Origin of the sequence: Streptomyces spongiicola (assembly GCF_003122365.1) — a bacterium.
Classification (GTDB): Bacteria; Actinomycetota; Actinomycetes; order Streptomycetales; family Streptomycetaceae; genus Streptomyces; species Streptomyces spongiicola.
In genome coordinates, this window is record NZ_CP029254.1 from 2,667,843 (window position 1) to 2,781,922 (window position 114,080).

Genomic DNA, 114,080 nt, shown 5'->3' on the forward strand with positions numbered 1-114,080 from the left:
TCAGCCAGGCGGTGTCGGGCGCCCGGCCCGCTATGTCCATGGGGAGGGTGATGTTCTCCAGGGCGTTCAGCGTGGGCAGCAGGTTGAACGCCTGGAAGATGAAGCCGACCCGGTCGCGGCGGAGCCGGGTGAGCTTGGCGTCCTTCAGCCGGGTGATCTCGGTCTCGTCGAGGTGGATCTCGCCCGAGGTGACGGTGTCGAGTCCGGCGAGGCAGTGCATCAGCGTGGACTTTCCGGAGCCCGACGGGCCCATGATCGCGGTGAACCGGCCCCGCATGATGTCCACGTCGACGTGGTCGAGTGCGACGACCCGCGTCTCACCGGATCCGTACGCCTTCACCACCTGTCGCGCCCGGGCCGCGACGGCCGAACTCCCTCCGGTACCCCCGTGCTTGGGAGTGGTCACAGCCGTTGCCACGGTAAGTCTCCTAAGTCAGTGAACGGTCGGCCGGACTTGAGCGCGCCGCTCGCGGTACGGATGTGCGGGAGGAGCGACCCCCCTCGCTGGTACGCAGCAGGGTTCCCGCCGGGGGCTCTCCCCACCCCGCGGCGTGCCCGGGGCCGTGCCGCCGATACGAGTCCACGGTACGGATGGCCTCGCGGTCCGCTCGTCCTCCCGGGGGACGAACGCTACCTGGACGAAAGTAGGGAGATCCCCCTAGGGGCCCCATTGGCCCGGCACCGGCACTCGCCTCCGGACGCAAGCCCCTCCCCCGGCGGGGCGCGGGGTGAGAGGCTGTGCCCGGCGGAGATACGTGCATAGGGAAGGAATCTCGATGGGTGGGGGCGGGGAGAGGGGCCGGAGCGGGGACGCCGGCCGGAGCGGGGAAAGGGGCCGAAGCGGAGACACGGGCCGGAGCGGAGACACGGGCGCCGACGGCGCAGGCATGGACGCGGGCGGCCCACCCGCCGGACAGCCGTTACGCGGAGGAACCGGACCGGGCGAGGACGGGCAGCCCACCGTCACCACCACGGGTCGGCGCGGGCCGGTGGTCGCCGCGCTGATGCTCGGGATGGCACTCGCCGCCCTCGACGGGACGGTCGTGTCGACCGCGGTCCCCCAGATCGTCGGCGATCTTGGCGGCTTCTCCGTCTTCTCCTGGCTGTTCTCCGGCTATCTGCTCGCCGTCACCGTCACCCTCCCCGTCTACGGCAAGCTCTCCGACACCTTCGGCCGCAAGCCCGTGCTGATCGCGGGCATCGTGCTGTTCCTGGCCGGTTCGCTGCTGTGCGCGGCGGCGTGGAGCATGGCCTCGCTCATCGCCTTCCGCGTCGTCCAGGGACTCGGCGGAGGAGCGTTGCAGGGCACGATCCAGACCATCGCCGCCGACCTGTACCCGCTGAAGGAGCGGCCCCGGATCGTGGCGAGGCTGTCCACGGTGTGGGCGGTCTCGTCGGTCGCCGGCCCCGCGGTGGGCGGCCTGCTGGCCGCCTACGCCGACTGGCGCTGGATCTTCCTGATCAACCTCCCCGTCGGCGGGGTCGCACTCTGGCTGATCGCCCGTCACCTCGTGGAGCCGGTACGGGAGCGGGGGCCGCGGCCCCGGGTCGACTGGCAGGGCGCGCTCGCCGTCTTCGTCACCGCGACGCTGCTGCTGACCGCACTCGTCCAGGGCGGAGTCGCCTGGCCCTGGATCTCCGCCCCCTCGCTCGGGCTCCTCGGCGCGAGCGCGGTCTGCGCCGCCGTGACCGTACTCGTCGAACGGCGGGCCGCGGAGCCCGTCATCCCCGGCTGGGTGTGGCGGCGGCGCACCATCGCCTCCGTGAACCTGGCCATGGGTGCGCTGGGGCTGCTGATGGTCGCGCCGACGGTGTTCCTGCCGACGTACGCCCAGTCGGTGCTCGGGCTCGGGCCGATAGCGGCCGGGTTCGTGCTGTCCGCGATGACGCTGAGCTGGCCGGTCACGGCGGCGTACGCCAACCGCGTCTACAACCGCATCGGGTTCCGCGACACGGCCCTCACCGGGATGGGAGCCGCGCTGCTCGTCCTGCTGGCCTTCCCGCTGCTGCCGTACCCGGGTGAGCCGTGGCAGCCGGCCCTGATCATGCTGCTGCTGGGCGCGGCCCTCGGCTTCTTCCAGCTCCCGCTGCTGGTCGGCGTGCAGTCGACCGTGCCCTGGGCCGAGCGCGGGACGACGACGGCGTCCGTGCTGTTCAGCCGTCAGGTCGGTCAGAGCGTCGGTGCCGCGCTCTTCGGGGCGCTGGCCAACGCGGTGCTGGCCGCCCGCCTCGGCGGTGCGGGCGATCTGGACTCGGTCTCCCGCGCGCTGGCGGACGGGTCCTCGCAGGAACCGCTGCGGCGCGCGGTGGCGGCGGCGGTCGATCTCGTCTTCGCCGGCGCAGCGGCCGCCGCCGCGCTCGGGCTGCTGGCACTGCTGTTCGCACCGCGCAGGTTCGCGGTCCTCAAGGAGCGCCGGCCGGACGTCTGACCCGGAGGGCCTGCGCGGGGCACGTGCGGGGTGTTGTGCGGGGGCGCCCGTGCGGGGCCCGTGCGGGGCCTGCCTCTTGCGGCAGGAGGACCGGCGTCGCCGCACCTCGCGCGCATGGTGCCCCGGCGGGCGGACACGGGCGCAACACCGGCTGACTTCGCCGGCCCGGCGACAGCGGCCGCGGTCCGGCCCGGCCCGGCCCGGCCCGGCCCGGCGAAAGCGAAACAGAAACAGAAACAGAAACAGAAACAGAAACAGAAACAGCGTCCGCGAGTACGAATCAGTCCGGGGGCTGCGGGCGCTCCGTGAGACCGGCCAGAACCTCCCGGACGTGGTCCAGCTGCGCATGGATCTCCTCGGCCCGCCGCACATGCTCACGCAGCACCCGGTCCGTCTCCCGGGAGACACGCACCGCCCGTACGCCGGCCTCGTCCACCATGCGCGCGGCCAGCGCCTGAGCCTCCTCCCGGCCGCGGCGGGCCGACTCCTCGGCCTCGGCGAACGCGGACAGCGCCTCCGAAAGCCGCGCACGCGCCCGCGCGGTGAGGGCCCCGTAGCGCTCCGCCGCCTCCGCGTCACGGGCCGACAGCTCCCGCTCCGCCTCGTAGCGGCGGGACACCCGCATCCGGTCGAGTTCCCTGAGCATGCCGGCCGCCCGGCACCTGGCCGTCTCCAGTACGGCCATCGCCTCACCGCGGTCGGCCGCGGCCTCCACCCGTGCCGCGTCGCGGAGTTCCTCCGCCGTGGCCCGCGCCGACAGGAGCATCCGCCGCGCCCGCGCGTCCGCCTCCTCGCAGGTCTGCCCCGCCCCCACCCGCGCCAGCTCCCGCAGCCGGCGCGCCTCCGACTCCGCCGCCTCGCACACGGCCCGCGCCTCGTCCCGCGCGGTGGACAGCACCAGGGCCGCCTCCTTCTCCGCCAGGTCGAGGACCTCCCGGGCGCGCGGGCCGAGCGGCTCGTACGTCGGTGGCCCCAGCGCCTCGGCGAACTGCCGCAACGACACCGCCTCCGCCGCCAGCTGCTCCACCACCCGCGCCAGGCGCGCCGCCCGCCGCCGCGCCTCGTCCCGCTCCCGCGCGAGCGCGGAGACATACCGGTCGACCTGATCCAGCCGGTAGCCGCGGCCGCGTACGGTGACGAACCCTCCCTGAGCCGATCCCGCATTCATCACTGGACTCCTCTCGGAGCGGTCGACGCGGGAACATCGTGCTCGATCGGGGCGAGGCAGCTGTACCGCGACACTCCGCCGCACAGTAGTGCGCACCGGACCTGAGGGATGGATCGGACGCCCGGGGGCGCACGCTCCGGCGCACGGACGTGCCGCACCACCGGCTCGGCGACCGGCCACACGCGGGAGGCACCGCCGGCCGACCGTCCGCCGACTACCGGCAGCGGGACCGGCGACGCCCGGCGGGAGCCTGCCACCACCGCCCTCAGCGAAGACCGCTACGCCCCGGCAGCCGCCCGTGACCAACCGCGGCGGGCACCTCGGCTCCGCCGTCAGCAGACGTCAGCAGACGTCAGCGCCGTCTCGGTCGAACGCCCGATGGCCGTTCCGGGCGCTGTTCCGGGCGCCGCGCTCGGCGCCACCCGACGCCGCACCCCGCGCCACATCCCGCGCCGCATCCCGTGTCGTCAGCGGCGAAACGGTTCCGCTGCTCGCGACCGCCGCGCCGTCATCGCATCAGAGCAGTCCGTCCCACATCTGCTCCAGCAGCACCGACCACCAGCTGTCCGGTGAGGACAGAGCCGCCGGATCCAGCGTGGCGAGCTGCGCCTGGAAGTCGATGGTCCACCGGCCCGCCTGCTCCGGGCTGAGCCCGAACCGCAGCCGCCACATCCGGCCGAGCAGCGCCAGGGAGCGGGTGAACTCCGGCAGGCCGCTGTTGACGAACTGGGGCACCATCGGCTGCCCGCCCGGACCACCCTCCACGGGCACCGCCACGATGTGCGCGGTGCCGTACTGGACACAGATCGCCCGGCCGAAGTCGCTGCCCAGGACCAGGTACGAATTCGCGTCCGACGGTGGCCGCACCTGCCGCTGCGCGGCCAGCTCGCCGAGTGTCGGCACCACCGGGTGCGGCGGCTGCGCCCAGAAGAACGGTCCGAAGTCCGCCGGGAGACCCGCCCACACCAGCGTCCGCGCCACGATCTCCGGCACCCCCTGACGGGACACGGCCCGCTGCTCGAACCGGCAGACGCCCTGCGGCCCGAACGACCCCACCAGCTCGTGCGCCACCGCCTCCGGCGGAAGGGGCGGGGCAGGCTGCACCCGGGGCAGCGGAGCGCGGACCGGCGCGGGACGCGCCGGGCCGTCGGCGACCTGGTGCAGCTCGCCCTGGTGGGTCAGCAGCTGCCGCATGCCGCCCTGCCTGCCGGCGTGGTCCCTGCCGTAGGGGGCGATGCTCGTGATCCGGGCCTGCGGCCACGTCTCCCGTATCATCCGGGCGCAGTAACCCCCGGGCAGCTCGCAGGACTCCAGCTCGGTATGCAGCTCGAGCACCTGGTCACTGGGGACGTTCATCGCGCGCAGCTCGTGGAAGATCTGCCACTCCGGGTGCGGTGTGCCCGGCGCCGAACGGCGGATGAGCTGCTGCTCGGAACCGTCGGGCGCACGGTAGCGCAGCACGGCCTGGTAGCCGGGGCCGACGGTCGGCACAGCGGCGGGCTGCTGCTGTTGCCGCGGCGGCTGCGGTGGCTGCGGTGGCTGTTGCGGATAGCCGTACGCGGTCTGCGGACCGGGCTGGGGCGCGTACGGTACCGGCCCCGGAGGGCCCGGAGGCCGCGGCACCCCCGGACCGGCCGGAGCCCCACCCGGGCCGGCCTGACCCGGGTTCGCCAGCACCGTCGCCGCATGGTGGACCCCACCCGGCGGAGTACCCGGAACCCCCGGCGGGCCAGGGGGCCGCGGCGGGCCAGGCTGTGGCGCGTCCGGCGGCTGCGGTCCCCCGGGGCCGGGCCGGGAGACCATCTGCGTCGGTACGTACCCGCCCGTCGGCCCACCCGAGGCACCCGGTCCACCCGACTCGGGCGGCACGGCGCCAGGCCGGGCACCCGGAACGCCTGGCGGCCGGCCCGGTGGCGGAGGAGCAGCCGGGCCGGTGCCGCGCGGTCCGCGCGGTGGCACCGTGGCCCTGCCGGTCGAGGCGTCCGCCAGGTCCTCCGCGGAACGCGGCGCGGCAGTGCCGGGAGGCGGTGCCGCGCCGGGACCGCCGCTGCCACTACCGCTGCCACCGCCAGCCGCACCCGCGCCCGCACCCTGGCTCTGGGGGTCGAAGGCGGGCGACACCGCCGTGCGCGGCAGTCGGCTCCCGCCGGACATCAGCGCCGTCGGCGCCTCCGCGCCCGCCGGAGGCGGCTGGTCGTCCTCGCCGTCGGCACCCGCGAGCGGCGGCGCGAGCACCGTCGCAGGCAGCGGTACGGAACCGTCGTCCGAGCCGGCGTTCGTGTCCGTCCCCGCCCACGGCGTCGCCCCCGCCGGCGCGGCCGGCACCCCCACCGGCGCGGCCGGCTCGTGCTCGCCGCCGCCGCGCCCGCCGGCGGCCGGCGCGGCCGCGGCCGCCACTCCCTCGGGGTGCGTCCCCGGCGCCCCGACTGCCGAGGCCGCCGCCGTACCCGGCCACGCGGCCCCGCCCACATGCGAACCACGGCCGCTCGTCACACCGCCACCGGTCGTGTCCCGGGGGCCGCCCGTGTCCTGCGCCGACCGCGCCGAGCGGGAGCCCTGCCCGGGGCCGGCGGACGCGTCCGCCACCGGCACACCAGCCACCGGCACACCGGTCGCCGACGCTCCCGCCGTAGAAGCACCGGCCGTGGAAGCACCGGCCGTGGAAGCACCGGCCGTGGAAGCACCGGCCGCCGAGGCACCCGTGCCACCGCGTGCACCCCTCCGGTCCGAGATGCCGAGCTTGTCCGCCGCGTCCTGCAACCACTCCGGCGGACTCAGCAGGAACGACGTCTGGTTCAGATCGACCCGCTCAGGCGGTGCGGCCGAAGACGCAACCGTCCCGGGAGGAGCGCCGTACTCCTCCTCGTAGCGGCGGATCACCTCACCCACCGGCAGGCCCGGCCACAACGTGGCCTCCCCGCTGTCCCGGGCGATCACCATCCGCTGCCGGCCGCCGTCCGACGTCGGCCCCTCCGGACGGTCCTCCGCCCACACCACGAAGCCCGACCCGAACTCCCGCACCCGGACCTCGCGGTGCTGGTAGGCGGGCAGCTCGCCGTTGACCCACTCCTCCGCGCGCTCCTGCGCCTGCGCGAACGTCACCATCGAGAAGTTCAACCCCCCACCGGGACGGCATGCGCGAAGCCGCCGTCCACCATCAGGTTCGCGACGGTCTCCAGCTCCGGCGGGTTCCCCACCAGCCGGTCCAGGAACGCGTCGAAGTCCTCGCCGCACGGCAGCAACAGGCTCTCCACCCGCTCCGCCACCGTCCGGCCGTCCCGGTCCCGGGCGTCGTCGTACGCGCAGAACCACACCGAACCCACCGCCGCACCGCGGACCTTGACCGCCAGCAGTCCGCCCTGGACGAAACCGACCCCCAGATAGTCCTTCGTCAGATGGTCGCGCAGGCACTTGTTCGCGTACACCAGGTCATTGACCGCCGCCTCCTCCCGCACCGTGAGGAACGGCTGGTCCACCAGCAGCCCCAGCGCCGCGTCGAGCGCCACGCCCACCGGTGCGCACCCTCCGGCCGCCTTCAGGAAGGAACGGTACGCACCCGGCAGCCGGTAGCCCAGGTCCTCCTCCACACCCAGCAGTTGCCGCTCGGACACCGAGACCGCGCCCTTCGGCAGACCGAAGTGCGCGGGCCGCGTCTCCTGCAACGGACGGGTCCCGCGCTTCCCCTGGTCCACCAGCGCCGTCGCCACACCGCCGTGATGCCGCAGCAGCGCCTTCACCTCGACCGGCACCAGCTCCAGTCGGCGGCTCCCCGCCACGTGATGCCACGTCCAGCCGTGCGGCGTCGCCACCGGGGGAATGGTGTCCCACAGCTCGTGACCTGCCGCGGCCAGCGCCGCGTTCGCCGACACGTAGTCCGTCAGCCGCAGTTCGTCGACGCCGAAGCCCTCCGGCGGTGCCGCGATCTCCGCCGCCGCCCGCGCATACGGTGAGAAATCCGGAAAACCGCGCTCGTCCACCCGCACACCCTCAGGATGCCGAGCGGCCCTCACCGGGTCCGGGAAGCGAACGACCTGTCCGGCGTAGGCGGCGTTCGGCGGCGCTGCGTTCCCCGGGCCCCGGGAGCCGGGAGGTGTGCCCAGCCCCATCCGACCTGTCGTCATGGCGGTATGCCCCCTGCTGCGTCCTGCTGGTTCACCACAGCCTATGCGGTGGGGCGGAAGGGCCACCGCCCCTCCGTTCCGGTGACGAGCCATCATCTCCGAGTGATCCCCAGACCGGGACAGGACGACACAGTCACACCTTTCAGCCACCCCGCTTCCGCGCCGCCCGCCCCGTTTGGCAGGCTGTCCCAGCAACTCGGGGGATTGCACGGAGGGACAACAGCACGATGCACACGGCACCGCAACCGTCGCCGACAGCCACCACGGGTGACCCCAGGCTCAGCTGGAGCAGCGCGGAGTCCGCGGCACGCCCGCCCGCACTCCGCTTCCGCCGCGACGGGATCCTGCCCACCGTCGCCGCCGCACTCTCCGTCCGCGGTACGACCCTCACCTGCACCGCGGCCAGAGGAGACCGGACGCCCACCCTCCACCCGCTCGTCCAGGACTTCCTCGACACCCTCACCAGCGGCCAGCGCGAACGCTTCACCGGCAGATGCCCCGAAGCCATCCTGCTCTCCCGCCACATCGGCGCCACCGACACCGCGCGATCCAAGCGCGCCCGGCGCAAACCCCTCAGCCCCGGCGAGGCCCGCCGCTCCCTCAAGCACGCCAAACTCACCACCCGGCGCATCCGGGAGGACGGCGACCCCCTGCACGGCAGTTACGCCGCCCCCTGCCGCTCCTGCGCGGCGATGCTCGCCCACTTCGGCGTACGCGTCGTCGAACCCGCCCAGACCGAGAACGGCTGAACGCACGCACATGCCCGACCACCCCCTCAGCACCACCCGGTTTCCCGTCGCCGTCGACGCGGCCCTGCGCGACGCGGGCTGGCAACCGGGCCGCTGGGACATCAAACTCGCCGAGCACTGGGCCGACACGCTCCGCGCCCACATCTCCCCCGGAGGCCACCGGCACAACGTCTTCCCCGCCGCCGTCGAGGCCTGGGCCGAGTTCGGCGCCCTGCACATCACCCCACCCGGACCCGGCCGACAGACCGCGCCCGCGGCACTGCGCCTCGACCCCCTCGCCGGGCTCCACCTCGCCCGCACCCTCGGCGATCTCGGCCGCGCCCTCGACACCGAGATCGCGCCGCTGGGAGAGGAGGGCGACGCCCAGGCCGTCCTCGCCATCGACGCCGAAGGCCGCGTCTACAGCGTCGACCACACCGGCGACTGGTACCTCGGACCCGACCTCGACCGGGCCCTCATCGCCCTCGTCAACGGCAACCAGCCCGCACGTCTCACCACACCCTGAGCGGACGGCACCGGGGACACCGCGGACGGCGGGGCACCCGGGACACCACGGGAGCGTGGCACCACGGACAGCGGGACGCCGCGGGCGCGGGACACCACGGACAGCGGGACACCACGAGGGGGAGGCCGTATGCGCGACACCCATGGCGGCGGGCCCCGGGGCCGCAGGAGCCGTGGCGGTGTGGGTCCCTGCGGTGTGGGTCCCCGCCGGGACCCACACCGCCACGGCTCGGCCCCCGGGACTCACCCCGCCGGGGACTCCGCCTGCGACCCCGCCTGCGACCCCGCCGGGGACTCCGTCGGCAGCACCGCCGGGGACTCCGTCGGCGACCCCGTCGGCAGCACCGCCGACATCCGGAAGCCGCCCCCGTCCGTCGGCCCCGAAACGAACACCCCGCCCAGCGCGGACACCCGCTCCCGCATGCCGACCAGACCGTTCCCCCCGCTCGGCAGACCCGCGTCCGCCGCGCCGCGCAGCGAGGGCCCGTTCTCCACCTGCATCGCGACCTCCGCCGCACGGTGGGCGACCCGTACCCACGCCCTCGCACCCGGCGCGTGCTTGTGGACGTTCGTCAAGGCCTCCTGCACCACCCGGAACGCCGTCTGCTCCACGTCCGGCCGGTACGCACGCGGCTCGCCCTGTACCGAGAGTTCCACGGCCATCCCCGCCAACCGCGACTGCTCCACCAGCGAACCGAGATCCGCCAGCGACGGCCCCTCCCCCGCAACCGCCGCACCCGCAACCGCACCCTCGACGACCTCGACGACCTCGGCCGCCTCCGCCGCCTCAGCGGCCTCAGCCGCAGCAGCAGCCGCGGCCCCCACCGCGGCCAGCGGCACCGGCTCGGCCGTCGCCCGCGCCACCACCTCCTCACCCGACCTGAGCACCCCGAGCATCTCCCGCAGCTCCGTCAGCGCCTGCCGGCCCATGTCCCCCACCAGCGCCGCGTTCCTCGCCGCCTTCTGCGGATCCTTCAGCGCCACCGCCTGCAAGGCCGCCGCGTGCACCACCATTAGACTCACCCGGTGCGCCACCACGTCGTGCATCTCCCGCGCGATCCGCGTCCGTTCCTCCGTACGCGCCCACTGCGCCCGCTGCTCCGCGCGGTCCGCCAGCAGTGACAGCTCCTGCTCGAGACTGATCGCCCGCTCCCGCAGGCTCTCCATCAGCCGCCGCCGCGCCCCCACGTAGAGTCCCAGCAGCAGCGGCGGGGCGGTCAGCCCGATCGACATCACGACCGACACCACCGGCACGTACCAGGACCCCGGATCGAAGTCGGCCGTCGCCACGTCCTGCCTGGTCCTCACGAACGTGACGATCAGGGTCCCCAGCAGCGACATCCCCGCCAGCGCCGCGATCACCCGCCGCGACGCCTCCGAGGCGGCGAGCGTGTACAGCCCGACGATCCCCATCAGGAAGCCCATCCCGGCCGGCGTGATCGCGATCGACACCAGTACCACGGCCACCGGCCGGCGCCGGCGCAGCACCAGCGCCGATCCGGCGAGCAGGCCGAAGGCCACCCCCACGAGCGCGGGCAGCGAGGCCCTCTCCGCGAACCGGGCACCCTCCAACGCGCACTCGGCGGCGGACAGGAGAGCGAGTCCCCCGTCCAGCACCGCGCTCCGCCGGCGCCCCCACCACAGCGATCCCCACAGCGCTCCTCCCGGCGACGACCCGCTCCACAGGGCGCCCCGTGTGCCACCCCGCCCGCCGCCCATCGTGTCTCCCGGTCCGCCCCCCGCAGACCCGCCGTCCCGCCTGCTTCCCGAAGCCTCGCCCCGCCCGCCCTCGCCCTCGCCGATCCGCCCGCCCTCGCCCTCGCCGGTCCGTCCGCCCTCGCCCTGGCCGGTCCGTCCGCCCTCCGGCCCGCCTCCGCGCCCGCCTCCCGGCCCGCCGTCCGCAGAGTCCCGGTGTGCCCCCGTTGTGGTCATGCCTCACAGCGTACGAAAGCGGTCGAGCGGTTTTCCGGCGGCTTCCGCAGCACGAACCGCCGCCCCAGAGGGCCGTGAACCGCGACAATCGCCCGAACCGGCGAATCGGGCACGCTTTCGACCCGGACGCCCGCATTCGAGACGAGCCTGGATGCATGACCTCCATGAGCGGCGGATGCGCCGACTTCGACGACCTCCGCAGACAGGCGATCGCGCTGCGCCGCGAGGGCCTCAGCCTCCGCCAGATCCGCGACCGGCTCCGCATCGGCAACAACGACATCCTCAACCGCCTGGTGAAGGGCGAGCCCCCGCCGGACTGGACCAGGCGCCCCCACGCGCGGGACGACCTCCGCGCGAAGGCGCGCGCACTCCGGAGCCAGGGGATGACCTACGACCAGATCCAGGTCGAACTGGGCTGCTCGAAGAGCTCGATCTCGCTGTGGGTACGGGACCTGCCGAAGCCGGTTCCGCGCACGCCTTCGGAGCAGGCGAGACTGGCCGCCCGGAAGCGCTGGGAGCACGAGGGCCCGAGGAGGGAGGCGGCGCGTCAGGCGACCAAGGACACCGCCCGGCGGGAGATCGGCACCCTGACCGAGCGGGAGTTGTTCCTCGTCGGGGTGGGGCTGTACTGGGCCGAAGGCACCAAGGACAAACCTCACGCCCGGCGGGAGAGGGTTATCTTCGTCAACAGCGACCCCGGAATGATCAGGCTGTTCCTCGCATGGCTCGACCTGGTCGGAGTGGACCGAGGCCACCTGAGGTTCCACGTCATGATCCACGAGTCCGCCGATGTGCATGGCGCGGAGCGCTACTGGGCCGACGTGGTGGAGGCAGACGTCTCGGCTTTCGGCAAGACCACGCTCAAGCGGCACAACCCGAAGACCGTCCGCAAGAACGTGGACACGCGCTACCGGGGCTGCCTCGTCATCCAGGTCAGGCAGAGCGCCGAGCTGTACCGTCGCATCGAGGGCTGGTGGTACGGCATAGTAGGGGCTGCATCCGCAACCGAACCACCAAATCGGACATAGCGGTAATCCCGGGTCGTCTAAGGGCAAGACGTCAGATTTTGGTTCTGATCATGGGGGTTCGAGTCCTCCCCCGGGAGCAAGCCTGCTCGGTTCGGGCCCTGACCCCACGGTCAGGGCCCGCGCTCATTTCACGCCTGTACGCCCCCGGTATCCTTCGGGTGTCCACCACCCGAAAGCCGAAGGGCATTCCCGTGAGCGCCAACCGCCCGGCCGCCGTCGTCGTCCTCGCAGCGGGTGAGGGCACCCGCATGAAGTCGAAGACCCCCAAGGTCCTGCACGAGATCGCCGGACGCTCGCTCGTCGGGCATGTCGTGTCCGCGGCCCGCGAACTCGGGCCCGAGCAGCTCGTCGTGGTCGTGGGGCATGCGAGCGAGCAGGTCGAGGGGCACCTCGCGGCGCACTACGAGGGCACCCGCACGGCGTTCCAGGCGGAGCAGAACGGCACGGGGCACGCCGTGCGCATGGCGCTTGAGGAGCTGGGCCGGGCGCCGGACGGCACGGTGGTGGTGGTGTGCGGCGACACCCCCCTTCTCTCCGGCGGGACGCTGTCCGCGCTCGTGGCGGCGCATGCCGCGGACGGCAACGCGGTGACGGTGCTGACGGCCCGGGTCCCGGACTCGACCGGATACGGCCGGATCGTGCGGGACGCCACGGGTGCGGTGACCGCGATCGTGGAGCACAAGGACGCCTCCGAGGCCGAGCGGGCGATCAGGGAGATCAATTCGGGGGTCTTCGCGTTCGACGGCCGGCTGCTTGCGGACGCGCTCGGCAAGGTCCGTACGGACAACAGCCAGGGCGAGGAGTATCTGACGGACGTGCTCGGGATCCTGCGTGAGGCGGGGCACCGGGTGGGTGCCTCGATGGCCGGGGACCACCGGGAGATCCTGGGGATCAACAACCGGGTCCAGCTGGCGGAGGCGCGCCTGCTGCTGAACCGGCGGCTGCTGGAGCAGGCGATGACCGCCGGCGTGACGGTGGTGGACCCGGCGTCGGTGCTGGTGGACGTGACGGTGACGTTCGAGCGGGACGCGGTGGTCCATCCCGGTACTCAGCTGCTGGGTGCGACGCATGTGGCGGAGGACGCCGAGGTGGGTCCGAACACGCGGCTGCGGGACACGGTGGTGCACCGGGGCGCGCGGGTGGACAACACGGTGGCGGACGGCGCGGTGATCGGCGAGTCGGCGTCGGTGGGGCCCTACGCGTATCTGCGTCCGGGTACCCGGCTGGGCACGAGCGCCAAGGCCGGTACGTATGTGGAGATGAAGAACGCGACGATCGGCGAGGGCACCAAGGTGCCGCATCTGTCGTACGTCGGCGACGCGACGATCGGCGATCACACCAACATCGGTGCCGCCTCGGTGTTCGTCAACTACGACGGCGAGGCGAAGCACCACACGACGATCGGCTCCCACTGCAAGACGGGCTCGGACAACATGTTTGTTGCTCCCGTCACAGTCGGGGACGGCGCGTACACCGCGGCGGGTTCGGTGATCACCAAGGACGTGCCCGCGGGTTCGCTGGCCGTGGCCCGCGGCCAGCAGCGGAATATCGAGGGTTGGGTGGCGCGGAAGCGCCCGGGCAGCGCGGCGGCGCAGGCGGCTCAGGTCGCGGCCGAGTCCGTGGAGCGCGAGGGCTGACCGAAAACAGGTGCGCCGATCTCGGCGTACCGTGATACGTGCACATGATTCGGCTGGCTCGCCGCACAGGGCACGGGCGGATCGGCAGCGGAGAAACACGTCTGAGGAGACAGTTGCTGTGACCGGGATCAAGACGACCGGCGAGAAGAAGCTGATGCTCTTCTCCGGCCGCGCCCACCCCGAGCTGGCCGAGGAGGTGGCCCACCGACTGGGGGTCGGCCTGGTGCCGACGAAGGCGTTCGATTTCGCCAACGGCGAGATCTACGTCCGCTTCCAGGAGTCGGCGCGCGGCGCGGACTGCTTCCTGATGCAGAGCCACACGGCCCCCATCAACAAATGGATCATGGAGCAGTTGATCATGATCGATGCTCTGAAGCGGGCCTCCGCCCGGAGCATCACGGTGATCCTGCCCTTCTACGGCTACGCGCGCCAGGACAAGAAGCACCGCGGGCGCGAGCCGATCTCGGCGCGCCTGATCGCCGACCTGATGAAGACGGCCGGCGCGGACCGGATCCTCACGGTGGATCTGCACACCGACCAGATCCAGGGCTTCTTCGACGGTCCGGTGGACCATCTGTTCGCCCTGCCGCTGCTGGCCGACTACGTGAGCGCGAAGGTCGACCGCTCCAAGCTGACGGTGGTGTCCCCGGACGCCGGCCGGGTGCGGGTGGCGGACCGCTGGTGCGACCGCCTGGACGCGCCGCTGGCGATCGTGCACAAGCGCCGCGACAAGGACGTGGCGAACCAGGTGACGGTTCACGAGGTCGTGGGCAATGTCGAGGGCCGGGTCTGCGTCCTCGTCGACGACATGATCGACACCGGTGGCACGATCTGCGCGGCCGCCGAGGCGCTGTTCTCCCACGGCGCCGAGGACGTGATCGTGACGGCCACCCACGGTGTGCTGTCGGGTCCGGCCGCGGACCGTCTGAAGAACTCGAAGGTCAGCGAGTTCGTCTTCACCGACACCCTCCCGGACCCGGGCAATCTGGAGCTGGACAAGATCACCGTCCTGTCCATCGCCCCGACCATCGCGCGTGCCGTGCGCGAGGTCTTCGAGGACGGCTCGGTGACGAGCCTGTTCGAGGAGCAGTAGGGGCCGCGGGCGGCGGACCGCCCGATCCGAGTGATCGAAGATCGATTTAGGCTGCGGCCTCCCTCCGGGTAGACTCATCGGGTTGCTCGGCGAGGGAGGCCGTACCGTTTCGGGTACGGCGGTCCGTTATCGACGCGCTCTTCGTAGCAGGCCGGTCGTGGCCGGGTGACTGTTCATGTTCGTCACCGCATACGAGGAGTGCACATGTCCGAGGTGAAGATTTCCGCGGAACTCCGCAGCGAGTTCGGCAAGGGCGCCGCCCGACGCATCCGTCGCGACGACAAGGTCCCCGGCGTTCTGTACGGTCACGGCTCCGACCCGATCCACCTGACGCTGCCGGGTCACGACCTGCTGCTGGCGCTGCGCACCCCGAACGTCCTGCTCGCGCTGGACATCGAGGGCAAGAAGGAGCTGGCGATCCCGAAGGCGGCGCAGCGTGACCCGCTGAAGGGCTTCCTGGAGCACGTCGACCTGCTGCTGGTGAAGCGCGGCGAGAAGGTCACGGTCGAGGTTCCGGTGCACGCCGAGGGTGAGCTGGCGCCCGGCGGCAACCTGCTGGAGCACGTGCTGAACGCGCTGCCGGTCGAGGCGGAGGCCACTCACATCCCCGAGTCCTTCACCGTGTCCGTCGAGGGCCTGGAGGCCGGCGCCTCCGTCCACGCCAAGGACGTCAAGCTGCCGAAGGGCGTGAGCCTGGCGGTGGAGGAGGACGCCGTCGTGCTCCAGGTCCTGGCCGCGCAGGCCGAGGAGCCGGCTGCCGAGGCCGAGGCGGGCGAGGCCGGCGAGGCCGCGGCCACCGAGGGCGCCGAGGCCTGAGCCGTACGCTCTGCCTGACGGGGTGGCGGGCCGCGCGGCCCGCCACCCCGTTCTCTGTTCTGGGACTCTTTGCGGACTCGAGAAGGCGGTCATGAGAAGACCGTCGCGTGGAGACGGTCATGAGGAGACGGCCATGAGGAGACGGTCATGACGACGGACGACACCGGCGCGCCCTGGCTGGTCGTGGGCCTGGGGAACCCGGGACCGGGCTATGCCGGGAACCGCCACAACGTGGGGTTCATGGTCGCGGATCTGCTCGCGGAGCGGATGGGCGGGAAGTTCAGGCGCGCGGCCAAGGCGCAGGCGCAGGTGCTGGAGGGCCGGATCGGTCCCGCGGGCCCGGGGAGCCGGCGGGTCATCCTGGCCAAGCCGATGTCGTACATGAATCTTTCGGGTGGTCCGGTGGTGGCGCTGCGGGACTTCTACAAGGTCCCCACGGCCCATGTGGTGGCCGTCCATGACGAGCTGGACATCGACTTCGGGGTACTGCGGCTGAAGCTGGGGGGCGGCGACAACGGGCACAACGGCCTGAAGTCGATGACGAAGGCGATGGGTTCGGACTACCACCGGCTCCGGTTCGGGATCGGGCGCCCGCCGGGGCGGATGCAGGTGGCCGACTTCGTGCTGAAGGACTTCTCCGGTGCGGAGCGCAAGGAGCTGGACTACTTCGTGGACCGCGGGGCGGACGCGGTGGAGTGCCTGGTGACGGAGGGGCTGGAACGGGCGCAGAGTACGTACAACTCCTGAGCGGTCCCACAGGCTCAACGCGGGCCGAGAACAGCGGACACCCGCGTGGGTCCGGCCAGCGCACCCGCGCACCCGCGCGACGGCAAGGTGTCGCTGGACGCCAACGCCGAGAGCGCAGCCGCGCATCCGCGCAATTGGACCACGCAACAGTCCCATCTCTCAGGTGAGTGACGAGGACGGTACGCGGCGTTCTGGGCGAGGGAGTCAGCCTTGGCCGAGCGTTCCGCCCTTCACCGCCTCCACGAAGGCCACCCACGTGCGGTTCGGGACGAGCAGCGCCGGTCCGTCCGGAACCTTGCTGTCCCGGACCGAAGTCAGACGAGGACTGTCAGCAACCTCGAGGCAGGCTCCGCCGTCGCCGTTGCTGTACGACGACTTGCGCCACACGGCGATGGTCGGATCAGGTGCCGGGGTCATCGTTTCGCGTAGTCCTTCGCCATTGATTCGATCAAGTCGAGGGATGCTTCCGGCGGCAACGAAGCGGCCCTGGTCAGATCGTAGGCCTTCTGGTACCGGGCAACCAGTGCCGGTTCCTCGACCAGTTGCCCGGTAAAGGCGCTCTCGGTGTACACGACGGGAGGTGCGTCGTCGAAGGTCATGTGGATCGTCGTGCCGTTGAGGAACGCTGCCGCACCAGCAGCGAAGGGGAGGACCTGCACGAGCTGGCGGCGGTTGGCTCGAGCGCCCTCTGCCAGTTCGGCCAACTGGTCTGCCATGACTGCGCAGCCTCCCACGGGGACCCGAAGCGCTGATTCATGCAGCACGACCCACAGCAGTGGAGCGGTCGGGCAGTCGAGGAGAGCCTGCCGGTCCAGCCGTGTGCGCACGAGGCGCTCAACCACGTCCTGCGATTCGAACCGCTGGGCCGCGCTCACCAGGGCCCGCGCATACCCCTCCGTCTGCAGCAACCCCGGCACCGGCATCGGCGCGTACTCGCTGAGCGTCCGCGCCTGCTGCTCCAGCTCCGCCGCGTCCGCGAAGTACTCGGCGTGCTTCGACTTGCGCGCCAGACGGCACAGGCGCTGGAAGTGCCCGCCCGACTCGAAGACCTCGTCGAGCAACCTGGAAACATCCGGCTGGGGCAGCCGCTTCGCCGTCTCGAACTGGCCGATGTAGGTGCCGGAGCAGAAGACCCGTTCCCCGAGCTGGTCCTGCGAGTAGCCGCCGGCCTCGCGTCCGCGGCGCAACTCGGCTGTATCCGGGTTGTACGAAGACGCTGCACGGCCCCGCTGCGGTGACCGGTCTCGGGTTGGCGGGGGTTCCGCGCGGCCTGCCCGCACTTCGATGCGTGGATCGGCCGCCTGATCGCCCTGACCGGGAAGGGTTGACCGGGTGCGGTCGGGTGCCGAAGGATCCGGCCCCATGAAGCGGAACTCCTCCGGCCGGATACTCGACCACGGCCGACGTGTGTCCATGGCCGCGGTGGCACTGCTGCTGCTCGTCGCCGGCTTCTGGTCGTCGTGGGGCACGGCCCAGCACGTACTGCTGTCCAAGGGCCGTGAACACGGCAGACTCACCGTCGCCGACTGCGGTGAGTCGGTGTGCACGGGCTCGTTCGATCCCGAGGGTCCGGGCGGCGAGCGTACCGGCATGGCCATCGAGCGGTCGGTGGCCGTGTCCGAGGGAGCGCGGCTCGATGTGGTGGTGAAACCGGGTACGGACGAGGCCGTGCGCGCCGGCCGGCCCGGCGCGCTGCACGCCTGGCTGCCGCTCGGTGGTGCGCTGCTGCTCGCGGCCTGTGTGGTGGGCGGCGGTCTGCGGATGCCGCGGACGGCCTGGGCGGCGGCGGCCGGGGGCGGTGCGCTGCTGGTGGGCGCGTTCCTCGCGCTCTGAGGTTCCGCTCCGGCCGGGAGGGCACCTGCCGGCCGGCCCGTCCCACCCGCCACCGGGGGCCCGGAAGCGAGCCCCGGAGCCCGGAAGCGGGCCCCCGCACCCCGTCGCCGGGGGCCCGGGAGGTCTCCAGGGCCCCCGGCGACGGGGTGCGGTACGGGCGGGGGGTCAGCCCGTGTTGCGCAGGCCGGCCGCGACGCCGTTGACGGTCAGCAGCAGCGCCCGCGACAGCAGCGGGTCGGCCGCTTCGCCGCGCTCGGCGGCGGCGCGCTGCCGGGCGAGCAGGGAGACCTGGAGGTAGGAGATCGGGTCGAGGTAGGCGTCCCGGATCCCGAAGGTCTGCTGGAGCCCCGGGTTGGAGTCGAGCAGCCGCTCGCCGCCGGTGATGTGCAGCACCTCCCGCACGGTCAGCTCGTGTTCGGCCTCGATGGCGCCGAAGACGTGCCTGAGTTCGTCCGGCACGAGGGTGTCCACGTAGTGGCGGGCGATCCGCAGGTCGGTCTTGGCGAGGGTCATCTCGACGTTGGAGAGGAAGTTCCGGAAGAAGTGCCACTGCTCGTACATCTCCGCCGGCACGGACTCCCGGCCCGCCTCGCGCAGGGCCCGAAGCCCGGAGCCGACGCCGAACCAGCCGGGCACGATCTGCCGTGACTGGGTCCAGCCGAACACCCAGGGGATGGCGCGCAGCCCGTCGAGTCCGGCGCCGCTGTCGGGGCGGCGGGAGGGCCGGGACCCCAGGTGCAGTTCGGCGAGCTGGTCGACGGGGGTGGAGGCGAAGAAGTACGCGGGCAGGTCGGGGTCCTCGACCAGCCCGCGGTAGGCGGCGTGGGCGGCGTCGGAGACGATGTCCATCGCGGCGTCCCAGCGGGCGAGGGCGTCGTCGCTCTGCCGGGGCGCGGTGTGCAGGGCGGACGCCTGGAGGGTCGCGGCCACCGTCAGCTCCAGGTTCTCCCTGGCCAGGGAGGGGATGAGGTACTTGTCGGAGATGACCTCGCCCTGCTCGGTCACCTTGATCTCGCCCTCCAGGGTGCCCCACGGCTGAGCCAGGATCGCCTCGTGGGTGGGGCCGCCGCCGCGGCCGACGGTGCCGCCGCGGCCGTGGAAGAGCCGCAGCCGGACGCCGTAGCGGTGGGCGACGTCCCGGAGCCTGCGCTGCGCCCGGTGGATCTCCCACTGCGAGGTGGTGATGCCGCCGAACTTGGAGGAGTCGGAGTAGCCGAGCATGACCTCCTGGACGTCGCCGCGGAGGGCGACGAGCCGGCGGTAGGAGGGGTCGGCGAGCATCTCGTCGAGGATGACGTCGGCGGCCCGGAGTTCGTCGGTGGTCTCCAGCAGCGGGACGATGCCGATCCTGGCCCAGCCGGCGTGCAGATCGACCAGTCCCGCCTCGCGGGCCAGCACGGCGGCGGCGAAGACGTCGTCGGCGCCCTGGCACATCGAGATGATGTAGGACTCGATGACCTCGGGCCCGAAGCGCTCGAAGGCTTCCTTGACCGTGTGGAAGACGCCGAGGGTCCTGGCGCCGGCCTCGTCGAGCGGTGCCGGGGTGGGGGCGAGCGGCCGCCGGGAGCGGAGTTCCTTGGCGAGCAGCTTCTGCCGGTACTGGCGCGGCATGTCGGCGTAGCGCCAGGTCTCCTCGCCGAGCCGGTCGAAGAGCTGGCCGAGGGCGTGGTGGTGGGCTTCGGCGTGCTCGCGGACGTCCATGGTGGCGAGCTGGAGCCCGAAGGCGGCGATGGTGCGGATGGTGCGGTCGAGGCGGCCGTCGGCGAACAGCCCGCCGCGGTGCTCGCGGAGCGATGTCTGCACGAGGGTGAGGTCGTGCAGCAGCTCGGCGGTGCCGAGGTAGTCGCGGCCCTGCTCGTGGGCGGTGCCCTTGGCGAGCCGCTCGCGGGTGTTGACGAGCTTCTGGCGGATGCAGGTGGCCTTGAGCCGGTAGGGCTCCTCGGCGTTCAGCCGCTTGTAGCGGGGGCTGATCTCGGGGAGGCGCTCCAGGTCGGTCTGGAGGGACTCCAGCAGTTCCTCGGTGGCGCCGGCGTAGCGGATCGAGTTGGACAGCAGTGCCCGCAGCGAGTCGACGGCGTCCAGGGCGTCGGTGATGCCGTGCTCGTGCTGGAGGATCAGGACCTCGCGGGTGACCTGGGGGGTGACGTTGGGGTTGCCGTCGCGGTCGCCGCCGATCCAGGTGCCGAAGGTGAGGGGCCGGGTGCCGGGCGGCAGCTCGACGCCGGCGCGCTCCAGCTCGGCGGCGAGGTCCTCCAGGACGTCCCCGACGGCTCCGGCGTGGAGTTCGTCGAGGTAGTAGATGGCGTTGCGGGCCTCGTCCGCGGGCTCGGGGCGTACGACGCGGAGTTCGTCGGTCTGCCAGATCAGGTCGATGCTCTCGGCGAGCCGCAGGTCGTGCCGGCGGCGGTCGGCGGGGTTGACCGGGGTCTCCAGCAGCTCGGCGATCCGCCGGAGCTTGTTGAGCACGGAGCGGCGGGCCGCTTCGGTGGGGTGTGCGGTGAAGACCGGCCGCACATTGAGGTGGCGCACGGTCTCGCGCAGGTGATCGGGGTCCGCCTCCTTGAGCATGTCGGCGGTACGGGACAGCAGCCCGCCCTCGGCGGCGCGGCGCTCGCGCAGCTCACGGCCGCGGTGCACCTGCTCTCCCACGTTGGCGAGATGGAAGTACGTGGAGAATGCACGCACCAGCTTCGCGGCGGTGTCCAGGTCGGTTTCCCCGAGCAGTTCCGCGGCGGCGGCGCCGTCGGAGCGGGTCAGGGCGCGTACGCGTTCGACGAGGTCGAGGAGTTCGGGGCCTTCCTGACGTACGAGGGTCTCGCCCAGCAGGTCACCCAATCGGCGGATGTCGGAACGCAGCTCGGCGCTGGCGGATGAGGTCTGGTCGGCACTGCTCACAGGTGCGGCTCCTTGCAGTGTTTGAGCACGTCTGGAGGTTTTCCGGAGGCTTCGCGGACCGCGCTGTCCGACGACTCCAAGGATAGGTGTCCGCTCGCGCGCGGCTCTCCACCACCCCTCTTGCCGCGAGGCTTCGCGCCGCCATACTTACGTTCCCGTAGGTTACGGTTCCGTAGCCACATGGTTCAGCCGCACCCTCACCCCCCAGGGGACTCCCCATGACCACAAGCCCTGATGTGATCGACGACGCCCGGAAACCGTCCGCTCCCGACCTTCCGTCCGCCACGCTGGGCGGCGACAGCAAGCGCTCGGTCGAGCAGATGGCCCTGCTGCTGTTCATCACGGTGCCCTTCCTCGCGCTGCTGGCGGCGGTGCCGCTGGCGTGGGGCTGGGGCGTGAGCTGGCTCGACCTCGGCCTGCTGGTGGCGATGTACTTCATCGGCTGCCACGGCATCACGATCGGCTTCCACCGCTACTTCACCCATGGTTCCTTCAAGGCGAAGCGGCCGCTGCGGATCGCGCTGGCGGTCATGGGGTCTCTCGCCGTCGAAGGGCCGCTGGTGCGGTGGGTGGCCGACCACCGCAAGCACCACAGGTTCTCCGACGCCGAGGGCGACCCGCATTCGCCGTGGCGGTTCGGCGAGACGGTCCCTGCGCTGGTGAAGGGCCTCTGGTGGGCGCACATCGGCTGGATGTTCGACGAGGAGCAGACCTCGCAGCACAAGTACGCACCGGATCTGATCAAGGACCCGGCGATCCGGGCGGTCTCCCGCCAGTTCGCGCTCTGGACGGTCGTGTCCCTGGCGATCCCCCCGCTGGTCGGCGGACTGGTCACGATGTCGTGGTGGGGCGCGTTCACCGCGTTCTTCTGGGGCTCGCTGGTCCGGGTCGCCCTGCTGCACCATGTGACGTGGTCGATCAACTCGATCTGCCACGCGGTCGGCAAGCGCCCGTTCAAGTCGCGCGACCGCTCGGGGAACGTGTGGTGGCTCGCGGTGCTGTCGTGCGGCGAGTCCTGGCACAACCTGCACCACGCCGACCCGACGAGCGCGCGGCACGGGGTGATGCGCGGGCAGATCGACTCCAGCGCCCGGCTGATCCGCTGGTTCGAGAAGGCGGGCTGGGCCTACGACGTGCGCTGGCCGAGCGCGGACCGGATCGCCGCCCGGCGCCGGGAGGAAGCCGCGGAGGCGGCATGATTGAGGGCGTGGCGATCGACGGCAGCAGCACCAGCAGTGAGAAGCCCCGGCGGGGGCGCAGGGTCCGGATGACCGCGGCGGAGCGCCGTCAGCAGCTGCTCGACATCGGTCGCACGCTCTTCGCGGCGAAGGGCTTCGAGGGCACGTCGGTGGAGGAGATCGCGGCGAAGGCCGGGGTGTCCAAGCCGGTGGTGTACGAGCACTTCGGCGGCAAGGAGGGCCTGTACGCGGTCGTGGTCGACCGGGAGATGCGCCAGCTCCTGGACCTGGTGACCGGGGCACTCACCGCGGGGCATCCGAGGGAACTGCTGGAGCAGGCGGCGTTCGCGCTGCTGGACTACATCGAGACGTACACGGACGGGTTCCGCATCCTGGTCCGCGACTCGCCGGTGGCCCAGTCCACGGGCACGTTCGCGTCGCTGATCAGCGACATCGCCACGCAGGTCGAGGACATCCTCGGGCTGGAGTTCAAGGCCAGGGGCTTCGACCCGAAGCTGGCGCCGCTCTACGCGCAGGCGCTGGTGGGGATGGTGGCGCTCACCGGCCAGTGGTGGCTGGACGCCCGCAGGCCGAAGAAGGCGGAGGTCGCGGCACATCTGGTGAATCTGGCCTGGCACGGGCTGGACGGACTGGAGCAGAAGCCGCGTCTGATAGGGCACCGCAAGAGCTGAGCGGGGCACCGCGAAAGCCGAGCCGGGCACCGCAAGAGCCGAGCCGGGCACCGCAAGAGCCGAGCCGGGCACCGCAAGAGCCGAGCCGGGCACCGCGAAAGCCGAGCCGGGCACCGCAAGAGCCGAGCCGGGCACCGCAAGAGCCGAGCCGGGCACCGCGAAAGCCGAGCCGGGCACCGCAAGAGCCGAGCCGGGCACCGCAAGAGCCGAGCCGGGCACCGCGAAAGCCGAGCCGGGCACCGCAAGAGCCGAGCCGGGCACCGCAAGAGCCGAGCCGGGCACCGCGAAAGCCGAGCCGGGCACCGCAAGAGCCGAGCCGGGCACCGCGCACGACGGGCCGGGTGCGGGGTGACGCCCGGCCGCGCGGCCGGGCGTGATGCGGTGGGGTGGCGCCGGATGCGGCGGGGGCGCGTACACCAGACCGGGCGAGCGGCGGGGGCGCGTACACCAGACCGGATGCGGCGGGGAGCGCACACGCCGGGCCGGATGCGTCGTGACGCGCGGCCGGACGGGAAGCTCCGCCGTGACGCACCAGCACCGCCCGAACCGCCCGAACCGCGGGCGGGTGCCGCCTCCGGCCGGCGTCCCGTTCCCCGCTCGTCGCGGGAGGGACACCGGCCGGGCGGCGGGCAGGTCACCCCAACGGTTCCGGGGGCACCGGCCGGCTGCCCACCGGGCCCTTCGGGAAGAAGCGGCGGCGCCCGGGGAGGTCCTCGCCCCAGGCGGCCTCGGCGCCATGGGCGATCAGGCGCTCGGCGAGCGTCTCGACACCGGTCACCGGCAGCCCCGGTGGGCCTTGCGCGAGGGGGCGCACTCCGGGGTAGGGCGGAGGCGCGGCCGGACGTCGCCGACCCGGAACCGGCAGCCGCCGCGGACGGCGAGCGGCAGCGGCCTGGTGGTCTCCGTCATCCCGGCGGCGCCGCCGTGGTGAGCGCGCAGCGCTTCCTCGGAGCCCGCGGGCACGGCGAGCCGGAAGTGATCGAGAGCGGTCGGCACGGTGACGCGTCCCTTCCCTACGGGACTACCGCGGTTTGCGGGCGATGGCGAAGACGCGGCGGAACGGGAACACCGTCCCGTACGGCCCGGGCGGATACGCCTTGCGGAGCAGGTCGCGGTACTGGGAGAGGAACTCGTCGGTGGCTTCCCGGTCCTCCCCGAGCGTGGTGAGGACGGGGCGCAGCGCGGTGCCCTTCACCCAGTCCAGGACGGGGTCGTCGCCGGCGAGCAGTTGGAGGTAGGTCGTCTCCCAGGTGTCCGCGTCGCAGCCGAGGTCGGCGAGCCGGAGCAGGTAGTCGGCCGGGTCCAGCACATGGACGAAGCGGCGGCCCTGGTCTGCGAGGCGGTCGCGCCACTGCGGCGTGTCGCAGAGTTCGCCGAGCAGCGCATGGCTGGGCGAGGTGAAGTTGCCGGGTACCTGGAAGGCGAAGGTGCCGCCGGGTGCGAGGCCGTCGATCCAGGCGGCGAAGGACTCGGGGTGGTTGGGCACCCACTGGAGTGCCGCGTTGGACACGATGAGGTCGTAGGGCTCGTCGGGGGTCCAGTGGGCGGCGTCGGCGAGGCGGAAGTCGAGCCAGCCGCCGCCGGTCGTGGTACCGGCGTGCTCCGTCTCGGCGCGGGCGAGCATCTCGGGTGAGAGGTCGAATCCGGTGATCCGCGCGTCCGGCCAGCGGTCGGCGAGAAGCGCGGTCACGTTGCCCGGGCCGCAGCCGAGGTCGGCGATGCGGGGTGGCCGGTCCGCGTGGGGCAGTTCGGGTATGCGGCCGAGAAGATCGAGGAACGGTCGGGCCCGGTGCCCGGAGTGCCGAAGGTACTGCTGTGGATCCCAGGTTGGAACGGAATGCATGTGTGATCCCCCTTGCTGGAATGTTCGCCGGAACCGGAAGAGAGTTCCGGCCCGACCATGCCCAATAGTCCATCCAAATATATCTTGATCTCAAGAGACTTCACGTCGACAGACCCTTTACACTGATCGCCATGGAGGACGAGGTCGACCGACTGGTCGCTGCCTGGCGCCGCGAGCGCCCCGACCTCGACGTGGAGCCGCTCGAGGTGCTCAGCCGCGTCTCCAGACTCGCGCGCCACCTGGACCGCGCGCGGAGGATCGCGTTCGCCGAGCACAGTCTGGAACCCTGGGAGTTCGACGTCCTGACATCCCTGCGGCGCGCGGGCGAACCGTACCAGCTGTCGCCGGGCCAGCTGCTCACGCAGACACTGGTCACCTCGGGCACGATGACCAACCGTATCGACCGGCTCGCCAAGAAGGGCCTGGTCGAGCGGCTCCCCGACCCCAGCGACCGGCGCGGCGTGCTGGTGCGGCTCACCGCGGAGGGACGGGACCGCGCCGATCAGGCACTCGCCGGGCTCCTCGACCAGGAGCGCGCGATCCTGGTCGAGCTGTCCCGTGCACAGCGCGCCGAACTCGCCGGACTGCTACGCCAGTTGACCGCCCCGTTCGACAACGTCCCCGGCTGACGACGCCGGCTCCGCGGGGCCGACCCCGGCCCGGCGGGCCAGTGCCACCGCCGCCAGGGTCGAATGCACGCCGAGTTTGCCCAGCACGTTCTGCATATGGGTGCGCACGGTGTGCGGGGAGAGGAAGAGCCGCTCCGCGACCGCCTTGCGGCCCAGACCGGCCACCATGCACCGCAGCACCTCCTGCTCGCGCGGGGTGAGCGACTCCACGAGCCGCTCGCTCTCGGTCCGGTGCTTGCGCGCGGCGGTCAGCTCCCGCAGCACGCCGGTGAGCAGTGCCGGAGGCAGATGGGTCTCGTCGCGCAGCACCCCCCGGATCACGGTGAGCAGCCGCTGCAGCGAACAGTCCTTGGCCACCCAGCCAGACGCTCCCGCCTGGAGCGCCGACGCGGCCCTGCGCGGATCGTCCTTCTCCGCGAGCACGACGGTGCGCACGGCGGGCCGCGCCGAACGGACCGCGGCGACCAGGGAGATCCCGTCCACGAAGGCGTCGCCGTTGTCGGGGACGGCACGCGCGACCACGGGGATCCGCGGTGCCGCCGCGATCCCCAGATCGGCATCGACCAGCATCACGTCGAATCTGCGCCCCTCGGCCGCCGCGCGCTCGAGGCAGCGCAGCCCGGCCGGGCCACTGCCCGCCGCGGCGACCTCGACGTCCGGCTCGGCGGCGAGTGCCGCGGCGAGGGACTCGGCGAAGATCCGGTGGTCGTCCACGACGAGAACCCGGATACGGACCACAGACACCCCCAGGCTGCGATTTCCGGCGGAGGCCACACATCGGCGGGCACGGCGCCCGGCAGGAGAGGGGAACCGTCACGGCCGCCGCCGCGATCGACCACTACCCCGCCCCGGGCGTCGTACCCGACTGACTCGCCCCCTGATCAGCACCGGCCCCCACCGGTGCACGTGCTTCAGAGTACGGCCGGCGGCCGCGAGAGGAAGGGCATTTGCAGAACTGGTCGCACGCTGTGTTTAGGGTGTGGCGCATGTTTCGTTTTGAGACTGAAGTCGACAAAGAACGGCTCGGCCTGCTCGGCGATCGGCTCGACACCGCCAACACCCGGCGCTCCCCGGCGATGCGTGCCCTGGCGGTGAGCCGGCACAAGGACGAAGTCCCCCTGCACGTCTGGGTGGTGGAGGAGGCGACCGGGCAACTGGCCGCGGGCCTGACGGGGCGCACCTGGGCGCGCTGGCTCCATGTCGACCTCCTCTGGGTCGACACCCCGCACCGCGGTGCGGGGCTGGGCTCCCAACTCCTCGCCGCGGCCGAACGCGAGGCCCGCGTCGGACGCGGCTGCTCCTGGTCCCGGCTGGAGACCTGGGACTTCCAGGCCCCGGGCTTCTACCGGAAGCACGGATACGAGATCGTCGGCCGGGTGCCCGACTATCCGCCGGGCGTCACGGAATACCTGCTGGCCAAGCATCTCGGCTGAACCCGCGGGCGCGGGCCGCGCCCACCAGGGTCGTCCCGGACCGCCGGCTTCGGGTGCCCGCCGATCAGGCCGTACCTGCCCCGGGGCGGCCCCGCCCGGGGCAGCCCGTATGTCCTCGGGCCCGTCGGTCCTGCTCGGTCCTGCTCGGGCCTGCTCGGGCCTGCTCGGGCCTGCTCGGTCCTGCCGACTTCCCCGGTTCGCCGGCCTCCCCGGGCCGCCGACCTCCCCGGGCCGTCACCCTTCTCGTCTCAAGGTCGCCGACCGCCTCTGGCCCGTCAACCCACGCAGCCCGTCAACCGCCTCGGGCCCGTCAACCCACTCGGCTTGCGGACCTCCTCAGGCCCGTCAACCGTTTCCAGTTCCTCACCCGTACTGGTGCCGGAACCGCGCGGCGGCGCTCATCCCCCGGCGGTCCGGGCGCGGGCGAAGTCCCAGGCGTCGGCGACGATCCCGGCGAGGTCGGGCCGCGACGGGTTCCAGCCGAGCCGCTCCCGTGCGGCCTCGGAGGAGGCGACGAGTACGGCGGGGTCTCCGGCGCGCCGAGCGGCGGCGGTCTCCGGGACCGGGTGGCCGGTGACCTTGCGGACGGTCTCGACGACCTCGCGGACGGAGAAGCCGCTGCCGTTGCCGAGGTTGCAGATCAGATGCTCGCCGGGGGAGATCGCCTCCATCGCGAGCAGATGGGCCTCGGCGAGGTCGGCGACGTGAATGTAGTCCCGCACGCAGGTGCCGTCCGGCGTCGGGTAGTCGTCGCCGAACACGGAGATCGCCTCGCGGGTGCCGAGCGCGACCTGGAGCACCAGCGGGATGAGGTGCGACTCGGGGTCGTGGCGCTCACCGCAGTCGCCGTAGGCGCCGGCGACGTTGAAGTACCGCAGAGATGCCGCCGCCAGGCCGTGCGCGGTGCACTCGCCGCTGATCATGTGGTCGACGGCGAGTTTGGAGGCGCCGTACGGGCTTGTCGGCGCGGTGGGGGCGGACTCGGTGATCGGCACGGAGACCGGTTCGCCGTAGGTGGCCGCCGAGGAGGAGAAGACCAGCTTGCGGATCCCGGCGGAGCGCATCGCGGCGAGCAGCGCCATCGTCCCGCCCACGTTGTTCTCCCAGTACTTGCCGGGGTGCGTGACCGATTCGCCGACCTGCGAGAACGCGGCGAAGTGCAGGACACCGTCAAACGACGGCCCGAGATGGCGGGCGGAGTCCTGGACCCGGCCCTCGATGAAGTCGGCGCCCTCGGGGACGGCCTCGCGCACACCCGTGGACAGGTCGTCGAGGACGGCGACCTCGTGCCCCGCCTCCAGCAGATGGGCGGTCACCACGCTGCCGACATAGCCGGCACCGCCCGTCACCAGGTACTTGCTCACTTGTGCGCCACCTCTCGCAGTCGCCGCGCCGCCGCAACCGGCGACACATCGTCGATGAACACGCTCACGCCGGACGCGTAACCGGCGAGGAACTTCGGCTTTCCGGGAGTACGTCGAACGGTGAAGAACCCGAGGTGCGGCGCGAAGCCGTCGCGCTCGCCGCGGGTGCCGCCGCCGAACGGGGCCTGACGGCAGGCGGAGGGATAAGGCGTCGGCGGCCCGTCGGTACCGAAGGTCCGGTCGAAGCACCTCGAGGTTCCCAGGCGCACCTGTGGGAACGCTGTGCCCGCCGCTCCGCCGGCGATGCGACGTACGCGATGGCGTACGGCGTCGCGTACGGGTACTCGGGCGGCTCCGTGTGCGGCCTCGCGGGAGTCGCGGGGAAGCGGCTCCCGGCCGTCGGCGGGTCCGATGGCCGTCTCCACCCCGATCACCTCCCACCCTCACACAGACTCCAACATTAACGCACACGATAAATCATAACTCAACGCTCTCAGCCGCACAGTGGCCGCAGCCATACCGCCGGGGTCACCGGGGCCGCCGGAGCCGCCGTGCGCCGTGGAGCCGGCACAGGCCATGGAATCGGCAGCGAGGCCACGGAGCCCGTGCGGGTCAGGGAGCCCGTGCGGGTCAGGAAGCCGACCTGCCGGGGTGACGCGCCAGGGCAGCGGGGGTCCGCCCCGCCTGCCGGCCTCCCGGTACGCCGTCCCGCCCGGCGAAGTCCCCCGCCCGAGCCGCGCTCCCGAGCCGTCCGGGCGGTGGCGGTGGACCGTCCCGGGCCGGGAGGCGATCCCGAGCCGCCCGACCCCGGCCGCCGCGCTCGGCCGGCGCGCTCAGACGGCGCGCTCAGACGGCGCGCTCGGACGGCGCGCTCAGACGGCGCGCGGCACAAGCCAGGGCGCCTCTATTCGCCGCCGAGGTCCGGGGTCGTGAGCGGCGGGTGGCTCGCGGCGTGGTCGAGGAGGCCGGTACGGGCCGCGAGGGCCGCGGCCTCCAAGCGGGAGCCGACGCCGAGTTTCATCAGCACCCGCTGAACGTGCGTGCGGGCCGTGCTCGGGGCTATGCCCATGCCCGCGGCGATGAGCCGGGTGTCCTCTCCCTCCGCGACGCGGACGAGCACCTCCACCTCGCGGGGGGTCAGCATGCGCAGTAGCCGCTGACCCTCGTCATCCGGCTGGGTCGCCGGGTTGAGGAGGTCGGTGAACGCTCCCTGCAACAACTGCGGCGCCACCGCCGCCTCACCCGCCCGTGCCTTGACCATCGCCCGCTCGACGCCCTCGATGCGCTCGTCATGCCGCACATAGCCGGAAGCGCCGGCCGCGAAGGCCGCCGCTATACCGCGCGGCGACGGCACGGGTCCCAGGACCACCACGGCGACCTGCGGCCGGTCCCGTTTGATCCGTACAACGGGATCGAACGCACCCGGCTCCGCCGGTGCCGCCGTCCCCAGCAGGCACACCTCGGGCGCCCTGTTCACCACCAGCTCGGCCGCCCCGGCCGACGGCGCCGCCGCCGCGAGCACCCGGTGCCCGCGGAGCTTCAGCGCGGAAGCCAGCGCCTCAGCAAGCAACCGGTGGTCGTCGACCACCATGAGCCGCACACCCATCGAGCTACCCCCCATACCCCTGGAGCCGGCCCCCCGCCCCCAGCACTACTGACCCGGCAAGCTACACGCTTGTTCGACGTCGCGCTGCCCTACCGATCAGAAGTCCCCCGGATCGGCGAAATGCATGTCGTTCGGGGCAAGTCGGCGGAACGAGGAGTCCCCCACCCGTACGGGCAGGGGACCTCCGCCGCTATGGTCCGACCAGTTCAGCGGGCACCCGCCCCGGCGCCGGCACCGGGCACTGCCCGCCGCGCGAGACCCATGCCCTCGGTTGCCGAACACGGTCTCGCACGAGGAGCGGCCGTCCGTTGCCGTAGTGGGCCGAAGTACTCCACTGCCGCAGTGGGCCCGACGTACTCCACTCCGGACCCGGACCCGGACCCGGACCCGGACTCGCGGCCGGTCCGCGAAACAGCCCGGGTACGCCCGTTGGTGAAACTACCGGAGCGCGAGAGTCCGGGCTCCCCGACAGGACGGACCGAAGCGCGTCACAGGCCGCTGCGGACTACAGGTCCTCACAGACCGCATATGCCTGGAACCCGCCGCCGATCACCGCAAGGGAAGCCTGCGTAACCCAACCGGTGGCCGGTCCGGACTGAGGCCCGGCACCGGTGGGAGTCGGCTTGTTCTCAATGACGTTGAGGGTGGTGAGGAGGCCGAAAGTGTCGTAGCCCCCACCGGTGGCGATGTCGCCGGCAAGACACTGGGCCACCGACTGCGCACCAACGTTGACAATCGCCGGGATGGCCTGGGGGCCCCTGATGATGTAGGAGACCGTAGCCGGCGCCGTACCCTGCGCACCTTGCGGGCCCTGCGGACCCTGGACACCGACACCGTCAGCGCCCTGAGGACCCTGAGCACCATCAGCGCCCTGCGGACCCTGGACACCGACACCGTCAGCCCCCTGAGGACCCTGGGCACCGTCAGCCCCCTGAGGACCCTGAGCACCATCAGGGCCTTGGGGACCCTGGGCACCATCAACACCGTCAGCGCCCTGCGGACCCTGAGCACCGTCAACGCCGTTCACGCCGTCCGCACCCTGCGAACCCTGCGCACCCTGGGCACCGTCAGCCCCCTGAGGACCCTGAGCACCATCAGGGCCTTGGGGACCCTGGGCACCATCAACACCGTCAGCGCCTTGGGGACCCTGAGCACCGTCAACGCCGTTCACGCCGTCCGCACCCTGCGGACCCTGAGCACCATCAGGGCCTTGAGGACCCTGAGCACCGTCAACGCCGTTCACGCCGTCCGCGCCTTGGGGACCCTGAGCACCATCCACACCGTCAGCACCCTGCGGACCCTGAGCACCGACCGGACCCTGGACACCGACACCCTGCGCACCCTGCGCACCGTCAGCGCCCTGAGGACCCTGAGCACCATCAGCGCCCTGAGGACCCTGAGCACCATCAGCGCCCTGAGGACCCTGAGCACCATCAGGGCCTTGAGGACCCTGGGCACCATCAACACCGTCAGCGCCTTGGGGACCCTGAGCACCGTCAACGCCGTTCACGCCGTCCGCGCCTTGGGGACCCTGAGCACCATCCACACCGTCAGCACCCTGCGGACCCTGAGCACCGACCGGACCCTGGACACCGACACCCTGCGCACCCTGCGCACCGTCAGCGCCCTGAGGACCCTGAGCACCATCAGGGCCTTGAGGACCCTGGGCACCATCAACACCGTCAGCGCCTTGGGGACCCTGAGCACCGTCAACGCCGTTCACACCGTCAGCGCCTTGGGGACCCTGCGCACCCTGCGCACCGTCAGCGCCCTGAGGACCCTGAGCACCATCAGGGCCTTGAGGACCCTGAGCGCCGTCAACGCCGTTCACACCGTCCGCACCCTGCGCGCCCTGAGCACCGACCGCACCCTGGGCACCATCAGCACCGTCCGCACCCTGGGGACCCTGAGCGCCGTCAACGCCGTCCGCACCCTGGGGACCCTGGGCACCGTCAACACCGTCAGCGCCCTGCGGACCCTGAGCGCCGTCAACGCCGTTCACGCCGTCCGCGCCCTGCGGGCCCTGAGCACCGACCGCACCCTGGGCACCATCAGCACCGTCCGCACCCTGGGGACCCTGAGCGCCGTCAACGCCGTTCACGCCGTCCGCGCCCTGCGGGCCCTGAGCACCGACCGGACCCTGGGCACCATCAACGCCGTCCGCACCCTGCGGACCCTGAGCACCATCAACACCGTCAGCGCCCTGCGCACCCTGAGCACCGACCGGACCCTGGGCACCATCAACGCCGTCCGCACCCTGTGCACCCTGGGCACCATCAGCACCGTCCGCACCCTGGGGACCCTGAGCGCCGTCAACGCCGTTCACACCGTCCGCACCCTGCGAACCCTGCGCACCCTGGGCACCGTCAGCGCCTTGGGGACCCTGAGCGCCGTCAACGCCGTCAGCGCCCTGCGGACCCTGAGCACCGTCAACGCCGTTCACACCGTCCGCACCCTGAGCACCGACCGCACCCTGAGCACCGTCAACGCCGTCAGCGCCCTGGGGACCCTGAGCACCATCCACACCGTCAGCGCCCTGCGGACCCTGAGCACCATCCACACCGTCAGCGCCCTGCGGACCCTGAGCACCGTCAACGCCGTTCACACCGTCCGCACCCTGCGGACCCTGAGCACCGACCGCACCCTGAGCACCGTCAACGCCGTCAGCGCCCTGGGGACCCTGAGCGCCGTCAACGCCGTTCACACCGTCTGCGCCCTGCGGACCCTGAGCACCGTTCACGCCATTAGCGCCGTTCGCGCCGTTCGCGCCCTGTGGTCCCTGGGCACCATCCGCGCCATCCGCGCCCTGCGGGCCTTGCGGACCTCGGTCCCCGCGTCCACCCTTCGGGCCCCGATCCCCGCCGCGACCCTTCTTGCTGTCTGGATCGGCCGTCATGGCCCCGTTTGGTCCAGGCAGCCCCAGGCTGTGTTCACTGCCCGAGCGCTGCACCGCGTCGGCAATGGCCATCGTGTTCGGGACCACGTTCAACACCGCGGCCATGATGCCCACCGAAACGGCGGAGACCGCCCTCACCCGGTTACGGCGGATTGCCTTTCGGTTCACCGTTAGCCCTTCCCTGAATGTCAAGTAGTTGATTGAGTCATGGCCGCCAGAACCGAGGCAGGACGGGTTTTCCCTTCCGATCCGCACCTGCATCGGAGGAAATGGTGACGGTTTGCTCGGCGTTCGCAGGAATTCTCGGACCGGGCCATTTTCCGCAGGTGCGGCACCAAGTCCGCGCACGGCCGCGCGCCGGGCAGATAAGACCACCCGTGCGGGGGTGTCGATGGTGAGTAATCTCAGCCCAGAGAGGCAATCTGACGCCGGCCGCCCGAGGTCCTGTCGAAGAGCGGGATGCGATCGCTCTTCCGGACCTCTTGCCGCACCCGTACAGGCGGCGGTTGCGATCTGCTCCTGATCACCAGGGAGAGGCTGGGGAGCAGTGCGGATGCACCGAGTTCGGCGACCGCCTCCCTCCATCCGCCTCGCCGGTTCGAGGCCGGCGACTGCAACCATGTGCAGTCGCACCCGCACCCGCGCCGCCCCCGTAAGGGATGACGCTCTCGCGGTCACTGTTGGTCTGCGGCCGCCGGGAGGGGCGCGCCCGGTTTGCTACGGCGGCACGGTTGCCATGGCGGCGCGGTTGCCATGGCGGCGCGGTTGCCATGGCGGCGCGGTTGCCATGGCGGCCCGGTTGGTACCGCTGAGCGGTTGGTACGGCTGAGCGGGGGCCACGGCTGAGCGGGGCGGCCGCCGTACGCGGGCTGGTTGTCGGGACCGGGCTGAGTGCACGGGCCGGTCCGCCCAGATACCCGAGGGCGAACCGGCCCGTGGTGCCGGTCTACGCGATCACCGCGTGCCGCCGCTACGCGCCCTCGGCGTCCTCGGCCAGTTCGAGCCAGCGCATTTCCAGCTCTTCGCGTTCACCGGCGAGTTGCCGGAGTCGCGCGTCGAGTTCCGCCACCTTCTCGAAATCGGTGGCGTTTTCGGCGATCTGCGAATGCAGCGCGGACTCTTTTTCGGAGATCTTGTCGAGCTGCCGCTCGATCTTCTGCAACTCCTTCTTCGCGGCCCGCTGGTCCGCCGCGGACTTCTCGGTGCCGGCGGGCTTCGAGGCAGCGGCCGGTGCGGGGGCCGCGGCCTGTAGCGCCTTCGCCCGGCGCTCCAGGTACTCGTCGATTCCGCGCGGGAGCATCCGCAGGGTCGCGTCGCCGAGGAGCGCGAGCACCCGGTCGGTGGTGCGCTCGACGAAGAAGCGGTCGTGGGAGATCACGACCATCGAGCCCGGCCAGCCGTCGAGGAGGTCCTCCAGCTGCGTCAGGGTCTCGATATCGAGGTCGTTGGTGGGCTCGTCGAGGAAGAGGACGTTCGGCTCGTCCATCAGCAGCCGCAGCAGCTGGAGCCGGCGCCGCTCGCCGCCGGACAGGTCGCCGACCGGGGTCCACTGCTTATCCTTCGAGAAGCCGAACTGCTCGCAGAGCTGGCCCGCGGTCATCTCCCGGCCCTTGCCGAGGTCGACGCGGTCGCGGATCTGCTGGACCGCCTCCAGGACCCGCAGGTTCGGGTCGAGTTCGGTGACGTCCTGGGAGAGGTAGGCCAGCCGCACGGTCTTCCCGGCGGCGATCCGCCCGGCGGCGGGCTGCCGTTCGCCGTCGCTGCCCGCGGCCTCGGTCATGGCGCGGAGCAGGGAGGTCTTGCCCGCGCCGTTCACGCCGACCAGGCCGATCCGGTCGCCGGGGCCGAGCTGCCAGGTCAGATGCTTCAGCAGGACCTTCGGCCCGGCCTGGACGGTGACGTCCTCCAGGTCGAAGACGGTCTTGCCGAGCCGCGAGGTGGCGAACTTCATCAGCTCGGAGGTGTCGCGCGGCGGCGGCACGTCCTTGATCAGCTCGTTGGCGGCCTCGACGCGGAAGCGGGGCTTGGACGTCCGCGCCGGGGCGCCCCGGCGCAGCCAGGCGAGTTCCTTGCGGACGAGGTTCTGCCGCTTGGTCTCCTCGGTGGCGGCGATGCGCTCCCGCTCGGCGCGGGCGAAGACGTAGTCGGAGTAGCCGCCCTCGTACTCGTAGACCGTGCCGCGCTGGACGTCCCACATGCGGGTGCAGACCTGGTCGAGGAACCAGCGGTCGTGGGTGACGCAGACCAGCGCCGAGCGGCGCGCCCGGAGGTGGTCGGCGAGCCAGGCGATGCCCTCGACGTCCAGGTGGTTGGTGGGCTCGTCGAGGACGATCAGGTCCTGCTCGGCGATCAGCAGCTTGGCGAGTGCGATCCGGCGCCGCTCGCCGCCGGAGAGCGGGGCGATCACGGTGTCCAGGCCCTGTGGGAAGCCGGGCAGGTCGAGCCCGCCGAACAGGCCGGTGAGCACATCGCGGATCTTGGCGTTGCCGGCCCACTCGTGGTCGGCGAGATCGCCGATGACCTCGTGGCGGATGGTGGCGGCGGGGTCGAGCGAGTCGTGCTGGGTGAGCACCCCGATGTGCAGTCCGCCGCTGTGGGTGACCCGGCCGGTGTCCGGCTCCTCCAGCCCGGCGAGCATCCGGATCAGGGTCGTCTTGCCGTCTCCGTTGCGGCCGACGACTCCGATGCGGTCCCCCTCGGAGACGCCGAGCGACACTCCGTCGAGCAGGGCACGGGTGCCGTACACCTTGCTGACTGCCTCGACATTGACCAGGTTGACTGCCACAGGTGCTGTGCTCCATAGGGCTGCGGACGGGACCAATCCCTCCAGGATAATCGCCGTCGACCAGGTAGCGGCCCGCCGGGGACGCACGCCGACGGCGGCGAGACGCAGCCGGGGCCCCCGCCCGAACCGTGAGACCGCACCACGTTCGCGTGGCATTCTTGATTCCGCCGGAGCCACCGGGGCCTGAGGAGGGAGCGTCGCCTTGAGTACCGCGCTACCGCCATGGATGTACCCGCCACGGGACAGCGGTTGGGAGGCCGACGACCTCGACCTGCTCCCCGCCGACGCCCCGCGTCACATCGAGCTGCTGGACGGTGCGCTGATCTTCAACATGTCCCCGCAGCGCAGCTGGCATGACCGGGTGATCCGCCGACTCACCGCCGCGCTGGAACCCCTCGCCCCCATGGACTGGACGGTCGAAGCGCAGATGACCGTGAAGCTCAACCGCCGGAGCCGTCCGGAGCCCGACATCATCGTTGCCTCGGTGCCCTACGCACCGGAGCGCACCCGCTTCCTCCCGGAGGAGGTCGCGCTGGTCGTCGAGGTGGTGTCCGCCGAAACCGAGGACCGCGACCGCCGCTACAAGCCGGGGCTGTACGCCGACGCGGGCATCCGTCATCTCTGGCGCATCGAGGACGAAAACGGCCTCCCCGCGGTTCACACCTACGAGCTGGACGACACGACCCAGGCCTATGTGGCCACTGGTGTGCGTCGCGACCGGCTGGACACCCCCGTCCCGTTCCCGGTCTCCATCGACGTCAAGGGTCTGGTCCGCTAGTCCACGCCGGGCGGCACGCGCGTGGCCTGGTGGTAATACATCCGCCAGCCCCCGGCTCCGTCCCCCTTGCGCCAGATCGAACTGTGCCTGGCCCTGCGCTCGCCGAGCATGGTCTCGAACGTCAGATGCACCAGCCCTGGCGCGAGCAGCGCCCCCGAGATCTCTGAGGGCTCGAAGCGGGGAGCATCCGGCGAACTGCCCGGATGATCCGGCAGTTCGGCGAGCATGGCCTCATGCGTCCACCGCCGACCCGACCCACCGACCTCCACGAACTCCGGGTCGAGGAGTTGCCCGGCGTGTTCCCGCGAGGCGCGAACACGCGGATCCATGAGCTGCAACTCACCCGCGATCGCCTGGTTCACATCGTCTGTTGCGCCGTCCATGGGCATACCCTCACCGGGCCCACCGGCCCGCCGCAACCGAATTCATCCACCGCCGCTGGGGGGCCTGGCATGATCCAGAAGACACCCCCAGAAGGCTCACCCAGAGCATGTTCCATTCGTCCGCGCCTCGACATTGACCAGGTTGACGGCCATTTCTCTCCTGACAGGGGGATCGATCGACCTACCAGGGTAGTCGGGGCGCACCGCGCCCGGTCCGCGCGTACGGTGCGCGACCGTACACCCGTGAAACATGGACGGTACGTGTCTGATCGGCCACGCTGGGTGAGTCGAGCGAGGGGGCGTCACCCTGCCGCGTCGGCGTCATCGGCGGCGTCATCGGCGGCGTCATCGGCCTCGTCGACGTCATCGGCGGCGGGGGCGCACCTCGACGCACCTCGACGCACCCGTAAGCACCTGGAGGTGTCGGAAGTGGCCGCAGTGAGCGACGAGCCCGTGCCGTCGGACAGCCTGAAGACGTTCGGGGCGTTCGTGCAGGGTCTGCGGGAGCACGCGGGGCTGACACGGGAGGTCTTCGCGCCGATGGTGGGCTTCTCCCGGCACACGGTGGCCTCGATCGAGCTGGGCCGCCGGATGCCGGACACGCAGTTCGTGGAGCTGGCGGAGGTGGCGCTGGGCAACACGGGTGCGCTGCGGCGGGCGTTCGGGCATCTGACGCGGCAGCCGGGACTGGCGTCGTGGTTCCGCGAGTGGGCGCGGCGGGAGCGGACGGCGGTGAGCCTGTGCACCTACGAGTGCCGGATGGTGCCGGGGCTGCTCCAGTCGGAGGGGTACGCGCGGACGCTCTTCGAGAACGCCGTGCCGCCGCTGAGCGACGCGCAGGTGGAGGAGCAGCTCAACGCCCGCATGGATAGGCAGCAGTTGCTGAAGGTGAGCCCGAACGTCCCCTTCAGCTTCATCGTCGCGGAAGCGGTCTTCCGCGAGCGGCTCGGCGGTCCGCAGGTGACGCGGGGGATGCTGAACCATGTGCTGGCGAGTACGGAGCCGAGGAATGTGACGCTTCAGGTCATGCCGCTGGGATGCGAGTTCCACGCCTGCCTTGACGGCCCGTTGCAGTTGCTGGAGGGACCTGACGGGAAGCGGTACGCCTACTCCGAGGGCCAGAAGAACGGCCGACTGATCTGCGACCCGAAAGAGGTGGTCCCACTTCAACAGCGCTATGACACACTGCGGTCACAGGCCCTCACCCCCAGCGAGTCCCGGGGTCTGCTGGAGCGAATCCGAGGAGCGCTATGAGCACCGCAGAACTCGCCTGGTTCAAGTCCAGCTACAGCGGCACCGAAGGCGACAGCTGCGTCGAAGTCGCCCTGGACTGGCACAAGTCCAGCTACAGCAGCGCCCAGGGCGACAGCTGTGTCGAGGTCGCCGCCTGCCCCGGTACCGTCCACGTCCGCGACTCCAAGGTCCCCGACGGCCCTCGGCTCGCAGTCCCCGCCGCCGTCTGGTCAGCCTTCGTCTCGGCGTACGGCGAAGCCTGACCGTTCCACCAGCCACCAGCCCGCCAGCGCCGTCGCGACCGCGGCCGGGGCGCTGACCGGCACCGCGATCAGGGTGGCCGTGCGGCCTTCGAGCAGACCGGCGAAGCCGACCATGGACAGGCCGAGCACTCCGAACAGGCAGAGGGTGATGCCGAGCGCGGCGAGCGGGCCCGAGCCGGGCCGGACCGGTGCGGGTGAGGGCTGTTCGAAGCCGCGGAACGCGGCGACCAGCAGCGCCGTGAGCAGCGCCGCCGCGGCTATCCGTAGCGGGGTCTGCGCCCACCAGGCGGCCGAGGCCGGTTCGGGCAGCGTGACGCCCGCGGCGAGCAGCGCGCCGTAGACGCCGAGCATCGCGGTCAGATGCCACAGGAACGCGGTCATGGCGACGCCGTTCGCGGCGACGACGCCGCGCCAGACCCGGGGCCGGGCCACCAGCCGGGCGCCCGGCCCGCGCAGCAGCTCCACCGCGCCGACCAGCCACAGGCCGTGGCAGAGCAGGGCCAGCGTGGGCGGGGCCATGTTGGAGACCTTCTCCCCCGGCATGCCGACCATGGACAGCGGGTACGGCCCGGCCGCCACCAGCAGCGCGGCCCCGCCCAGCCCCGTCGCGGCCAGTGCCGAGGGCAGCCGGAGGCGTCCGTCGGCCCGCAGGAAGCCGAGCTGGTGCACGGCCAGCCAGACGAAGGCGAAGTTCAGGAACTCCACGAAGGGGACACCGAGCACGAAGCGGAGCACGTCCACCAGGACCGCGCCGGCGACGAGCGCCCCGAACGCGCTCCAGCCGTAACGCTCGTGCAGCTTCAGCAGCGGCGGGGTGAAGGCGACCATCGCCAGATAGATCCCGATGAACCAGAGCGGCTGGGTGACGAGCCGCAGCGAGACACCGGTCAACCCGCCGCCACCGCCGAGCAGTTGCACCAGCAGCGCCGCCGCGCCCCAGACGAGCACGAAGACCATGGTGGGCCGCAGCAGCCGCCGCAGCCGCGCCCGCAGGAACGCCGCGTACGGCGAGGCGCCGTCGCCCGCGGGGTGCCTGCGGCGCAGGGAGCGGTAGGAGAGGGCGTGCGAGAAGCCGCCGACGAAGAAGAACACCGGCATGATCTGCAGGGCCCAGGTGAGGAGTTGGAGTTCCGGCACGACGGCGAGCAGATTGCCGACGCCGTCGGCGGTGACGGCGGCCATCAGCCAGTGCCCCAGCACGACGGTCCCGAGCGAGAGGACCCTCAGCAGGTCGACATAGCGGTCCCGGGTGTCAGGTGTCGCCTCGGCGAGCGCTCGTACACGTGATCCCATGCGCCCACGGTCCCGCCCGGGGGCGCATGGGCGGGAGGGTGTTCGTACTCAACCGGTGCCTGAGTACGCGCGAGAACGCCCGCCTCGCTCGGCTGAGCTGGGTTCGACTCGACTCGACTGGGCTCGACTGGGCTCAGCTCGGAGGGCTCAGCTCGGACGGCTCACGGCTCACGGCTCACGGCTCACGGCTCACGGCTCACGGCTCACGGCTCACGGCTCACGGCTCACGGCTGGAGGATGGTCGCCCCCGGGGCCGGGGCCTCGGCGACACGCGCCGTGCGGCAGGTCCCGGACGCGAGCAGTGTCTCGGCGATCTGCCCCGCCGTGTCCGCGTCCTTGGCGAGGAACGCCGTCGTCGGCCCCGAGCCCGAGACCAGTGCGGCCAGCGCCCCCGCGTCTATGCCGGTGCGCAGCGTGTCCGCGAGCGACGGGCGCAGCGAGAGGGCGGCGGGCTGGAGGTCGTTGACGAGTGCGGCGGCCAGCGCGCCCGGGTCGCCGGTGCGCAGGGCGTCCAGCAGCAGCGGGGACGCCACCGGCGGGGGGACGTCGACGCCGTCGTGGAGCCGGTCGAACTCCCGGTAGACCGCGGGGGTGGACAGCCCCCCGTCGGCGACGGCGAAGACCCAGTGGAACACCCCGCCGACGGGCAGTGCGGTGAGCCGCTCGCCGCGGCCGGTGCCGAGGGCAGCGCCCCCGACCAGGCTGAACGGCACGTCGCTGCCGAGGTCGGCGCAGATGTCGAGGAGGTCCTCCCGTGGGGCGCCGGTGGACCAGAGGGCGTCGCAGGCGAGCAGCGCGCCCGCGCCGTCGGCGCTGCCGCCGGCCATGCCGCCGGCGACGGGGATGTCCTTGTCGATGTGGATGTGCACGGCCGGGTCGATCCCGTACCGGGCGGCGAGCAGCTCCGCGGCGCGCGCGGCGAGGTTCGTCCGGTCGAGCGGCACCTGGTCCGCGCCGGGGCCCGAGCAGCTCACGGTCAGCGACTCGGCGGGGGTGACGGTGATCTCGTCGTACAGTCCGACGGCCAGGAACACGTTGGCCAGGTCGTGGTACCCGTCGTCGCGGACCCCGCCGACGGCCAGCTGGACGTTGACCTTGGCCGGTACCCGTACGGTGACGCTCACTTGGCTCCCCCGACTTCCTTGGCTTCCCCGGCGCCCTTGCCCCCACCGGTTCCCTTGTGCTCCGCGATCCGCGCGAATTCCTCCACCGTCAGCGACTCGCCTCGCGCCCGCGGCGGGATCCCGGCTCCGACCAGCGCCGCCTCCGCGGCCGCCGGGGAGCCCGCCCAGCCGGCCAGGGCTGCCCGCAACGTCTTGCGGCGCTGTGCGAAGGCCGCGTCGACGACGGCGAACACCTCGGCCTTGGTGGCGGTGGTCTTCGGCGGCTCGGGGCGCCGGACCAGGGAGACGAGCCCGGAGTCGACGTTGGGCGCGGGCCAGAAGACGTTCCGGCCGATCGCCCCGGCCCGCTTGACCTCGGCGTACCAGTTCGCCTTCACGGACGGCACGCCGTACACCCTGCTGCCGGGGCGGGCGGCGAGCCGGTCGGCGACCTCGGCCTGCACCATGACCAGCGTCCGCTCGATGGTCGGGAAGCGGTCCAGCATGTGCAGCAGGACCGGGACGGCCACGTTGTACGGGAGGTTGGCGACGAGCGCGGTGGGTGCGGGGCCCGGGAGTTCCCGTACCCGCATCGCGTCGGAGTGGACCAGCGTGAAGCGGTCCTTCCGCTCCGGCATCCGGGCGGCGACCGTCGCGGGGAGCGCGGCGGCGAGCACGTCGTCGATCTCGACCGCGGTCACCCGGTCCGCGGACTCCAGCAGCGCCAGGGTGAGGGAGCCGAGCCCCGGGCCGACCTCCACGACCACGTCGTCGGGCCGCACCTCGGCGGTGCGGACGATCCGGCGGACGGTGTTGGCGTCGATGACGAAGTTCTGGCCGCGCTGCTTGGTGGGGCGTACGCCGAGGGCCGCGGCCAGTTCTCGGACGTCGGCGGGGCCGAGGAGGGCGTCGGGATCGGTGGTGCTCACCGGTACAGCCTACGGCCGCAGTGCGGCCACGGACTCGCCCCCCGCTGCACGTAGAGCTTCTTCGCCCGGTACGTCTGCTCCTCCGGGGAGGCGTCCTGCGGACGGCCGCGGCCGCCCAGCGACCGCCAGGTGGCGGCGTCGAACTGGTAGAGCCCCCCGTAGGTGCCCGACGGATCCACCGCGTCCGGGCGCCCGCCGGACTCGCACTGCGCGAGAGCCCTCCAGTTCAGCCCCTCGGCGCCCCGGACCGAGTCCGGCAGCCGTCGGGTGCCGGCTCTCACCTGCCGGGTGACCGGCTCCCGGACGACCTCCTCGGAGAGCTTCCGGGGCTTCTGCCGGACACCGTTCACCGTCCGCACGGCGTAGGTGACCCGCCGTGCGCCCGCGCGGCCCGCCCGCGCGACGACCTCGGTCCCCCGGTCCAGCCGCGGGTCGTCGGTCCGCACGGTGTCGTAGGGGATGGGCTCCTCCCGGACCTCCTCGGTGTCCCTGATGCGCATCACGGTGATCGTCTGGCCGTCGCGGGGGAAGCTGTCCGGAGGTACGGAGGTGGTGTCCTCGCCGGCGAGGGTGATGCCGGCCTCCCGGACGACCTCCCGTGCGGTCGCCGCGGTCGTTCGGACGGCGCGGGCCCGGCCGTCGGCCATGAGGGTGACGGTCCGCTCGGTCCGTACGGCGACGTCGAGGCCGCCGCGGGAGATCGCCCGGGATCGCGAGACGGACGTGTACGCGCCGCCGGCCCGGACCCCGACCTGCTGCAGCGCCTCCTCGACGGTGCGGGCGGTCGTCCACACCCGGCGGCTGCGACCGTCGACGGTGAGGGTGACGGGGCGGCCGAAGCGGACGACGACCTCGTCGCCGTGGCTGAGTTCGGCGCCGGGGTCCGGGGCGACGATGTCGTGCTCGCCGACGGCGACCCCCTCCTCGTCGAGGAGTTCCTCCACGTCGTCGGCGAACGTGTGCAGGGTGCGGGGGACCCCGTCGACGCTGAGGCGGACGGCCTTGTCGGCGGCGACGAAGGCGGTCGTGCCGCCCGCGAGGAAGGCGACGACGAGGGCCTGCGGGATGAGGCGGCGCAGGCCGTCGGGGCCGACACGCAGGACCGAGGCGCGCCTGCGGCGGCGGGCGGCGCGGCGGGCCTCGGCGCGGCCGCCGGACGGGACGGGGGCGTAGGAGGCCGAGGAGGCAGAGGAGGCGGCAGGGGTGTGCGCCGTGGTCCCGGCGACGGGAGACGAGGTCCAGCTGACGAGTGTCGGTGCCTCCGAAACGACCCTCGGGGTCTCCGAAGCGGACGTCGCGAACTCGAAGACCGGACCCGCCGGTTCGAAGACCGGACCCGCCGGTTCGAAGACCGGACCCGCGGGCCCGGAGACGGGACTCGCATTCCCCGGAACCGGCCCCGCAGACCCGGAGACGAGCGTCGCAGACCCGGAGACGGGGGGCGTGTCCCAACAGGCGAGCGTAGGGGCCTCGGAGCAGCCCGGCCTCACAGCCTCGCGGGCGGGTGCGCCTACCGGTCCGGGTCCGGGTGCGCCTGCGGGGCCGGGTCCGGAGACCGGTCCGGGTCTGCCTACGGGGCCGGGTCCGGGTGCGCCTGCGGGGCCGGGTCCGGAGACCGGTCCGGGTCTGCCTACGGGGCCGGGTCTGCCTACGGATCCAGGTGCGCCTACCGGTCCGGGTCCGCCTACCGGTCCGGATCCGGGTGCGCCTACCGGTCCGGATCCGGGTCCGCCTACGGATCCGGGCGACGTGGTCCCACAGGCTGAGGAGCAACCGCACGGACTCTCGGGTGGACCGGGCCGGAAAGCCGGGACCGTCGGCGCGTACGGTGACACCGCCGCGGCCAGGCCGTGGGGCGGCACCCTGACGGGCGCCGACGGCACGGGCGGCGGCGGCACGGGCGGCGGGGGCTCCTTGAGCCGGGCGGCGCGGCGACCGCCGCGCGCGGCACGGTGACTGCCCTGCGAAGTGCTCACGAGGCCCGGACCCTAGCCGCTGATCGTCACTCTCCAAAGCAGGCCGGTCACCCGGTGTCGCCACGCCATGCCAGAAAGGCTCGGAAATGTGACGATTCGTTACCTACTGGTAATCGAATGCGCGAGCCGTGTTCGAAGCAATCGCCTCCGACATGGCGTCCTCGTCGATCCCCCGCACCGCGGCCATCGCGCGGACCGTGACCGGAACGAGATACGGCGCGTTGGGCCGGCCGCGGTAGGGCGCGGGTGTCAGAAACGGCGCGTCCGTCTCCACGAGGACGAGTTCCAGCGGGGCGACGGCGAGCGCGTCCCGCAGCGGCCGGGCGTTCTTGAAGGTGACATTGCCCGCGAAGGACATGAAGTACCCGGCGTCGGCGCAGACCCGCGCCATCTCCGCGTCGCCCGAGTAGCAGTGGAAGACGGTGCGCTCGGGGGCGCCCTCCTCGGTCAGGATCCGCAGGACGTCGGCGTGGGCGTCGCGGTCGTGGATGACGAGGGCCTTGCCGTGCCGCTTGGCGATCTCGATATGGGCGCGGAAGGACCGCTCCTGGGCGGCGATGCCCTCCGGACCCGTACGGAAGTGGTCGAGCCCGGTCTCGCCGACGGCCCGCACCTGCTCGAGTCCCGCCAGCCGGTCGATCTCCGCGAGTGCCTCGTCCAGCGCGGCGCCCCCGCCGCCCGGCCTCCCGGCCTGCCGGGGCCGTCCCGCCCGTGCCCCACCACCGTCCTGGGCCGGGCCGCTCTGCGACGCCCCCTCGGCCGGGACACCGTGGACGATGCGCGGAGCCTCGTTCGGGTGAAGCGCGACCGCCGCGTGGACGTTCTCGTACCGGGCCGCCGTCTCGGCCGCCCAGCGCGACCCGTCGATGTCGCAGCCCACCTGGACGACGGTCGTCACACCGGCCTTCGCCGCCTTCTCCAGCGCCTCCTCGACGGTGCCGCTCTGCATGTCCAGATGGGTGTGCGAGTCGGCGACCGGCACGGCCAGCGGCGCGGGCGCGGGCGGAGGGGTGTCGTTGGACTTGGCACTCATGACCACGATCGTACGAGGACCATGGCCATGGCCTCACTCACGGACGCGGAGACCCCCGGGAGGCCCGCTCGACGACCCGCCCGCAACCGGGGCCTCTACCCTCTGCCCTTCGGCGGTCCCCTTCCCGCCGCCACCGTTCGAGGGGCCCGATCAGCGGCCCGCTCCCGCCGCGTTCCTCGCCCCCGCGTTCTTCGCCGCCACGACCGCGTCGAACACCTCGCGCTTGGGCAGGCCCGCCTCGGCGGCCACCGCCGCGATGGCCTCCTTGCGCCGCTCGCCCGCCTCCTCGCGGACCCGCACCCTGCGCACCAGCTCGTCCGCGTCGAGGTCGGAGGGGCCCGGGGCCGGGGCGCCCTCCACGACGACGGTGATCTCCCCGCGCACCCCCTCGGCCGCCCAGGCCGCCAGCTCGCCGAGCCCGCCGCGCCTGACCTCCTCGTACGTCTTCGTCAGCTCCCGGCAGACCGCGGCCCGCCGATCGGCGCCGAACACCTCGGCCATCGCGGCGAGCGTGTCGTCGAGCCGGTGCGGCGCCTCGAAGTAGACGAGGGTGCGGCGCTCGTCCGCCACCTCGCGCAACCTGCCGAGCCGCTCGCCCGCCTTGCGCGGCAGGAAGCCCTCGAAGCAGAACCGGTCCACCGGCAGCCCCGACAGGGCGAGCGCGGTCAGCACGGCGGACGGGCCGGGCACGGCGGTGACCCTGATGTCCTTCTCCACGGCCGCGGCGACCAGCCGGTAGCCGGGGTCGGACACCGACGGCATCCCGGCGTCGGTGACGAGCAGCACCCTGGCCCCGCCCTCCAGCGCCTCCACCAGCTCCGGCGTACGGGCGGACTCGTTGCCCTCGAAATAGGACACCACCCGGCCGCGGGTCTGCACGCCCAGCGCCTGGGTGAGGCGGCGCAGCCGGCGGGTGTCCTCCGCGGCGACCACGTCGGCGTTCTCCAGCTCGGCCGCCAGCCGCGGCGGGGCGTCCGCCGCGTCGCCGATGGGGGTCCCTGCCAGTACGAGTGTTCCAGTCACCGATCCAGTCACAGGAGCAATCCTCGCAGGGCGGGCCACGCCCCTCGCACAGACGCGTTCCCTACGATGGCGCGGTGACCAGTACCGCCCCACGGGCCGCGCACGGTCAGGACGTCGCGGAGCAGCCACCGTCCTGGCCGCAGCGCCTGCGCAGATTCGGCCATGTGCCCCGGCCCGGCATCGGGCTGCGCGAGCGGCTGGTGCCGCCGTACACCCGGCCCTCCGACCGGCTGTGGTCCGTCCTGGGCGTGCCACCGGGCGCGGCACGGCGGGCGGAGCGGTTCTCGGCGTGGGGCGGACCGCTGCTGGTGGCGCTGGTGGCCGGGCTGCTGCGGTTCTGGCAGCTCGGCAGCCCCAAGGCGGTGATATTCGACGAGACGTACTACGCGAAGGACGCCTGGGCGCTGGTCAACCAGGGCTACGAGGGCTCCTGGCCGAAGGACGTCGACAAGGCGATCCTGGCGAACCCGGACGCGGTCCCGATCCCTTCGGACCCCGGCTATGTGGTGCACCCGCCGGTGGGCAAGTGGATCATCGGGCTGGGCGAGCAGATGTTCGGCCTCACCCCGTTCGGCTGGCGCTTCATGGTGTTCGTGCTCGGCACGCTGTCGGTGCTGATGCTGTGCCGGATCGGCAGACGGCTGTTCCGTTCGACGTTCCTCGGGTGCCTCGCGGGCGCGCTGATGGCCGTGGACGGGCTGCACTTCGTGATGAGCCGCACGGCGCTGCTCGACCAGGTGCTGATGTTCTTCGTGCTCGCGGCCTTCGGCTGTCTGCTCGTCGACCGCGACCGGGCGAGACGGCGCCTCGCGGACGCGCTCCCGGTCGACGCGGAGGGCGTGCTGCGCCCGGACCCGAAGATCGCGGCGACCCTGCGGCTGGGCCCGCGGCCGTGGCGGATCGCGGCCGCGGTGATGCTGGGCCTGGCGATCGGCACCAAGTGGAACGGCCTCTACTTCCTGGCCGCGTTCGGCCTGATGACCCTGCTGTGGGACGTGGGCGCGCGGAAGACGGCCGGCGCGGTCCGCCCGTACCCGGCCGTGCTCAGGCGGGACCTCCTGCCGGCCCTCGCCGGCCTGCCGGTGGCGGTCGTGACGTACGTCGCCTCCTGGTCCGGCTGGCTCTTCACCGACAAGGGCTACTTCCGGGACTGGGCGGCGACGGAGGGCAGGGACAGCCCCTGGAGCACGGTGCTCCCCGACTGGTTGCGAAGCCTCTGGCACTACGAGACCGAGGTCTACAGCTTCCACGTCAGTCTGACGTCCGGTCACACCTACCAGTCCAACCCCTGGAGCTGGATCGTCCTGGGCCGTCCGGTCTCCTACTTCTACGAGGACCCGGCGGCCGGCACGGCGGGCTGCCCGGTCACCGCCACCGACAAGTGCGCCCGAGAGGTCCTGGCCATCGGCACCCCCGCACTGTGGTGGATCGCGTGCTTCGCCGTCGCCTACGTCCTGTGGCGCTGGGCCTTCCGCCGCGACTGGCGCGCGGGCGCGATCGCCTGCGGCATCGCGGCGGGCTGGCTGCCGTGGTTCCTGTACCAGGAGCGCACGATCTTCCTCTTCTACGCGGTCGTCTTCGTCCCGTTCCTGTGCCTGGCCGTCGCGATGCTCCTCGGCGCGATCATCGGCCCGGCCCGGCGGCCCCGCCCGCCCGCCACCCCACCGGACCCGGGGCTCGCGCCCGGCGAACGCCGCAGGACCGTGGGCGCGGCGGCGGCGGGTGTGCTGGTGCTGCTGGTCATCTGGAACTTCATCTACTTCTGGCCGCTGTTCACCGGCGATCCGATCCCGATGGACGACTGGCGGGCCCGGATGTGGCTGGACACGTGGGTGTAGCAGGCACGACGGCGGGCCCAGCGCGGGGCGGTGCCGGGCCCGCCGCGGTCGTTGACGGGCATCCCTGGCCGTCTGTGGGGCGTCGCTTGACGGCCCAGGGACGGCCCAGGTCATGCACGCCAGACAAACTCACGGGCCCCTGTCAGACCCCGCACCTACACTCCCCCTCATGGAAAAGGGAGCGATCTCGCGGGACGACATCCTCAAGACACTCGCCGAGTACGACGACTTGGGACAGGAGGCGTTCCTCGACCGGTACAAGTACGGCAAGGCGAGCACCTACCTGCTCCTCCACGACGGCAGGGAGTACGACTCCAAGGCAGTGGCCGGCGTGGCACACAAGCACCGGCACGGCAGGCCCCTGGAGCATGGGGAGTTCAGCGGGGGCGTCGGCCGCGGTCACGCGGTGGAGTGGCTGAAGCGTGAGGGCTTCACCATAGGGGTGCCCCGGAGCCCTGAGAACTCCTAACGAAATGATCTCCGAGGCGGTTGGACCGCTCCGGGACCGATGATCCGGGGTGCGGGGCGATTCGGCCGAAGCCCCGGCGACGTCGCGACGAGTTGCGGGCGGTGCGCGCTGAGCCGCGGAGAACCGAATGCGTCGACAGCGCCCCTCGGCACGCGCTTCCAGGTGACGAGCAGTGAACGGTGGACCCGCGCGACGGCCGACCGCTACGACGCCGAGGAAACCGAAGCGTCCTCGGCTGCCGTTCTCGGACCGACCCTCGCCTTCCTCGCCTTCCTCGCCGAACTCGCCGGAGACGGCCGGGCGCTGGAGTTCACCATCGGAACCGGACGGGCGGGCGTCCCGCTCCGGGAGCGCGGCGTGCCGGTGGTGGGCATCGAACTGTCCGAGCACATGGCAGCGGTGCTGCGGCGCAGAGTACGCCCGCTGCTGTTCCTGGACGTCGACGGACCTCTCCCGCCGTTCGGCGACGGCACGCAGCACCAGCCGTCAGGCACCGCGACAGACCCACGCCTGACGCGGCTCGGTCCGCGCGCCGGGCCTCGCCCGGCGGCACTGCCGTGCGCGCCGGTCTGGGCCACCACCCGGGAGGAAGGGGCGAACACCGGCACAGCACAGCGGCTCGGCCTGCCGGTCGTGCCGGTCGTGCCGGTCGTGCACCGGCCGGAAGTGCCCCTGCCGCCGACGCCGCCGTCGTCGTGCACACCGTCGCCGGGGTGCCGCCCGCCCCTGAGCGGTAGCACGGCCGAAGAGCGCGAACGGCCCGGGGCAGCGGACCGCCGCGACGGCGAAAAGATCAGCCGGGCCCTTCGTTTGGGGCCGCCCGGAACGGCAATGTTCGGGTTGTGGGGGTCCCGACTTGGAGGACCAAATGATCATCGTCGGACTTATCCTTCTGATCATCGGGCTGGTCACCGGCATCGGCGTGCTGTGGACCATAGGCATCATTCTGATCGCGGTCGGAGCGCTGCTCTGGGTGCTCGGGGCGATGGGCCACGCGGTCGGTGGTCGACGGCACTTCTACTGATCTCCGCCGGCAGGGCCACGAGCCCCCTGCCGGCCGTGGAGAACATCCTCGCTGCCGCCGCACTTGCGGCTTATTCCCCGTACTCAGCGCCCCGCCGTGAGGGCCGCGACGGCGTCCGCGGTCCAGTGGCCCGCCGCGCCGGGACAGGCCGCGAGATAGGCGGCGATCTCGGGCGCCGGCCAGGCGTCGGCGTCCAGCAGTCCGGCGGCGAGATGGCGCAGATAGGCGGCGGAGGGCCGGGTCCACTCCACGTCGTGGAGCGAACAGGGGGCCGTGAAGGTCAGTACGGGCACACCGTCCAGGACTCCCGGGCAGACGAGTGTCTCGTACCTGCCGCTGCCGAGTTCCACTCTACCGCGGGCCAGCGCCTCCGAGAGGTCCAGGTCGGCCCCCGGCTCGCGGTACATCTCCTGGGCCAGGATGTCCGAGAACTGCGCGGCGGTCACCAGATACGCGCGGGCCAGGACCGTACCGGCCGCGGCGGGATCGTAGAACGCACGGCCGCCGCGCCACACCGGGGAGCGGGTGGCGAAGTACAGCGCGCCCGGCACTTCGACCGGCACGGACGCCGCGGGCGGGCGGGGGTCGCGGCAGCCCGGGTAGGTCCGGGCCGCGCCGCGCGGGCGGCCACCGGCGAGGTAGTGCGACAGCCGCTCCGGATGGGTGTTGGAGCCGTAGGCCGTGTACCAGACCACGGCGGGCGGGTGACCGGCGGACGGTGCCGCGGCGGCGTCGACGGTGCGCGCGCGCTTCATGGACCTTGCCTACCCGCTGCGGGGACGATCCGGCCGCTGCTCGGCTCAGGCGGCGGGTCGGGCCACCCGCGTTGCTCGCCGCGGGGCGCGGCCCCTGGCGGGCGACGGCACAGTCCGGTAACACTCGTCAACCGCATCACTACTGTCACATAGAGTGCCACACATACTTTCGAACGTGTTCAAGGCATGTTCAAGGATGTTCGAGACCATGGGGAGCCCGGGGGAGGGACTGCGGTATGCGCAGTGGAGCCAGGATCGCCGTCGTGGGCGGTGTGTTCGTACTGTTCGCGGGCGGTGTGGGGTACGGGGCCCTCAGCGCCCTGGAAGGCGGTGACGGCGGTGGTACGGAGCCGAAGTCAGCTGCCGTCACGAAGAGTTCGGGGCCGCCGAGCGCCGAGGAGATCCGCACGACCGCGGACGGCTTCCTCGCCGCCTGGGCGTCCGGGGAGGCGGCGCGGGCCGCGCGGCTCACCGACAACGCCGCCGAGGCGGAGCCGCTGCTCAGCTCCTTCCGCGACGGTGCCCACGTCAGCGGCGTGACGATGAAGCAGGGGAAGCCGGTCGGGCCGAAGGTGCCGTTCACGGTCAGCGCCACGGTCTCGTACAAGGGCGCGAGCAAGCCCTGGACGTACGCTTCCGAACTCACGGTCGTCCGCGGTCTGACCACCGGCCGCCCGCTCGTCGACTGGGCTCCGTCCGTCGTCCACCCGCAGCTCGTCAAGGGGGCGCGGCTGAAGACGGGTCCCACGGCCGAGCCGCCGATCAGGGCCGTCGACCGCAGGGGCAGGGAACTGACGAAGGAGAAGTACCCCTCGCTCGGTCCGGTGCTCGACCAACTGCGGCAGAGGTACGGGGACGAGGCGGGCGGGAAGCCGGGGGTGGAGCTGGTCATCAGCCGGCCGGACGGCACGGACGGCACGGGCAGTACGGGCAGTACGGGCAGTACGAATGGCACGGGCAGTTCAAATGGCACGGGCAGTACCGGCAGTACCGACAGCACGGTGCTGACGCTGGCCGAGGGCGAGCCCGGCGAGTTGGTGACGACGCTCGACGCCGACGTTCAGGCCGCGGCCGAGCAGGCCGTGAAGCGGCACAGCGAGGCGTCGGTCGTCGCGATCAGGCCGAGCACGGGCGAGATCCGCGCCGTGGCCAACAACCGCGAGGACGGATTCAACGCGGCGCTCGGCGGGCAACAGGCGCCCGGTTCGACGATGAAGATCGCGACTGCCGCGCTGCTGCTGGACAAGGGGCTGGTCGCCGCCGACCGGAAGGCGGAGTGCCCGAAGTACGCGATGTACCAGGGGCGGACCTTCCACAACCTGGACCACTTCGACATCCCCGACGGGACGTTCACCCGGAGCTTCGCCCGCTCCTGCAACACCGCCTTCATCAAGCTGATCGACGACGTCGGCGACGACGCGGCACTGTCGAGACTGGCACGGGACGCCTTCGGTATCGGGCTCGACTGGAGCACCGGGGTGCCGACCTTCGACGGCTCGGTGCCGGAGGGCAGCGGAGGGGAGGCGGCCGCCCAGTACATCGGCCAGGGCACGATACAGATGAACGCGCTGACCGTCGCCTCCATGACCGCCACGGCCAAGAACGGAGGCTTCCGGCAGCCCGTCATCGTGCCTCGCTCGCTGGACGGCCGTGAACTGGCCACCGCGAACCGGCAGTTGTCGGGATCGGTATGGCGGCAGCTGCGGGACATGATGCGGGCCACCGCCCAGTGGGGCTCGGGCGCGCAGGCGATGGCCGGCGTGCCCGGGGACAAGGGCGCCAAGACGGGGTCTGCGGAGGTGGACGGGCAGGCCACGTCGAACAGCTGGTTCGCCGGGTTCGCCGGGGACCTGGCGGCCGCCGCGGTGGTGCAGGCGGGCGGACACGGCGGTGACGCGGCCGGGCCGCTGGTGGCGTCGGTGCTCAGGTCCGGCTGACGCCGACGGCGCAGTCAGAGCGGCCCCGGCTCCTGCCCCGGCCCAGGTCCGGGACCGGGGCAGGAGCCGGGACCGGGCCGGGACCGAAGCAAGGTCCGGGACCGGGGCAGGAGCCGGAACCGGGCCGGGACCGGGGCAAGCCGGGGCAGGAGCGGCCGCCCGGGGCGCACGCGTGTCGCTGCCGCCCACCCCCATCCGCGTACGGCCACCGAAACCGTGTCGCGTGGCCTGTACGGCCACCGCTAGCGTTGCCGCCCATGAATACCGCCGAGACCCCCGCCCACCCCCGTTTCGCCGAGGCCCTGCGCACGCTCGGTCTCGACGTCGAGGTACGCCGCTTCCCCGACGCCACGCGAACGGCCGCCCAGGCCGCGGACGCGATCGGCTGCGATGTGGCCGAGATCGTCAAGTCGCTGGTGTTCGTCGCCCGGGGGATCCCGGGGGCGGAGGGCACGGAGGGCACGGAGGAAGGCACGGAGGACGACGAGCCGGTGCTGGTGCTGATGGACGGCTCGTCGCGCGTCGACGTGGAGCTGGTGCGGCGGGAGCTGGGCGCCGCGGCGGTCCGGCGGGCCGACGCGGACCTCGTACGGGAGACGACCGGCTACGCGATCGGCGGTGTGCCGCCCTTCGGGCACCGAACGGCGACCCGGGTGCTCGCCGACCGGGGTCTGCTCGGCCACGCCGTGGTGTGGGCTGCGGCCGGTACCCCGCATACCGTGTTCCCGCTCGACCCCGCGTCCGTGATCGCACACGCGGGCGCGAAGCTGGTGGACGTGCGCGAGCGCACGGCGTGACGGCCGGCGGTCACGGCTGCGGTTCTCGCCCCGGCTGCGGTCCTCGCCGCGGCGGTGGCGCACGCCGCAGCGGTGGCGCACGCCGACCGGTACGCGATCGCCCACGCCATCGAGGACCGCTTCGTCGCGCTCACACAGACCGTCGGCGGGGCGGCCGCGGTCGGCGCGGTGGCCGTCCGGTTCGCGCCGCTGCCGGGTGCGCCGGCCGGCCGTACCCGGTGCTCTCGGCGGTGCCGCACGCGCTGTCCCGCACCGTCCCGCCCGGGGGCCGGTGCGGCGTTCCCCTCGGTACGCCGCCCACGGCACAGTGCCGGTCATGTAGCCGAGCGGACCGCCCTGACCAGAGCCTGCGCCCGGGGGTCGGCCGTGACGCCCTTGCGCATCCCGTTGGTCACATAACCGAGGGCGACACCGGACTCCGGGTCGGCGAAGGCGAGCGAACCACCACGGCCCGGGTGGCCGAAGGAACCGGGGCCCAGCAGCGGGCAGGCCGGGCCGTGGAGCAGGTAGCCGAGGCCGAAGCGGGTGCCGACGACGAGGACGCGGTCGGGTCCGGTGGACTCCTCGGTGCGGGCGAGGGTAAGTGTGGCGGGGGCGAAGAGCCGGTTCCCGTCGACCGGTCCGATGGTCGCCGCGTAGAAGCGGGCCAGCGCGCGGGCGGTGGATACGCCGCCCGAGGCCGGGAGTTCCGCGGAGCGGTAGCCGGGGTCGTTCTCGTCGGGCACCGGGTCGATCGCGCCGAAGGCCCGTCGGGTGAGGGAGTCCGGGTCGCTGTAGGCCTCGGCGACGGAGCGCTTGGGACGCAGTTTCAGGCCGCCGCCGGACGCCGTGGGCGGTTCCTCGATCCGGCCGATCCGGCCGATCCGGTGGGCCTCGTCGTCGGGTGCCCCGATCCAGAAGTCCAGGCCGAGCGGGCGGGCTATCTCCTCTGCCGTCCAGCGGCCGATGGTGCGTCCGGTGACCCTGCGGACGAGTTCCGCCAGCAGCCAGCCGTAGGTCTGCGCGTGGTAGCCGTGATCGGTGCCGGGCTCCCAGGCGGGTGCCTGGGCGGCGACGGCGCGCGCCCCGGTCGTGCCGTCGGCGGCCTCCGCCGGGGTGAGCGGCCGGTCGAGCGCGGGTACCCCGGCCCGGTGCGACAGCAGGTGCCGCACCAGCGCCCGTTCCTTGCCGGCGGCCTTGAACTCCGGCCAGTACGTGCCGACGGGCGCGTCCAGGTCGAGCTGCCCGCGCTGGTGCAGCAGCAGCGGCACGGCGGCGGCGACGCCCTTGGTGGCCGAGCGCACGACCTGCGCGGTGTCCACGGCCCACGGCTCGGTGCCGTGCACGTCCCGGGTGCCGCCCCAGAGGTCGACGACCTTCACTCCGTCCCGGTAGACGGCGACAGCGGCGCCGCGTTCCCCACGCGCCTCGAAGTTGCGTACGAACGCGTCCCGGACGGGCTCGAAGCCTTCCGCGACCGTGCCCCGGACGTCCACGTCCACGTCCACGTCACCCCTCCCTGCCGTTCCGCCCTGCCCCTCGCCCCATCATGGTGCAACGTGCCGGGAGGTGAGGGGATTCCGGGCCGTCACCGGCGGAGCCGGGCTGTCACCGGCTCGATCGCGTCACCAGCGGAGCCGGGCCGTCGCAGGTTCGATCGCGTCACCAGCGGAGCCGGGCCGTCACAGGTTCGATCGCGTCACCAGCGGAGCCGGGCCGTCACCGGCTCGGTCGCGTCACCGCGCGGACCGGCGGAGGTGCGCCGGTGTCGCCGGGTTGCCGCCGCGCTGCCGCCGGGTTGCCGCGGGTGGGCGGGATCGCGATCCCCGGAGCGGACGGTGTGCCGCGGCCGCGGCGTGCCGCTCGCGGGCGAGGCACGGCCGGGAGCCCGGCGGCGACTTCGCGCCCGTCGTCCCGCTCACGCGCCGGTCAGGGCGTGCACACGCCGGTCGTAGAAGTGCACGCGCCCGCGCAGGTGCCGGGCGGAGCGCCTACGACGAGGCGCCTGCCGAGTTCGTGCGCGCCCGCGCGGGGGCCGCCATGTCACATCCGGACCAAGATCACGCACCAATTGCGCACCCGCGCCCGCGCGGGGGTCGCGTGCCCGTCCGCGCGCTCACGCGCCGGTCGTTCCCTTCACGCGCCCGTCGTCACGGCGCGCGGGTCGAAGCCGAACGGCAGTTCCAGCCGGTGTGCGCGCATGAGTTCGGGGTCGGCCAGCAGGTCCCGCGTACGCCCGTCGGCGGCGATGACGCCCTCGCTGAGGATCACCGAGCGCGGGCAGAGCTCCAGCGCGTACGGCAGGTCGTGTGTGACCATCAGGACCGTGACGTCCAGCGAGCGCAGGATGTCGGCGAGTTCGCGCCGGGAGGCCGGGTCCAGATTGGACGAGGGCTCGTCGAGTACGAGGATCTCCGGCTCCATGGCGAGGACGGTGGCGACCGCCACCCGGCGCCGCTGGCCGAAGGACAGGTGGTGCGGCGGCCGGTCCCCGTACTCCGTCATCCCCACCCGGTCGAGCGCCGTGCGGACCCGCCTCTCCAGGTCCTCGCCGCGCAGGCCGGCCGCCGCCGGGCCGAAGGCGACGTCCTCGCGCACGGTCGGCATGAACAACTGGTCGTCCGGGTCCTGGAAGACGATGCCGACCCTGCGCCGGACCTCCGCCATGTGCTGTCTGCCGACCGGCAGCCCGGCGACGGCGACCGAGCCGGCACCGCCGACGAGGATGCCGTTGAGGTGGAGGACGAGGGTGGTCTTCCCGGCGCCGTTGGGGCCGAGCAGGGCGACCCGTTCACCGCGCCCGACGGTCAGGTCGACCCCGAAGAGGGCCTGGTGGCCGTCGGGGTACGCGTACGCCAGCCCGCGTACGTCGAGCGACGGCGGGACGGCGGCTGCCGGAGGGTGCGAGGTCATAGGGTCCAGCCAAGCAGACAGACGGCGAGTGCCGAGAAGGGGAGTGCGGCGGCGTACGCCCACTGCGCGCGGGACGCGACCACCTCGTCGATGACGGGCATGGTGCCGGTGTAGCCGCGGCTGACCATGGCCAGATGCACCCGCTCGCCGCGTTCGTAGGAGCGGATGAACAGCGCGCCCGCGGACTTCGCGAGCACGCCCCAGTGGTGCACGCCCCGGGCCTCGAACCCCCGTGAGCGGCGGGCGATGGACATCCGCCGCATCTCGTCGGCGACGACGTCGCCGTAGCGGACCATGAAGGAGGCGATCTGCACCATCAGCGGCGGCAGCCGCAGCCGCTGCAGTCCGAGCAGCAGGGAGCGCAGCTCGGTGGTCGAGGCGAGGAGCACGGAGGTGGCGACGCCCAGCGTCCCCTTGGCGAGGATGTTCCAGGCACCCCACAGTCCCGGCACGGACAGCGAGACCCCGAGCCACTCGGTGCGCTCGCCCGGCACCAGGAAGGGCATCAGCAGCGCGAAGGCGACGAACGGGACCTCGATCACCATCCGGCGCAGCACGAAGCCCGCCGGGACACGGGCCGCCGCGGCGACGACGGCCAGCAGCAGCGCGTACAGGCCGAAGGCCCAGACCGCCTCGCGCGGTGTGGAGACCACGACCAGCACGAAGCAGAGGGCCGCGGCGATCTTGCAGTGCGGCGGCAGCAGATGGACCGGTGAACCCCCGTGCCGGTACAGCTTGTGCGCGTGCCCGTTGCTCATTCCGGCTCCGCTCCTCGCGTCCTCAGGTCCTCGCGTCCTCAGGTCCTCGCGTCCTCAGGACGGCACGGACTCCCTGCCCGCATCGGTGGTGTCGAGGCGGCGCCGGCGGACCACGAGGAAGACCCCGGTGCCCACCGCCAGCGTCGCGCCGACGCCGACGGCTCCCGCGAGGCCGCCGGAGACCCGGGCGTTGTCGAATCCCGTGATGCCGTAGTCGGCGAGCGGGGAGTCGGCGGCGGCGTGGTCCTCCACCTCGGTGTCGATGCCCTTGTCGGCCGCGACCCTCTCCAGACCGTCGGGGTCGGCGGAGGCGTAGAAGGAGACGAAGCCGGCCAGCACCAGGGAGATCGCCAGACCGGCGAGCAGCACCGGACGCGGGGAGGCGGCGGGCGCGGGCGCGGTGTCCGGTGCGGTGTCGACCAGTTCGCCGCCCACACGCAGTTTGAGCGGCGCGGACAGTCCGCGAGCGCCGTGGACGAGGTCGGGCCGCACGGCGAGGACGGTGCCGACGGTCAGCGCCGTGATCGCGGCCTCGCCGAGGCCGATGAGGATATGGACGCCGGTCATCGCGCCCAGGACAGTGCCGACGGGCACGTCGGTGGTGCCGCCGATCGCGTAGAGCAGCGTGAAGGCGATCGCGGACGCCGGCACGGAGACCAGGGCCGCGACGAAGGTGGCGGCCGTCACCGACCTGCGGCTGCGGGGCAGTACCCGCACCAGGGCCCGGAACAGGGTGTAGGCGACGACGGTCGTGACCACGCCCATGACCAGGATGTTGACGCCGAGCGCCGTGAGACCGCCGTCTGCGAAGAGGACGCCCTGCAGCAGCAGGACCACGGATATGCACAGCACGCCCGTGTACGGCCCGACGAGGATCGCGGCCAGCGCGCCGCCCAGCAGATGGCCGCTGGTTCCGGCCGCCACGGGGAAGTTGAGCATCTGGACGGCGAAGATGAACGCGGCGACGAGTCCCGCGAGCGGCGCGGTCCGCTCTCCTCCGTAGCCTCCGACGTGGCTGGTACCGCCGAGTTCCCGCCGGGCACCGCGCAGACTCACGGCGACGGCAGCGGCCGCGGCGACCCCGGCCGCGGCGGAGACGGGGAGGTCGATGAATCCGTCGGGGACATGCATGGCGGGCTCCGCTTCCGATACAGGCCGCGTCGGCCCGGCTGGTCGACCGTCCGATGATGTGCCCTGTTGCGAATCAATTGCAAGAGCGTATCAGCGACAGATACAAGCGCCCGCCTGGCCCTTTGGAGGCAAAATATGGGACATTAGAAGACAAAGAGAGCAGAAGTGGGAGCGTCTGATGTCTCACCATGCCGATAGTCCCTCTGTCGTAGAGCACGCCAAGGCCCGCATCATCAACGACGCCCCTCACTACCGGTCGGTACCGGTGGCCCTCCGCTACGAACCCGGCGGAGACGCCGACGCGGTCAGGTGCGTCTTCCCCGGCGGCACCGAGTGGGCTTTCCGCCGCGAACTCCTGGAGGCGGGCCTACGTGCACCGGCCCGCAGGGGTCCGGTGGCCGTGTGGCCCTGTGGCCGTGCCCAGGTGGTCGTCGAGTTCCATTCACCGGACGGGGTGTCGGTGATCCAGTTCGACGCCCGTCCCCTCGTACGTTTCCTGCACCGCACCCGCGAGGAGGCGGTCGCGCCCGCCACCCGGGTGTGACACCACCGGACGGGCGGGACGGGCCCCCGTCCGGCCCTGCACGCGCCCGCGCGGCACACCGGTGCCCACCGGCCGGCCGGTGGGCACCCAGGGTGCTCCCGAGTCGCCCGGCGTGTGCCGCCGGGCGACTACGGTGCTGCCGTCCGCCGGACGGATTCGGTGCGGCCACCGGACGGCTTCGGCGTATGCAGGCGGACGCCTGGTGAGAGCCGGTGAGAGCGGGCCGCTTGCCGCCAGTTGTCCGGTCGACGGCGTCGGTTGTCCGAACTCCCTGCGTTCCCAGCGCCTCTGCGCTCCCCGCGCTCCCCGCGCTCCCGGTGTCCCGGTGTCCCCGGGTTCCGGACCGGGCGGAACCCGACCCGGAACCCGGGACCCGGCCCCGGCGAACGCCCGGACCCGCGCCCGGACCCGCACCGAGGCCACTCGCCGTCCGGTCCGGGCCGCGGTCAGGTGCCGACCAGCTCCCGCTCCTTGCCGCCGTCACCGGCCGGAGCGCCCGCGCCGCCCAGCTTCTCGCCCTCGACGTCCACGCTCGGCAGCACACGGTCGAGCCAGCGCGGCAGCCACCAGGCCTTGCCGCCCAGCAGCGCGAGCACCGCCGGCACGATCGCCATGCGGACGACGAAGGCGTCGAAGAAGACCGCGATCGCAAGGCCGAAGCCGATCATCTTCACCATCTGCTCGCTGGAGCCGATGAAGCCCGCGAACACCGCGATCATGATGACCGCGGCGGCGGTGACCACCCGGGCCCCGTGCCGGAAGCCGGTGACGATCGCCTGGCCCGGCCGCTCCCCGTGCACGAACGCCTCGCGCATCCGTGTCACCAGGAACACCTCGTAGTCCATGGCGAGCCCGAAGACCACACCCACCATGAAGATCGGCATCATCGACATGATCGGGCCGGTCTGCTCGACGCCGAAGAGGGAGCCGAGCCAGCCCCACTGGAAGACCGCGACGACCGCGCCGAGGGCGGCGACCACCGACAGCAGGAAGCCGAGTGCCGCCTTCAACGGCACCAGGACGGACCGGAAGACCACCATCAGCAGCAGGAACGCCAGCCCCACGACGAGCGCCAGATAGGGCGCCAGCGCGTCGTTCATCCGCTGCGAGAAGTCGATGTTCATCGCGGTGGCGCCGGTGACGTGCACGTTGTCGCCGGTGGTGTCGCGGATGGTGCGGACGAGGTCCTCGGTCTCCGTGGAACTGGGCCGGTCCTCGGGGATCACCGTGATCATCGCGGTGTCGCCGGCCTTGTTGTACGTGGCCGGGGTGACGGCCGCGACGCCGTCGAGCCCCGCGATGTCCTTCGCCGTGCCCTCCGCGGCCGCCTTGTCACCGTCGACGACGACGAGCAGCGGCCCGTTGAAGCCGGGGCCGAAGCCCTCGGAGAGCAGGTCGTACGCCTTGCGCTGGGTGGTGCTGGTGGGCTGGGAGCCGTCGTCCGGCAGGCCCATCTCGAGCGACGCGGCCGGCACGGCCACGGCTCCGAGGCCCACGACACCGGCGAGCAGCACGGCGACCGGGCGGCGCAGGACGAACCGGGCCCACCGCGTACCCATGTTGGGCTTGTCGCCCGCCGGCTCGGTCTGCTTGCGGGCCTTGCGGCCCAGCACCCGCTTGCCGGCGAAGCCGAGCAGGGCGGGGATCAGGGTGAGGGCGATGAGGACGGCGATGGCCACCGTGCCGGCGGCCGCGAAGCCCATCTTGCTCAGCATGGGGATGTTGACGACGGCGAGGCCGACGAGCGCGATGACCACGGTGAGTCCGGCGAAGACGACGGCGGAGCCGGCCGTGCCGGTGGCCCGTCCGGCGGCCTCCTCGTGGTCGCGTCCCTCCGCCAGTTCGGCCCGGTAGCGGGAGACGATGAAGAGCGCGTAGTCGATACCGACGGCGAGGCCGATCATCGTGGCGAGGGTGGCCGTCGTGGAGCCGAGGTCGAGGGTGCTGGCGAGCGCCGTGATGGCGGAGACGCCGATGCCGACGCCGATGATGGCGGTGAGCAGCGGAAGCCCGGCCGCGACCAGCGAGCCGAAGGTGATCACCAGGACGACCGCGGCGACACCGACGCCGATGACCTCGGACGCTCCGGTCTCCGGCGCGGCCAGCAGCGCGTCGCCGCCGATCTCCACGGTCAGCCCGGCCTCCCTGGCCTCCTCCCCGGCCTCGGTGAGGGCCTCCCGGTCCTCGTCGGTCAGCTCCATGCCGCTGACCTTGTAGGAGACCTGGGTGTAGGCGATGGTGCCGTCCCGGCTGACCGCCTTGGCCTGGTAGGGGTCGACGACCGAGGCGACCTGGTCCGAACCGGACCTGAGGTCGGCGACGGCCTTCTCGACCTCGGCCCGGTGGGCGGGGTCCGTCATCTTCTCGCCGTCGGGCGCCTTGAAGACGACGCGTGCGGTCGCGCCGTCCGCGCTGGTCCCGGGGAAACGCTCCTCGAGCAGGTCGAAGGCCCTCTGGGCCTCGGTGCCCGGTATGGAGAAGGAACTCGACGCGGCGGTCGGCGCGGAGGAGGCGGCGACTCCGGCGAGGGCGAACAGCCCCACCCACAGCAGCGCGACGAGCCGTCGGCGCCGGAAGGCGAACCGCCCTAGTTTGTAGAGGAAGGTGGCCACGAGGAGATCTCCCGGTCAGGTCGTAGGGGTGAGGGGCAGGCTTGACCAGCCCGACGACGTGAGCGGTGCGCGTCAGGTGGGACTGTGCGGAACTGCGGGTGGGGAGGGTGCTGCGCTGGGGTGGTGGGGCGGTTGTCGCGCTGGGTTGCGGAGGCGATTTCCCTGACGGGTCGCCCTGACGGGTCGCCCTGACGGGTCTCGCCGGCGCGTTTCGCCGACGGGTTGCGCCGACGGGTTTCGCGGGGTGGACCGCGCGGGATGGGGAAGGTCCCGCACGGTGAGCGGACGTCAGTCGCCACCGACGGGCACGCCCAGGGCGGGGAGCACGACCGCGTCGAGGTACTCGTGCAGGACGCTCTGGCGCATGGGCTCGTCGCTGATCAGCGGATGGGCCACGAACGCGCCCACCAGCATGTGCGACAGGTACTTCAGGGCGGGGTTGTCCGCGGAGACCTCTCCGCGGGCGACCGCCCGCTGCAGCAGTACGTCGAGCCCGGTGATCTCGGGTTCGATGAACAGCTCGCGCAGCGCCTGCCGCAGATCGTCGTTCTCGTGGACCGCCCGGGCGAGGCCGCACATCAGCGCGTTGTCCCGCTCCATCTGGCCGTCGTCCGCCTGGGACACCATCTCGTGGAGGTCGCCGCGCAGGCTGCCGGTGTCGATCCGGGAGATGTCCACCGGCTTGCTGTTGCGCAGCGACATGGCGACCAGCTCGGGCTTGCTCCCCCACTGGCGGTAGAGGGTGGCCTTGCTGGAACGGGTGCGGGCGGCGACGGCGTCCATGGTGAGCGCGTCGTAACCGACCTCGCGCAGCAGGTCGAGCACGGCCTCGTACAGCTCGGCCGCGCGCTCGGGCGTGAGTCTGCTACGAGCCATGACCAACCTTCCGAACGAAACGGTTTCGTACACCCAGAGAGTACCCCACCATCGAGCGAAACGAAACCGTTTCGTACGTGCCCTGGGCCGCAATCACACCGCCCGAAAAAGCCGAGCCCCACGAGTTGCCGGGGCCTCCCCGCACGGAAAGCATTTAGGAGTGAGTGACGACGTCGCGTATCTCCGCTTTCCGCATCTGCACGACGACTTGCTGTGCTTCGCAGCAGAGGACGACCTCTGGATCGCCCCCCTCGTCCCGGCGGGCCGGGGCCCCGGCCGGGCCTGGCGGGTCACCGTCGATCGGACCCGGATCGGGCACCCCCGCTTCTCCCCGGACGGAAGCCTCATCGCCTACACGAGCTGGCGCAGCCTGGACCCGGAGGTCCATCTGGCACCCGTCGGCGGCGGACCGGCACGCCGCCTCAGCTACTGGGGCTCGACCGACACCCGGGTCTGCGGCTGGGACCCGGACGGCAACATCCTCGCGGTCTCCTCGCACGGCCAGCCCTTCTCCTACTTCTCCTGGGCCTACAAGCTGCCCACGGACGGCGACCCGGGCAGACGCCTGCCCTGGGGGCCGGTCTCCGACATCTCCGTCGCCGACTCCGGGGGACGGCACCGCACCCTGCTGCTCACCGGGAAGCCCCCGCACGAGCCCGCCGGCTGGAAGCGCTACCGGGGCGGCGCCATGGGGCGGCTCTACCTGCACGGCGAACGGCTGCTCGCGGACATCGGCGGCCATCTCGACTGCCCGATGTTCGTGGGCGGCCGCATCGCGTTCCTGTCGGACCACGAAGGCGTCGGGAACCTGTACTCCTGCCTGCCCGACGGCACGGACCTGCGCCGGCACACCGACCACGACGCCTTCTACGCACGGCACGCCTCCAGCGACGGCAGCCGGGTCGTCTACCAGTGCGCCGGCGACCTGTGGATCGTGGAGGACCTGGCCCCCGACTCCCGGCCGCGGCGGCTGGACGTCTGGCTCGGCGGCCCGCGCGCCGGACGGCGCCGCCACCAGGTGCCCGCCGCCAGCAACGTCGCCGGCCTCTCCGTCGACACCACGGGCCGGGCCAGCGCGGTCGTCGTACGCGGCAGCCTGTACTGGCTGACCCACCGCGACGGGCCGGCGCGCACCATCGCCGACACCCCGGGCGTGCGGGTACGGCTGCCGGTGATGCTCGGCAGCGGCGGCGGGCAGGTCGCGTACGTCACGGACGCGGACGGGGAGGACGCCGTCGAGATCGCGTACCTGCCCCGGGCCAGCGGCGACCGGCCGCCCCGGCGGCTGGCGTCGGGACTGCTGGGCCGGGTGCTGGAGATGGTCTCGGACCCGGCCGGTGAGCGGCTGGCGATCGCCTCGCACGACGGGCGGCTGCTGCTGCTCACGGTGGCGGAAGAGGCGGGGGCCGAGGCGGTAGGGGTGGCGGGCACCGCGGAGGCGGGGGATTCCGGCGAGGCGGCCGAAGCCGGGGACGGGAGGGGTACCGGGAAGGCGGCCGAAGCCGACGCGGCCGGAACCGAGGCACCCGGAGCCCGACCCGCCGAGGCCGCCGCACCCGAAACCGCGCCAGGAACAGCGTCCGAAACCGCGCCCGAAACCGCGATCGGCGGCCCGGATTCCGGTTCCGCGGGCGAGGCCGAAGGATCCGGCGACGGCCTCGTCACCGAACTCATCCGCTCCGTCAACGGGCCCGTGCGCGATCTCGCCTTCTCCCCCCAGGGGAACTGGCTGACCTGGTCGCACCCCTTCATCGGCCGCTCTCTTCGGCAGATCAAGATGGTCCGCATCGACGGACCCGGCCCCCGGACCGTCGTCGACGTCACCAACGGCCGGTTCGAGGACGAGTCCCCCGTGTTCACCCGTGACGGCCGCTATCTGGCGTTCCTGTCCTGGCGCGGCTTCGACCCGGTGTACGACGTGCACACCGGCGACCTGTCCTTCCCGCTGGGCTGCCGCCCCTACCTCGTACCGCTGTCGTCGGCGACACCGTCCCCGTTCGCGCTGCTGCCCGACGGGCGGCCGGCGGCGGGCGGGCTCGACCCCGCCGAGGCCGGCACCGGGGAGGGCGCGGCGATGGTGGAGGTGGAGGGGCTGGAGAGCCGGGTCACACCGTTCCCCGCGGCCGCCTCCAAGTACTCCTCCCTGCACCCCGTGGCGGGCGGCGGCCTGGTCTGGCTGCGGTGGCCGATCTCGGGCGCGCTCGGCGAGACGTTCGCCAACCCCGCCGACCCCTCGCACCGGCCGACCCTGGAGTACTTCGACATCCCGAAGGCGCGCAGGACCGAACTCGTCGCGCACCTCGACTGGTTCGCGGTCAGCGGCGACGGTTCCCGGCTGGTGGTCTTCGACGACGGCGAGCTGCGCGCCGTGCCGGCGACCGAGTCCGGCGACGGCGACTCCACCGTCTACCTCGACATGCGCCGGATCCTGCACGAGGTGGACCCGCCCGCGGAGTGGCGCGGCGCGTACGAGGAGGCCGGCCGGCTCATCCGCGACTACTTCTGGGACCCGGGCATGTGCGGGATCGACTGGACCGCCGTGCTGGACCAGTACCGCCCGCTGCTCCAACGGGTCGCCTCCCCCGACGAGTTCGCCGACCTGCTCCGTGAGGTGCTCGGCGAACTCGGCACTTCGCACGCCTATGTCACGCCCGCGCGCCGCAACGAGGGGCCTGCGCACTACCAGCGGGCCATGGGCCTGCTCGGCGCCAACCTGGCACGCAGGGAGGAGGGCTGGACCGTCCTGCGGATCCTGCCCGGCGACTCCTCCGACTCCAAGGCGCGTTCCCCGCTGGCCGGCACCGGGATCCGCGAGGGTGCCGTGCTGACGCACGTCGAAGGACGCCCGGTGGACCCGGTGACCGGCCCGTACCCGCTGCTGGCCGCGGCAGGGGGGACCACCGTGGAGCTGACGTTCCGGTCGGCCGACGGCGAGGGCCCGCCGCGGCGGGTGGCGATCGTGCCGCTGATCGACGAGCGCCCGCTGCGCTACCAGGACTGGGTCGCCAAACGGCGTGCGGTCGTACGGGAGGTGAGCGGAGGCGAGTGCGGCTACCTCCACATCCCGGACCTCGGCGGCTCGGGCTGGGCGCAGTTCAACCGCGACCTGCGGATGGAGGTGTCGCGGCCGTCGCTGATCGTGGACGTGCGCGGCAACGCGGGCGGCCACATCAGCGAGCTGGTCATGGAGCAGCTGAGTCGCAGGATCCTGGGCTGGGACCTGACGCGGAACGCCCAGCCGGTGTCGTACACCTCGAACGCCCCGCGCGGACCGATCGTGGCGCTCGCGGACGAGGCCACCTCCTCCGACGGGGACATGATCACGGCGGCGTTCAAGCTGCTGGGCGTGGGCCCCGTGGTGGGCCAGCGCACCTGGGGCGGTGTGGTGGGGATGACCGGTCGGCACCGGCTCGTGGACGGGACGGTGATCACGGTGCCGATGAACGCCGCATGGTTCGAGGCGTACGGCTGGTCTGTGGAGAACCACGGCGTCGAGCCGGACATCTTCGCCGAACGGCCGCCGCTGCACTGGGCCGAGGGCAAGCGCACCGATCTCGACACCGCGGTGCAGGTCGCGCTCGACCGGCTCGCACGGGATCCGACCAAGACGCCTCCGGGGTACGAGAACGTCCCCGACCGGCGCCGCCCCCCGCTGCCGCCGCGCCGCTGAACGACGGGGCGCGTTCGGCCTCTTCCGCCGCGCCGGGTGAAGGGGGCGCGGCCCTCCCGGGTCGCGCGCCCTTCGCGTTCGGGCCCCCGGCTGACTCCGGGTGGAGCGGTCCGCGCGCAACGACGCCGAACCCTCCGGGGCGGACCCGGAACGACCCACGACGACCCACGACGACCCTGAACGGACCCGAAACCGGCCTGGAACTGACCCGAAACGGACCCGGAAGAGGCCGGGGACAGACCCGGAGCAGGCCGGGGGCCGGGGACAGGCGAGGGACAGCCCGGCCGCACGGGAAGAGGGGCGCACCCCGTGCACTGGGTGCGCCCCTCGGGCATGCCCCGGACGTCAGGCGTCGTGACGGCGGTGCATCGGATCGTCGCCCATCTCACGCTCCGGACGGCGGCGCTCCTGGCCGTGCTCACGACCGCGCTCCTGGCCGGGCTCCTGGCCGTGCTCACGGCTGCGCTCCTGGCCGCGCTCCTGCGGGGGGCGCTGCTGCGGCCGCTGCTGCGGCGAGCGCTGCGAAGCCTCCTGCTTCATGCCGGGCTTCTGCTTCCCCTGCTCCTTGAGCTGGTCCGCCTTGTCCTTGAACTGATCCTGGATACCCATCTGGTCACTCCTGGAAGGGTGAGAGGGACGGGGGCCGTTGGGCCGGCCCCCGGGGCCTCGACCAGACTGGCACGCGCGGACATTCCGCGCATTTCGATCAGTTACGCTCCGTACGTTCCCGCTCGTCAGCGGCCCCGCCGGCACCCACGAGCCCCGCGCGCATCCCGCTGAGCCGCGGTTCGTAGCGCCTCATCTCCCGCTGGCCCACGAGTCCGATGAGGCTCGGCAGGCCGCCGCGGACCGACTGCATCCCGCGCAGCCACCACTGCGCGTACACATGGGCGGAGCGCCGTTCGATCCCGGCGACGAGCCGGTCCACGGCCGGGCCGAGGGGATAGGTGCGGTTCGACGGCCACGGGAGCCGCTGCCGCAGGTCCCTCATCACATCGTGCAGGTCGGCCCCGCGCACCATGTCCGTGTCGGTCCAGGACAGATAGCCGACACCCACCTTCACGCCCTTGTGGCCCACTTCGGCACGCAGACTGTGGGCGAAGGCCTCGACCCCCGACTTGGAGGCGCAGTACGCCGTCATCATCGGCGCCGCGGTGATCGCGGCGAGCGAGGCGATCTGGAGGTAGTAGCCGCGGGACTCGACCAGGGCCGGCAGGAAGGCCCGGCAGGTGACCGCGCTGCCGACGAGGTTGACCTCGATGACCCGCCGCCACGCCTCCGGATCGGAGTCCGCGAACGGACCGCCCGTCGCCACACCGGCGTTGGCGACGACGATGTCGACCCTGCCGAAACGCTCCCTGACCTCGCGGGCCACCCGCGTCATCGCCTCATGGTCGGTGACGTCGGCGTGCCAGTGGCCGCACTCGCCGTGCAACCGCCCGGCGACCGACTCGAGTTCGTCCGGTTCCAGTCCGACGAGGGCGACCCTGGCCCCGCGCGCGGAGAGTCTGCGGGCCAGCAGCTCTCCGACGCCGCGGGCGGCTCCGGTCACCACGGCCACCTGCCCTTCGAGGCTGACCCTGGTCATGCCGTCTCCTCCTGCGTCATAGGGGTGCACTGCCCGGCGGGGGCCTCCCGCACGGTAACGGAGTCCCGCTGCCCGGTTGCGCCAGGCGCCGTGAGGGGGTCCCTCGGCGTGGAGGAGTCCCTCGCCCCATGAGGGTCCCCCACCGCGAAGGAGTCCCCCACCGTGGAGGAGTCCCTCGCCCCATGGGGGTCCCGCGCCGTCACGGGGCCCCGCCGGACGGGGGTCTCCCGCACCGTACGCGCCTCCCGCCCGGCGGCGGCCTCCCGTCGCAGGTGCGCCTCGACCGGCTTCCTGATCTCCGCCGTGACGGCCTCCGGGGCCTCCACCGGGGTCATGTGCCCCGTCCCGGCGAGTTCGACGAGACCCGCGCAGTCGGGCAGCGACGCGGCGAGCGCCCGGGCGTGGCCTATCGGGGTGAGCCGGTCCGCGGTACCCGAGACGACCGCCGTGGGCAGCCGCATCTCCCGTACGCCGGCGTCCAGATCGAGCGCGGCGAGGACATGCGCCCAGGCCACCCGGGTCGGGCGCGGACAGGCGTGCACGATCCGGGCGCACTCGGCGACCCGCTCGGGTGCCGTGCCCGGCGCCATCGTCGCGTAGCGCGGTATCCTCCGGGAGACCGGGGTGACCGGGCCGAGGGGTGTACGCGAGCCCAGGATCGCCCGGGTGAGCCGGGTCCGGAACGCACCGGCCCGCACCGGCACCACCAGCGAACCGGCCACGAGCCGTGAGCTGCCCGTGCTGCACAGCAGCGCGGCTGCGGCGTGCTCGACGAACCGCGGCCGCGAGGCGGCCGCCATGAGCGTCATCCCGCCCATGGAGTGCCCGGCGAGTACGGCCCGTTCGCCCGGTGCCGGCGCGGCTGCGAGCACGGCCTCCAGGTCGTCGGCGAGGGCCTCGGTACTGTGCCCGGCCCCGGCGACGGCGGGGGTGCGGCCGTGCCCTCGCTGGTCGTAGGCGATGACCCGGTGTCCGGCGGCCAGCTCCCTGATCTGGGCCGCCCAGACACGAGCGGAGCAGGTCCAGCCGTGTGCGAGGACGACGGCGGGCGCGCCGTCGGGGCCGTACACCTCCACGTGTACACGGGAGCCGTCGGCCGACACGCCGGTCGGTTCGCGGGCGGTGACGGACGGGGCCGGGGCCGCCGTCGCCGCCGCCCGCTTCACGAACCCGCTCACGCGCTCTCCTCCCCCACCGCGGCGGGGACGGCTCCGCCGCTCCCGGCCGCCCGGTCCGCGGCCGCGGTGCGGGGCGCGCGGATCACCTCGTACTCGGCGAGGTCGACCGTGCGGGTCTGCCGCCGGAACTCCCCGGTCGTACCGGGCCAGAGAGTGGTGTTGCGGCCGCTCGCGTCGAGGTACCAGCTGGAGCAGCCGGTGTCCCACACGGTCCGCTTCATCCGCGCCTGGACCCGCCGGTTCCAGGCGCGGACGGCGGACGGCCGGGCGCCGAGCGCGACCCGGCCGCCGAGGACGTCCAGCTGACGCAGGTAGTCGGCCATGTAGTTCAGCTGGGACTCGATCATCAGGATCATCGAGCTGTTCCCGAGGCCGGTGTTGGGGCCGATGATCGTCATCCAGTTGGGGAAGCCGGCGGCGGTGGCACCGCGCAGCGACTCCATCCCGTCCTTCCATGCCTCGGCGAGAGTGCGGCCGTCCGCACCGACCACCCGGTCGGCGATCGGCAGGTCGGTGACGTGGAAGCCGGTGCCGAAGACGATCGCGTCGACCTCGGCCTCCGCGCCTCCGGCGGCCACCACGGTGGAGCCGCGCACCTCGGCCAGCCCGGAGGCGACGACGTCCACGTTGGGCCGGGCGAGCGCCGGGTAGTAGTCGCTGGACAGCAGGATCCGCTTGCAGCCGATGCGGTAGGACGGCGTCAGCTTCGCCCGGAGGGCCGGGTCCTTGATGGACTTGGCCATGTTGGCCTTGGCCAGCGACTCGATCAGGCCGAGCTGTTCCGGGCGCTTGGTGAACGCGCTGACCTGCAACTCCCTGATGCCCCAGAGCAGTCCGCGGCGGACGGTCGCGGTGATCGGCAGCAGCCGGTGCAGCCGGCGCTCACCCTCGCCGATGGCCCGGTCCATCCGCGGCATCACCCAGGGCGGGGTTCGCTGGAACAGCGTCAGCTTCGCAGCCAGGGGCTGGATCGCCGGCACGATCTGGATGGCGGACGCACCGGTCCCGATCACCGCGACCCGTTTGCCGTGCAGGTCGTAGTCGTGGTCCCAGCGCGCCGAGTGGAAGACCCTGCCGGGGAATCCGTCGAGTCCGGGGATCTCGGGGACCTTGGGGTCGGACAGCGGGCCGGTGGCGGAGACCACGACGTCGGCGGTGAACGCGCCCCGCGAGGTCTCGATCTCCCAGTGCAGTTCGGCGGTGTTCCAGCGCGCCTTCAGCACGTCGTGGCCGAAGCGGAGGTGCGGGCGGATCCCGAAGGTGTCGGTGACGTGCTCCAGGTACGCTCGGATGTGCTCCTGCCCGGAGAAGGTCCGGGGCCAGTCCGGGTTGGGTGCGAAGGAGAACGAGTAGAGGTGGGACGGTACGTCGCAGGCGCAGCCGGGGTAGCTGTTGTCCCGCCAGGTCCCGCCGACCGAGTCGGCCCGCTCCAGTACGACGAAGTCGGTGATCCCCTCGCGGCGCAGCCGGACGGCGGCGCCGAGACCGCCGAATCCGGACCCGATCACCGCCACTCGCACGTGCTCGTACCGCTGGCTCATGCCGCCTCCCGCCTGCCGAGGACACTCCCACAGGACCGCGCCAGCAATCACTGGCACGATGGGAGGGTAGAGCCTCCGCATACCGAGCGGTAGGGGTGGAACGAACAAGTTACCGGCGGTACGACATAGGCTTGCGCGCGTGACGGACGAGCAGCGCACGGATCGCGAGACCCGCGGGTACCGCATGGGGGAGCTGGCCGAGCAGGCCGGAATCACGGTGCGCACCCTGCGCTTCTACCGCGAGCGGGGACTCATCCCCCCGCCACGCAGGGAGGGCCGGATCGCCTGGTACGACGACCACCACCTGGCCCGGCTGCGGACCATCGCGGCACTGCTCGAGCGCGGCCACACCCTCAGCGGCATCGCCGACCTGGCGGCCGCGTTCGACAGCGGCCGCGACGTCGGCGAGGTACTGGGCCTCGGGGAGCCCAGCGAGGAGACCCCGGTCCGGCTCACCCCGGAGGCGCTGGCCGACTACTTCGGGGGCGAGACCACCGCGGAGAACCTCACGGCGGCGCTCGACCTCGGCTATCTGGCCACCGACGGCGACGAGATCGTCCACATCAGCCGCCGGCTGCTCGACGTCTCGTCCGCACTGGTGAAGGAGGGCGTCCCGCTCTCGGCGGTCCTCGCGGCGGGGCGCGAGGTGCGCGGCCACGCGGAGGCACTGGCGTCCCTCTTCGTCGGACTGCTGTGCTCCCACACCGCAGAGGGGGACCTGGAGCGCCTGCGCCCACTGGCGAAGAGCGTGGTGGACGCGGAGCTCTCGATGGCGATGGACCGCCGCCTCCGCGGAGGGTGACGGCAGCGGCATCAGACGCGCCCCCGACGGCCTGGACCACCGCCGCGCGGAGGGTGACCGGCGGGCCCGGCAGGGCAGGCGCGCCACGGGGCGGCGTCGGGCCCTTCCGCCCCGCGGCAGCAACGGCGGGACGCGGCCGCACCCCGGGGCGCACGGCCCGGGGCGGCGACCCACCGACCGGCCCTGGACCGGGGCCCGAGTCACGGCCTGAACCGGGACCTGGACCGAGGCCCGGCGCGGGCGTCCGGAGCCAGGGGGTCCGGAGTCCGGTCCGGGGTCCGGGAGCCGAGGGTCCGGTCCGTGGCCCTGAGCCAAGTGTCCGGTACGGAGTCCGGTACGGGACACGGAGTCAAGGGTCCGGTCCGTGGCCCTGAGTCCGCAGTCCGCAGTCCGCAGTCCGGTGCCCGGAGCCCGCAGTACGCAGTCAGGGCCCGGAGTCAGGGATCCGAGGCTACGGCTCGAAGACGGCCGTCACCGGCGCATGGTCGCTCCACCGCTCCGCATGACTCGCGGCCCGCTCCACATACGCCTTGGCACACCGTTCCGCCAGCCGCGGGGTCGCCACCAGCAGATCGATGCGCCAGCCGGTGTCGTTGTCGAAGGCGCGGCCCCGGTAGGACCACCAGGAGTACGGGCCCTCCTGCCCGGGATGCATGGCACGGACGACGTCCACGTACCCCGCCCCGGTCTCACCGTCGCCGTACACCCGGCCCAGCCACTCCCGCTCCTCGGGCAGGAAACCGGCGTTCTTCCTGTTGCCGCGCCAGTTCCTCAGGTCGGCCTCCTGGTGGGCGATGTTCCAGTCGCCGCACACCAGCACGTCACGGCCGTCCGCCTCCGCGCGCTCCCGCAGGGCCCTCAGATACGGCAGGAACGCGTCCATGAAGCGGTACTTCTCGTCCTGGCGCTCGGTGCCGACCTCGCCCGAGGGGAGGTAGAGGCTGGCGACCGTGACGGCGGGCAGGTCGACCTCGACATAGCGTCCGCTGCCGTCGAACTCCGCGCTGCCGAACCCGGTCCGCACCGCGTCCGGCTCTCGCCTGGTGAGGACGGAGACACCGGCGCGGCCCTTGGCGGCGGCCGGGACGTGCACGGCGTGCCAGCCCTCGGGGCTGCGCACCTCGTCGGGAAGCTGGTGGGCCTCGGCCCGCACCTCCTGGAGGCACACCACGTCGGCGGAGGTCCCGGCCAGCCACTCGACGAAGCCCTTCTTGGCGGCGGCCCGCAGCCCGTTCACATTCACGCTGGTCACAGTGAGCACCCAGGAACAATAGCCGGAAGACCGGCAATGCATACATGTACGATGTTCCGCATGAACATCCAGCGGATGCGCTTCGACCACCCCGACGCCGTCAAACTGAACGACCAGGTGCAGCTGGAGTACGCCGCGCGCTACGGCGACGAGGGCGATGTCACGCCCCTGGACCCGCTGATGTTCGCGCCGCCGCGCGGACTCTACCTGCTGGCCTACGACGGGCTGGGCCGCCCGGTCGCCACCGGCGGATGGCGCACCCAGGACGAGAACGCCGAGGGTTACGCGAACGGCGACGCCGAGATCAAGCGGATCTACGTCGTCCCCGAGGCACGCGGCCTCGGCCTGGCACGGCGCGTCCTGGCGGCACTGGAGGAGGACGCCCGCACGGCCGGGCGCACCCGCATGGTCCTGGAGACCGGCACCGCCCAGCCCGAGGCCATCGCCCTGTACGCCTCCAGCGGCTACGAGCCGTGCGCCAAGTTCGGCCACTACCGCGCGCACGAGAACAGCCGCTGCTTCGCCAAACCGCTCACCCGGCACTGAGCCCGGCACCCCTTCCGCCCCTTCCGCTCCCCCCACCCCTTCCGCTCCCTCCCGCCCCGCCGGCAGGAGAGGACTCACCGATCCCGGGGCTCCGCCGGCCCCCGATGGCACGGGCAGCCCCACCGGCCCCCACCGCTCCCCTGAGCACCCGCGGCCCCGCCACCGTCAACGACCCCGTCAGTCACGGCAGTCACGGCAGTCACGATGTTCCTGACGCGCTCCTGACAATTCCGCCGCGCCATGGCAACCTTCCTCACGAACGTCGATCCGCACCGCTCTCATCCCCCACCTGCCCCGGCAGAAGGAGACATGCGTGAGACGCCATCGCACAGCCGCAGCGATCCTGTTAGCAGTCGGTGCTCTGCTCACGGGCGGCCTGACGGCCACGACCGCCGCCCACGCCGCCGCACCGGACCCGTCCCCCGCACCCGCACCCGCCCCCGGACCCGCGGCCCACCAGGCCACGGCCGCCGAGCAGTTGAAGGCCCGCACCTTCTGGACCGCCGAGCGGATGCGCGCCGCGGCCCCGCTCGACCTCCGCCTCGGCGTGGACGCGCTGAAGACCCTCAAGGCCCCCGAGCCGGGGGCCGTGACCACGACCGTCGCCCCGACCGCCTTCCCCCAGGCGGGCGGCCCCTGGAACGGCGGAGGCGAGGTCGTGAAGACCTCCGGCCGTCTCTTCTTCACCTTCCAGGGCCGCAACTCGTCATGTTCGGCGAACGCCGTGACCAGCCAGAACGGCAGCACCGTCATGACGGCCGGGCACTGCGTCAAGTACCAGGGCAGCTGGCACACCAACGTCGTCTTCGTGCCCGCGTACGACAACGGCCAGGCCCCGTACGGCCAGTGGACCGCCACCAAGACGCTGACCACCCCGCAGTGGGAGGCCACCGAGGACATCAACCAGGACATCGGCGCGGCCGTGCTCGCCCCGCTGAACGGCCAGAAGCTGACCGCCGTCACCGGGGCCCAGGGCATCCAGTTCAACGGCGGCTACAACAAGCAGATGTACGCCTTCGGCTTCCCGGCCGTGTCCCCGTACGACGGCTCGAAGCTGATCTACTGCAGCGGGAACAGCTCCAAGGACTGGCTGTTCACCCAGGACCACAGCCTCGGCTGCAACATGACCGGCGGCTCCAGCGGCGGCCCCTGGTTCACCGGCTTCGACGAGACGGCGGGCACCGGCCTACAGGTCTCGGTGAACAGCTTCGGCTACGTCTTCCTGCCGAACCGGATGTTCGGCCCGTACTTCGGCAATGAGGCGAAGGCGCTGTACGACAGGGCCCAGGCCTCCTGAACCACAGGCGCCGGCGGGGGCCATCCGCTCCCCCGCCGGCCGCCGGCCGCCGGCCGCAGCCCGCCGAACGCCATGTCCCCCGACGGGTACATGACTGCGTATGTGACTGCGTACATGACTGCGGATATGACTGCGGCGGAACCGCTCAGGGAAGCGGCACGCCGCGGGCCGCCAGCCAGAGCGCGTACCACTCCTCGTGGTCGAGGTCCGGCTCCCGTCGTGCGGCCTGCCCGCAGGCGCGGATGCGCTCTGGGCTGGCGGTGCCGATCACCGGGGAGATCCGCGCGGGGTGGCGCCGCAACCACCACAGCAGCACCGTCTCCGGCGTCACGCCCTTCCGCTCGGCGAGGGACGCGACGAGCCGGGCCGCGGCCTGCTCCTCCGGCGTCTCCTGCCGCCCGGTGAAACGGCCCTGCGCCAGTGCGCCCCAGGCCTGGAGCTCGATGCCGTTGTCCCGGCAGTACTCGAGGGTGCCGAAGGGGAAGCCGTTCGAGGCGGCCGCGGGGGTGTTCACGACCACCCCGGCCTCCAGCCAGTCGCGCCGTTGCAGGCTCATCTCCAGCTGGTTCGCGACGAGCGGCACGTCCAGCCGGGCCTGCAGGGGAGCGATCTGCGCCGCCGCCATGTTGGACACCCCGAACCGCCGCACCAGACCCTGCCGGTGGAGCGCGGTCAGCGCCTCGGCGAGGTCGTCGGGGTCGGCCAGCGGGTCCGGCCGGTGCAGCAGCAGCACGTCGATCACATCCGTGCGCAGCCGCGCCAGGCTCTCCTCGACCCGCCGCACGACGGTCCGCCCGCGCAGGTCGTAGATCCCCGGGCGGTCCCCGTCCGCGAGCCGGATACCGCACTTGGTCTGGACGACGATCCGCTCCCGCAGCCCCGGGGCACGGGCCAGGACCTCGCCGAAGACGGCCTCCGCCTTGCCGTGCCGGTAGATGTCGGCGTGGTCGAACCTGGTGATGCCGATGTCCAGCGCCGCCTCGACCGCCGCCTCGGCGGCGGCTATGTCGCCGGGGCCGTACGGCTCGGTGTCCCATGTCCCGCCGAGCCCCATGCAGCCGTACAGCAGCCGATCGCCCGCGGCACCCGCCGTGCCTGCCGCGGCTTTCGTGCTCGTCGCGCTTGCCGTGTCCGTCTTCGTCGTCACCCGGCGACCCTACCGGCCCCGGCCGTGCGGAGACGGCGGGAGGGTGCGCGGGCCACTGCCGTCCCTGCGCACCCGGGGGACGCCGGGCACGAGAGGGACGGACCCGGCGGGGACACGAAGGGGGCACGACAGGGACGGACCCGACAAGAGCACGCGAAGTGATCACCCTGCGAGGTTGCCCCGTCGCCGTCACTGCCTGCGACTGTCGCACGATCAAGGGGCGGTAGCCGTGAGACGGCCCCCGAACGGCCGGCCTACCGCTGAACTCCCGCCCCCGGCGAAAGCCCGGTTCAGACACCGAAATCCTGCCGGAGTACTGGAGTAATAGGGTTGGCGGTCATGAGGTCACGGTTCCGCAGGGGTGAGGTCATCGTCCGGCGCGAGATCCTGGACGGCCGCGAATGGCTGGTGTACCCGGTGCGGGTCGCGAGCGACGACGAGCGGGCGCTCGCCGTGTACCTGGCGCAGGGCACGCCGCTCGCCTTCGGGGGCGGCGACTTCCGCTGGGGGCTGCACCCCTGGACCGAGTTCGAGCACGTGTGGCAGTCCAGTGGCGTCCTCCAGTTGCAGCGCGCGGGGGACGGCTACTCCGTGTGGGGCCGCTGGGCGGACGGCACCCTGTCGGAGTGGTACGTCAACTTCCAGGCGCCCCTGGTCCGTACGGAACGGGGATTCGACACGCTGGACCACGAGTTGGATCTGGTCATCCCCGGCGACGGCTCCCCGTACCGGTGGAAGGACGTCGAGCACTTCGAGGAGCGGGTGCGCACGGGCGGCTTCGACGCCGAAGAGGCGGACGCCGTGCGTGCGGCGGCCGCCTCCGTCGTGGACCTCGTGGAACGCGGCGCGTGCTGGTGGGAGCAGTGGCGTGACTGGCGGGCACCGGCCGACTGGGCCCCGCCAGCCGCGGTGGCCCTCCAGGACGGCAACCCGGTGGGCGCGCGCTGAGAGCCCCGCAGCGACGACCGGTCCCGTCCGTCCGTACGACTCGGCGTACAGGGTGAGCAGACAGTCGCCGTCCACCTGGCCCGCCGGGTCGTCGTCGCGACTGCCCGTCACGCCGTCGACCAGCCGGCTCAGGTCCTCATCGGCCACTCCGCGGTCCGGCATCCGGGCCGCCAGGTCCGCCCGGGGCCAGGAGCCCGCCAACCGTGTCGTGGACGGTGCCGCCGCCCAGCCGCTCAGCAGCCCGGCAGCCCGGCAGCCCGGCAGCCCGGCGACCGCGGCGAACTCGTCCGGTACCACGGGGAGGCGGTGCGTCGGAGCCTGCTCGGTTAAAGCACCGCCAGGCCCCGGCCTTGCGAGAGGTCCACCCCGGGCCCGTCCAGGGGCTACGGGTCCACCGACTCACTTCCGGATCCGGTGCCCCGGCCCTGACCGGCGGTCCCGGTCCACCCCGCGGGCCGGGGACGCCACGCACGACCGAAGGAGACGACAGACCACCGATGACCGGTGGGACGTGACCCACCTCGGCGAGCGGACCCTGTTCGGAGGTCTTGCCCATCACGCACCCCGACCACCTCCGTGACACCCACCGGGTGGCGGAGGAACAGGCCGCCGGGCTCGCAACACACACCGGACTCACTCTCGACCTCGAGACCGACGAGTACTAACTGGAGCAGACCGCTTCGTCGCCGGGGCGGGTGGGCCGCAGGTCGCGGCGCATCCTGGCCTGGTCGGCGATCACGTAGGCGTCGCGGGCGTCGGTCTTGCCCTCGCCGCGGTAGCCGTCGGACGCCCGGTTGACCAGACGGCCAGGGATGTAAAGGCCTTCCTGATCGTGGTTGATCAGCAGGGCCAGCAGCAGTGCGGGCTCGCCGCCGGTCATGTCGATGGCCCAGGTGACCTCACGGCCGTCGGCCAGAGCCAGGACGTCACTCATCGGTTTCAGCAGCTCGGGCGCGTCGTTGGCGACCCGACGCGACAACAGCGTCTTGCCGTCCCCGTCCAACGCGAGGCCGTGATGGTGGCCCTTGCCGCTGTCGATCCCCGCCCACATCCGGCTCATCGCGCTCCTGACGTGCGTGTTCGTGTTCTTCGTACCACGGACGACCTCGCCGGCACTGCTCTACTCAGCGACTTGTTCGCACTTCCTGATCGGCGGCCGAGTCGTCATGGGGGTGCCGGGCGGTGAAGCGGAGGAAGCCACGAGGCGGCAGCCGACTGACAGGCACACCCAGCACCCCTGGGCGACCCAACCCTACGAATGGCTCGATCAACCCGATCAAAACGGTGGAGCCGACTGATCCGAGCGGATACCGGCTCACCACGGCCCACGACGGCCCGGCGCGGCGCAAGCGCTGCGCCGGTCCCGCTCGGTCCCGAGTCGCGGCTGCGCATGCTCCGCGAACGCCCACCGTGTTGCTGCCTCCCGTCGGGTTGAACCATCCCCCGTGCCCAGGGGACAACAGGGGTGCTCATGCTTCGCTGCGCAGGCTGTCGGCCGACCCTGACGAGCGGGGTGGAACCTGGAGAGCCGCGAAGAGGGCCGGAGCGGCGGTGGCCCGAGGGAGCCGGCCCTCCACGGACGGGGCTGCGCACGGTAGGCGTCTCAAGGCTGCACAGGAGTCCCGCCGTTGATGGTGACACCGGTCGCCGCGGCCCAGTAGCCGGTGAGGGCGCCGGCGGTGATCTGGTACATGGGTCGCCCGTTGACGATGGCGCGGCGGTCGGTGGGCGCGTTGGAGGGATTGGTGAAGGAGACGGTGCGGATGGACGCGTCGTCGCCGTCCTCGGTGAAGCGGTACACGTCGACCTCCCGGTTGCCGCCGGGGAAGGTGATGGTGCGGTGGGGGAGGTAGGTGGTGGTCAGGTACTGGCCGCGGAGGAAGGCGGTCGGCCAGGTCTCGCCGACCCACCAGCCGGTGTAGGCACCGGCGCTGATGCGGTAGTAGATGCCGCGGTCCTGGATGCGGCGGCGCATGTCGGCGGGGGCCTGTGTCGCCCGGGTGAAGGTGACCTTCTTCGTCTCCAGTTGGGCGTCACGCTTGCTCGCGTCCCACCCGCCGTCGGCCTTGGTGTCCAGCCGGTACAGGGTGTGGGTACCGGCGGCGAAGGCGACGGTCGAGCCGTCGTCCAGGTAGGGGGAGGGGAAGTCGTCGGTGAGGACGTCGGTGTGGTAGGCGAAGTCGGGACTGCCGGTCTGCCAGTGCAGTTGGCGGAAGAGGTTGATGTGGTGCTGGTGGTAGCTGGGGGTCGGTATCCGGTGGGTCTGGCAGTAGTAGGAGTGCCAGCGGACGTTCCGTAGGAGCGGAAAGTAGCGCGCCATGGTGGTGGCCCCGCCGTCGTACAGTGCCAGGGCAAGCTCGTGGCCGGTGGCCGCGTAGTAGTCCCACAGTCCGAACAAGGCGAAGATCATGCCGTTGTACGTGTAGTCCCCGAACGCGGGCTGCGCGCCGGGGTACTCCTGGATCCACAGGTATCCGGTCGCGTTCTTGTGGACCACCCACGGCGTGCCGTCGTCTCCGCGCAGCAGGGAGGCGAAGGCGGCGTCGGCGGCCTGCCGGTACAGGCTCCGCTCTACGTCGGTGACGGCCTCGAGTTGGGAGAGCTGGATGAACAGGCTGATCGCCTCGCCCTGGGCCATGCCCGAGTACCAGGGTGCTTTGTAGCTGACGCCGGAGTGTGTCGAGTGGGTGTAGTCGAACGGGTAGGGGAAGTACCACGCGCCGCGCGCCTCGACCCGGCGGTCGATCAGCCGCTTGGCCTGTGCCTTGGCACGGGTGAGGAAGAGTGCCCTGCGGGTGGCGTCGGTCTCGGTGCGGTAGCTGGTGATGCAGCCGAGTGCGAACTGGATCTGCGTCACCGGCTGGTCGTAGCCCGGCATGCCCGCGCCCTCGCGTACCTGGATGACCCCCTCGGCGTCGAGGAACAGCTTGTCCGTGTGGGGAGTGATGTTCTCCCATCGCGTGGGCCGATCCCGCCAGGGCCTCAGATACTCGGGGAGGTCGGTAACCGGCCGGTATCCGTACTGGTTGAACGAGAAGGGGAGCGTGGTGGGGACGTCGCCGGGCGCCACGCGTGACGAGGGCGCGCCCTGCGCGTAGGGGATACGCCTGCCCGGCCGTGAGATGCGTCCGCCGCCGGTCTGGTCGGGCAGGGGCGGCAGCGGGGCGTCACCGTTCACACCACGCGGCACGCTGAGCGCCAGGGACCGCGGCTGCCGCGGAGCGGATCGGGCTGGGCCACCGGCGTGGCGACCGCGCCCGTTGCCGTTGCAGTCCCCGTGAACGTACCGCCGGCGGTGACGGCGATACCGGCCACGGTCCCTTTGGCGGCCAGTCGTATGAGGCCGCGGCGGTCGATGGCCGGGCGGGACTTGGACATGACGATGCTTCCCTCGTCTTCTCTCGGGTGCGGTGGCCGGCGATCCGGATCCGCCTGGCAGGGGTGGCGGTGATGCACACAAGGTGCAGGCCGCCCACTTCAGTTGGTCAGTTGATGGAGGTTAAGAGTGGCCGGTTGCAGGAGCGCGGCCCCGGGGGCCTGGTCGTTGTGTGTGACCAGGCCCCCGCGGTTCGATGTAGGGGTGGCTAGTTGCCGGTGTGGTAGGTGTTGACGAGCTTGGTGGAGGTGTAGACCCAGGCGCCGGGGTTGGATGCCCAGCCGGCCTGGCCGCCGTTGAAGAGGGCGTCGGGCCGGGCGGTCCAGGTCCACATCTTGACGGCGTTGTCGCTCTGGTGGTTCATGATGGCGAGGTCGTCGCGGCCGTCGCCGTTGTAGTCGCCGGTCGCCAGTTGCAGGCGTTTGACGTCGAAACCGCCGGAGCTGTTGAGGGTGAGCTTGGCGGAGCCGAACCTGTTCTGGCCGTCGACTTTCTCGAACAGCATGGTGCTGGTCTTGTCGCTGCCGTCGGCGTAGTCGTACCAGATCAGGGTGTCGTCGTGGCCGTCGCCGTTGAAGTCACCGGCCTGCGGGACGGCCTGGTCCCACTTGAGCGTGGTCTCCCACCACGGCGTGGGACTGGCGAAGGTGCCGCCCGGCTGGGTGGTGAAGACGTAGGTCTTCATCCCGTTGCCGCCCTGGTCGTAGTACACGCCCAGCTCCTCGCGGCCGTCGCCGTTGAAGTCGCCGGTGACGAACTTCGTAGCGGTGCGCAGCCAGGTGCCCTTGGGGGCGGACCAGGAGGCGACGGGGGTGTTGAAGGTGCCGTTGGTCTTGGTGGTGAAGGTGTGCAGCTTGGTGGTGCCGTCGGCTCCGGCGTACCAGACGGCCATGTCGTCACGGCCGTCGCCGTTGAAGTCGCCGGCCTGCGGGGTCATGTAGCTGTAGTGGAAGGGGCCGCCCGCGGGGGAGCTCCAGGCCTGGACGGGGGTGGCGAAGCCGCCGTCGGTCTTGCCGAGGGCGACGAAGGCCTTCACGCTGGCGTCGCTGTAGCCGCGCAGCATGGCCATGTCGCTGCGGCCGTCGCCGTTGAAGTCGCCGGAGACGAACTTCATGTACCTGGCGTCCCATTCGCCCACGGGGGCGGCGTAGGACTTGAACGGTGCGCTGAGCGCGCCGTTGTCGCCCTGGCCGAAGAAGGTGTACGTGGCGTCCGAGCCGGCGGTGAAGTCGTACCAGGCGCCGATGTCACTGCGTCCGTCGCCGTTGATGTCGTTGCGGACGACGGTGTTGCTGGACCACAGCGACTGGTTCTGGGTGTTGTAGACGACCAGGTTGCCGCGGTCGGTCAGGACCGCCTGGCCGCCGGCGGCGGTCGTCTTGGACTCCCACAGGGTCGCGGTGTCGGCCGCGTTGCGCACGACCAGGTTGCCGCTCGCGTCAAGGCGGGCGGTAGCGCCCGGATTGCCGCCCGTGCCCGTGGACCACAGGACTTTACCGGCCCTGGAGGCGATGACCAGGTCGCCGTCCGCCTGCATCGTCAGACGGTTGGTGGCGGAGGTGAGCATGTCGCCAGCCTGCAGGCTCTGGCCTGCATTCAGGCGGGAGCCGAGTGTGATGCTGGTACGAGTAGCGATCGCGTCGGTACGGGTCTCGGCCGCGTCCTGGCCGAAGCAGCCGCCCTGCCACGAACGGCTGCTGACGGCGACGAGCTCGGGCGTACCGTTGTTGTCCCGCAGAAGTGGACCGCCGGTGTCGCCCTTGCAGATAGCGTCGCTGGCGGTCTTGCCGACGATGTTCACGTCGGTCTCGGTGACCGAATTGATCGTGAATGAACCCGTGTGCAGCTTGGTGGGAGCCCACTCGGTCTTGGTGCGGCCGTAACCGGCGACCGTCAGGGTGTCGCCAACCGCAGGTGAGGCAACCGCCATTGCGACCGGGGTGATACCGGTGGCAGGGGTTGCGAGGCGTGCCATGACCAGATCACGGCCCGCGCGGGGCACGAGGTCGACAATCTCGGCGACGTGGCCGCCAGTGCCAGTAAGATCGGCGCGGCCGATCGTGGCCACCGTCTTCTCAACAGGCCTGCCGGGCGCGAGCTCCGTGAGTCCGCCAGTGAAGCAGGAGGCAGCGGTCAGCACCCACTGGGCATCGACAAGGACGCCGGAGCAGCCGCGCATGTTGCCCTCGCCGTCGCCTATCTCCAACCGCGCAGTGAACGCATAGGCGTCGCCCACGGCAGGAGTGCCGGTGACGGCATGGGCAGGTGTGGCGCTCAACGCGAGGGGCCCGGAGAGCAGGGCCGCCGCGGCCAGCGCGGAGAGACGGAAAGGGCTGGCGTGATGCATGACCTTGGTTCCTTGTTATAGGTCTGCCGTCAGTCACCACCGAGCGGCAGCGTAGCGAACAACTGTTTCTAAGCAGCCGTCTACTTGGAGGACCTGATTTCTACGAGCATGTGCTCGCGACCCTCGGGATCTGCAGCCTCGCCGACCTGGGTCCAGGCGTTCTTGTTGACGTCGAAGGACTTCTCCTCGCCCTCGACGGTCATGTTGACCTCGGTGGTGTAGTCATTGCCCCTGATTCCATGGACGGAGGGGATCTCCAGGGTCAGCCAGCCGGAGTTGCCCGTGAAACGGAAGCAGATCGGTTTGCTCTGACTACGGGCCAGCACCTGAAGCAGACCGGCCTCGCTGCCGCACTCGGCGAGGACGATGTGGCCGTCACCACGCTTGAGGGTGATCCCCTGCTCGGAAAGGATCTTGTCGGCCTGCGGGTAGTTGAAGTCCTCGATGGCATAGCCCGGGGCCTCGTCGGCAACAGCCTCGACGGCGGCGGTCTCTCCGCCAGCGGGATAGGGGGCGCCCACCATCGCGAGCCATGCCAAGGTGCCTGCGGCCATGGCGGCGCCCAGAGTGCGCGCAATCGCGCTACGTACCTTCATCACTAAGTCCTACTCATAGATTCCGTTTCGGGAGCGCGACGACATCGGCCTTCCGGCGGTTTTTGAGTCGGCAGTTTGCACGGGATGCGCGTGTGCGTTAGCTGTCCGCCCGAAAAGTGCCAGAGCCCCCGAGGATCCCCGAATCCCGACGAGATCAAAGCCCCAAGAGAAGGGGGCTGCAATTAACCGCAGATCCGGGAAATGCGCCAACTCTTGACTGACACATGAGATCACACTCCCCTTCACCGCCCAGCCGGCTAGCGTCCAAAACCGTACATTCTGCCCCTACTTGGAGAGTGACATCCATCACCTTTCGGTATGGTTGTGCGGACCTTGATCAAGATTCCGCATACGGAAGGTGAAGGAGATATAACGGCTACCCGGCAGTGTTCACCTCCGTGGACTATGCGATGCTGCACGAGCAAATAGGGTCGCGGAGATCCGTCGCGCAGGCCCTCTGAATTTTCTGCGGAGTCCCTTCAATGACGAAAAAAAGCAGCCGCCTGCGATGGCGGCATGGCAGGCATATATCGGCCCTTGCGCTGGCCCTTTCCGCTGCCGTGGTCGGCACCGCCTGGGGCGAGTCCGCGGCCGCTGCCGAGATCGGTCTGCCTGACGACGCCCGCACCCAGATCCTTGAGGCCTGGCAGTTCGGCGGCCGCGCGGTCCGCCAAGAGGCCGAGACCGCGCTTGTCGGAACCGATGATGACCTCAAAGCCTTCCTCGACACTGGTTTCGCCCGGGCTCGCTCCGAGGACGAGCGCGCCGCCGTCCTCGATCTGCTCAACTATGCTGGCCCCGGCGTGCGGGCCGAGGCCCAGGACGCGCTCTCCGGCACGGACGCGGAGTTGCACGCCTTCGTCACCGAGGGGTACAAGGGCCCTCTGGCCGACGATCGCAGGGTCGCAGTACTCACCATCCTGGGCACGGGCGGCAAGGCGGTGGTACGCGAGGCGAACAAGGCTCTCGACGACGGCTCCGACGGGGCTCTGGACACCTTCCTGCAGTCGGGCCAGTACATGGCGCGTCAGGAGGACGAGCGTGTCGAGGTGCTCTCCATGCTCACCGGCGCCGGTCCGAATCTGACCGAGGCCATCAACCGAGCGATGGATGGCACTGCGGCCGACGTGACCATGTTCCTGGAGAAGGGGCAGCATCTGGCGCGGGCCCGTGACCAGGAGAAGCTGACGATCGATCAGCTCGTGATGCAGGCCGGGGCCGCGGGTGACCGAGCTCATCAGGCCACGGTCGCCGCGCAGGAGGCCTCCGACCGGGCGGAGGCAGCCTCTGTCGCGGCCAAGAAGGCCGCTCAGAAGGCGGCCGAGGAATCCGCCGCCGCCCAGGCTGACTCTGTCAAGGCCTCGCGCGCCGCCGGACGCGCTGCCGACGCTGCCAAGGGCGCCGCCGATGCCGCTCGAACCGCTGTGACCGCCTCGCGGACAGCGGTCTCCGCCGCTCGTACCGCTGCCAGCGCCGCGCAGGCCGCGGCGGCGGCCGCGGCCGCCGCCTCGTCAGCATCGGTACGCGCCTGGAACGCGGCATCTGCAGCGTCGAAGGACGCGTCGAAGGCAGGCGCCGCAAGCCAGGCGGCCAAGGCAGCCAAGGCAACGGCTGCCAAGGCCCGCAAGGCCGCCGACGCGGCCAAGGCCGCCGCCACCGCGAGTAGCAAGGCCCAGGAATCAAGCGCCGCGGCGGCGCGCGCCGGCCAGAACGCGGCCGCCTCGGCTGACGCAGCGGCCGACGCCGCCGAGGCCGCGGGCGTCTCGCAAGCACAGGCCCAGCGGGCCAGGGACGCGGCGGCACTGGCCCGGTCGTCCGCCAATACCGCCACGGCCGCGGCCAACCGGGCCGCCGCACTGGCGCAGAAGGCGGCCACCGCCGCCAACCAGGCCCACGACGCCGCGAACAGCGCGGCCGACCACGCGGAGGCCGCTGCCAAGGCCGCCGAGGAAGCCGCCGCACACGCCGGTCAGGCGGTCGACTGGGCCAACAAGGCCACCGCCAACGCCAATGACGCAATCGCCGCCGCCACGGACGCGGGCAACGCGGTCAAGCAAGCGCAGAACGTCGCCCAGCTCGCCCGTGACGCCGAGGCCGCACAACTCGCCGAAGAACGCGACCTGGCCATCGAGGTCGCCAAGCAGCTCAAGGTCGAGGAAGACCAGTACCAGGCGGCCAGTCGGAAGACCCAGGCCCAGGAGGAGGCAGCCAGTCAGGAGACTAAGGACCTGCTAGCCCAGGCAGCGGCCGACAGCGACACGGCCAAGGCCGCTGAACTTGGCCGCAGGGCCGCGGTTAACCTGATGGCCGACAGCTCTGTATGGACCCGCCAGGCCGCGCAGGAGGCGCTGACTGGCGACGACCGCGACGTCGTCGACTGGGTCAAGACCGGCTACACCAACGCGGCCGGGCTCGATGACCGCGAGAAGGTCCTCACCCTGGCCAAGCTCAACAAGGTGGTTCTGTCGGAGGCGGCGCAGAAGGCGCTGGAGAGCACCGACCCCAGCGCCGTCAGCACCTTCCTGCTCAAGGGCGCCAGGGACGTGCAGGCGGACGACTACCGCGTCGCCGTGCTCAAGGCACTGAACGGAGCGGGCAAGGCCGTCACCGCCGCCGCCAACAAAGCACTCGACGACGGGAGCGTCGAGGCCCTGCACCAGTTCCTGCTCCACGAGCACTCGCAGGCGCAGACCGAGGACGACCGGGTAGCGACCCTGGCCGCACTAAACGGCTCCGGCCCCAACATGGAAGCCGCCGCGCAGGCCGCCCTCGACGGTCCCGAATGGATGCTGCAACAGTTCATCGACTACGCCCAGTATCAGGCGCAGGAGGCGGACAACGACACCGCCACCCACGTGGCATCGATCAACGCCCAGATCGCCTCGGCAGCACGCATCACCGCCACCGCCTACAAGGACGCCGCCGAGGCCGCCCAGGCCGCAGCCGACGCCCGCCATGCAGCCGACGAGGCCGTTCAGTGGGCCGACAAGGCTCAGGACTCGGCGGCAGACGCACAGAACTACGCCAACCAGGCCGCAGCCTCCGCCAAAGACGCCGACAAGTTCGCCCAGGCCGCCCAGACCTCGGCTACAACCGCAGCGCAGGCTGCCTCGACCGCCCGCACCGCCAGCCGCCAAGCCAATTACTCCGCCAACCAGGCGATCAGCTCGGCCCACTCCGCGGTGGCCGCGGCCAGCAGCGCACAAACGGCCGCCGACAAGGCGTACGCCGACGCGATCGCCGCAGGCAAGTCCGCGACCGAGGCCAAGACCGCAGCAGGCGAGGCCAAGAAAATCTCCGAGACGAAGCGGAAGGAGGAGCTTGCAGCGGAGGCAGCCAAGGCAGCCGAGCGGGCCCGGCAGAACCAGACCAACGGCGTCGACCCGGCCAACACCGCAGATAACGACAAGATCAATGTGGGTGATGTCCGGAAACTGAGCCAAGAGCAGCAGGACGCTGCGTCGGCGGCTACCTCCCTGGCCGAGATCAGCGCCATCCTCGGCGGGGCCGCAGTCGTCGCGGCTTTCGTGCCTGGCGGCCAGCTTCTCGCGGGTGCTCTGGGAGGCGCCTCGCTCGTATTCGCGGCAGCCAGCACCATGTACAACGCCAAGGCCTACGGCTGGGGCAGTGACCAAGTGGTTGTCGGCGTCGCCGGCATGGCTCTCAGCATCGGACTTGGTGGGCTAGGAAGCCTCGCGGCCTCGCAAGCGACCCAGAACTTTGGCAAGGCAGCGGTCTCAGGAATCAACAACGCGGCCTCGGCGGTTGTGGGCTGGTTCACAGCGTGAGCTTCACGGCCACGGGCGGGCGGCGAGGATACTCCCCTGCCGCCCGCCCGTGGCACAGTTTAGGATGAGAAAACCCTCGAGCCAATGACCACGAGGGATAGAAGAAAGGGTTGTGATGCCGGAGAAGTCCTCTCCGTTGTGGTGGTTGTTCGCAGCGATTAGCATAGGCGTCTACCTCGCCGCGATGTTTCCAGGAATGATAAACTCGCGCCAGAAGATTTGGGTGTCATGCGGCCCGGTGGCGGGCTTCCTGGCAATCATGGCCTTCAGCGCCAACTACGATTGGTCCCTGAACGAGATGCTCCCCGCCTACTGCGGGATGCTCTTGGGCTTCGCCCTAGGCGTCGTGGGCCAATGGAAGGCAATGCGCGAGTTCATGGCGTGGCGCGAGGCGAACCCGGGAAAGCCTGATGACGAGGGTCCAGGTGTCCCGTGGATGCTGCAGATTGCGTTCACCTTGCCGATTTTCCTCGGCGGCGCGATCTGGTACATGAACAACTACTGACGTTCCCTCAACCTCGATCCACCGCGTGAATTCTGATCACGGGGGTCGGGCTCGTTCCGGGTGTTTCTTCGGGATGCGGGCAGTGGTGGTCGCCGGGTGGCCGTCCGCCTGAGTTCCGCAGTTCGTAGGCACATACGGGTCTGTCGATCAGTGTCTGCGCAGGTCACGGTGTTTCGGTGCATGCGCGTCGCGTGAATCGCGTGGGCACACGCCTAGTCCATGAGGTATTGATCTTCTTGCTGTGATCGTTGATGCTGTGGGCATGTACTTGCGGACCACCCAGCGGAAGAACAAGAACGGCACGACGGTTCGCTATGTTCAGCTCGCGCACAACCGGCGGGTGGGCGGCACTACGCAGGCCGAGGTGGTGCACAATTTCGGCCGCGAGGACCAGCTCGACACCGACGGCCTGCGCCGTCTGGTCGCCTCGATCAACCGCTACCTGGGCGAGGACGGCGCTGACGCGGCCGCTCCGGCGGCCGGCGGCGGCCTGCAGGTGACCGGCTCGCGCCCGCTCGGGGCGGTCTGGCTTCTGCAGGGCCTGTGGCGGCAGTTGGAGATCGACGCCGCCCTGAAGAAGATCCTCGGCGCGCGCCGGTTCCGCACCGACGTCGAGCGCGTGCTGTTCGCACTGGCCGCCAACCGTGCCATCGCCCCGGCCTCCAAGCTGTCGGCGGCCGAGTGGGCCGGCCGCGACGCGGTGATACCCGGCCTGGAGGCCATGGACGAGAACCAGGCATACCGGGCCATGGACCTGCTGGTGGAGGCCGACGCCCAGGCTGAAGTGCAGGAAGCGGTGTTCTTCGCGGTCGCCAACCTCCTCAACCTCGAAGTCGACCTGCTGTTCTTCGACACCACCAATACCTACTTCGAACGCGACGAACCCGACGAGGGCGAGACCCCGTTCCGCGCCTACGGCAAGAGCAAGGACCACCGCGACGACCTGCCGCAGATCACCATCGGACTGGCTGTCACCAAAGAGGGCGTCCCGGTCCGGTGTTGGTGCTGGCCCGGCGGCACCAGCGACCAGGCGATCCTGCCGCAGGTCAAGGACGACATGCGCGACTGGAAGCTGGGCCGCGTGATCACCGTGGTCGACCGCGGCTTCTCCTCCGCGGACAATCTCGCCTACCTCACCCGCGCCGGCGGCCACTACATCGCCGGGATGCGCATGCGTGACGGAGGCGACCTGGCCGAGGCCGCGCTCGCCCGGCAGGGCCGCTACCAGAGCGTCCGCGACAACCTGCGCGTCAAGGAAGTCAAGCTCGACCAGGCCCCGGGCCGGCGCTTCGTCATCTGCCACAACCCTGCCCAGGAGGAACGCGACCGTCGCCATCGCGAGGAGGCCATCAAGCGGATCGAGGCCGAACTGGAGCGGATCCGGTCCCAGCGTGAACGTGACGCCAAGCGCGCGACCACAGCCAAGGCGCGGGAGCGGGCGGAGGCCGCCCACGTGCGCGCCGAGTGCGCGCTGATCGAACACCCCACCCTGAAGCGGTGGTTGAGAACGTCGAAGAACGGACGGCTGGCCATCGACCGCGCCAAGGTCAAGGCCGAGGAGCGTCTCGACGGCAAGTACCTGCTGACCAGCTCCGATCCGCACCTGAGTGCCGAGGAGATCGCGGTCGGCTACAAGGCTCTCCTGGAAGCCGAGCGCGGATTTCGTGATCTGAAAACGGTGCTGGAACTACGACCGGTCTTTCACCGTCTCGAACACCGCATCCGCGCCCACGTGCTGCTGTGCTGGCTCGCACTGCTGCTGATCCGCGTCGCCGAACGCCGCACCGGACAGACCTGGAACCGGATCAGCACCGAACTCGGCCGCGTGCACGAGGTCACCCTCACCGGCGACGCCGGACAGATCACCCAGACCACCCCGCTCACCAGCCAGCAGGCCGCCCTCTACCGCGCCTGCGGCATCAAACCGCCGCCACGGATCACCGCCGCAGACCCGGCCTGACCAGCCATAACGTGCCCACGTGGGCACACGCCCGCACGGGCGCCATCCCGACGTTTCCGCAGCTCAATCCCTGTTTTCGACTCATCCGCATGCCTACCAACTGCGGAACTCAGGGTCCGGTGCGGGGTCTCCAAGGTTCTTCCGGGGCGTGGGCGGGCAGGGCGGTTGCGCGGGCCAGGTGACCATGCGCTGTCCGGTGGCAGGGCTGTTGCAAGGTTAGTTGATCTTGTGTTCGTGCCGGTCAGCGGGCCGTGTCCGAGACGGAGGAAGCTCCGTTGTGATCGATGACGTCTCAAGTCCTCGATGAGCAACGGAGCTTCGGTGCTTCCTGAGTCTGCCATGTCCTGCCGGTGTCCGGGGTGCGCTGGGGGCGTGTCTCCCGATGCCGGGGTGTTCGCGCTGGTCAACAACCTGCGTGACCCGCGTGATCCGCGCGGGTGTCAGTACCCGCTCGGTGCGGTGCTGCTTGTCGCGCTGTGTGCGCCGGCCTGCCGTTTCGACTCCTTCCGGGCGATGGGGCAGTGGGCGGCGGCGCCCGGTGCCACGCTGGAACGGCTGGGGCTGCGCCGCCGCGGCGCCTTCGGCCTGGTGAAGACACCGAGCTCGGACACGATCCGCCGCGTGGTCAACGCGGTCATGCCGGGCGGGCTGGAGGGACTGCTGCGGGCCTTCCAGGACAAGGCGCGGGTGGTGGCCGTGGACGGCAAGTGCCTGCGGGGCTCGCGGGACGCGGCCGGGCAGGCAGTGATGGTGCTGGGGGCGATGCTGCAGGACGGCACGCTGATCGCACAGCAGAAGGTGGCGGACAAGGGCAGCGAGATCACCGGCTTCGCCGCGCTGCTGGCCGCGCTGGAGCTGGAGGACGCGGTAGTGGTCGCGGACGCGCTGCATACCCAGCGCGAGCACGCCAGGGTCCTGGTGGAGGAGTTCGGCGCGCACTACGCCTTCCCCGTCAAGCGCAACCAGCCCGAGCTGTGGAAGGCGTGCCGGAAGGTTCCCTGGCAGGGCGTGCGGGCCGCCTTCCGCTCCACCGTACGTGCGCACGGCCGCATCGATACGCGGGTGGTGGAGGTGGTGAGCTTCGACGGCCTGGACTTCCCCTACGTGCGTCAGGTCGCCCGCATCACCCGGTACCGCACCGTGCAGGCGACCGGGAAGCGCAGCCGGGAGACGGTGTACGTGATCACCGACCTGCCCTCCGGCCAGGCCGACCCGCAGCGCATCGGGGAGATCGTGCAGGCCGAGTGGGGCATCGAGAACAAGATCCATTATGTGCAGGATGCGACCTTCGGCGAGGATGCCTCCCGTATTCGTACCGGCCACGGACCGCAGAACATGGCCACGTTGAGGTCGGTCGCCATGAACTTCGCGCGCACGATGGGCAGTTCGATCGCAGACGCGCGTCGACAGCTCGCCCTCGCGCCACACACCGCTCCACTTGACCTCTTCGGTATCCCCTGTGACCTGCACATTCGTGCCTGAAATCCGACCTTGCAACAGCCCTGTACTACAGCCTCAGATCTTGTGACTGCTGATCGGTGATGGGGTGCGTTGCTTCTTGAGTGATGGGTGGGCGGCTGCGGTCATGCCGCGAGGGCGAGTTGTCCCTGGTAGCGGACGGCGTGGGTGTGCAGGTGGTCGAGTTCGGTGAAGTAGCTCCAGTACCGGTCGAAGTCGCCGTTGTCGATGACGGCGCGTAGAAGGAGGACCGCCTCGGCGCCGGTCAGGCTCCATCTCGCCCCGGTCGTGTCCAGGCGGTCCTTGACGAGGAAGCGGCAGCTTCCCTCGATCACCCCGGTCGCGATGGGCCAGCCCATGGCGAGGGCGAGGTGGTAGCGCAGGTAGGGCTCTTTGGCCTGCAGGTAGGCGGCGGTGCGGGCGACGGCGGGTAGTTGCTTCGCGTCATCGGGGCGGGTGCGCAGGTGCTGGCGCAGTGCGGCCACGACGCGGGGGCTGTGCCCGTCCAGCACGGTGCGGGCGGCGTCGGCGACCCAGGCCGCGCGCGCTGCGTGGCCTGGGTGAAGGTCCTCGGCGGCCCGCCACAGATATTCGATCACATGCACGATGTCCACGATCGTGTCGACATGGACACCGCGGGTGGCCGCTTCCCTTGCGATGCACTCGAGTTGGTGGTTGGCGCCGTCGACCAGGACGATCCAGCGGCGCCGGTGGTCGGGGTCTCGCTGTTCGGCGTGGTCGAACATCGCGGTGACCATGGCCGCGGTGGAACGCTGAAGGGAGCCTTCCAGGTGCCGGCCCCGTGCGCGCGGGCCGTGGGTGCGGGCGGCGCGTTCGGCCGCGGTGGCCGGCAGGACATCCGCACCGGTGCGTGGGACCGGGTCGGCATCGTAGACGGCGAAGACGGTCGCCATCCGGCGGCGACCGGTGTGCTCGCGACTGGACAGCTGGGCCGAGGGCGGCTGCGGGCCGTCAGCTGCCCGTGCGGCGCGGACCGCCTCCCGCAGATCGGACGGGATCATGTTCACGCCGGTCGCGTCGCAGCTGAGCACCAGCAGCCGGTCCCCCTCACTGCCGACGGCTGGGGCGGGGGCGGGCAGGTCCTGCTGGTAGAAGGCGGGGATGTGGGCGGCAACCCGACACGCGATCTCCATCAACTGCCGGGTGCCCAGCCGCCCACCGGTGGTGCGCTCAAGGTGAGCGCCCGCCCGGCGCAGGGGTGTCTCGGCGACCTCGAGGGCGACGGCGCGCTGCAGCGGGTAGGAGTAGACCTGCCGGGGCAGGGCCAGGGCGGCGTCGCCGGGGTGCAGGTTAGCCGCACCGGGGGCGCGGTAGGCGATCCGGGCCGCCTCCACCCGGCCCAGCGTGGTGGCCAGCAGCCGGCGGTGGCCCAGTTCGGCCCGAGGGCGCACCACCGCGTCGCTGCCGGTGACCGTCCGAACGCGTACCTCGGCGGCGGCGCGGGCATCCAGCTGGTCCTGCAGCATCTGCCGCAGCACTTCCCGGCCCGCGGCGGTGATGTAGTCCTCCAGCCCTTCGGCGGTGGCCGAGGCCATGGCCGGGTGGGACAGATGGGCGAGCATCTCCTCCATCCGGGTGCGAGTGGCGGTGAACGGGTCGGGGGCCTGGGGCGCGGACGTGTAAGGTGCCACCGGGTCTTCTTCCTTGCGCGGTCTGGCTGTTCACCCGACCAACAAGAAGGAGGCCCGTTCCCGTATCGGCAGGTCACCCACGCGCCGCAGCACCTCCACGCGCCAGGGTGAACAGGCCGCCCGGGGTCTGTACCACCCGCCCGGCGGCAGCGGCCCTCTTCAACTGGTGGCGCACCCGCTCTACTTCACGAGGCACCGCCTCCAGCCCCAGCCCCTCCACCACCTGCCGACACCGCACCGGACCAGCGTACGCGGCCAGCACCCCCAGCATCCGCCCGGTGAACTCGCCAGTCCCCTCGGCAGCTTGACCACCGACGGTGCCCGACACCTCCGCTCGCGGGGCCGGGATCCGGCCCCGCCCCGACCCGGCCTCGCCGTGCGCCGCCGGGAGCTCGCCCACCACCTGGCACGCCGTCGCCACCCGGGCCAGCTCCTGCTCGCACACCACCAGCAGCCCGGCAATCCGCTCGGCCTCGCCGCGCAACCGCTCCACCTCCCGACGACAGGCTGCCTCCCGCTCCCGCAGCAGCGCGAGTACCTCGTCGCAGCCCATCCGACCCCGCCTCTCCCACGCCAGCTGATCAACAGCTACCGCAACGAGGACACCGGCCCTCCAGACACGCACTCGTCACTCAAGAGGAAACGCACCCTCGGTGATGTCGTTGTCTGGTCATGCTGGTCGATGTGGCGCCGGAGCACGTGGAGGGGTGGGCGGAGGAACTGGCCTCGCTCACCGCGGGGTTGGGGCATTTGTTCGCGCGGCCGGAGCCGCGGGAGGTGTTCGCCGACCTGGTCGAGGGCCTGCTGTCGGACCTGGGCCGCAAGAACGGCTGGACGATGGCGGTGCGGGCCGGGCACGCCACCCCGCACCGGATCCAGAAGTTCCTCGGTGAGGCGTCCTGGGACGCGGACGCGCTGCTGGCCGAGGTCCAGGGCTACATCGCCGCCCATCTCGGGGATGCGGGAGCCACGCTGGTACTGGACGACACCCAGGTGATCAAGAAGGGGACGCAGTCGGTCGGGGTGGCCCACCAGCACTGCGGGGTGACCGGGGACGTGCGCAACTGCCAGGTGATGGTGATGCTGACCTACGCAGCCAGGGCCGGGCACACCTTCTACGACCGGCGCCTGTACCTGCCCGCCGTCTGGGCCCAGGACACGTCGCGCCGCCGGAACGCAGGGGTGCCCGAGGAGATCGCCTTCGCCACCAAGCCCGAGCCGGGCGTCGAGATGCTGCGCGGCGCCATCGACGGCGGCCTGCCCTTTGCCTGGGTGTCCGCCGACGCCGACTACGGCAAGGACCCCGCCCTGCGCGCCTTCCTGCACGAAAATGCCCTGCCCTACGTGCTGGGGGTCCCGGTCACGCTGCCGGTGGCCGGCCCGCCCGGAAAGCCGTACCAGCCCGCCGTCCAGAAGACCGGTGACCTGCTGCACTACGCAATCGCCCGCGACCGGTGGGAGCGCCGCAGCCAGGGTGAGGGCTTCAAGGGCCAGCGGTACTACGACTGGACCTGGTTCGAGGTGACCCTGCCCGGCCAGCAGCCCGCCGACGGCTTCGCCCACCACCTGCTCATCCGCCGCTCCACCGACAAGAAGCAACTCGCAGGCGGGCGCGTGGACTTCGAGTACGCCTACTTCCTCGTGCACCACCGCCGCGACGCCGCCCTGCCGGAGGCGGTCTGCCGGACCGGAGTGCGCTGGAAGGTCGAGGAGAACAACGAGCAGGCGAAACAGACCACCGGGCTGGGCCAGTACCAGGTCCGCCGCTGGAACTCCTGGCACCGCCACGTCACCTGCGCAATGCTCGCCCTGGCCTTCCTGACCGTCCAACGCGCCCAGCACCCCGACCCCGGGCAGACACCCGCGCCCGGGGACCACACAGCCTCCGGCAACGCCCCCGAACAGGGCGATGATCAGGGAAAAGGCAGACGGACGGAGGAGATGACCGCCTACCGCTGATCCGCTTGACCGTTCCGGCACTCGCCGGCGTGCTCGCCGCCACCGCCCTCGTCGCCCACCACGAGCCCGCCTACCACCTGCAGCAGCACCACTGGCGAACCCTCCACCAGACCCGGGCCACCGTCAGCCACTACACCCGGCGCGGCGACCCGCTGCCCGCCCGCCTCCGCCCCTGGCGAGCACCACCCGACCACGCCCGATCACATCACGAAGATCTGAGGCTGTAGTACCTGTGTCCGGTGGCGGTCACAGGTCGGTGAAGTCGTCGGCCCAACGCCAGAGGTGGGGCAGGCGGCGGGCGCGGTTCTGTCAAACGAGAGTTGCAACTCGGGTTGTTGAAGGTTACTGACGGGCTGCGGAGAGGCGGCCGTCGAAGGTGATGTCGAAGGCGTTCAGGGCTGTCTTCCAGCGCATGGTCCAGCTGGCCTGCCCCTTGCCGGTGGGGTCCAGCGACATGATCGCCATGTAGACGCACTTCAAGGCCGCGATCTCGTTCGGGAAGTGGCCGCGGGCCTTGACTGCTCGCCGGATCCTGGCGTTCACCGACTCGATGGCGTTCGTGGTGCAGACGATGCGGCGGATCTCGGTGTCGAACCGAAGGAACGGCGTGAACTCCTCCCACGCGTTCTCCCAGAGCCGCACGATCGCCGGATACTTCTTGCCCCACGCGTCGGCGAACTCCGCGAACCGCTCGAGCATGGTTTCCTCGGTCGCCGCGGTGTAGACGGGCTTGAGAAGCTTGGCGATCTTGTCCCAGTCCTGGCGGGCGGCATAGCAGAAGGAGTTTCGCAGCTATGCACCCCAACCGGTCACGGCTCGACCAACCGCCCACCCCCGGAACTCGCCCGAGCCCTGCCCCTTCCCTGGGGCAAAGCCTGCCAAGAAGAAGACCCCGGTACAGGGCGGTGGAGGGCTGCATGCCCGCTGGAAGGATGCCAAGGGCCGTATCTACGAGCACGGCCGACAGCACGACAGGATCGAGATGTACGACAAGAACGGCAAGCGCATCGGGGAGTTCGACTATCGGACCGGAGAGCAGACCAAACCCCGCGACCCGACGCGAAAGGTGGAGAAGTGATCTACAGGATCGCCCAGTACCACAGGGACGAAGATTTCACCGATGACCGGTGGGACGTGACCTACCTCGGCGAGCGAACCCTGGCAGGGGTCTTCCACATCACGCACCCCGACCATCTCGGTGACACCTACCGGGTGACGGAGGAGCAGGCCGCCAAGCTCGCACCGCTCACCGGACTCACATTCGACCTCGAAACCTACGAGTACTACCTGGAGCCCACCGCCGACTGATCCTGGATCCACCGCGTGATAGTCGGTCTGTGGGCGACGAATAGAGAAGAGGTGCCTGCTGACCTGGGATGATGGGAGTTCCTACGCCCTCATCAGTCCCACGAAGCAAGGCACCTCGTAAGTGAAAGTCTCCCACAGACCCGCGGAGCTCTTCGCCGCGTTTGACGACCCGGACCTGATCGCGCACGCCGGGCTGATCCCGACGATCCGGCTGGCCGAGCGGTGCGGGTTGCCCGCCTTGGTGGCCCAGAAGGTGAGGCTCACCGGTGCGAAGAACGGTGCCGGTACGGCCGCCGACGCGAAAGCTCTGTCGATCGTGGGCGGCATGGTCGCCGGGGCGGACAGCATCGACGACCTGGACATACTGCGCCACGGCGGGCTGCCGCGCCTGTTTGGCGGGGTGCGGGCGCCGTCCACGCTGGGCAGTTTCCTGCGCGCCTTCACCTGGGGGCATGTGCGCCAACTGGATTCCGCCGCAAGGGCGTTCACCTGCCGCCTGGCCGCGCACACCGGTCTGATCCCCCGCCGGGACGAGGTGGTGTTCGTGGACATCGACTCCAAGGTCAAGCAGGTCTACGGCCCCGCCAAGCAGGGCGCCTCGTTCGGCTACACCAAGCAGCGCGGCCTGCACTTCCAGATCGTCACCGTGAAGACCTCCACCTGCGCACCCGTGATCGTGGCCACCAGGCTGCGCAAGGGCTCGGCAGGCTCCGGCAAGGGCGCGGCCAGTCTGCTGCGCGAGGCCCTGGCCACGGTCCGGGCCATGGGCATCACCGCACACATCGTCGTCCGTGCGGACTCCGCGTACTTCTCCCACAAGGTCGTCGATGTGTGCCGCAAGGCCGGTGCCGCCTTCTCCCTGGCCATCGCGGTCAAGAAGACCATCCGCGAGGCCATCATGCAGATCCCCGAGGATGCCTGGACGCCGATCAAGTACGCCAGCGCCGTCTGGGACGCCGAGGAGGAACGCTGGATCTCCGACGCCGAGATCACCGAGATCGAGTTCACCGCGTTCACCAGCAAGAGGAAGGCATTCCACACCACCGCCCGACTGATCGTGCGCCGCGTGAAACGGCTGAACCCCAAGAGCGTGCCCGCCGGCCAGGCCGAGCTGTTCGGCGTCTGGCGCCACCACGTGATCTTCACCGACAGCCCGTTCGTCCTCGCCCAGGCCGAGCCGATGCACCGCGAACACGCCGTCATCGAGCAGGTCTTCGCCGACCTGGAAGACTCCGCACTCGCCCACCTGCCCTCAGGGAAGTTCACCGCGAACGCCGCCTGGCTGACCCTGGCCGCCACCGCCTACAACCTCACCCGCGCGAACGGCCACCTCGCCTCCGCCTTCCACGCCAAGGCGAGGACCGGCACCATCCGCCGCCACCTGATCAACATCCCCGCCCGGATCGCCACCGGAGCCCGCCGCATCACCCTCCACCTGCCCCAACGCTGGCGCTGGGCCGACGACTTCACCGACCTGTGGACAGCCACCGGCCAGCGCATGCTCACCTGAACCACACGCTCAACCTGACCGCCAACGACCTGGAAGAACCTCGGAGATCCCGCACCGGACGGCCACCCGGCCCATCGTGCTGCCCACACCCCGAAAGATCATTCCGAACCCGCCCGATACCGAAGATCAGAAGTCACGCGGTGGATCCAGGCTGATCGCAGAGATCCACGGCTACCAGACTCGCGGCCCGGCGCCGTCGCCTACGACGCGCCGGGCCGCATCGCGCTGGTGCACGATCACTCGCCAACGACCGAGAACGCGTCAGCATCAGTCAGGTCCCAACGCAAGTGACCTCGAGTATCAAAGAATCTCGAAAGAGTCGCTCAGCAATGGGAGTAGTCTCCGCCGCATAGCTACCAGTCTGATAGTCCAAGGTCGGATCGGGGGGTCCGCAGTGCAGGATCTCATCCAATGCGGGCCAAGCGGACAAAGGTACGTCATAGCCGTAAAGCATCCAAGGGTCACCCTCATCGGGAATGATGACCTTGCGTAGTCGGATGATCTGATCGCGACTGATGGGGCGCCGCGTACGCAATAGCTCGTCTTCTTTGTCGTATCCGTCCAAATACCAGACGACATCTCGTGGTTCTTCTATGGTCATTGGTAGTTGAAGGCGGTGCCCTTACGGGTCCGTTTCCTTCGTCCCCTTTCAATCCGTGCGTGCGGTATCCCTCACACGGCTTACCGATGATCTTCTTGACAGGGTTACGCAGTCTTCGGATAGCGGATGGTACCGCGCAGCCGATACAGGCCGTGTCCGTTGAACCACTCTTCAGTCCATTCCTGCCACTGTCCGCCGCGTAGGTTGCGTCCACGTTTCTTGACCATCAGCCTGTGAAGTCGCCATACGACATAGAGGTCAGCAGCCCTGAACTTGCTGGCGGCGTTCCCGGTTCGGAAGTAGTTGCCCCAGCCGCGCAGGATCAGATTCAAATCCGCGATCACGTCGCGGACATCCCAATCCCGACCGACGGCGGTCGGTCCGTTCCCGGACCTTGTCCCGGAGTCTCTTCATCGCCGCCTTCGACGGCCAGCGGTGCAGATAGAAACGGACGGTGCCGTACTTCTCCCACGACTTGCCTGAAAGCGTGCTCTAAAGTGGCAGCCGAGGAAGTCGAGTCCTTCCCGGCCCTCTCTGAGGTCAACAATCCTGGTCTTGTCCGGGTGCAGTCGCAGCCCCAGCGGGCCGAGGATCTCCCCGACCGCGTCCAGTGCCATCCCGGCCTGGCGCTCCGTCCGGCACAGGACGACTCCGTCGTCCGCGTACCGCACCAGCTCGCCCACCCCGCGCCGCGTCAGCTCGGAGTCCAGGACGTGCAGGTAGATGTTGGCCAGCAAAGGCGAGATCACCCCGCCTTGAGGTGTCCCGGCGACCGTCCGCCGGACCTCACCGTCCACCATCACACCCGCCTGCACCCACAAACGGACCAGCTTGAGGACCCTGCGATCCGACACCCGACGCCCCACCTCGACGAGCAGCCGATCGTGATCGATCTCGTCGAAGAAGCTCCGGATATCGAACTCCACAACAAAGTGATTGATGAAGCCGACACGAAGCCGCTCCATCGCCTGCGTCGCCGACCGCTTCGGCCGGAACCCGAACGAGCACGGGGCAAAATCCGCCTCGAACACCGGCTCCAACACGATCTTCGCCGCCTGCTGGACCACCCTATCGCGCACCGCAGGAATTCCCAGCGCCCTCACACCACCTTGCGGCTCCGGAACATCCACGCGCCTGGCCGGCGCGGGATGATATGTGCCTGCACGCAGAGAAGCATGAAGCTCACCCGAAAGTCGGCCAACTCCGTATTCCTTCTCCACGAATGCCAAGGTGACCCGATCCACCCCGGCACTTCTACCATTGACCCGGACCCGATCCCATCCCTCCCATAGCACATCACCCCTGTGGATACGGTCATACAGGGCATGGAACCGCCGCTCCGGCGACTGCTTGGCCGCAGTCCATAGTCCGCGTTGCAGTTTTCGCACTTTCGCCACGGACGCACGCCCGTCGACTACGGCGGAAGACGCCCCGCCGGGGTGGTTGGACCGGGCGGTCCCGGTCACGCCCTCGCGCTTACCTCCACTACCGACGTGATCAAAGTGGGGGTCCTTCCCTCCCAGCGCGTTATGTTGCACGCCGATCCGCGGTACTACGGCCCTCTCGGACTCCCGCTGCCCTCCGGACGACTTCACCGTCGGCTTATACGTCCGGTCTCTTGCCCGATGCCAGGCGTGGTCAGACGGGTCTCTCCTGTTCCGGCCCAGACTGTGCACACGTGCCGCCCTCCATACCCCGGGAGAACCCCGAGGGCTGACCCCGGAACAGGGCCCTCGGGACGTGGCCTTCGCCATGCCATGACGGGCTCGGCTTCTCCGCTGTAGTTGTGAAGAGGCTGCAAGGTTCGCTTCACCCTACGGCCCGCGTGCTTGCCCCCCCAAAGGGGCTCTTGACATCCCGCTCAGCCCGCCGGATCTCTCCGACGAACCGGGACCTGCTACAGGGCACTCCGGTGCCTACCCGGACGGGACTTCCACCCGCGAGCCTGGACCAGCTTTCCGGACGCAACATGGATACAGCGTAGGCCTTCATCCCGTGTGCTGACCGAGGCCACGTGAGGCCACCGCGACGCGGCAACACGGGCTTGCCGCATCTGGTGGTCATTCGCCAGACTTCACAGCCGACGCCGCACGGAGGGTCGGTAGGCGTTCGTCACACCGCTGTCGCCACGCCGCGCACTGAGCTGCCGCCAACTTGAAGTCGCAGGTCAAAGGGCTGGTGTGGCCGGTTCTCGGGGTGCTCGTGCTGATCGTGGGCGGGAGTCTGCGGAGAAGAATATCCGTCAGCGGTTGATTTCGAGGTTCGCCAGGACGAGCAGCGCGCAGGAGTCGGGTGGCTCGGGCCGGGTCGATGCGGAGTTTGGTGAGGGTCCGCCAGTTCTTGAGGTGGTCGAAGCCGTGCTCGACCGGTGCGCCTCCGACGGCGAGGACGCGGTTGGCTTCCTTCTGGCCCGGGATGAGCTTGTGGGTTCGGGTGGCGGTGTAGCCGGTGACGATCACGGGGTCGAGGATGTCGTTCTCTAGGCCGCGGCAGCCGAGGTCGGGCAGCGCTCCGAGGCCGGATGCACGCAGGTGGGCCGGGATGTGGTCGTGGCGGGCGGCGGTGTTGTCGTGGATGCGGCCGGGCCGGGCGGCAGATATCCAGATCAGGCGGCTCTTTCGTCGGTCAGGGCGAGGAAGTGCAGGCCAGGCTGCGGTGCTTACCGGAGTAGTTCCGCCGGCCGGCCTTTCCGGTGCGGCGCCGGGTGCGGATGAGAGTGCCGTCGATCAGGACCACCTCCCCGCCCTGCTTGGCGGCCTTCTTCGCGTCGCTGGTGGTGCCGGGAGGCCGGCCGCCCGCGCCGGTCCTTCACCGAGCAGATCCCGCAGTTACCGGCCGGTGCACGGATCACCACGCGGCTGCGTGGTGCTGCCGGGCGGCGAATACGCGGCCCGGCCTCCACCGTCATCCACGCCGCCCGGGATCTTCGTCTGTCCTGGCCGACCGTGATGGACGCCTTCCGCGCCGTCCCACACGAGGCCACCGGGGCTTCGCTGCCCGAGGTGAAGGTGCAGGACATCGACGAGACCCGGCGAGAGCGGCCGCGCTTGGAACAGAACCCCGCCACGGGCAAGTGAATGCTGACGCACCATCGATGGCATACGGGGTTCGTCGACGCGCTCGGCACCGGCGGCCTGCTCGGCCAGGTCGAGAGCCGCACCATTGCCGATGTGCTCGCCTGGCTCGCCGCCACCCCGCTGAACCTGGAGAAAGAGAACTGAGTACATGGCCATCGACATCTCGGCCACCAATCGCTCCGCCGTCCGCACCGGTCTCCCGCACACCGCCGTCGTGGTCGACCACTTCCATGTCGTCCAGTTCGCCAACAAGATGCTGTCCACGGTCCGGCGCCGCACCACCGCCGCTAAGCGCAGCCGACGCGGACGCGCCGGCTCCCGATCGGACAAGCCCCGGAAACGCCGAGATCCCGTCCGATCAATCAGATCGGACGGGATCTCGTGAACTCTTCCTGAGCCAACTCAAGAACAGTCGTGTTGTTGTGGGGTGTTCACGAGTGCGTCTGACCAGCCGGGCAACCACGCCCTACAAGATCCCTTCCCGGCGACGGCGTGATCGTTTCCCGGCGCATCCCCAGAACGGGTACGGTCCACCGCATGGTGGGCGACTTCGATGCAGCTGAGGCCATGCACGACCGCATATCGGACCGGTCGGAGGCATGGGACTTCATCCGGGCCTTCGCGGCTGGGTGGTACTCGCCCCTGACCGATGGCGACGGCGTCGGCCAGGAAGAGCTCAAGCAGATCGAAGGCCGGCTGGGTCTGTCCGTCCCTACCGCTCTGCGTGAGGCATACCTGCTCTTCGGTCAGCGTCCGGAGTTGTTCGAGCACCAGGATCCGATGCTGCCTCCCTCGGGCCTTTTCGTTCACGAGGACCTCGGGGGTGTGCTGTGCTTCCGAAGCGAGAACCAGGGATGCGCCTTCTGGGGCGTGCGCCTGTGCGATCTGGGAGAGGCTGACCCGCCTGTCGTTGTCCAGTCGCGTGAGGGATGGCGGCCGTTCATGGACAAGGTCTCGCTGGCGTGCGTAGAGCTGGTCCTCTCCGAGAGCCTGCTCAGCGACGGACCTCTCTACAACGCCTGTGAGTTGCCAGCCGAGGTCGTGAGCCAGATTCCGCAACTCTTCCAGCGGATTCCCCTCCCGGACTATCCGATGTGGACGGGTGATGACGAGTCCCCGGTCCGCTGGTTCTCTGCTCCTGGACTTCTTCTGCGGCAGGACGGGCTGGCGGCCGACAGCTGGCTACACGTCCGGGGGAAGACCCTGGCCCACCTCTCGGCAGCCTGCGTCGCCGTCCCAGGACGGTGGGCCCAGTGGCAGGGGACTGAACCGAGCACGGTCGACGAGCTGCCCTTTTAGGTCCGCCTGCGAACTCGGCCAAGGTACGCATGCATGAGTCGGCAGGACTCCTGGGCCGGAGTCGAGCCCTCGCCGCAGCCGGAGATCGCCTTGGATGCGTGGTCACGCAGGGACGCCCTCACCGGTGGGTGGGTGGGGCCAGGCGGTGTGGATGATGGTGCGGTGACGAGCATCAGCGACGACCATGTGAAGGTCCACTTCCGCCTGGAGGTAGACGAGGACGGGTGGCCGCCGGCGAGCGTGGAGAGTCTGTGGGCGGTGGATCTCGGCGACGGAACCGTGCGGTTGGACAACACTCCCTGGTTCGTACGCGGAGTTGCCAGCGACGACGTCATCCGGGTGGCGGTCGACGATGAAGGCGTCCACTGGGCCGGAGAGACAGTGCTGGCTTCGGAGAACTGCACCATCCGGCTGATCGTCATGAGAGTGCGGAACGTGAGTAGTTGTCCGTTTCGCGGTTGAGCTTGGGTGAGGGCTGCTGGTCATCGGGGTGCGGTGTGGTTCAGGTGCCGGGCTGGGTGAACAGGCCGGGTTCCGGTTCGGTGAGGATGCCCCTGGCGACCAGGCGCTTCAGCTTGGAGCGGATGCCCTCGGTGTTCTTCGGGACGATCGGCAGGTCGAGCGCCTGGCACAGGTCGCGGGCCCGCATCGGCTGCCCGGTGGCGGTGAACGCGGCGAGAATCTGCTGGTAGGCGGGGTGGTCCGGCGTCTCGGGGCGGTCCGGCTCTTCGGCGGGTGCGGGGGCGGGCAGAGCCAGGAGCGTCTTGCGGGTGATGCGCAGGTTCTCGCACTCCGCGTCGAACTCGCCGAGCTGCGCGGTGAGTTCCTTGATGCGGACGCGGAGTTGCGCCGCCTGGTCGGCCAGTTCGCGCTCACGTGTCTCCACGTATTCCAGCACCGCTGTGATCTGCGGGTTCTCGCTCATGCGGTCCTCCAGGAGGGGAGGGTGGCATCGGTGAGGCGGCGGGCCATGACGGAGGTCATCGCCCAGAAGACGCGGGAGCGGGAGGAGGCAGGGCGGTGTTCGTAGTCGCGTACGAGTCGGCGGTAGAACATCAGGATCCCGTTCGTCTGCTCCACGATCCACCGCTTGGCCTGCGGAACGAAGCCCTGGTCGGCCGGGTTGCGCTCGACGATCTCGACGTCGATGCCCACGTTCTTGCCGTGGTCGACCACCTTCTTCTTGAAGCCCTGGTCGACCAGGGCCTTCTTCACGGTGTCGCACTGCCCGGCGACACCGTCCAGCAGGGCGATGCCGGCGGTGTTCTCGTGCGCGGAGGCGGGCAGGACGACGCAGTCCACGACGAGGCCCAATACGTCGACGGCCAGGCATCTCTTCCTGCCCGGCACCCTTTTCGCGGCATCCTTGCCGGTCGTCGTGGCGGGGACGCCGACGGCGGCGTGGATGCTCTGCGTGTCCAGGACCACCAGGCTCGGGTCGGCTAATCGCTTCCGCTTCTCCCGCAGCTGCCAGCGCAGCAGGTCGTGAATGTCCTGGTCGGTGCCCTCGTCGCGCCAGAGGTAGAAGTAGTACTTCACCGCTCCGGGCGGGGGCATGTCATGGGGCAGGAACTCCCACTGACAGCCGGTGCGGTTCTGGTACAGGATCGCGTTCACGATCTCCCGCATCGCGTACTTCCCCTGATGGCCGCTGACCGACGGATGCCGGGCCTTCCATGCCGTGATCACGGGTTCGACGAGCTGCCACTGCTCGTCGGTGAGATCACTCGGGTACGGCTTGCGCATGCTCATGCCATAACCCAAGCGAACCCCGAACGTCTGACCGGCAGCGATGCCCCAACGTCACACCATCGAGCGATGACAAGACCGGCGGAACGCCACATTCCGCACTCTGAGACCTCAGCACCACAAGCAGGGATCACGCACGCCCGTCGACAGTCCCAGAACGCCCCACGCACCCGGACCACCCCGAAACTTCAGGCCGACGACCGCCAGGCAACCGCTCCCGGCACCGAACCCGTTCGGACAACACCTCGAACAAGCCCCGGAAACGCCGAGATCCCGTCCGATCGAAGTGATCGGACGGGATCTCGTGAACCGCGTACGAGCTAACTCGTGAACGGCCCTGTTGTGGACCTGAGGGGATTTGAACCCCTGACCCCCTCGATGCGAACGAGGTGCGCTACCGGACTGCGCCACAGGCCCTTGCAACGGGTGAAACCTTAGCACCCCGATCGGGGTGCTTGGAAATCCGTTCCCCGCTGGTCGGGCCGGGTGGGGTTCCGAAGGTCAGGACGCCCGCCCGGCCCGGTGGTCTCACTCGTTGCCCATTGCTCGTTGCCCATTGCTCGTTACTCGTTCGCGGCGCGGGGCCGGTCCTCGTCCGCGTACTGGTCGAAGAGCGGCGTGCGGCCGTGTTCGCGGGTGCGGCGCGGAGGGGTGGTCCGCTGGCGCGGAGGCTGCGGGGCGGCGGGCGCGGCCGGGTCGGCCGTGGAGGAGCGGGCCGAACTCCAGGTCTCCGGGTCGGTGACGTCGATGCCGCTGGCGGCGCGCGGGGCGACCGGCGCGGTGACGTACGTGGGGAGCGGCACCGGGACCGGGTCCCAGCTGTCGCCGCGCCCGGGGCCCGGGTCGCGCTGCTGGTCCACCCACTCCGCGTGGTCGGTCTGCTCGACCAGGGCACGGCGGCCGGCCTCCTGCGGCGAGACCGCGGGGGCCGGCTCGGGCTCGGGTCGTGCCGGGGCCGTGTCTTCCTGGTCGTGGGCGACGGCCGGCCGGCGGCGTGAGCGGGTCTCCCGCAGCCGCTGCGCGGCCGCCTCGGCGTGGCGCCGGTCCATCACGTACACGAAACGGCGCCGCTCCTGGGTTCGCAGATAGGCGATGTAGGCGCTGAGGAGGACCGCGGGGATGGCCGGCACCCACAGCAGGCCGAGTCCGCCGACGGCCGCGACGATCGCGCCCAGGGTGAAGGCCAGGAAGAGGAGCACGGTGGTGCGCCGGCGGCGGGCGAGCACCTTGGAGCGCCGGGCGCGCTCCGATGCCGCGGCGCCGTTCGGCCGGGGTGCGCGCTCCTTGCGGGCCCGGGCGGGGGCGGGCGGCATGACCACCCGCGCCTCGGTCCTGGCCGGGGGCGCGGCGAACTCCCGGACGTCGACGGAACCCGGCCGGTCCGTCTCGGATGCCGGGTCGGCTCCGGTGCCGGTGCCGGTGTCGGTTGCGGGGTCGTCCTCGTCGGGGCGTTCGCGCAGCTCCCTGGCGTACCGGCGCTCCATTGCCGCCCGTCCGGACAGCAGCCGGATGGCGGTGCTGAAGCGTTCGGTCGGACGGGCTTCGTTGAGCTCGTCCTGCCTGCGGAGCCACATCGGCACCAGGTAGGCGGCCCAGGCCCCGACGATGACTGCGTAAATGAGGCCGCTGCTGCTCACGCATCACACCGTAGAGGGATTCGCGCGGGGGCATCGGCCAATCGGCCCGGTGTGTCGCACGATCTGGCTGATCCCACTGACTTTTTTTGTGATTCTTCAGATCACCGGGCGATCGAGCGGGAACGGAATTCGAACGAATATCTTATTTCTCATGTCGAGCGGATCGCGCGTGATGCCAGCGGCGCAGGAGTCCTCCGGGGACCTCCTCCGCCGTGAGCGCGAACACCAGATGGTCCCGCCAGGCTCCGTCGATGTGGAGATAGCGCGGGCGGAGCCCCTCCTCTCGGAATCCGAGTTTCTCCACGACCCTGCGGCTCGGCCCGTTCTCGGGACGGATGCAGACCTCGACACGGTGCAGGCCGACGCTGTGGAAGCAGTGGTCGACGGCCAGCGCCACGGCCGTGGGCATCACCCCGCGGCCGGCGACCTCGCGGTCGACCCAGTAGCCGACGTGTCCGGAGCACATCGAGCCCCAGGTGATACCGGCGACGGTGAGCTGGCCGACGAGGCTGCCCCGGTACTCGACAACGAACGGCAGCATCCGCCCTGCGTTGGCCTCGGCCCGCAGATGGCGCACCATCTGGCGGTACGTGGGGCGCTGGGCGACCGGGCCGCCCGGGGCCGGCGGCGGGATAGTCGCCTCCCAGGGGCGCAGCCAGTCCCTGTTGCGCCGGTTCACCTCCCGCCACGCCCGCTGGTCGCGCAGCTTTATCGGGCGGAGGGTGACATCTCCGTCCGCCAGGACCACGGGCCAGGAGTGGGTGTTCAGCGGGGGCTCCCCGCGGAACCCGGCGGCCCGGGTGGCTCGGCGGGCCGCCGGTGGTCGCCGCCGTGCAGCTGGTCCACGGCGTGCGGCAGCATCCGGGAGAGCACGGCCAGCCCGTCGCGCACACCGCCGGAGGACCCGGGGAGATTGACGATCAGGGTGCGCTGCGCGACCCCGGCGAGGCCCCGGGACAGCGCCGCGGTGGGAACCTTGGCGAGACCGTGGGCGCGGATCGCCTCGGGAATGCCGGGGATCTCGTAGTCGAGGACCCGGGCGGTGACGTCCGGGGTGCGGTCGGTGGGCGAGATCCCGGTGCCGCCGGTGGTGAGGATGACGTCGTACGCGGCTGCCACGCCGTCGCGCAGGACCGCCTCGACCGGGTCCCCGTCGGGGACCACGCGGGGGCCGTCGACCTGGAAGCCCAGCTTTGCGAGTCCCTCGGCGAGGAGGGGTCCGCCCCGGTCTTCGTACACCCCCGCCGAGGCCCGGTTGGACGCGGTCACCACGAGCGCCCGGCGCGGCGGGTGCCCCGGCTCTCCGGCCCGCGGGCCGGAGCCAGGCGGCCCGCCGGAGGCGTGGTCGTGGACCTCGCCCGCCCGCGGGGTCATCGGCCGGCCTCCTCGCGGGACCAGTGGCCGGACTTCCCGCCGGTCTTCTCCTCGACCCGGACGTCGGTGATCACGGCGGCCTTGTCGACCGCCTTGACCATGTCGACGACCGTCAGCGCGGCCACGGTCACCGCGGTCAGGGCCTCCATCTCGACACCCGTGCGGTCGGTCGTCCGCACGGTCGCGAGGATCTCGACGGCGTCGTCGGCCACCGAGAGATCCAGCTTCACCCCGGACACCGCCAGCGGGTGGCACAGCGGAATCAGGTCCGGGGTGCGCTTGGCGCCCATGATTCCCGCGATCCGGGCGGTGGCGAGGGCATCGCCCTTCGGGACGCCCTCCCCCCGCAGCAGCCCGACGACGCGCGGTGAGACCAGGACCCGGCCGCTCGCCCGCGCGGTGCGCGCGGTGACGTCCTTCTCCGAGACGTCGACCATGCGGGCCGCGCCCGCCTCGTCGATATGGGTCAGTCCTTGCTGCGCGCTCATGGCTGTGGCTCCCGGTCACTGTGTGGGGGGACACGCTACCGCCACGGCCTGGCGCTCATCCGAGCAGGACCACCTCCGTCTCCGAGCCCGGCTCGACGGTGGTCGTGCCCTCGGGGACGACGATGAGCGCGTTCGCCCGGGCGAGGGCCGCAACCAGATGCGACCCGCTGCCGCCGACGGGGGCGACGGTGCCCTTCTCCGCATCGTAGGCACCGCGCAGGAACTGCCGCTTCCCCTCGGGCGAGGTCAGCGCCTCGTCCGTGCGGAGTTCCGCGCGCACCCGCGGCCGATGCACGTCCTTCAGGCCCATCATGGTGCGGATCGCGGGGCGGACGAACAGCTCGAACGACACGTAGGAGGAGACGGGATTGCCCGGTAGGGCGAGCAGCGGGGTGCGGTCGGGGCCGATGGTGCCGAAGCCCTGGGGCTTGCCCGGCTGCATGGCGAGCCTGCGGAAGTCGACCCCGCCGCCCGGCTCGTCCTCGTCACCCACGGAGGAGAGCGCCTCCTTGACGACGTCGTACGCGCCGACGCTGACTCCGCCGGTGGTGACGAGGAGATCGGCGCGGATGAGCTGGTCCTCGATGGCGGCACGCAGCTCTGCGGCGTCGTCGGTGACCGCGCCGACCCGGTAGGCGATGGCCCCGGCCTCGCGGGCGGCGGCGGTGAGCGCGAAGCTGTTGGAGTCGTAGATCCTTCCCTCGCCCAGCTTCTCTCCGGGCTGGACGAGTTCGCTGCCGGTGGACAGGACCACGACCCGGGGCCGCGGACGCACCCGCACCGTGGCGCGGCCGATCGCGGCGAGCAGGCCGATCTGCGGCGGTCCGAGGACCGCGCCCTCGGCCAGGGCGAGGTCGCCCGCCCGGGCGTCGCTGCCGCGCCCGCGCACATGGGCGCCGGGCTCCACGGGCCGGTGCACCCGGACCTCGCCGGTCGCGCCCTCGGGGGCGGCGCCCGCCGGGCGCATGGCCGTGGCGGCCCCGCCGCCCAGGCCGCCGTCGGTCCACTCGACGGGGACGACGGCCTCGGCGCCGGGCGGCAGCGGGGCTCCGGTCATGATCCGGGCGGCCTGCCCGGGGCCGACGGTGCGCGCCCCGCCGCTTCCCGCGGCGACGTCCCCGATGACGGTGAGCACGGCGGGGAAGTCCTCGCCCGCGCCCGCGACGTCGGCGACGCGGACCGCGTAGCCGTCCATCGAGCTGTTGTCGAAGGGCGGCAGTGCCACGGCGACCGCGACGTCCTCGACCAGGACGCACCCCTGCGCGTCGGACAGCGGCAGGTCGATCGGGTCCAGCGGGTGGATCGCGCCGAGGACGTCCTCCATGTGGTCGTCCACCGACCACAGGCCCGGTCGGCCGCCGGGGGCCTGTCCGGCCGGGCCGTCCCCGGCCGGGGTGGCGGGGCCGGAGCCCGTGCCGGGTGCTGCCGTGCTGCTCACGTGCTACATCTCCTCGGTGACATAACGGCGAAGCCAGGCCCGGAAGTCCGGGCCCAGGTCCTCACGTTCGCACGCGAGTCTGACAATGGCACGCAGATAGTCGCCGCGGTCGCCGGTGTCGTAGCGGCGGCCCTTGAAGACGACGCCGTGCACGGGCCCGCCGACCGTCTCGTCGGCGGCGAGCATCTGCAGGGCGTCGGTGAGCTGGATCTCGCCCCCGCGGCCCGGCTCGGTCCTGCGGAGTATCTCGAAGACCGCCGGGTCCAGGACATAGCGGCCGATGATCGCGTAGTTGCTGGGCGCCTCGGCCGGGTCGGGCTTCTCCACCAGGCCGGTGACCCGGACGACGCCGTCCTCGCCGGTGGCCGCCACGGCCGCGCAGCCGTACAGGTGGACCTGGGAGGGCTCGACCTCCATCAGGGCGACGACGCTGCCGCCCGCGCGCTCGTGGACGTCGACCATCCGGGACAGCAGCGGGTCGCGGGGGTCGATCAGGTCGTCGCCGAGGAGCACCGCGAAGGGCTGCTCACCGACGTGGGGCGCGGCGCACAGGACGGCGTGGCCCAGGCCCTTCGGGTCGCCCTGGCGCACATAGTGCATGGTGGCGAGGTCGCTGGGCTCCTGGACCTTCGCGAGGCGCTCGGCGTCGCCCTTGCGGCTCAGCGCCTCCTCCAGCTCGTAGTTGCGGTCGAAGTGGTCCTCGAGGGGGCGCTTGTTGCGCCCGGTGACCATGAGAACATCCGAAAGACCGGCGCCGACGGCCTCCTCGACCACGTACTGGATCGCCGGCTTGTCGACGACGGGCAGCATCTCCTTGGGAGTGGCCTTCGTGGCCGGCAGGAACCGGGTGCCGAGGCCTGCGGCGGGGATGACAGCCTTGCTGATCCTGGGGTGCGACTCGCTCATGCGGGCACCATATCCGGTACCTATGGGAGGAAGATTGGGGTTCGGTTAACTTTCTCCTCATACAGGCATATTGACAGCAGATTGCGAGGTTGCCGTGAACTCCGAGATGTCCGGAAAGAGCAAGGTTCGGCGTGAACTGCTCGACGCGCGACGCCTGCTGTCCCCTGAAGACGTCCGCGAGGCCTCGCTGGTTCTCGCCCGTCACGCATTGGAGCTCCCGGAGCTGACCGGCGCCCGTACCGTGGCCGCCTATGTCTCCGTGGGGCGCGAACCAGGCACGCGCGCGCTGCTCGACGCGCTGCGCACGCGGGGCGTGCGGGTGCTCCTGCCGGTGCTGCTGGACGACAACGACCTCGAATGGGCGGTGTACGAGGGGCCGGACCGGCTGGTACCGGCCCGCCGCGGCCTGACGGAGCCGGCCGGGCAGCCACTGGGCCGCGAGGCCGTGCTGGAGGCGGACGCGGTCCTGCTGCCGGGACTCGCGGTGGACGAGCGGGGCATGCGGCTCGGCCGCGGCGGCGGCTCCTACGACCGGGTACTCGCCCGGCTCGAGGCGGCCGGGGCCCGGCCCGCCCTCGTCGTGCTCCTGTACGGACACGAGGTGGTCGCCCGGGTCCCGGAGGAACCGCACGACCACCCCGTACACGCCGTGGTGACCCCGGAGGGCGTCCGCCGCTTCGCGGCCCGGCCTAGGGCCTGAGCGACAGCGTGTCCTCCGTCGCCGCTTCGACCGCCTTGCCGGTGAAGGCCCAGTCGAGCAGCTCGCCCTTGGCCCACTTGTCGGTCTGGTCGGTGTAGTGGTCGCCGTAGGCGTGGCCGGAGGCCCCCGTCAGATTGATCCAGCGGGACTTGTCCCAGTCGCCCACGTTGACGACCATCCGCATCGACGGGACCCAGGTCACCTCGTAACCGGCGGCCGCGTTCCAGCCGGTCGCGTTGACCGCGGCCTCTCCGCCGCCGAGGCTCCACGGGCCGCGGTTGAGCATCCACCGCAGGATGCCGGGGCCCTTGGTGCCGAGCGTCTGGTTCTCGAGCGTCAGCTGGTGCAGCCTGCCCCAGCTCCAGCTGCCGACGTCCTTGCCGAGCTTGGCCGTCAGCTCCCAGCGGGCGTCCTGCATGGCCCGGGCGAACAGCTCGTCACGGGTGGTCGTGGCCGCGTCCTTGCGGGTCCTCGGCGCCTGCCACCACTCGCTGTCCTCGACGTCCATCAGCGCGCGGACCACTTCGTACCAGCGGTCGCCGCCGTCCGGCTGGGCCGAGTCCGAGTCGCGCTGGCCGCACTCGCGCACCAGCGAGTTCAGGTCGTCGACCGGGCCGGTGCTGTCGGCCGGGCGGACGTTGAGGCACTCGCCCCGGATCCGCAGCTCCTTGGGCAGCTTGTTCCCGAAGGCCAGCCTGAGCACATGGCGCCAGACGGCGTTGAAGTAGGCGGCGGCCCCGGAGTCCGGCTCCTGGGTGTAGTCCCAGCCCTCCAGCAGCTTCTGCGCCTCCCGCACATACGGGTCGGAGACGTCGATCTTCAGCAGATGCGGCGTCAGCAGCTTGGCGATCTCGCTCTGGTTGTCCGTCTGCATGGTGCGCATGTCGTCGGTCGAGATCTTCCCACCGTCCTTGATCTTCAACTCGATCAGGTCGTGGATCCGCTGGCTGCGGGAGCCGTACCCGTAGTCCTTGGTGATCAGGTACGGGTACTTCCCGGCGTCCACGACGGCCTGGTTGGCGGTGACGATGTAACCGCGCTTCGGGTTGTACTCGTACGGCAGCTCGTCGAAGGGGATGTACCCCTTCCACCCGGAGGTCGGGTTCCAGCCCGGGGCGGGCATCGAGCCGTCGAAGCCCTCGGAGCGGACCGGGATCCTCCCGGGCGCCTGGTAGCCGATGTTGCCCTCGGCGTCCGCGTAGACCAGGTTCTGCGAGGGGACCTCGAAGTCCTTCGCCGCGGCGCGGAAGCCCTCGAAGTCCTTCGCCCGGTTGAGCTTGAACACCGCGTCCATGGAGTTGCCCGGGTCCAGCGCGGTCCAGCGCAGAGCCACACCGAAACCGTTGCCGCGGTCGGGGGCCGGGGTCGTCACCGGCGCCCGCTCGCCGACGCGCTCCAGCTCGGAGCTGCGGTCGGAGATCAGCGGGCCGTGGTCGGTCTCCCGGACGGTGATCTTCTTGCTGCCGCCGCCGGCGATCCTGATGGTCTCCTCGCGGACCTTGAACGGCTTGATCCGGCTGCCGGACGTCCAGCCCGTCTGGGAGACCTTCTCCAGGTAGAGGTCGGTGACGTCCGCCCCGAGGTTGGTGAAGCCCCAGGCGATGTCCTGGTTGTGGCCTATGACCACGCCCGGCATGCCGGAGAAGGTGTACCCGGCGACGTCGAAGGAGCACTTGTCGGAGACGGCGCGGCAGTGCAGGCCCATCTGCGCCCACAGCGACGGCAGCTGCGGCGCGAGGTGCGGGTCGTTCGCGAGCAGCGGCTTCCCGGTCGTCGTGTAGCTGCCGGAGACCACCCACGAGTTGGACCCGATGCCGCTGCCGTTCGGGCCGAGCAGGGCCGGGATGCCGTCGAGCACGTCGGAGAGGCCGGACAGGCCGGACAGGCCGGACAGGCCGGACAGGCCGGAGAGCTGCGTCTGCGCACCCTGGCCGGCGGCCGAACCGCTCTCCGAGGCGCCGGCGCCGCTGACGGCGGTTCCGCCGTCCTGAGACGACGAGCCCGCGCCCGGGGAGCCCGACGGATCCGAAGACCCCGGGGAGCCGGCGGAATCCGGGGATCCCGGGGAGCCGGCGGAATCCGAGGAGCCTGCGGAATCCGAGGAGGGTTCCGCCTCCGGGTCCCACTTCCCGGAGCCTTCGTCCACGGCACCGGCGGTGACCACCGGCTGGTGCAGGTCGTACGGGTACGCCGGGTACAGCTGCTTGATCTGCTGCTCGGTCAGCCGACTGGTCATCAGCGAGCGGTCGATCTCGTCCTGCATGTTGCCGCGCAGGTCCCAGGCCATCGCCTTCAGCCAGGCGACCGAGTCGACCGGCGTCCACTTCTCCGGCCGGTAGTCGCCGGTGAGCCCCAGGGCCGCGTACTCGAGCGACAGATCGGCGCCGTCACGGTCCGCCAGATAGGCGTTGACGCCGTCGGCATAGGCCCGGAGGTACTTCTTGGTCTCGGGCGACAGCTTCTCGTCGAACTCCTGCTGAGCCACCCGGTGCCAGCCGAGGGTACGCAGGAAGGCGTCCGTCTCGACCTGCCCCGCGCCGAACATCTCGGACAGCCGGCCCGCGGTGACGTGGCGGCGTACGTCCATCTCCCAGAAGCGGTCCTGCGCGTGCACGAAGCCCTGCGCGCGGAACAGGTCCTCGTCGGTGCTCGCGTAGAGCTGCGGAATCCCGTTCGCGTCGCGCTTGACGTCCACCGGGGCGGACAGGCCGTCGAGCCTGATCGACCCGGTGGTCTGCGGGAAGGACGCGCGCACGGTGCCGACGCCCCAGTAAGCACCGCAGCCGACACCCGCGACCAGCGCCAGGGCCAGGGCGAGCACGACCAGACGGGCGCGGCGGCCCTTCCTCCTGGCTGGCTTCTCGGCGGAGGAGGCGGTTGTGTTGGAGGGCATCGCTGTCCTTCGAGGGCAGGGTGATCCTGGGAGTGCAGGAGCAACCTTAGGCGCAGCGATCGACGGGCCCGGACGCGGTATCAGTAACGCTACATCACCCCCGCGACATTCGAACTTACTGACGATTGAGAACCACACCGCAATCCCGGCGGATCAGCACACGACCCCAGCTGCGGCACGCCACAAGGCGGAGAACCGTCCCCATACTGGACATATTCGGGTGATCCGGTAACGGGGCGAGGTCCCGCAGACGTTCCCCGCACACTCGCCGCGGCTGCGTAACCGCCCGAAGCGAACCGATGCAACCCGAAGCAACCCGAAGCACCCGATGGAATCCGATGCAGTCCGATGCAGTCCGAAGCAACCCGAAGCAACCCGATGCAGTCCGATGCAGTCCGAAGCAGTCCGAAGCAAGGGGACTCGGTCATGGGAGCGTCAAGATTGCGTTAAAGATTAGGTAAGGTAACGAAGTGTCGTTTGCCGGAGGCACGATCCGGCATGCGCACGAGGGGAAGGATCGGCCGCTGACTGTCCACCAGCTCAATGCACTTCTGCTCGTCTGCTCGCTCGTCCTGCTGATCGCCGTCGTGGCGGTGCGCATCTCCTCGCGGAGCGGGCTCCCCAGCCTGCTCCTGTATCTGGGCATCGGCGTCGCGCTCGGGCAGGACGGCATCTTCGCCGTCGAGTTCGACAACGCCGAACTCACACAGGTGATCGGCTATGCCGCCCTCGTGGTGATCCTGGCCGAGGGCGGCCTGGGCACCAAGTGGAAAGAGATCAGACCTGCCCTGCCCGCGGCGGCGATGCTGTCGACCGTCGGCATCGCCGTGAGCGTGGGCGTCACGGCCGCCGGAGCCCACTACCTGGTCGGACTCGAGTGGCGGCAGGCACTGGTCATCGGCGCGGTCGTCTCCTCGACGGACGCCGCCGCGGTCTTCTCCGTGCTGCGGAGGGTGCCCCTCCCCGCCCGCACCACAGGCGTCCTCGAGGCGGAGTCCGGCTTCAACGACGCCCCCGTCGTCATCCTCGTCATCGCGCTGTCCACCACGGAACCCGTCGAGGCCTGGTACATCCTCATCGGAAAGATCCTGCTGCAGCTGGCGATCGGCGCCGCGATCGGCCTCGCGATCGGCTGGCTCGGCGCACTCGGGCTGCGCCATGTCGCCCTGCCCGCGTCGGGCCTGTACCCGATCGCCGTGATGGCCATCGCGGTGACCGCCTACGCCGTCGGCGCCCTCGCCCACGGCAGCGGCTTCCTCGCCGTCTACCTCGCGGCGATGGTGCTCGGGAACTCCAGGCTGCCCCACTGGCCGGCCACCCGCGGATTCGCCGACGGAGTCGGCTGGATCGCCCAGATCGGGATGTTCGTCCTGCTCGGACTGCTCGTCACCCCTCACGAGCTGGTGCGCGACTTCTGGCCCGCGGTGGTCATCGGGCTGGTGCTGACGATGGCGGCCCGACCGCTGTCCGTCGTCCTCAGCCTGCTGCCGTTCCGTATCCCGTGGCGCGAGAAGACCCTGATGTCATGGGCCGGTCTGCGCGGCGCCGTGCCCATCATCCTGGCCACCATCCCGCTGGTGTCCGGGATCGAGGGCAGCGAACGGATCTTCAACATCGTCTTCGTGCTGGTCGTCGTCTACACGCTGATCCAGGGGCCGACGCTGCCCTGGATGGCGAGGGCGCTGAAGCTGGGGAACGGCTCGGAGGCAGCCGACCTGGGCATCGAGTCGGCGCCGCTGGAGCGGCTGCGCGGCCATCTGCTGTCGGTCGCGATCCCGGAGAAGTCCCGCATGCACGGCGTGGAGGTCGGCGAACTGCGGCTGCCCGCGGGCGCCGCCGTCACACTCGTCGTCCGCGAGGGCAAGAGCTTCGTGCCCAGCCCGACGACGGTGCTGCGACGCGGCGACGAACTGCTCGTGGTGGCGACCGACCCGGTGCGGGACGCGACCGAGGCACGGCTGCGGGCGGTGGGACAGGGCGGAAAACTGGCCGGCTGGCTGGGGACTCGTGGCTAGTAGTGCCGCGTCAGGCAGGGTCTGCCCGTCAGCGGCGGCGCGGTGCGGCGCCCGGTGCGGTGCGGCGCCCGGTGCCGGATCGGTCTCGTAGGAGGCCTGCCCGGTTGGTTCGGCAACGCGGCGAGTCGCCGTGCCGGGCGTCGCGACGGGGCGGACGTCGCCCGACGCGGCACTGGGGACCGCCGGGGGGTGGACGGATCAGGGAGACCTTGGGGGACTGGACGGCCGGCGAGCCCTTCGTACGGGGGAGGCAGCTCGGGGCGACCGAGGTACGGGGCCGTCGACTCGGAGCGGCCGAGGTCACGGGGCGACCTCCGCGCAGGCCGGCGGCTCGGTGACCGCGGGGCGGGCCGCCCGGAGCGACCTCCGCACGGGGGACACCGGCCCGGGGCGGGCGTTACCCGTGCACCGTCGAGCACTGGTCGAGCACCGGTCGAGCACCGGTCGAAA

The 114,080-nt window shown here is 71.3% G+C and carries 96 protein-coding genes, 2 tRNA genes and 6 pseudogenes (1 of these 104 only partly in view); 46 read left to right on the top strand and 58 right to left on the bottom strand.

The genetic code is table 11. From position 1 onward, the window contains the following. On the bottom strand, window positions 1–418 hold the 5' portion of the coding sequence (locus DDQ41_RS11535) for an ABC transporter ATP-binding protein (protein ID WP_109294421.1). The gene continues 371 nt to the left of window position 1, outside the view; 418 of the gene's 789 nt are visible here — the first part of the coding sequence; the start codon lies at window positions 416–418; its stop codon lies off the left edge, out of view. A 469-nt stretch (window positions 419–887) separates the two neighbouring features. Between DDQ41_RS11535 and DDQ41_RS11540 the strand changes: the two genes are divergently transcribed. Next, the gene (locus DDQ41_RS11540) at window positions 888–2,429 is read left to right on the top strand and encodes an MFS transporter (protein WP_109294422.1); all 1,542 of its coding nucleotides are present in this window, start codon (window positions 888–890) and stop codon (window positions 2,427–2,429) included. 280 nt (window positions 2,430–2,709) lie between these two features. Here DDQ41_RS11540 and DDQ41_RS11545 read toward each other — a convergent pair whose 3' ends face one another. The 3 genes from DDQ41_RS11545 to DDQ41_RS11555 form a co-directional block, all read right to left on the bottom strand. After that, window positions 2,710–3,597: a hypothetical protein gene (locus DDQ41_RS11545; RefSeq protein WP_109294423.1), complete on the bottom strand. Its 888-nt coding sequence runs from the start codon at window positions 3,595–3,597 to the stop codon at window positions 2,710–2,712. 516 nt (window positions 3,598–4,113) lie between these two features. Further along, window positions 4,114–6,702 (bottom strand): SUKH-4 family immunity protein, encoded by a 2,589-nt coding sequence (locus DDQ41_RS11550; RefSeq protein WP_109294424.1) that lies wholly within the window; start codon window positions 6,700–6,702, stop codon window positions 4,114–4,116. A gap of 8 nt (window positions 6,703–6,710) precedes the next feature. Continuing rightward, the gene (locus tag DDQ41_RS11555) at window positions 6,711–7,718 is read right to left on the bottom strand and encodes an SMI1/KNR4 family protein (RefSeq protein ID WP_109294425.1); all 1,008 of its coding nucleotides are present in this window, start codon (window positions 7,716–7,718) and stop codon (window positions 6,711–6,713) included. Window positions 7,719–7,945: 227 nt separating this feature from the next. Between DDQ41_RS11555 and DDQ41_RS11560 the strand changes: the two genes are divergently transcribed. Together DDQ41_RS11560 and DDQ41_RS11565 are read left to right on the top strand one after the other, a co-directional pair. Beyond that, window positions 7,946–8,467, top strand: a complete 522-nt coding sequence (locus DDQ41_RS11560) for a YwqJ-related putative deaminase (protein WP_109294426.1) — start codon at window positions 7,946–7,948, stop codon at window positions 8,465–8,467. 10 nt (window positions 8,468–8,477) lie between these two features. Next, complete coding sequence (locus tag DDQ41_RS11565) at window positions 8,478–8,972, top strand: SUKH-3 domain-containing protein (RefSeq protein ID WP_109294427.1); 495 nt, start codon at window positions 8,478–8,480, stop codon at window positions 8,970–8,972. A gap of 242 nt (window positions 8,973–9,214) precedes the next feature. Here DDQ41_RS11565 and DDQ41_RS11570 read toward each other — a convergent pair whose 3' ends face one another. Then, a complete protein-coding gene (locus DDQ41_RS11570; protein WP_394342180.1) occupies window positions 9,215–10,690 on the bottom strand; it encodes a sensor histidine kinase in 1,476 nt (491 codons plus the stop codon). A 368-nt stretch (window positions 10,691–11,058) separates the two neighbouring features. On the opposite strand from DDQ41_RS11570, the gene DDQ41_RS11575 reads away from it, so the two are divergent. From DDQ41_RS11575 to pth, 6 genes are all read left to right on the top strand, one after another. Continuing rightward, window positions 11,059–11,931, top strand: coding sequence for a hypothetical protein (locus DDQ41_RS11575; protein WP_109294429.1), 873 nt, complete (start codon window positions 11,059–11,061; stop codon window positions 11,929–11,931). A 6-nt stretch (window positions 11,932–11,937) separates the two neighbouring features. Further along, window positions 11,938–12,008: transfer RNA gene (locus DDQ41_RS11580), tRNA-Gln, on the top strand. Window positions 12,009–12,122: 114 nt separating this feature from the next. Next, window positions 12,123–13,568 carry a bifunctional UDP-N-acetylglucosamine diphosphorylase/glucosamine-1-phosphate N-acetyltransferase GlmU gene (gene glmU, locus DDQ41_RS11585; RefSeq protein ID WP_109297679.1) on the top strand — a complete coding sequence of 482 codons (1,446 nt, stop codon included), beginning with the start codon at window positions 12,123–12,125 and terminating at the stop codon, window positions 13,566–13,568. A gap of 118 nt (window positions 13,569–13,686) precedes the next feature. After that, window positions 13,687–14,661: a ribose-phosphate diphosphokinase gene (locus tag DDQ41_RS11590; RefSeq protein ID WP_109294430.1), complete on the top strand. Its 975-nt coding sequence runs from the start codon at window positions 13,687–13,689 to the stop codon at window positions 14,659–14,661. 204 nt (window positions 14,662–14,865) lie between these two features. Then, window positions 14,866–15,477: a 50S ribosomal protein L25/general stress protein Ctc gene (locus DDQ41_RS11595; RefSeq protein ID WP_109294431.1), complete on the top strand. Its 612-nt coding sequence runs from the start codon at window positions 14,866–14,868 to the stop codon at window positions 15,475–15,477. Between the two features lie 147 nt (window positions 15,478–15,624). After that, window positions 15,625–16,224 (top strand): aminoacyl-tRNA hydrolase, encoded by a 600-nt coding sequence (gene pth, locus DDQ41_RS11600; protein ID WP_109294432.1) that lies wholly within the window; start codon window positions 15,625–15,627, stop codon window positions 16,222–16,224. Window positions 16,225–16,428: 204 nt separating this feature from the next. On the opposite strand, the gene DDQ41_RS11605 is transcribed toward pth, so the two are convergent. Both DDQ41_RS11605 and DDQ41_RS11610 read right to left on the bottom strand, forming a co-directional pair. Next, window positions 16,429–16,641: a DUF397 domain-containing protein gene (locus DDQ41_RS11605; protein ID WP_109294433.1), complete on the bottom strand. Its 213-nt coding sequence runs from the start codon at window positions 16,639–16,641 to the stop codon at window positions 16,429–16,431. Then, window positions 16,638–17,411, bottom strand: coding sequence for a helix-turn-helix domain-containing protein (locus tag DDQ41_RS11610; protein WP_262508427.1), 774 nt, complete (start codon window positions 17,409–17,411; stop codon window positions 16,638–16,640). The genes DDQ41_RS11605 and DDQ41_RS11610 overlap by 4 nt, the downstream gene beginning before the upstream one ends. A gap of 175 nt (window positions 17,412–17,586) precedes the next feature. Here DDQ41_RS11610 and DDQ41_RS11615 point away from each other — a divergent pair, with 175 nt between their 5' ends. Continuing rightward, window positions 17,587–18,057, top strand: a complete 471-nt coding sequence (locus DDQ41_RS11615; RefSeq protein WP_109294435.1) for a hypothetical protein — start codon at window positions 17,587–17,589, stop codon at window positions 18,055–18,057. Between the two features lie 165 nt (window positions 18,058–18,222). Here the strand turns inward: DDQ41_RS11615 and ppc are convergent, their stop codons facing one another. Beyond that, on the bottom strand, window positions 18,223–20,952 hold the full coding sequence (ppc, locus tag DDQ41_RS11620) for a phosphoenolpyruvate carboxylase (RefSeq protein ID WP_109294436.1): 2,730 nt from the start codon (window positions 20,950–20,952) through the stop codon (window positions 18,223–18,225). 218 nt (window positions 20,953–21,170) lie between these two features. Between ppc and DDQ41_RS11625 the strand changes: the two genes are divergently transcribed. Further along, the gene (locus DDQ41_RS11625) at window positions 21,171–22,151 is read left to right on the top strand and encodes an acyl-CoA desaturase (RefSeq protein ID WP_109294437.1); all 981 of its coding nucleotides are present in this window, start codon (window positions 21,171–21,173) and stop codon (window positions 22,149–22,151) included. Next, window positions 22,148–22,822, top strand: a complete 675-nt coding sequence (locus DDQ41_RS11630; RefSeq protein WP_109294438.1) for a TetR/AcrR family transcriptional regulator — start codon at window positions 22,148–22,150, stop codon at window positions 22,820–22,822. The genes DDQ41_RS11625 and DDQ41_RS11630 overlap by 4 nt, the downstream gene beginning before the upstream one ends. Window positions 22,823–23,456: 634 nt before the next feature. Here the strand turns inward: DDQ41_RS11630 and DDQ41_RS32890 are convergent. Genes DDQ41_RS32890 through DDQ41_RS11640 form a run of 3 tightly spaced genes read right to left on the bottom strand, consistent with a single transcriptional unit; the run spans window position 23,457 to window position 24,665 of the window. Next, window positions 23,457–23,600 (bottom strand): hypothetical protein, encoded by a 144-nt coding sequence (locus DDQ41_RS32890; protein WP_316681905.1) that lies wholly within the window; start codon window positions 23,598–23,600, stop codon window positions 23,457–23,459. Next, a complete protein-coding gene (locus DDQ41_RS32895) occupies window positions 23,597–23,818 on the bottom strand; it encodes a hypothetical protein (protein ID WP_316681907.1) in 222 nt (73 codons plus the stop codon). Before DDQ41_RS32895 ends, DDQ41_RS32890 begins: the two co-directional genes overlap by 4 nt. Before the next feature lie 25 nt (window positions 23,819–23,843). Continuing rightward, entirely contained in the window at window positions 23,844–24,665 is an 822-nt protein-coding gene (locus DDQ41_RS11640) for a trans-aconitate 2-methyltransferase (RefSeq protein WP_109294439.1), read from the bottom strand. A 131-nt stretch (window positions 24,666–24,796) separates the two neighbouring features. Here DDQ41_RS11640 and DDQ41_RS11645 point away from each other — a divergent pair, with 131 nt between their 5' ends. Continuing rightward, the gene (locus tag DDQ41_RS11645; RefSeq protein WP_109294440.1) at window positions 24,797–25,294 is read left to right on the top strand and encodes a MarR family winged helix-turn-helix transcriptional regulator; all 498 of its coding nucleotides are present in this window, start codon (window positions 24,797–24,799) and stop codon (window positions 25,292–25,294) included. On the opposite strand, the gene DDQ41_RS11650 is transcribed toward DDQ41_RS11645, so the two are convergent. After that, a complete protein-coding gene (locus tag DDQ41_RS11650) occupies window positions 25,253–26,032 on the bottom strand; it encodes a LuxR C-terminal-related transcriptional regulator (RefSeq protein ID WP_109294441.1) in 780 nt (259 codons plus the stop codon). The genes DDQ41_RS11645 and DDQ41_RS11650 overlap by 42 nt on opposite strands. Window positions 26,033–26,280: 248 nt before the next feature. Here DDQ41_RS11650 and DDQ41_RS11655 point away from each other — a divergent pair, with 248 nt between their 5' ends. After that, entirely contained in the window at window positions 26,281–26,727 is a 447-nt protein-coding gene (locus DDQ41_RS11655; RefSeq protein ID WP_109294442.1) for a GNAT family N-acetyltransferase, read from the top strand. 398 nt (window positions 26,728–27,125) lie between these two features. Here DDQ41_RS11655 and galE read toward each other — a convergent pair whose 3' ends face one another. The 3 genes from galE to DDQ41_RS11670 form a co-directional block, all read right to left on the bottom strand. Then, complete coding sequence (gene galE, locus DDQ41_RS11660; protein WP_109294443.1) at window positions 27,126–28,091, bottom strand: UDP-glucose 4-epimerase GalE; 966 nt, start codon at window positions 28,089–28,091, stop codon at window positions 27,126–27,128. After that, a complete protein-coding gene (locus DDQ41_RS11665; protein WP_162602646.1) occupies window positions 28,088–28,516 on the bottom strand; it encodes a hypothetical protein in 429 nt (142 codons plus the stop codon). Before DDQ41_RS11665 ends, galE begins: the two co-directional genes overlap by 4 nt. Window positions 28,517–28,995: 479 nt before the next feature. Further along, complete coding sequence (locus DDQ41_RS11670) at window positions 28,996–29,697, bottom strand: helix-turn-helix transcriptional regulator (RefSeq protein ID WP_109294445.1); 702 nt, start codon at window positions 29,695–29,697, stop codon at window positions 28,996–28,998. Between the two features lie 802 nt (window positions 29,698–30,499). Between DDQ41_RS11670 and DDQ41_RS31985 the strand changes: the two genes are divergently transcribed. Further along, entirely contained in the window at window positions 30,500–32,767 is a 2,268-nt protein-coding gene (locus DDQ41_RS31985) for a DUF4573 domain-containing protein (protein WP_217364428.1), read from the top strand. 796 nt (window positions 32,768–33,563) lie between these two features. Here DDQ41_RS31985 and DDQ41_RS11680 read toward each other — a convergent pair. Next, the gene (locus tag DDQ41_RS11680; RefSeq protein ID WP_109294446.1) at window positions 33,564–35,378 is read right to left on the bottom strand and encodes an ABC-F family ATP-binding cassette domain-containing protein; all 1,815 of its coding nucleotides are present in this window, start codon (window positions 35,376–35,378) and stop codon (window positions 33,564–33,566) included. A 202-nt stretch (window positions 35,379–35,580) separates the two neighbouring features. On the opposite strand from DDQ41_RS11680, the gene DDQ41_RS11685 reads away from it, so the two are divergent. After that, complete coding sequence (locus DDQ41_RS11685) at window positions 35,581–36,156, top strand: Uma2 family endonuclease (RefSeq protein ID WP_262508428.1); 576 nt, start codon at window positions 35,581–35,583, stop codon at window positions 36,154–36,156. Here DDQ41_RS11685 and DDQ41_RS11690 read toward each other — a convergent pair. Continuing rightward, entirely contained in the window at window positions 36,153–36,539 is a 387-nt protein-coding gene (locus tag DDQ41_RS11690; RefSeq protein WP_109297681.1) for a nuclear transport factor 2 family protein, read from the bottom strand. The genes DDQ41_RS11685 and DDQ41_RS11690 overlap by 4 nt on opposite strands. Before the next feature lie 438 nt (window positions 36,540–36,977). Here DDQ41_RS11690 and DDQ41_RS11695 point away from each other — a divergent pair, with 438 nt between their 5' ends. Together DDQ41_RS11695 and DDQ41_RS11700 are read left to right on the top strand one after the other, a co-directional pair. Then, window positions 36,978–37,793: a helix-turn-helix domain-containing protein gene (locus DDQ41_RS11695; RefSeq protein WP_109297682.1), complete on the top strand. Its 816-nt coding sequence runs from the start codon at window positions 36,978–36,980 to the stop codon at window positions 37,791–37,793. Then, window positions 37,790–38,035 carry a DUF397 domain-containing protein gene (locus tag DDQ41_RS11700; protein ID WP_109294448.1) on the top strand — a complete coding sequence of 82 codons (246 nt, stop codon included), beginning with the start codon at window positions 37,790–37,792 and terminating at the stop codon, window positions 38,033–38,035. Before DDQ41_RS11695 ends, DDQ41_RS11700 begins: the two co-directional genes overlap by 4 nt. On the opposite strand, the gene DDQ41_RS11705 is transcribed toward DDQ41_RS11700, so the two are convergent. The 6 genes from DDQ41_RS11705 to rsmI all read right to left on the bottom strand — a co-directional run bounded on the left by DDQ41_RS11705 (window position 38,003) and on the right by rsmI (window position 45,392). After that, window positions 38,003–39,328: an acyltransferase family protein gene (locus DDQ41_RS11705; RefSeq protein WP_109294449.1), complete on the bottom strand. Its 1,326-nt coding sequence runs from the start codon at window positions 39,326–39,328 to the stop codon at window positions 38,003–38,005. The genes DDQ41_RS11700 and DDQ41_RS11705 overlap by 33 nt on opposite strands. 224 nt (window positions 39,329–39,552) lie before the next feature. Further along, on the bottom strand, window positions 39,553–40,452 hold the full coding sequence (locus DDQ41_RS11710; RefSeq protein ID WP_109294450.1) for a 4-(cytidine 5'-diphospho)-2-C-methyl-D-erythritol kinase: 900 nt from the start codon (window positions 40,450–40,452) through the stop codon (window positions 39,553–39,555). Continuing rightward, window positions 40,449–41,360, bottom strand: coding sequence for a 16S rRNA (adenine(1518)-N(6)/adenine(1519)-N(6))-dimethyltransferase RsmA (gene rsmA / locus DDQ41_RS11715; protein ID WP_109294451.1), 912 nt, complete (start codon window positions 41,358–41,360; stop codon window positions 40,449–40,451). Before rsmA ends, DDQ41_RS11710 begins: the two co-directional genes overlap by 4 nt. Continuing rightward, a complete protein-coding gene (locus tag DDQ41_RS11720; protein WP_262508429.1) occupies window positions 41,357–42,850 on the bottom strand; it encodes a resuscitation-promoting factor in 1,494 nt (497 codons plus the stop codon). The genes rsmA and DDQ41_RS11720 overlap by 4 nt, the downstream gene beginning before the upstream one ends. A gap of 589 nt (window positions 42,851–43,439) precedes the next feature. Further along, complete coding sequence (locus DDQ41_RS11725) at window positions 43,440–44,369, bottom strand: TatD family hydrolase (protein WP_109294453.1); 930 nt, start codon at window positions 44,367–44,369, stop codon at window positions 43,440–43,442. A gap of 150 nt (window positions 44,370–44,519) precedes the next feature. Next, window positions 44,520–45,392, bottom strand: coding sequence for a 16S rRNA (cytidine(1402)-2'-O)-methyltransferase (rsmI, locus tag DDQ41_RS11730; RefSeq protein ID WP_109294454.1), 873 nt, complete (start codon window positions 45,390–45,392; stop codon window positions 44,520–44,522). Between the two features lie 74 nt (window positions 45,393–45,466). On the opposite strand from rsmI, the gene DDQ41_RS11735 reads away from it, so the two are divergent. The 4 genes and pseudogenes from DDQ41_RS11735 to DDQ41_RS31215 all read left to right on the top strand — a co-directional run bounded on the left by DDQ41_RS11735 (window position 45,467) and on the right by DDQ41_RS31215 (window position 48,723). Continuing rightward, window positions 45,467–47,230: a dolichyl-phosphate-mannose--protein mannosyltransferase gene (locus DDQ41_RS11735; protein WP_109294455.1), complete on the top strand. Its 1,764-nt coding sequence runs from the start codon at window positions 45,467–45,469 to the stop codon at window positions 47,228–47,230. Window positions 47,231–47,399: 169 nt separating this feature from the next. After that, a complete protein-coding gene (locus DDQ41_RS11740) occupies window positions 47,400–47,699 on the top strand; it encodes a hypothetical protein (protein WP_109294456.1) in 300 nt (99 codons plus the stop codon). Window positions 47,700–47,861: 162 nt separating this feature from the next. Then, window positions 47,862–48,116: pseudogene (locus DDQ41_RS32370) on the top strand (SAM-dependent methyltransferase); the annotation flags it as partial. 451 nt (window positions 48,117–48,567) lie between these two features. Next, window positions 48,568–48,723, top strand: a complete 156-nt coding sequence (locus DDQ41_RS31215) for a DUF6131 family protein (RefSeq protein ID WP_173265011.1) — start codon at window positions 48,568–48,570, stop codon at window positions 48,721–48,723. A gap of 83 nt (window positions 48,724–48,806) precedes the next feature. Here DDQ41_RS31215 and DDQ41_RS11750 read toward each other — a convergent pair whose 3' ends face one another. Next, window positions 48,807–49,478, bottom strand: a complete 672-nt coding sequence (locus DDQ41_RS11750; RefSeq protein WP_109294457.1) for a histone deacetylase — start codon at window positions 49,476–49,478, stop codon at window positions 48,807–48,809. A 236-nt stretch (window positions 49,479–49,714) separates the two neighbouring features. Here DDQ41_RS11750 and DDQ41_RS11755 point away from each other — a divergent pair, with 236 nt between their 5' ends. Together DDQ41_RS11755 and DDQ41_RS11760 are read left to right on the top strand one after the other, a co-directional pair. Further along, window positions 49,715–51,415 (top strand): penicillin-binding transpeptidase domain-containing protein, encoded by a 1,701-nt coding sequence (locus DDQ41_RS11755; protein ID WP_109294458.1) that lies wholly within the window; start codon window positions 49,715–49,717, stop codon window positions 51,413–51,415. 257 nt (window positions 51,416–51,672) lie between these two features. After that, window positions 51,673–52,212, top strand: a complete 540-nt coding sequence (locus tag DDQ41_RS11760; RefSeq protein ID WP_109294459.1) for a YbaK/EbsC family protein — start codon at window positions 51,673–51,675, stop codon at window positions 52,210–52,212. A 314-nt stretch (window positions 52,213–52,526) separates the two neighbouring features. Here the strand turns inward: DDQ41_RS11760 and DDQ41_RS11765 are convergent, their stop codons facing one another. From DDQ41_RS11765 to DDQ41_RS11780, 4 genes are all read right to left on the bottom strand, one after another. Beyond that, a complete protein-coding gene (locus DDQ41_RS11765; protein ID WP_167450311.1) occupies window positions 52,527–53,687 on the bottom strand; it encodes a serine hydrolase domain-containing protein in 1,161 nt (386 codons plus the stop codon). Between the two features lie 640 nt (window positions 53,688–54,327). Then, window positions 54,328–55,104, bottom strand: a complete 777-nt coding sequence (locus DDQ41_RS11770) for an energy-coupling factor ABC transporter ATP-binding protein (protein ID WP_109294460.1) — start codon at window positions 55,102–55,104, stop codon at window positions 54,328–54,330. Continuing rightward, on the bottom strand, window positions 55,101–55,862 hold the full coding sequence (gene cbiQ, locus DDQ41_RS11775; protein WP_109294461.1) for a cobalt ECF transporter T component CbiQ: 762 nt from the start codon (window positions 55,860–55,862) through the stop codon (window positions 55,101–55,103). The genes DDQ41_RS11770 and cbiQ overlap by 4 nt, the downstream gene beginning before the upstream one ends. Window positions 55,863–55,916: 54 nt before the next feature. After that, entirely contained in the window at window positions 55,917–56,993 is a 1,077-nt protein-coding gene (locus DDQ41_RS11780; RefSeq protein WP_109294462.1) for an energy-coupling factor ABC transporter permease, read from the bottom strand. A 178-nt stretch (window positions 56,994–57,171) separates the two neighbouring features. Here DDQ41_RS11780 and DDQ41_RS11785 point away from each other — a divergent pair, with 178 nt between their 5' ends. Continuing rightward, window positions 57,172–57,537: an SsgA family sporulation/cell division regulator gene (locus tag DDQ41_RS11785; RefSeq protein WP_109294463.1), complete on the top strand. Its 366-nt coding sequence runs from the start codon at window positions 57,172–57,174 to the stop codon at window positions 57,535–57,537. A gap of 446 nt (window positions 57,538–57,983) precedes the next feature. Here DDQ41_RS11785 and DDQ41_RS11790 read toward each other — a convergent pair whose 3' ends face one another. Then, window positions 57,984–60,149: an MMPL family transporter gene (locus DDQ41_RS11790; protein WP_109294464.1), complete on the bottom strand. Its 2,166-nt coding sequence runs from the start codon at window positions 60,147–60,149 to the stop codon at window positions 57,984–57,986. Between the two features lie 288 nt (window positions 60,150–60,437). Continuing rightward, window positions 60,438–61,025, bottom strand: a complete 588-nt coding sequence (locus DDQ41_RS11795; protein WP_109294465.1) for a TetR/AcrR family transcriptional regulator — start codon at window positions 61,023–61,025, stop codon at window positions 60,438–60,440. Window positions 61,026–61,185: 160 nt separating this feature from the next. Here DDQ41_RS11795 and DDQ41_RS11800 point away from each other — a divergent pair, with 160 nt between their 5' ends. Beyond that, window positions 61,186–64,695 (top strand): S41 family peptidase, encoded by a 3,510-nt coding sequence (locus DDQ41_RS11800; protein ID WP_109294466.1) that lies wholly within the window; start codon window positions 61,186–61,188, stop codon window positions 64,693–64,695. Between the two features lie 345 nt (window positions 64,696–65,040). On the opposite strand, the gene DDQ41_RS11805 is transcribed toward DDQ41_RS11800, so the two are convergent. The 4 genes and pseudogenes from DDQ41_RS11805 to DDQ41_RS11820 all read right to left on the bottom strand — a co-directional run bounded on the left by DDQ41_RS11805 (window position 65,041) and on the right by DDQ41_RS11820 (window position 69,002). Further along, window positions 65,041–65,304: a hypothetical protein gene (locus DDQ41_RS11805; RefSeq protein WP_109294467.1), complete on the bottom strand. Its 264-nt coding sequence runs from the start codon at window positions 65,302–65,304 to the stop codon at window positions 65,041–65,043. Between the two features lie 97 nt (window positions 65,305–65,401). Next, the gene (locus DDQ41_RS11810; RefSeq protein ID WP_109294468.1) at window positions 65,402–66,283 is read right to left on the bottom strand and encodes an SDR family oxidoreductase; all 882 of its coding nucleotides are present in this window, start codon (window positions 66,281–66,283) and stop codon (window positions 65,402–65,404) included. Between the two features lie 251 nt (window positions 66,284–66,534). Beyond that, a pseudogene (locus tag DDQ41_RS11815) lies at window positions 66,535–67,461 on the bottom strand (alpha/beta fold hydrolase); the annotation flags it as partial. Next, window positions 67,458–69,002, bottom strand: a complete 1,545-nt coding sequence (locus tag DDQ41_RS11820) for a flavin-containing monooxygenase (protein ID WP_109294469.1) — start codon at window positions 69,000–69,002, stop codon at window positions 67,458–67,460. The pseudogene DDQ41_RS11815 and the gene DDQ41_RS11820, both read right to left, overlap by 4 nt. Before the next feature lie 184 nt (window positions 69,003–69,186). On the opposite strand from DDQ41_RS11820, the gene DDQ41_RS11825 reads away from it, so the two are divergent. Further along, window positions 69,187–69,804, top strand: a complete 618-nt coding sequence (locus tag DDQ41_RS11825; protein ID WP_109297685.1) for a MerR family transcriptional regulator — start codon at window positions 69,187–69,189, stop codon at window positions 69,802–69,804. A gap of 451 nt (window positions 69,805–70,255) precedes the next feature. On the opposite strand, the gene DDQ41_RS11830 is transcribed toward DDQ41_RS11825, so the two are convergent. After that, window positions 70,256–71,065: an exodeoxyribonuclease III gene (locus DDQ41_RS11830; RefSeq protein ID WP_109294470.1), complete on the bottom strand. Its 810-nt coding sequence runs from the start codon at window positions 71,063–71,065 to the stop codon at window positions 70,256–70,258. A gap of 51 nt (window positions 71,066–71,116) precedes the next feature. Here DDQ41_RS11830 and DDQ41_RS11835 point away from each other — a divergent pair, with 51 nt between their 5' ends. Beyond that, complete coding sequence (locus DDQ41_RS11835) at window positions 71,117–71,602, top strand: GNAT family N-acetyltransferase (protein ID WP_109297686.1); 486 nt, start codon at window positions 71,117–71,119, stop codon at window positions 71,600–71,602. 313 nt (window positions 71,603–71,915) lie between these two features. After that, the gene (locus DDQ41_RS11840) at window positions 71,916–72,899 is read left to right on the top strand and encodes a trypsin-like serine peptidase (protein ID WP_109294471.1); all 984 of its coding nucleotides are present in this window, start codon (window positions 71,916–71,918) and stop codon (window positions 72,897–72,899) included. A gap of 145 nt (window positions 72,900–73,044) precedes the next feature. Here the strand turns inward: DDQ41_RS11840 and DDQ41_RS11845 are convergent, their stop codons facing one another. Further along, window positions 73,045–73,965 carry an aldo/keto reductase gene (locus DDQ41_RS11845; RefSeq protein ID WP_316684172.1) on the bottom strand — a complete coding sequence of 307 codons (921 nt, stop codon included), beginning with the start codon at window positions 73,963–73,965 and terminating at the stop codon, window positions 73,045–73,047. A gap of 420 nt (window positions 73,966–74,385) precedes the next feature. Between DDQ41_RS11845 and DDQ41_RS11850 the strand changes: the two genes are divergently transcribed. Continuing rightward, window positions 74,386–74,994: a DUF402 domain-containing protein gene (locus tag DDQ41_RS11850; RefSeq protein WP_109294472.1), complete on the top strand. Its 609-nt coding sequence runs from the start codon at window positions 74,386–74,388 to the stop codon at window positions 74,992–74,994. Window positions 74,995–75,670: 676 nt separating this feature from the next. Here DDQ41_RS11850 and DDQ41_RS11855 read toward each other — a convergent pair. The 5 genes and pseudogenes from DDQ41_RS11855 to DDQ41_RS11870 form a co-directional block, all read right to left on the bottom strand. After that, a pseudogene (locus DDQ41_RS11855) lies at window positions 75,671–76,054 on the bottom strand (IS110 family transposase); the annotation flags it as partial. 543 nt (window positions 76,055–76,597) lie between these two features. Next, on the bottom strand, window positions 76,598–78,172 hold the full coding sequence (locus tag DDQ41_RS11860) for a D-glucuronyl C5-epimerase family protein (RefSeq protein ID WP_262508431.1): 1,575 nt from the start codon (window positions 78,170–78,172) through the stop codon (window positions 76,598–76,600). Continuing rightward, window positions 78,169–78,372, bottom strand: a complete 204-nt coding sequence (locus tag DDQ41_RS32375; protein WP_262508432.1) for a hypothetical protein — start codon at window positions 78,370–78,372, stop codon at window positions 78,169–78,171. Before DDQ41_RS32375 ends, DDQ41_RS11860 begins: the two co-directional genes overlap by 4 nt. Window positions 78,373–78,578: 206 nt before the next feature. Continuing rightward, window positions 78,579–80,717 carry an FG-GAP-like repeat-containing protein gene (locus tag DDQ41_RS11865; RefSeq protein WP_109294473.1) on the bottom strand — a complete coding sequence of 713 codons (2,139 nt, stop codon included), beginning with the start codon at window positions 80,715–80,717 and terminating at the stop codon, window positions 78,579–78,581. Between the two features lie 80 nt (window positions 80,718–80,797). Then, the gene (locus tag DDQ41_RS11870; protein ID WP_174720281.1) at window positions 80,798–81,313 is read right to left on the bottom strand and encodes a hypothetical protein; all 516 of its coding nucleotides are present in this window, start codon (window positions 81,311–81,313) and stop codon (window positions 80,798–80,800) included. 482 nt (window positions 81,314–81,795) lie between these two features. On the opposite strand from DDQ41_RS11870, the gene DDQ41_RS11875 reads away from it, so the two are divergent. The 4 genes from DDQ41_RS11875 to DDQ41_RS11890 all read left to right on the top strand — a co-directional run bounded on the left by DDQ41_RS11875 (window position 81,796) and on the right by DDQ41_RS11890 (window position 89,048). Then, window positions 81,796–85,101, top strand: a complete 3,306-nt coding sequence (locus tag DDQ41_RS11875) for an ALF repeat-containing protein (protein WP_109294474.1) — start codon at window positions 81,796–81,798, stop codon at window positions 85,099–85,101. A 115-nt stretch (window positions 85,102–85,216) separates the two neighbouring features. Continuing rightward, a complete protein-coding gene (locus DDQ41_RS11880; protein WP_109294475.1) occupies window positions 85,217–85,606 on the top strand; it encodes a hypothetical protein in 390 nt (129 codons plus the stop codon). 262 nt (window positions 85,607–85,868) lie between these two features. Then, entirely contained in the window at window positions 85,869–87,566 is a 1,698-nt protein-coding gene (locus DDQ41_RS11885) for an IS1634 family transposase (protein ID WP_109297466.1), read from the top strand. Between the two features lie 372 nt (window positions 87,567–87,938). Next, on the top strand, window positions 87,939–89,048 hold the full coding sequence (locus DDQ41_RS11890) for an ISAs1 family transposase (RefSeq protein ID WP_162602647.1): 1,110 nt from the start codon (window positions 87,939–87,941) through the stop codon (window positions 89,046–89,048). A gap of 101 nt (window positions 89,049–89,149) precedes the next feature. Here the strand turns inward: DDQ41_RS11890 and DDQ41_RS11895 are convergent, their stop codons facing one another. Both DDQ41_RS11895 and DDQ41_RS11900 read right to left on the bottom strand, forming a co-directional pair. After that, window positions 89,150–90,676, bottom strand: a complete 1,527-nt coding sequence (locus DDQ41_RS11895; protein WP_109294477.1) for an ISKra4 family transposase — start codon at window positions 90,674–90,676, stop codon at window positions 89,150–89,152. Window positions 90,677–90,749: 73 nt separating this feature from the next. Then, complete coding sequence (locus DDQ41_RS11900; RefSeq protein ID WP_109294478.1) at window positions 90,750–91,229, bottom strand: hypothetical protein; 480 nt, start codon at window positions 91,227–91,229, stop codon at window positions 90,750–90,752. Between the two features lie 119 nt (window positions 91,230–91,348). On the opposite strand from DDQ41_RS11900, the gene DDQ41_RS11905 reads away from it, so the two are divergent. Together DDQ41_RS11905 and DDQ41_RS11910 are read left to right on the top strand one after the other, a co-directional pair. Then, the gene (locus DDQ41_RS11905) at window positions 91,349–92,635 is read left to right on the top strand and encodes an IS701 family transposase (RefSeq protein WP_217364429.1); all 1,287 of its coding nucleotides are present in this window, start codon (window positions 91,349–91,351) and stop codon (window positions 92,633–92,635) included. Window positions 92,636–92,640: 5 nt separating this feature from the next. After that, window positions 92,641–92,862, top strand: coding sequence for a hypothetical protein (locus DDQ41_RS11910; RefSeq protein ID WP_109294479.1), 222 nt, complete (start codon window positions 92,641–92,643; stop codon window positions 92,860–92,862). A 115-nt stretch (window positions 92,863–92,977) separates the two neighbouring features. Here DDQ41_RS11910 and DDQ41_RS11915 read toward each other — a convergent pair. Next, window positions 92,978–93,427, bottom strand: a pseudogene (locus DDQ41_RS11915) (transposase); the annotation flags it as partial. Window positions 93,428–93,506: 79 nt separating this feature from the next. Here DDQ41_RS11915 and DDQ41_RS11920 point away from each other — a divergent pair. From DDQ41_RS11920 to DDQ41_RS11930, 3 genes and pseudogenes are all read left to right on the top strand, one after another. Further along, window positions 93,507–93,713, top strand: a pseudogene (locus DDQ41_RS11920) (colicin E3/pyocin S6 family cytotoxin); the annotation flags it as partial. Beyond that, on the top strand, window positions 93,710–93,943 hold the full coding sequence (locus DDQ41_RS11925; protein ID WP_109294480.1) for a DUF7683 domain-containing protein: 234 nt from the start codon (window positions 93,710–93,712) through the stop codon (window positions 93,941–93,943). The pseudogene DDQ41_RS11920 and the gene DDQ41_RS11925, both read left to right, overlap by 4 nt. A 121-nt stretch (window positions 93,944–94,064) precedes the next feature. Beyond that, window positions 94,065–95,453: an IS1380 family transposase gene (locus DDQ41_RS11930; RefSeq protein WP_109294481.1), complete on the top strand. Its 1,389-nt coding sequence runs from the start codon at window positions 94,065–94,067 to the stop codon at window positions 95,451–95,453. Window positions 95,454–95,724: 271 nt separating this feature from the next. On the opposite strand, the gene DDQ41_RS33215 is transcribed toward DDQ41_RS11930, so the two are convergent. The 4 genes and pseudogenes from DDQ41_RS33215 to DDQ41_RS31865 all read right to left on the bottom strand — a co-directional run bounded on the left by DDQ41_RS33215 (window position 95,725) and on the right by DDQ41_RS31865 (window position 98,663). After that, complete coding sequence (locus DDQ41_RS33215) at window positions 95,725–96,054, bottom strand: DUF7683 domain-containing protein (protein ID WP_449451396.1); 330 nt, start codon at window positions 96,052–96,054, stop codon at window positions 95,725–95,727. Between the two features lie 104 nt (window positions 96,055–96,158). Continuing rightward, window positions 96,159–96,407, bottom strand: a pseudogene (locus tag DDQ41_RS31990) (group II intron maturase-specific domain-containing protein); the annotation flags it as partial. Between the two features lie 57 nt (window positions 96,408–96,464). Then, a complete protein-coding gene (ltrA, locus tag DDQ41_RS11935) occupies window positions 96,465–97,808 on the bottom strand; it encodes a group II intron reverse transcriptase/maturase (protein ID WP_262508433.1) in 1,344 nt (447 codons plus the stop codon). Window positions 97,809–98,114: 306 nt separating this feature from the next. After that, window positions 98,115–98,663 carry a transposase family protein gene (locus DDQ41_RS31865; protein WP_174720355.1) on the bottom strand — a complete coding sequence of 183 codons (549 nt, stop codon included), beginning with the start codon at window positions 98,661–98,663 and terminating at the stop codon, window positions 98,115–98,117. Between the two features lie 210 nt (window positions 98,664–98,873). Between DDQ41_RS31865 and DDQ41_RS11945 the strand changes: the two genes are divergently transcribed. The 5 genes from DDQ41_RS11945 (at window position 98,874) to DDQ41_RS11960 (ending at window position 100,892) form a co-directional block, all read left to right on the top strand. Continuing rightward, window positions 98,874–99,131 (top strand): helix-turn-helix domain-containing protein, encoded by a 258-nt coding sequence (locus DDQ41_RS11945; protein WP_109294482.1) that lies wholly within the window; start codon window positions 98,874–98,876, stop codon window positions 99,129–99,131. Beyond that, window positions 99,132–99,275: a hypothetical protein gene (locus DDQ41_RS31225; protein ID WP_162602648.1), complete on the top strand. Its 144-nt coding sequence runs from the start codon at window positions 99,132–99,134 to the stop codon at window positions 99,273–99,275. A gap of 4 nt (window positions 99,276–99,279) precedes the next feature. Further along, window positions 99,280–99,516, top strand: a complete 237-nt coding sequence (locus DDQ41_RS11950; protein WP_109294483.1) for a transposase — start codon at window positions 99,280–99,282, stop codon at window positions 99,514–99,516. A 152-nt stretch (window positions 99,517–99,668) separates the two neighbouring features. Further along, complete coding sequence (locus DDQ41_RS11955; protein ID WP_109294484.1) at window positions 99,669–100,430, top strand: hypothetical protein; 762 nt, start codon at window positions 99,669–99,671, stop codon at window positions 100,428–100,430. Window positions 100,431–100,592: 162 nt separating this feature from the next. Further along, complete coding sequence (locus DDQ41_RS11960; RefSeq protein ID WP_262508434.1) at window positions 100,593–100,892, top strand: DUF4265 domain-containing protein; 300 nt, start codon at window positions 100,593–100,595, stop codon at window positions 100,890–100,892. 40 nt (window positions 100,893–100,932) lie between these two features. On the opposite strand, the gene DDQ41_RS11965 is transcribed toward DDQ41_RS11960, so the two are convergent. The 9 genes from DDQ41_RS11965 to galU form a co-directional block, all read right to left on the bottom strand. After that, complete coding sequence (locus tag DDQ41_RS11965) at window positions 100,933–101,355, bottom strand: hypothetical protein (RefSeq protein ID WP_109294485.1); 423 nt, start codon at window positions 101,353–101,355, stop codon at window positions 100,933–100,935. After that, complete coding sequence (locus DDQ41_RS11970) at window positions 101,352–102,182, bottom strand: IS5 family transposase (RefSeq protein WP_109294486.1); 831 nt, start codon at window positions 102,180–102,182, stop codon at window positions 101,352–101,354. The genes DDQ41_RS11965 and DDQ41_RS11970 overlap by 4 nt, the downstream gene beginning before the upstream one ends. 340 nt (window positions 102,183–102,522) lie before the next feature. Then, window positions 102,523–102,596: transfer RNA gene (locus DDQ41_RS11975), tRNA-Ala, on the bottom strand. Between the two features lie 146 nt (window positions 102,597–102,742). Further along, entirely contained in the window at window positions 102,743–103,816 is a 1,074-nt protein-coding gene (gene sepX / locus DDQ41_RS11980; RefSeq protein ID WP_109294487.1) for a divisome protein SepX/GlpR, read from the bottom strand. A 142-nt stretch (window positions 103,817–103,958) separates the two neighbouring features. Then, entirely contained in the window at window positions 103,959–104,564 is a 606-nt protein-coding gene (locus tag DDQ41_RS11985; RefSeq protein ID WP_109294488.1) for a GNAT family N-acetyltransferase, read from the bottom strand. Between the two features lie 17 nt (window positions 104,565–104,581). Next, window positions 104,582–105,190, bottom strand: coding sequence for a MogA/MoaB family molybdenum cofactor biosynthesis protein (locus tag DDQ41_RS11990; protein WP_109294489.1), 609 nt, complete (start codon window positions 105,188–105,190; stop codon window positions 104,582–104,584). Continuing rightward, complete coding sequence (moaC, locus tag DDQ41_RS11995) at window positions 105,187–105,678, bottom strand: cyclic pyranopterin monophosphate synthase MoaC (RefSeq protein WP_109294490.1); 492 nt, start codon at window positions 105,676–105,678, stop codon at window positions 105,187–105,189. Before moaC ends, DDQ41_RS11990 begins: the two co-directional genes overlap by 4 nt. A gap of 55 nt (window positions 105,679–105,733) precedes the next feature. Continuing rightward, window positions 105,734–107,023, bottom strand: coding sequence for a molybdotransferase-like divisome protein Glp (gene glp, locus DDQ41_RS12000; RefSeq protein WP_281278248.1), 1,290 nt, complete (start codon window positions 107,021–107,023; stop codon window positions 105,734–105,736). Window positions 107,024–107,119: 96 nt separating this feature from the next. Next, window positions 107,120–108,022 (bottom strand): UTP--glucose-1-phosphate uridylyltransferase GalU, encoded by a 903-nt coding sequence (galU, locus tag DDQ41_RS12005; RefSeq protein ID WP_109294492.1) that lies wholly within the window; start codon window positions 108,020–108,022, stop codon window positions 107,120–107,122. Between the two features lie 94 nt (window positions 108,023–108,116). Here galU and DDQ41_RS12010 point away from each other — a divergent pair, with 94 nt between their 5' ends. Continuing rightward, window positions 108,117–108,722 carry a 5-formyltetrahydrofolate cyclo-ligase gene (locus tag DDQ41_RS12010; RefSeq protein WP_109294493.1) on the top strand — a complete coding sequence of 202 codons (606 nt, stop codon included), beginning with the start codon at window positions 108,117–108,119 and terminating at the stop codon, window positions 108,720–108,722. On the opposite strand, the gene DDQ41_RS12015 is transcribed toward DDQ41_RS12010, so the two are convergent. Continuing rightward, window positions 108,712–111,615 carry a penicillin acylase family protein gene (locus tag DDQ41_RS12015; RefSeq protein ID WP_167450250.1) on the bottom strand — a complete coding sequence of 968 codons (2,904 nt, stop codon included), beginning with the start codon at window positions 111,613–111,615 and terminating at the stop codon, window positions 108,712–108,714. The genes DDQ41_RS12010 and DDQ41_RS12015 overlap by 11 nt on opposite strands. 470 nt (window positions 111,616–112,085) lie before the next feature. On the opposite strand from DDQ41_RS12015, the gene DDQ41_RS12020 reads away from it, so the two are divergent. Further along, window positions 112,086–113,630, top strand: a complete 1,545-nt coding sequence (locus DDQ41_RS12020) for a potassium/proton antiporter (protein WP_109294494.1) — start codon at window positions 112,086–112,088, stop codon at window positions 113,628–113,630. Window positions 113,631–114,080 lie beyond the last annotated feature (450 nt).

What these genes read in the sequence shown, in the direction of transcription:
- DDQ41_RS11965 (WP_109294485.1), bottom strand. Translation starts at nt 101,355, where the DNA reads ATGAGCGAGAACCCGCAGATCACAGCGGTGCTGGAATACGTGGAGACA.
- DDQ41_RS11880 (WP_109294475.1), top strand. Translation starts at nt 85,217, where the DNA reads ATGCCGGAGAAGTCCTCTCCGTTGTGGTGGTTGTTCGCAGCGATTAGC.
- DDQ41_RS11670 (WP_109294445.1), bottom strand. Translation starts at nt 29,697, where the DNA reads ATGGGTGTGCGGCTCATGGTGGTCGACGACCACCGGTTGCTTGCTGAG.
- DDQ41_RS11780 (WP_109294462.1), bottom strand. Translation starts at nt 56,993, where the DNA reads ATGCATGTCCCCGACGGATTCATCGACCTCCCCGTCTCCGCCGCGGCC.
- DDQ41_RS11560 (WP_109294426.1), top strand. Translation starts at nt 7,946, where the DNA reads ATGCACACGGCACCGCAACCGTCGCCGACAGCCACCACGGGTGACCCC.
- DDQ41_RS11705 (WP_109294449.1), bottom strand. Translation starts at nt 39,328, where the DNA reads ATGGGATCACGTGTACGAGCGCTCGCCGAGGCGACACCTGACACCCGG.
- DDQ41_RS11950 (WP_109294483.1), top strand. Translation starts at nt 99,280, where the DNA reads ATGGCCATCGACATCTCGGCCACCAATCGCTCCGCCGTCCGCACCGGT.
- moaC (WP_109294490.1), bottom strand. Translation starts at nt 105,678, where the DNA reads ATGAGCGCGCAGCAAGGACTGACCCATATCGACGAGGCGGGCGCGGCC.
- DDQ41_RS11785 (WP_109294463.1), top strand. Translation starts at nt 57,172, where the DNA reads ATGTCTCACCATGCCGATAGTCCCTCTGTCGTAGAGCACGCCAAGGCC.
- DDQ41_RS11595 (WP_109294431.1), top strand. Translation starts at nt 14,866, where the DNA reads ATGTCCGAGGTGAAGATTTCCGCGGAACTCCGCAGCGAGTTCGGCAAG.
- DDQ41_RS11740 (WP_109294456.1), top strand. Translation starts at nt 47,400, where the DNA reads ATGGAAAAGGGAGCGATCTCGCGGGACGACATCCTCAAGACACTCGCC.
- pth (WP_109294432.1), top strand. Translation starts at nt 15,625, where the DNA reads ATGACGACGGACGACACCGGCGCGCCCTGGCTGGTCGTGGGCCTGGGG.
- DDQ41_RS11605 (WP_109294433.1), bottom strand. Translation starts at nt 16,641, where the DNA reads ATGACCCCGGCACCTGATCCGACCATCGCCGTGTGGCGCAAGTCGTCG.
- DDQ41_RS11850 (WP_109294472.1), top strand. Translation starts at nt 74,386, where the DNA reads ATGAGGTCACGGTTCCGCAGGGGTGAGGTCATCGTCCGGCGCGAGATC.
- DDQ41_RS11970 (WP_109294486.1), bottom strand. Translation starts at nt 102,182, where the DNA reads ATGAGCATGCGCAAGCCGTACCCGAGTGATCTCACCGACGAGCAGTGG.
- DDQ41_RS11865 (WP_109294473.1), bottom strand. Translation starts at nt 80,717, where the DNA reads ATGCATCACGCCAGCCCTTTCCGTCTCTCCGCGCTGGCCGCGGCGGCC.
- DDQ41_RS11905 (WP_217364429.1), top strand. Translation starts at nt 91,349, where the DNA reads ATGCTGGTCGATGTGGCGCCGGAGCACGTGGAGGGGTGGGCGGAGGAA.
- galU (WP_109294492.1), bottom strand. Translation starts at nt 108,022, where the DNA reads ATGAGCGAGTCGCACCCCAGGATCAGCAAGGCTGTCATCCCCGCCGCA.
- DDQ41_RS11550 (WP_109294424.1), bottom strand. Translation starts at nt 6,702, where the DNA reads ATGGTGACGTTCGCGCAGGCGCAGGAGCGCGCGGAGGAGTGGGTCAAC.
- DDQ41_RS11700 (WP_109294448.1), top strand. Translation starts at nt 37,790, where the DNA reads ATGAGCACCGCAGAACTCGCCTGGTTCAAGTCCAGCTACAGCGGCACC.
- DDQ41_RS32375 (WP_262508432.1), bottom strand. Translation starts at nt 78,372, where the DNA reads ATGTCCAAGTCCCGCCCGGCCATCGACCGCCGCGGCCTCATACGACTG.
- DDQ41_RS11875 (WP_109294474.1), top strand. Translation starts at nt 81,796, where the DNA reads ATGACGAAAAAAAGCAGCCGCCTGCGATGGCGGCATGGCAGGCATATA.
- DDQ41_RS11725 (WP_109294453.1), bottom strand. Translation starts at nt 44,369, where the DNA reads ATGAGTGCCAAGTCCAACGACACCCCTCCGCCCGCGCCCGCGCCGCTG.
- DDQ41_RS11810 (WP_109294468.1), bottom strand. Translation starts at nt 66,283, where the DNA reads ATGACCAGGGTCAGCCTCGAAGGGCAGGTGGCCGTGGTGACCGGAGCC.
- cbiQ (WP_109294461.1), bottom strand. Translation starts at nt 55,862, where the DNA reads ATGAGCAACGGGCACGCGCACAAGCTGTACCGGCACGGGGGTTCACCG.
- DDQ41_RS11955 (WP_109294484.1), top strand. Translation starts at nt 99,669, where the DNA reads ATGGTGGGCGACTTCGATGCAGCTGAGGCCATGCACGACCGCATATCG.
- DDQ41_RS11540 (WP_109294422.1), top strand. Translation starts at nt 888, where the DNA reads ATGGACGCGGGCGGCCCACCCGCCGGACAGCCGTTACGCGGAGGAACC.
- DDQ41_RS12015 (WP_167450250.1), bottom strand. Translation starts at nt 111,615, where the DNA reads ATGCCCTCCAACACAACCGCCTCCTCCGCCGAGAAGCCAGCCAGGAGG.
- DDQ41_RS11795 (WP_109294465.1), bottom strand. Translation starts at nt 61,025, where the DNA reads ATGGCTCGTAGCAGACTCACGCCCGAGCGCGCGGCCGAGCTGTACGAG.
- DDQ41_RS11760 (WP_109294459.1), top strand. Translation starts at nt 51,673, where the DNA reads ATGAATACCGCCGAGACCCCCGCCCACCCCCGTTTCGCCGAGGCCCTG.
- DDQ41_RS11640 (WP_109294439.1), bottom strand. Translation starts at nt 24,665, where the DNA reads ATGCATTCCGTTCCAACCTGGGATCCACAGCAGTACCTTCGGCACTCC.
- DDQ41_RS11820 (WP_109294469.1), bottom strand. Translation starts at nt 69,002, where the DNA reads ATGAGCCAGCGGTACGAGCACGTGCGAGTGGCGGTGATCGGGTCCGGA.
- ltrA (WP_262508433.1), bottom strand. Translation starts at nt 97,808, where the DNA reads ATGGCGAAGGCCACGTCCCGAGGGCCCTGTTCCGGGGTCAGCCCTCGG.
- DDQ41_RS11565 (WP_109294427.1), top strand. Translation starts at nt 8,478, where the DNA reads ATGCCCGACCACCCCCTCAGCACCACCCGGTTTCCCGTCGCCGTCGAC.
- DDQ41_RS11990 (WP_109294489.1), bottom strand. Translation starts at nt 105,190, where the DNA reads ATGACCCCGCGGGCGGGCGAGGTCCACGACCACGCCTCCGGCGGGCCG.
- DDQ41_RS31225 (WP_162602648.1), top strand. Translation starts at nt 99,132, where the DNA reads ATGCTGACGCACCATCGATGGCATACGGGGTTCGTCGACGCGCTCGGC.
- DDQ41_RS11805 (WP_109294467.1), bottom strand. Translation starts at nt 65,304, where the DNA reads ATGGGTATCCAGGATCAGTTCAAGGACAAGGCGGACCAGCTCAAGGAG.
- DDQ41_RS11655 (WP_109294442.1), top strand. Translation starts at nt 26,281, where the DNA reads ATGTTTCGTTTTGAGACTGAAGTCGACAAAGAACGGCTCGGCCTGCTC.
- DDQ41_RS11755 (WP_109294458.1), top strand. Translation starts at nt 49,715, where the DNA reads ATGCGCAGTGGAGCCAGGATCGCCGTCGTGGGCGGTGTGTTCGTACTG.
- DDQ41_RS11825 (WP_109297685.1), top strand. Translation starts at nt 69,187, where the DNA reads ATGGGGGAGCTGGCCGAGCAGGCCGGAATCACGGTGCGCACCCTGCGC.
- DDQ41_RS11555 (WP_109294425.1), bottom strand. Translation starts at nt 7,718, where the DNA reads ATGACGACAGGTCGGATGGGGCTGGGCACACCTCCCGGCTCCCGGGGC.
- DDQ41_RS11645 (WP_109294440.1), top strand. Translation starts at nt 24,797, where the DNA reads ATGGAGGACGAGGTCGACCGACTGGTCGCTGCCTGGCGCCGCGAGCGC.
- DDQ41_RS11835 (WP_109297686.1), top strand. Translation starts at nt 71,117, where the DNA reads ATGAACATCCAGCGGATGCGCTTCGACCACCCCGACGCCGTCAAACTG.
- DDQ41_RS11630 (WP_109294438.1), top strand. Translation starts at nt 22,148, where the DNA reads ATGATTGAGGGCGTGGCGATCGACGGCAGCAGCACCAGCAGTGAGAAG.
- DDQ41_RS11545 (WP_109294423.1), bottom strand. Translation starts at nt 3,597, where the DNA reads ATGAATGCGGGATCGGCTCAGGGAGGGTTCGTCACCGTACGCGGCCGC.
- DDQ41_RS31215 (WP_173265011.1), top strand. Translation starts at nt 48,568, where the DNA reads ATGATCATCGTCGGACTTATCCTTCTGATCATCGGGCTGGTCACCGGC.
- DDQ41_RS11625 (WP_109294437.1), top strand. Translation starts at nt 21,171, where the DNA reads ATGACCACAAGCCCTGATGTGATCGACGACGCCCGGAAACCGTCCGCT.
- DDQ41_RS11615 (WP_109294435.1), top strand. Translation starts at nt 17,587, where the DNA reads ATGAAGCGGAACTCCTCCGGCCGGATACTCGACCACGGCCGACGTGTG.
- DDQ41_RS11575 (WP_109294429.1), top strand. Translation starts at nt 11,059, where the DNA reads ATGACCTCCATGAGCGGCGGATGCGCCGACTTCGACGACCTCCGCAGA.
- DDQ41_RS11690 (WP_109297681.1), bottom strand. Translation starts at nt 36,539, where the DNA reads ATGGACGGCGCAACAGACGATGTGAACCAGGCGATCGCGGGTGAGTTG.
- DDQ41_RS11750 (WP_109294457.1), bottom strand. Translation starts at nt 49,478, where the DNA reads ATGAAGCGCGCGCGCACCGTCGACGCCGCCGCGGCACCGTCCGCCGGT.
- DDQ41_RS11570 (WP_394342180.1), bottom strand. Translation starts at nt 10,690, where the DNA reads ATGGGCGGCGGGCGGGGTGGCACACGGGGCGCCCTGTGGAGCGGGTCG.
- DDQ41_RS11900 (WP_109294478.1), bottom strand. Translation starts at nt 91,229, where the DNA reads ATGGGCTGCGACGAGGTACTCGCGCTGCTGCGGGAGCGGGAGGCAGCC.
- DDQ41_RS33215 (WP_449451396.1), bottom strand. Translation starts at nt 96,054, where the DNA reads ATGACCATAGAAGAACCACGAGATGTCGTCTGGTATTTGGACGGATAC.
- DDQ41_RS11885 (WP_109297466.1), top strand. Translation starts at nt 85,869, where the DNA reads ATGTACTTGCGGACCACCCAGCGGAAGAACAAGAACGGCACGACGGTT.
- DDQ41_RS11870 (WP_174720281.1), bottom strand. Translation starts at nt 81,313, where the DNA reads ATGAAGGTACGTAGCGCGATTGCGCGCACTCTGGGCGCCGCCATGGCC.
- DDQ41_RS11770 (WP_109294460.1), bottom strand. Translation starts at nt 55,104, where the DNA reads ATGACCTCGCACCCTCCGGCAGCCGCCGTCCCGCCGTCGCTCGACGTA.